The 115,343-nt window shown below is 55.7% G+C and carries 105 protein-coding genes and 1 pseudogene (2 of these 106 only partly in view); 66 read left to right on the plus strand and 40 right to left on the minus strand.

Annotated features, from left to right (window positions below):
- A protein-coding gene (locus N1689_RS01910; RefSeq protein ID WP_253421382.1) for a DUF3772 domain-containing protein crosses the window boundary here: on the plus strand, nt 1–817 show its end. Its footprint begins 1,628 nt before the window's first position; 817 of the gene's 2,445 nt are visible here — the last part of the coding sequence; the start codon falls outside the window, past its left edge; the stop codon is at nt 815–817.
- Between the two features lie 77 nt (nt 818–894).
- Here N1689_RS01910 and N1689_RS01915 read toward each other — a convergent pair whose 3' ends face one another.
- The 3 genes from N1689_RS01915 to dld form a co-directional block, all read right to left on the minus strand.
- Nucleotides 895–3,546 carry a beta-N-acetylhexosaminidase gene (locus tag N1689_RS01915; RefSeq protein ID WP_260057714.1) on the minus strand — a complete coding sequence of 884 codons (2,652 nt, stop codon included), beginning with the start codon at nt 3,544–3,546 and terminating at the stop codon, nt 895–897.
- A gap of 48 nt (nt 3,547–3,594) precedes the next feature.
- Nucleotides 3,595–4,962: a chitoporin ChiP gene (locus tag N1689_RS01920; RefSeq protein ID WP_311202142.1), complete on the minus strand. Its 1,368-nt coding sequence runs from the start codon at nt 4,960–4,962 to the stop codon at nt 3,595–3,597.
- 320 nt (nt 4,963–5,282) lie between these two features.
- Nucleotides 5,283–6,986 carry a D-lactate dehydrogenase gene (gene dld / locus N1689_RS01925; RefSeq protein WP_161736773.1) on the minus strand — a complete coding sequence of 568 codons (1,704 nt, stop codon included), beginning with the start codon at nt 6,984–6,986 and terminating at the stop codon, nt 5,283–5,285.
- A 155-nt stretch (nt 6,987–7,141) separates the two neighbouring features.
- Between dld and bglX the strand changes: the two genes are divergently transcribed.
- Nucleotides 7,142–9,439, plus strand: coding sequence for a beta-glucosidase BglX (gene bglX / locus N1689_RS01930; RefSeq protein ID WP_161736774.1), 2,298 nt, complete (start codon nt 7,142–7,144; stop codon nt 9,437–9,439).
- Nucleotides 9,440–9,535: 96 nt separating this feature from the next.
- Nucleotides 9,536–10,408 (plus strand): oxygenase MpaB family protein, encoded by an 873-nt coding sequence (locus N1689_RS01935; RefSeq protein WP_222924307.1) that lies wholly within the window; start codon nt 9,536–9,538, stop codon nt 10,406–10,408.
- Between the two features lie 113 nt (nt 10,409–10,521).
- Here the strand turns inward: N1689_RS01935 and N1689_RS01940 are convergent, their stop codons facing one another.
- Complete coding sequence (locus N1689_RS01940; protein WP_260057718.1) at nt 10,522–11,439, minus strand: AraC family transcriptional regulator; 918 nt, start codon at nt 11,437–11,439, stop codon at nt 10,522–10,524.
- 98 nt (nt 11,440–11,537) lie between these two features.
- Between N1689_RS01940 and N1689_RS01945 the strand changes: the two genes are divergently transcribed.
- Together N1689_RS01945 and N1689_RS01950 are read left to right on the plus strand one after the other, a co-directional pair.
- The gene (locus N1689_RS01945; RefSeq protein WP_033760287.1) at nt 11,538–12,605 is read left to right on the plus strand and encodes an aldo/keto reductase; all 1,068 of its coding nucleotides are present in this window, start codon (nt 11,538–11,540) and stop codon (nt 12,603–12,605) included.
- 709 nt (nt 12,606–13,314) lie between these two features.
- Nucleotides 13,315–14,334: a LacI family DNA-binding transcriptional regulator gene (locus N1689_RS01950; RefSeq protein ID WP_260057720.1), complete on the plus strand. Its 1,020-nt coding sequence runs from the start codon at nt 13,315–13,317 to the stop codon at nt 14,332–14,334.
- An 864-nt stretch (nt 14,335–15,198) separates the two neighbouring features.
- Here the strand turns inward: N1689_RS01950 and N1689_RS01955 are convergent.
- Nucleotides 15,199–17,136 carry a methyl-accepting chemotaxis protein gene (locus N1689_RS01955; protein ID WP_260057721.1) on the minus strand — a complete coding sequence of 646 codons (1,938 nt, stop codon included), beginning with the start codon at nt 17,134–17,136 and terminating at the stop codon, nt 15,199–15,201.
- Nucleotides 17,137–17,562: 426 nt separating this feature from the next.
- On the opposite strand from N1689_RS01955, the pseudogene N1689_RS01960 reads away from it, so the two are divergent.
- The 3 genes and pseudogenes from N1689_RS01960 to N1689_RS01970 all read left to right on the plus strand — a co-directional run.
- Nucleotides 17,563–17,943 (plus strand): annotated as a pseudogene (locus N1689_RS01960) (SDR family oxidoreductase); the annotation flags it as partial.
- Nucleotides 17,944–18,067: 124 nt separating this feature from the next.
- A complete protein-coding gene (locus tag N1689_RS01965) occupies nt 18,068–19,240 on the plus strand; it encodes an alginate lyase family protein (protein ID WP_260057723.1) in 1,173 nt (390 codons plus the stop codon).
- 341 nt (nt 19,241–19,581) lie between these two features.
- Complete coding sequence (locus N1689_RS01970; protein ID WP_260057725.1) at nt 19,582–19,716, plus strand: hypothetical protein; 135 nt, start codon at nt 19,582–19,584, stop codon at nt 19,714–19,716.
- A 433-nt stretch (nt 19,717–20,149) separates the two neighbouring features.
- Here the strand turns inward: N1689_RS01970 and N1689_RS01975 are convergent, their stop codons facing one another.
- Entirely contained in the window at nt 20,150–20,560 is a 411-nt protein-coding gene (locus tag N1689_RS01975; RefSeq protein ID WP_260057726.1) for an ASCH domain-containing protein, read from the minus strand.
- Between the two features lie 583 nt (nt 20,561–21,143).
- On the opposite strand from N1689_RS01975, the gene N1689_RS01980 reads away from it, so the two are divergent.
- From N1689_RS01980 to idi, 6 genes are all read left to right on the plus strand, one after another.
- Complete coding sequence (locus N1689_RS01980) at nt 21,144–21,557, plus strand: DUF4440 domain-containing protein (RefSeq protein ID WP_311202140.1); 414 nt, start codon at nt 21,144–21,146, stop codon at nt 21,555–21,557.
- A 31-nt stretch (nt 21,558–21,588) separates the two neighbouring features.
- The gene (locus N1689_RS01985) at nt 21,589–22,092 is read left to right on the plus strand and encodes a GrpB family protein (RefSeq protein WP_253421391.1); all 504 of its coding nucleotides are present in this window, start codon (nt 21,589–21,591) and stop codon (nt 22,090–22,092) included.
- Nucleotides 22,093–22,332: 240 nt separating this feature from the next.
- Nucleotides 22,333–23,016 (plus strand): O-methyltransferase, encoded by a 684-nt coding sequence (locus N1689_RS01990; RefSeq protein WP_253421394.1) that lies wholly within the window; start codon nt 22,333–22,335, stop codon nt 23,014–23,016.
- 282 nt (nt 23,017–23,298) lie between these two features.
- Nucleotides 23,299–24,408 (plus strand): suppressor of fused domain protein, encoded by a 1,110-nt coding sequence (locus N1689_RS01995; protein WP_161736952.1) that lies wholly within the window; start codon nt 23,299–23,301, stop codon nt 24,406–24,408.
- Between the two features lie 190 nt (nt 24,409–24,598).
- Entirely contained in the window at nt 24,599–26,494 is a 1,896-nt protein-coding gene (locus tag N1689_RS02000) for a methyl-accepting chemotaxis protein (protein WP_253421397.1), read from the plus strand.
- Nucleotides 26,495–26,640: 146 nt separating this feature from the next.
- Nucleotides 26,641–27,183: an isopentenyl-diphosphate Delta-isomerase gene (idi, locus tag N1689_RS02005; protein WP_161736950.1), complete on the plus strand. Its 543-nt coding sequence runs from the start codon at nt 26,641–26,643 to the stop codon at nt 27,181–27,183.
- A 35-nt stretch (nt 27,184–27,218) separates the two neighbouring features.
- Here idi and N1689_RS02010 read toward each other — a convergent pair whose 3' ends face one another.
- Complete coding sequence (locus N1689_RS02010) at nt 27,219–28,694, minus strand: MFS transporter (RefSeq protein WP_161736954.1); 1,476 nt, start codon at nt 28,692–28,694, stop codon at nt 27,219–27,221.
- 314 nt (nt 28,695–29,008) lie between these two features.
- Here N1689_RS02010 and N1689_RS02015 point away from each other — a divergent pair, with 314 nt between their 5' ends.
- Genes N1689_RS02015 through N1689_RS02030 form a run of 4 tightly spaced genes read left to right on the plus strand, consistent with a single transcriptional unit; the run spans nt 29,009 to nt 32,758 of the window.
- Entirely contained in the window at nt 29,009–29,920 is a 912-nt protein-coding gene (locus N1689_RS02015) for an ABC transporter substrate-binding protein (RefSeq protein WP_222924303.1), read from the plus strand.
- Nucleotides 29,921–29,923: 3 nt separating this feature from the next.
- A complete protein-coding gene (locus N1689_RS02020; protein WP_260057731.1) occupies nt 29,924–31,099 on the plus strand; it encodes an ABC transporter permease in 1,176 nt (391 codons plus the stop codon).
- Complete coding sequence (locus tag N1689_RS02025) at nt 31,092–32,039, plus strand: ABC transporter ATP-binding protein (protein ID WP_161736598.1); 948 nt, start codon at nt 31,092–31,094, stop codon at nt 32,037–32,039. The genes N1689_RS02020 and N1689_RS02025 overlap by 8 nt, the downstream gene beginning before the upstream one ends.
- Nucleotides 32,027–32,758: an ABC transporter permease gene (locus N1689_RS02030; RefSeq protein WP_161736597.1), complete on the plus strand. Its 732-nt coding sequence runs from the start codon at nt 32,027–32,029 to the stop codon at nt 32,756–32,758. The genes N1689_RS02025 and N1689_RS02030 overlap by 13 nt, the downstream gene beginning before the upstream one ends.
- A 175-nt stretch (nt 32,759–32,933) precedes the next feature.
- Here N1689_RS02030 and N1689_RS02040 read toward each other — a convergent pair whose 3' ends face one another.
- Nucleotides 32,934–33,668 carry a MerR family transcriptional regulator gene (locus N1689_RS02040; RefSeq protein ID WP_161736596.1) on the minus strand — a complete coding sequence of 245 codons (735 nt, stop codon included), beginning with the start codon at nt 33,666–33,668 and terminating at the stop codon, nt 32,934–32,936.
- A 149-nt stretch (nt 33,669–33,817) separates the two neighbouring features.
- On the opposite strand from N1689_RS02040, the gene N1689_RS02045 reads away from it, so the two are divergent.
- From N1689_RS02045 to ybiB, 4 genes are all read left to right on the plus strand, one after another.
- Nucleotides 33,818–34,381 carry an XRE family transcriptional regulator gene (locus tag N1689_RS02045; RefSeq protein WP_161736595.1) on the plus strand — a complete coding sequence of 188 codons (564 nt, stop codon included), beginning with the start codon at nt 33,818–33,820 and terminating at the stop codon, nt 34,379–34,381.
- Nucleotides 34,378–34,896 (plus strand): GNAT family N-acetyltransferase, encoded by a 519-nt coding sequence (locus N1689_RS02050; protein WP_260057732.1) that lies wholly within the window; start codon nt 34,378–34,380, stop codon nt 34,894–34,896. Before N1689_RS02045 ends, N1689_RS02050 begins: the two co-directional genes overlap by 4 nt.
- Nucleotides 34,897–35,018: 122 nt before the next feature.
- On the plus strand, nt 35,019–37,187 hold the full coding sequence (gene dinG, locus N1689_RS02055) for an ATP-dependent DNA helicase DinG (RefSeq protein WP_161736593.1): 2,169 nt from the start codon (nt 35,019–35,021) through the stop codon (nt 37,185–37,187).
- A 26-nt stretch (nt 37,188–37,213) separates the two neighbouring features.
- Nucleotides 37,214–38,179, plus strand: coding sequence for a DNA-binding protein YbiB (gene ybiB, locus N1689_RS02060; RefSeq protein WP_161736592.1), 966 nt, complete (start codon nt 37,214–37,216; stop codon nt 38,177–38,179).
- Between the two features lies 1 nt (nt 38,180).
- Here ybiB and N1689_RS02065 read toward each other — a convergent pair whose 3' ends face one another.
- The 3 genes from N1689_RS02065 to hutH (N1689_RS02075) all read right to left on the minus strand — a co-directional run bounded on the left by N1689_RS02065 (nt 38,181) and on the right by hutH (N1689_RS02075) (nt 42,791).
- Nucleotides 38,181–39,338, minus strand: coding sequence for a M20 aminoacylase family protein (locus N1689_RS02065; protein ID WP_260057733.1), 1,158 nt, complete (start codon nt 39,336–39,338; stop codon nt 38,181–38,183).
- A gap of 201 nt (nt 39,339–39,539) precedes the next feature.
- Nucleotides 39,540–41,225 (minus strand): urocanate hydratase, encoded by a 1,686-nt coding sequence (gene hutU, locus N1689_RS02070; RefSeq protein WP_013357234.1) that lies wholly within the window; start codon nt 41,223–41,225, stop codon nt 39,540–39,542.
- Nucleotides 41,226–41,240: 15 nt separating this feature from the next.
- Nucleotides 41,241–42,791, minus strand: a complete 1,551-nt coding sequence (hutH, locus tag N1689_RS02075) for a histidine ammonia-lyase (RefSeq protein WP_260057734.1) — start codon at nt 42,789–42,791, stop codon at nt 41,241–41,243.
- Between the two features lie 326 nt (nt 42,792–43,117).
- Here hutH (N1689_RS02075) and hutC point away from each other — a divergent pair, with 326 nt between their 5' ends.
- Nucleotides 43,118–43,873 carry a histidine utilization repressor gene (gene hutC, locus N1689_RS02080; RefSeq protein WP_013357236.1) on the plus strand — a complete coding sequence of 252 codons (756 nt, stop codon included), beginning with the start codon at nt 43,118–43,120 and terminating at the stop codon, nt 43,871–43,873.
- Nucleotides 43,874–44,044: 171 nt separating this feature from the next.
- Here the strand turns inward: hutC and N1689_RS02085 are convergent, their stop codons facing one another.
- On the minus strand, nt 44,045–44,608 hold the full coding sequence (locus N1689_RS02085; protein ID WP_260057826.1) for a HutD family protein: 564 nt from the start codon (nt 44,606–44,608) through the stop codon (nt 44,045–44,047).
- A complete protein-coding gene (locus N1689_RS02090) occupies nt 44,605–45,960 on the minus strand; it encodes a formimidoylglutamate deiminase (protein ID WP_260057735.1) in 1,356 nt (451 codons plus the stop codon). Before N1689_RS02090 ends, N1689_RS02085 begins: the two co-directional genes overlap by 4 nt.
- Nucleotides 45,961–46,041: 81 nt before the next feature.
- Here N1689_RS02090 and hutI point away from each other — a divergent pair, with 81 nt between their 5' ends.
- The 7 genes from hutI to hutH (N1689_RS02125) all read left to right on the plus strand — a co-directional run bounded on the left by hutI (nt 46,042) and on the right by hutH (N1689_RS02125) (nt 52,986).
- Nucleotides 46,042–47,259 (plus strand): imidazolonepropionase, encoded by a 1,218-nt coding sequence (gene hutI, locus N1689_RS02095; RefSeq protein ID WP_222924295.1) that lies wholly within the window; start codon nt 46,042–46,044, stop codon nt 47,257–47,259.
- Nucleotides 47,256–48,047 carry an N-formylglutamate deformylase gene (gene hutG, locus N1689_RS02100; RefSeq protein WP_161736923.1) on the plus strand — a complete coding sequence of 264 codons (792 nt, stop codon included), beginning with the start codon at nt 47,256–47,258 and terminating at the stop codon, nt 48,045–48,047. Before hutI ends, hutG begins: the two co-directional genes overlap by 4 nt.
- Nucleotides 48,048–48,355: 308 nt before the next feature.
- Nucleotides 48,356–49,204 (plus strand): transporter substrate-binding domain-containing protein, encoded by an 849-nt coding sequence (locus tag N1689_RS02105; RefSeq protein ID WP_260057736.1) that lies wholly within the window; start codon nt 48,356–48,358, stop codon nt 49,202–49,204.
- Nucleotides 49,205–49,216: 12 nt separating this feature from the next.
- A complete protein-coding gene (locus N1689_RS02110; protein WP_253421413.1) occupies nt 49,217–49,936 on the plus strand; it encodes an ABC transporter permease in 720 nt (239 codons plus the stop codon).
- 8 nt (nt 49,937–49,944) lie between these two features.
- Entirely contained in the window at nt 49,945–50,685 is a 741-nt protein-coding gene (locus N1689_RS02115; protein ID WP_033731964.1) for an ABC transporter permease, read from the plus strand.
- Nucleotides 50,678–51,472, plus strand: a complete 795-nt coding sequence (locus N1689_RS02120) for an ABC transporter ATP-binding protein (protein WP_253421418.1) — start codon at nt 50,678–50,680, stop codon at nt 51,470–51,472. Before N1689_RS02115 ends, N1689_RS02120 begins: the two co-directional genes overlap by 8 nt.
- Nucleotides 51,469–52,986: a histidine ammonia-lyase gene (hutH, locus tag N1689_RS02125; protein ID WP_260057737.1), complete on the plus strand. Its 1,518-nt coding sequence runs from the start codon at nt 51,469–51,471 to the stop codon at nt 52,984–52,986. Before N1689_RS02120 ends, hutH (N1689_RS02125) begins: the two co-directional genes overlap by 4 nt.
- A 2-nt stretch (nt 52,987–52,988) precedes the next feature.
- Here the strand turns inward: hutH (N1689_RS02125) and N1689_RS02130 are convergent, their stop codons facing one another.
- Nucleotides 52,989–53,621, minus strand: a complete 633-nt coding sequence (locus tag N1689_RS02130; protein ID WP_161736924.1) for a flavin reductase family protein — start codon at nt 53,619–53,621, stop codon at nt 52,989–52,991.
- 141 nt (nt 53,622–53,762) lie between these two features.
- Here N1689_RS02130 and rlmF point away from each other — a divergent pair, with 141 nt between their 5' ends.
- Entirely contained in the window at nt 53,763–54,695 is a 933-nt protein-coding gene (rlmF, locus tag N1689_RS02135) for a 23S rRNA (adenine(1618)-N(6))-methyltransferase RlmF (protein ID WP_222924294.1), read from the plus strand.
- A gap of 384 nt (nt 54,696–55,079) precedes the next feature.
- On the opposite strand, the gene glnQ is transcribed toward rlmF, so the two are convergent.
- From glnQ to rhtA, 5 genes are all read right to left on the minus strand, one after another.
- Nucleotides 55,080–55,802, minus strand: coding sequence for a glutamine ABC transporter ATP-binding protein GlnQ (gene glnQ / locus N1689_RS02140; RefSeq protein ID WP_010254327.1), 723 nt, complete (start codon nt 55,800–55,802; stop codon nt 55,080–55,082).
- Nucleotides 55,799–56,458: a glutamine ABC transporter permease GlnP gene (gene glnP / locus N1689_RS02145; RefSeq protein WP_013357248.1), complete on the minus strand. Its 660-nt coding sequence runs from the start codon at nt 56,456–56,458 to the stop codon at nt 55,799–55,801. Before glnP ends, glnQ begins: the two co-directional genes overlap by 4 nt.
- Before the next feature lie 78 nt (nt 56,459–56,536).
- Nucleotides 56,537–57,283 (minus strand): glutamine ABC transporter substrate-binding protein GlnH, encoded by a 747-nt coding sequence (gene glnH / locus N1689_RS02150; protein ID WP_090962721.1) that lies wholly within the window; start codon nt 57,281–57,283, stop codon nt 56,537–56,539.
- Nucleotides 57,284–57,602: 319 nt separating this feature from the next.
- Nucleotides 57,603–58,106, minus strand: coding sequence for a DNA starvation/stationary phase protection protein Dps (gene dps, locus N1689_RS02155; RefSeq protein WP_033731968.1), 504 nt, complete (start codon nt 58,104–58,106; stop codon nt 57,603–57,605).
- A 324-nt stretch (nt 58,107–58,430) separates the two neighbouring features.
- Nucleotides 58,431–59,345, minus strand: a complete 915-nt coding sequence (gene rhtA / locus N1689_RS02160) for a threonine/homoserine exporter RhtA (RefSeq protein ID WP_033731969.1) — start codon at nt 59,343–59,345, stop codon at nt 58,431–58,433.
- 368 nt (nt 59,346–59,713) lie between these two features.
- On the opposite strand from rhtA, the gene ompX reads away from it, so the two are divergent.
- Nucleotides 59,714–60,226 (plus strand): outer membrane protein OmpX, encoded by a 513-nt coding sequence (gene ompX, locus N1689_RS02165; protein WP_013357252.1) that lies wholly within the window; start codon nt 59,714–59,716, stop codon nt 60,224–60,226.
- A 241-nt stretch (nt 60,227–60,467) separates the two neighbouring features.
- On the opposite strand, the gene N1689_RS02170 is transcribed toward ompX, so the two are convergent.
- Entirely contained in the window at nt 60,468–60,659 is a 192-nt protein-coding gene (locus N1689_RS02170) for a hypothetical protein (RefSeq protein ID WP_161736764.1), read from the minus strand.
- Between the two features lie 254 nt (nt 60,660–60,913).
- Here N1689_RS02170 and mntR point away from each other — a divergent pair, with 254 nt between their 5' ends.
- The 8 genes from mntR to N1689_RS02210 all read left to right on the plus strand — a co-directional run bounded on the left by mntR (nt 60,914) and on the right by N1689_RS02210 (nt 70,166).
- Nucleotides 60,914–61,372, plus strand: a complete 459-nt coding sequence (mntR, locus tag N1689_RS02175) for a manganese-binding transcriptional regulator MntR (protein WP_010254350.1) — start codon at nt 60,914–60,916, stop codon at nt 61,370–61,372.
- 20 nt (nt 61,373–61,392) lie between these two features.
- Nucleotides 61,393–62,502: an SLC13 family permease gene (locus N1689_RS02180; protein ID WP_161736765.1), complete on the plus strand. Its 1,110-nt coding sequence runs from the start codon at nt 61,393–61,395 to the stop codon at nt 62,500–62,502.
- A 149-nt stretch (nt 62,503–62,651) separates the two neighbouring features.
- Complete coding sequence (locus N1689_RS02185; RefSeq protein ID WP_260057738.1) at nt 62,652–63,797, plus strand: HlyD family secretion protein; 1,146 nt, start codon at nt 62,652–62,654, stop codon at nt 63,795–63,797.
- Nucleotides 63,794–65,362: a DHA2 family efflux MFS transporter permease subunit gene (locus N1689_RS02190; protein WP_161736767.1), complete on the plus strand. Its 1,569-nt coding sequence runs from the start codon at nt 63,794–63,796 to the stop codon at nt 65,360–65,362. Before N1689_RS02185 ends, N1689_RS02190 begins: the two co-directional genes overlap by 4 nt.
- A 1-nt stretch (nt 65,363) precedes the next feature.
- A complete protein-coding gene (locus tag N1689_RS02195; protein WP_222924292.1) occupies nt 65,364–66,893 on the plus strand; it encodes an efflux transporter outer membrane subunit in 1,530 nt (509 codons plus the stop codon).
- 868 nt (nt 66,894–67,761) lie between these two features.
- Nucleotides 67,762–68,163, plus strand: a complete 402-nt coding sequence (locus N1689_RS02200; RefSeq protein WP_003850507.1) for an H-NS family nucleoid-associated regulatory protein — start codon at nt 67,762–67,764, stop codon at nt 68,161–68,163.
- Nucleotides 68,164–68,341: 178 nt separating this feature from the next.
- The gene (locus tag N1689_RS02205; protein WP_033782451.1) at nt 68,342–69,934 is read left to right on the plus strand and encodes an ABC-F family ATPase; all 1,593 of its coding nucleotides are present in this window, start codon (nt 68,342–68,344) and stop codon (nt 69,932–69,934) included.
- Nucleotides 69,935–69,944: 10 nt separating this feature from the next.
- A complete protein-coding gene (locus N1689_RS02210; RefSeq protein ID WP_260057739.1) occupies nt 69,945–70,166 on the plus strand; it encodes a hypothetical protein in 222 nt (73 codons plus the stop codon).
- 97 nt (nt 70,167–70,263) lie between these two features.
- On the opposite strand, the gene moeB is transcribed toward N1689_RS02210, so the two are convergent.
- Nucleotides 70,264–71,022, minus strand: coding sequence for a molybdopterin-synthase adenylyltransferase MoeB (gene moeB, locus N1689_RS02215; RefSeq protein ID WP_222924290.1), 759 nt, complete (start codon nt 71,020–71,022; stop codon nt 70,264–70,266).
- Nucleotides 71,023–72,258: a molybdopterin molybdotransferase MoeA gene (gene moeA / locus N1689_RS02220; protein ID WP_260057740.1), complete on the minus strand. Its 1,236-nt coding sequence runs from the start codon at nt 72,256–72,258 to the stop codon at nt 71,023–71,025.
- 256 nt (nt 72,259–72,514) lie between these two features.
- Between moeA and N1689_RS02225 the strand changes: the two genes are divergently transcribed.
- Genes N1689_RS02225 through N1689_RS02250 form a run of 6 tightly spaced genes read left to right on the plus strand, consistent with a single transcriptional unit; the run spans nt 72,515 to nt 79,255 of the window.
- Nucleotides 72,515–73,474 carry an isoaspartyl peptidase/L-asparaginase family protein gene (locus tag N1689_RS02225; RefSeq protein ID WP_222924289.1) on the plus strand — a complete coding sequence of 320 codons (960 nt, stop codon included), beginning with the start codon at nt 72,515–72,517 and terminating at the stop codon, nt 73,472–73,474.
- A 10-nt stretch (nt 73,475–73,484) separates the two neighbouring features.
- Nucleotides 73,485–75,341 (plus strand): dipeptide ABC transporter ATP-binding protein, encoded by a 1,857-nt coding sequence (locus tag N1689_RS02230; protein ID WP_260057741.1) that lies wholly within the window; start codon nt 73,485–73,487, stop codon nt 75,339–75,341.
- A gap of 54 nt (nt 75,342–75,395) precedes the next feature.
- Nucleotides 75,396–76,931: a glutathione ABC transporter substrate-binding protein GsiB gene (gene gsiB, locus N1689_RS02235; protein WP_260057742.1), complete on the plus strand. Its 1,536-nt coding sequence runs from the start codon at nt 75,396–75,398 to the stop codon at nt 76,929–76,931.
- Nucleotides 76,932–76,977: 46 nt separating this feature from the next.
- Nucleotides 76,978–77,907 carry a glutathione ABC transporter permease GsiC gene (gene gsiC, locus N1689_RS02240; protein WP_253421432.1) on the plus strand — a complete coding sequence of 310 codons (930 nt, stop codon included), beginning with the start codon at nt 76,978–76,980 and terminating at the stop codon, nt 77,905–77,907.
- Entirely contained in the window at nt 77,904–78,809 is a 906-nt protein-coding gene (gene gsiD, locus N1689_RS02245) for a glutathione ABC transporter permease GsiD (protein ID WP_061062018.1), read from the plus strand. Before gsiC ends, gsiD begins: the two co-directional genes overlap by 4 nt.
- Nucleotides 78,806–79,255, plus strand: coding sequence for a DUF4385 domain-containing protein (locus N1689_RS02250; RefSeq protein ID WP_095707465.1), 450 nt, complete (start codon nt 78,806–78,808; stop codon nt 79,253–79,255). The genes gsiD and N1689_RS02250 overlap by 4 nt, the downstream gene beginning before the upstream one ends.
- Nucleotides 79,256–79,319: 64 nt before the next feature.
- On the opposite strand, the gene N1689_RS02255 is transcribed toward N1689_RS02250, so the two are convergent.
- The gene (locus tag N1689_RS02255; RefSeq protein WP_161734294.1) at nt 79,320–79,604 is read right to left on the minus strand and encodes a hypothetical protein; all 285 of its coding nucleotides are present in this window, start codon (nt 79,602–79,604) and stop codon (nt 79,320–79,322) included.
- Nucleotides 79,605–79,690: 86 nt separating this feature from the next.
- On the opposite strand from N1689_RS02255, the gene N1689_RS02260 reads away from it, so the two are divergent.
- The 3 genes from N1689_RS02260 (at nt 79,691) to N1689_RS02270 (ending at nt 82,376) form a co-directional block, all read left to right on the plus strand.
- Nucleotides 79,691–80,326 carry a carbonic anhydrase gene (locus tag N1689_RS02260; RefSeq protein ID WP_128085280.1) on the plus strand — a complete coding sequence of 212 codons (636 nt, stop codon included), beginning with the start codon at nt 79,691–79,693 and terminating at the stop codon, nt 80,324–80,326.
- A 141-nt stretch (nt 80,327–80,467) separates the two neighbouring features.
- Nucleotides 80,468–81,127 (plus strand): DUF3313 domain-containing protein, encoded by a 660-nt coding sequence (locus N1689_RS02265; protein ID WP_260057743.1) that lies wholly within the window; start codon nt 80,468–80,470, stop codon nt 81,125–81,127.
- 112 nt (nt 81,128–81,239) lie between these two features.
- Entirely contained in the window at nt 81,240–82,376 is a 1,137-nt protein-coding gene (locus tag N1689_RS02270; protein WP_222924284.1) for a PQQ-dependent sugar dehydrogenase, read from the plus strand.
- A gap of 146 nt (nt 82,377–82,522) precedes the next feature.
- Here the strand turns inward: N1689_RS02270 and N1689_RS02275 are convergent, their stop codons facing one another.
- Nucleotides 82,523–83,179, minus strand: a complete 657-nt coding sequence (locus N1689_RS02275) for an HAD family phosphatase (protein WP_161734288.1) — start codon at nt 83,177–83,179, stop codon at nt 82,523–82,525.
- A 272-nt stretch (nt 83,180–83,451) separates the two neighbouring features.
- On the opposite strand from N1689_RS02275, the gene N1689_RS02280 reads away from it, so the two are divergent.
- Nucleotides 83,452–84,654, plus strand: coding sequence for a serine hydrolase (locus tag N1689_RS02280; RefSeq protein ID WP_253421443.1), 1,203 nt, complete (start codon nt 83,452–83,454; stop codon nt 84,652–84,654).
- A 313-nt stretch (nt 84,655–84,967) separates the two neighbouring features.
- Here the strand turns inward: N1689_RS02280 and ybjG are convergent, their stop codons facing one another.
- Nucleotides 84,968–85,573: an undecaprenyl-diphosphate phosphatase gene (ybjG, locus tag N1689_RS02285; RefSeq protein WP_161734284.1), complete on the minus strand. Its 606-nt coding sequence runs from the start codon at nt 85,571–85,573 to the stop codon at nt 84,968–84,970.
- 402 nt (nt 85,574–85,975) lie between these two features.
- Nucleotides 85,976–87,664, minus strand: coding sequence for an aspartate:alanine antiporter (locus N1689_RS02290; RefSeq protein ID WP_013357276.1), 1,689 nt, complete (start codon nt 87,662–87,664; stop codon nt 85,976–85,978).
- Between the two features lie 258 nt (nt 87,665–87,922).
- Between N1689_RS02290 and ybjM the strand changes: the two genes are divergently transcribed.
- Complete coding sequence (gene ybjM / locus N1689_RS02295; protein ID WP_161734282.1) at nt 87,923–88,288, plus strand: inner membrane protein YbjM; 366 nt, start codon at nt 87,923–87,925, stop codon at nt 88,286–88,288.
- A gap of 88 nt (nt 88,289–88,376) precedes the next feature.
- Here the strand turns inward: ybjM and N1689_RS02300 are convergent, their stop codons facing one another.
- Nucleotides 88,377–88,640, minus strand: coding sequence for a GrxA family glutaredoxin (locus tag N1689_RS02300; RefSeq protein ID WP_003849263.1), 264 nt, complete (start codon nt 88,638–88,640; stop codon nt 88,377–88,379).
- 254 nt (nt 88,641–88,894) lie between these two features.
- Here N1689_RS02300 and N1689_RS02305 point away from each other — a divergent pair, with 254 nt between their 5' ends.
- From N1689_RS02305 to rlmC, 10 genes are all read left to right on the plus strand, one after another.
- Nucleotides 88,895–89,146, plus strand: a complete 252-nt coding sequence (locus tag N1689_RS02305) for a DUF1418 family protein (protein WP_161734280.1) — start codon at nt 88,895–88,897, stop codon at nt 89,144–89,146.
- A gap of 16 nt (nt 89,147–89,162) precedes the next feature.
- Nucleotides 89,163–89,885 carry an oxygen-insensitive NADPH nitroreductase gene (gene nfsA / locus N1689_RS02310; protein WP_013357279.1) on the plus strand — a complete coding sequence of 241 codons (723 nt, stop codon included), beginning with the start codon at nt 89,163–89,165 and terminating at the stop codon, nt 89,883–89,885.
- Nucleotides 89,886–89,905: 20 nt separating this feature from the next.
- On the plus strand, nt 89,906–90,808 hold the full coding sequence (rimK, locus tag N1689_RS02315; RefSeq protein WP_260057744.1) for a 30S ribosomal protein S6--L-glutamate ligase: 903 nt from the start codon (nt 89,906–89,908) through the stop codon (nt 90,806–90,808).
- An 87-nt stretch (nt 90,809–90,895) separates the two neighbouring features.
- Nucleotides 90,896–91,375, plus strand: coding sequence for a YbjN domain-containing protein (locus N1689_RS02320; protein WP_161734274.1), 480 nt, complete (start codon nt 90,896–90,898; stop codon nt 91,373–91,375).
- Nucleotides 91,376–91,759: 384 nt separating this feature from the next.
- Complete coding sequence (gene potF, locus N1689_RS02325; RefSeq protein ID WP_161734272.1) at nt 91,760–92,869, plus strand: spermidine/putrescine ABC transporter substrate-binding protein PotF; 1,110 nt, start codon at nt 91,760–91,762, stop codon at nt 92,867–92,869.
- Nucleotides 92,870–92,992: 123 nt separating this feature from the next.
- On the plus strand, nt 92,993–94,126 hold the full coding sequence (potG, locus tag N1689_RS02330; protein WP_161734270.1) for a putrescine ABC transporter ATP-binding subunit PotG: 1,134 nt from the start codon (nt 92,993–92,995) through the stop codon (nt 94,124–94,126).
- Between the two features lie 9 nt (nt 94,127–94,135).
- Nucleotides 94,136–95,098 (plus strand): putrescine ABC transporter permease PotH, encoded by a 963-nt coding sequence (gene potH / locus N1689_RS02335; RefSeq protein ID WP_161734268.1) that lies wholly within the window; start codon nt 94,136–94,138, stop codon nt 95,096–95,098.
- Nucleotides 95,095–95,940 carry a putrescine ABC transporter permease PotI gene (gene potI, locus N1689_RS02340; protein WP_013357282.1) on the plus strand — a complete coding sequence of 282 codons (846 nt, stop codon included), beginning with the start codon at nt 95,095–95,097 and terminating at the stop codon, nt 95,938–95,940. Before potH ends, potI begins: the two co-directional genes overlap by 4 nt.
- A 75-nt stretch (nt 95,941–96,015) precedes the next feature.
- On the plus strand, nt 96,016–96,483 hold the full coding sequence (locus N1689_RS02345) for a YbjO family protein (protein WP_260057745.1): 468 nt from the start codon (nt 96,016–96,018) through the stop codon (nt 96,481–96,483).
- 41 nt (nt 96,484–96,524) lie between these two features.
- Nucleotides 96,525–97,655, plus strand: coding sequence for a 23S rRNA (uracil(747)-C(5))-methyltransferase RlmC (gene rlmC / locus N1689_RS02350; RefSeq protein WP_260057746.1), 1,131 nt, complete (start codon nt 96,525–96,527; stop codon nt 97,653–97,655).
- A gap of 18 nt (nt 97,656–97,673) precedes the next feature.
- On the opposite strand, the gene N1689_RS02355 is transcribed toward rlmC, so the two are convergent.
- The 6 genes from N1689_RS02355 to N1689_RS02380 form a co-directional block, all read right to left on the minus strand.
- Nucleotides 97,674–98,405, minus strand: coding sequence for an arginine ABC transporter substrate-binding protein (locus tag N1689_RS02355; RefSeq protein ID WP_222924279.1), 732 nt, complete (start codon nt 98,403–98,405; stop codon nt 97,674–97,676).
- A gap of 115 nt (nt 98,406–98,520) precedes the next feature.
- The gene (gene artM, locus N1689_RS02360) at nt 98,521–99,189 is read right to left on the minus strand and encodes an arginine ABC transporter permease ArtM (protein WP_161734260.1); all 669 of its coding nucleotides are present in this window, start codon (nt 99,187–99,189) and stop codon (nt 98,521–98,523) included.
- Nucleotides 99,189–99,905, minus strand: coding sequence for an arginine ABC transporter permease ArtQ (gene artQ, locus N1689_RS02365; RefSeq protein WP_161734258.1), 717 nt, complete (start codon nt 99,903–99,905; stop codon nt 99,189–99,191). The genes artM and artQ overlap by 1 nt, the downstream gene beginning before the upstream one ends.
- A 6-nt stretch (nt 99,906–99,911) precedes the next feature.
- Nucleotides 99,912–100,643 carry an arginine ABC transporter substrate-binding protein gene (artJ, locus tag N1689_RS02370; RefSeq protein WP_033732083.1) on the minus strand — a complete coding sequence of 244 codons (732 nt, stop codon included), beginning with the start codon at nt 100,641–100,643 and terminating at the stop codon, nt 99,912–99,914.
- A gap of 15 nt (nt 100,644–100,658) precedes the next feature.
- Nucleotides 100,659–101,387, minus strand: coding sequence for an arginine ABC transporter ATP-binding protein ArtP (gene artP, locus N1689_RS02375; RefSeq protein WP_013357289.1), 729 nt, complete (start codon nt 101,385–101,387; stop codon nt 100,659–100,661).
- Nucleotides 101,388–101,609: 222 nt separating this feature from the next.
- Nucleotides 101,610–102,149: a lipoprotein gene (locus N1689_RS02380; RefSeq protein WP_260057749.1), complete on the minus strand. Its 540-nt coding sequence runs from the start codon at nt 102,147–102,149 to the stop codon at nt 101,610–101,612.
- 106 nt (nt 102,150–102,255) lie between these two features.
- Here N1689_RS02380 and N1689_RS02385 point away from each other — a divergent pair, with 106 nt between their 5' ends.
- Entirely contained in the window at nt 102,256–102,576 is a 321-nt protein-coding gene (locus N1689_RS02385) for a heavy metal-binding domain-containing protein (protein WP_161734254.1), read from the plus strand.
- Complete coding sequence (locus tag N1689_RS02390; protein WP_260057750.1) at nt 102,573–103,397, plus strand: N-acetylmuramoyl-L-alanine amidase; 825 nt, start codon at nt 102,573–102,575, stop codon at nt 103,395–103,397. The genes N1689_RS02385 and N1689_RS02390 overlap by 4 nt, the downstream gene beginning before the upstream one ends.
- A gap of 4 nt (nt 103,398–103,401) precedes the next feature.
- Here the strand turns inward: N1689_RS02390 and ltaE are convergent, their stop codons facing one another.
- The 3 genes from ltaE to N1689_RS02405 form a co-directional block, all read right to left on the minus strand.
- Nucleotides 103,402–104,403 (minus strand): low-specificity L-threonine aldolase, encoded by a 1,002-nt coding sequence (gene ltaE, locus N1689_RS02395; protein WP_161734250.1) that lies wholly within the window; start codon nt 104,401–104,403, stop codon nt 103,402–103,404.
- Nucleotides 104,404–104,474: 71 nt separating this feature from the next.
- Nucleotides 104,475–106,196 (minus strand): ubiquinone-dependent pyruvate dehydrogenase, encoded by a 1,722-nt coding sequence (gene poxB / locus N1689_RS02400; RefSeq protein ID WP_161734248.1) that lies wholly within the window; start codon nt 106,194–106,196, stop codon nt 104,475–104,477.
- 130 nt (nt 106,197–106,326) lie between these two features.
- The gene (locus N1689_RS02405) at nt 106,327–107,226 is read right to left on the minus strand and encodes a lysine exporter LysO family protein (protein WP_161734246.1); all 900 of its coding nucleotides are present in this window, start codon (nt 107,224–107,226) and stop codon (nt 106,327–106,329) included.
- A 125-nt stretch (nt 107,227–107,351) separates the two neighbouring features.
- Here N1689_RS02405 and N1689_RS02410 point away from each other — a divergent pair, with 125 nt between their 5' ends.
- Nucleotides 107,352–108,989, plus strand: coding sequence for an ATP-dependent endonuclease (locus N1689_RS02410; protein WP_222924274.1), 1,638 nt, complete (start codon nt 107,352–107,354; stop codon nt 108,987–108,989).
- A gap of 74 nt (nt 108,990–109,063) precedes the next feature.
- On the opposite strand, the gene cspD is transcribed toward N1689_RS02410, so the two are convergent.
- Entirely contained in the window at nt 109,064–109,285 is a 222-nt protein-coding gene (gene cspD / locus N1689_RS02415; RefSeq protein ID WP_098051073.1) for a cold shock-like protein CspD, read from the minus strand.
- A gap of 315 nt (nt 109,286–109,600) precedes the next feature.
- On the opposite strand from cspD, the gene clpS reads away from it, so the two are divergent.
- Nucleotides 109,601–109,921 carry an ATP-dependent Clp protease adapter ClpS gene (clpS, locus tag N1689_RS02420; protein WP_003849318.1) on the plus strand — a complete coding sequence of 107 codons (321 nt, stop codon included), beginning with the start codon at nt 109,601–109,603 and terminating at the stop codon, nt 109,919–109,921.
- A gap of 52 nt (nt 109,922–109,973) precedes the next feature.
- Nucleotides 109,974–112,250, plus strand: coding sequence for an ATP-dependent Clp protease ATP-binding subunit ClpA (gene clpA, locus N1689_RS02425; protein ID WP_161734242.1), 2,277 nt, complete (start codon nt 109,974–109,976; stop codon nt 112,248–112,250).
- Between the two features lie 86 nt (nt 112,251–112,336).
- On the opposite strand, the gene infA is transcribed toward clpA, so the two are convergent.
- From infA to N1689_RS02440, 3 genes are all read right to left on the minus strand, one after another.
- On the minus strand, nt 112,337–112,555 hold the full coding sequence (gene infA / locus N1689_RS02430) for a translation initiation factor IF-1 (protein ID WP_002211347.1): 219 nt from the start codon (nt 112,553–112,555) through the stop codon (nt 112,337–112,339).
- 345 nt (nt 112,556–112,900) lie between these two features.
- On the minus strand, nt 112,901–113,593 hold the full coding sequence (gene aat / locus N1689_RS02435) for a leucyl/phenylalanyl-tRNA--protein transferase (RefSeq protein WP_260057761.1): 693 nt from the start codon (nt 113,591–113,593) through the stop codon (nt 112,901–112,903).
- 33 nt (nt 113,594–113,626) lie between these two features.
- On the minus strand, nt 113,627–115,343 hold the 3' portion of the coding sequence (locus tag N1689_RS02440) for a heme ABC transporter ATP-binding protein/permease CydC (RefSeq protein ID WP_260057763.1). It continues 14 nt past the right edge of the window; the window shows 1,717 of its 1,731 coding nt (coding positions 15–1,731); the start codon falls outside the window, past its right edge; the stop codon is at nt 113,627–113,629.

Genomic DNA, 115,343 nt, shown 5'->3' on the forward strand with positions numbered 1-115,343 from the left:
CGTACCGGCGCACATGGTGAATGCGATAATCTGCCTGATTGTCGGAATCTATGTGCTGCGCTCGGTGCGTCGCTGGCTCGACACCGATTTCCTGCCAAAAACCACCATGGATGTGGGAATGCGGGTGTCGCTGGTGACGCTGTTCAGCAACATCGGTTACGTGCTGATTATCCTGCTTACCCTGTCGATCATGGGTCTGCAGTGGAACAAGCTGGCGTGGATCGTCAGTGCGCTGTCGGTTGGTATCGGTTTTGGCTTACAGGAGATCGTGAAGAACTTTATCTCGGGGCTGATTCTGTTAACCGAGCGTCCGGTTAAAGTCGGCGATCTGGTGAGCATCAGCGGCATCGAAGGGGACATCCGCCGCATTAACGTGCGTGCCACCGAGATCCAACTGGGCGACAAGTCCACGGTGATTGTGCCTAACTCACAGTTTATTTCGCAGAACGTGCGCAATGCGACCATGGGCAATGCGCAGGGGGTGGTGACGATTACGCTGACTTTCCCCCTCGATATCGATCCGGTGAAGGTGCGCGATATTCTGCTGGAGGTTTACAACGAGAATGAACGCATTCTGGAGACGCCGGAGCCGTCTGTTTCGTTTAAAGATCTGACCCAGCAGGGGATTGTGCTGAGCGTCACGGGTAACGTGGCGGGTCAGCGCCAGATCTCAGGCGCGAAGAGCGACCTGCTGTTTGATATTCTGACGCGTCTGCGTAAAGAGGGCATCCTGCTCTCGACACCGCAAACCATGATTATTGAGCGCCGTCAGCAGATGGCGGGTGTGGCGCCGGTACCGGAAGAGAAGCTGGTTTAGGTGTGAAAGGGCCGACATCTGTCGGCCTTTTTTATATTCACAACGCTGGCTTCTCAGCTCATGCTTAATCCCGCTTACTACAACGTTTCCACGCGACTGGTGCGCTGGCCGTCACGGCTGACGGAGCGGATTGTCACGGCACCGCTGATCTGCGGCGGTCTGTTAGCATCGTAGCGCTGCCAGTTAGCCCCTTTGTCCAGGCTGTACTCCAGCATCACGCCGGGCAAGGCGACATTCATCGACAGGATGCCATCTACGATTTTTGCTCCCGGCACCGGCAGGCGATAATCGATACCCGCTTTATCCAGCTTCGCCAGTTCCCGTTGTCCCAGCAGGTTGGCAAATCGCTGCCAGTCATGCAGGCGTGCCTGCTGATCGACGAGATGGGTTTTGCCTCCCGTGTATTCCTGACCTGGCTGGTAATCCCGCTCCCAGCTGGCGCGGTGCCAGCTTCGTTCCGCGACCGCAAACAGGCGCGGATAGATCATGTGCTCCATCTGGGCGTCAGTACGCACGGTTTCACTCCACAGCTGGGCCGACATGCCATAAGCACCACTCCACGGCTTCTCTGATTTGGCGCTGAAAAAATTGCCGTCGCGATCCACCGAGGTCTCCGCATTCTGCGGCAGGTTGTCCGGTGCAAAGCCAAAGATTTTACGCTCGTCGTTGAAACGTGTGCCCCAGTAGTAGCCGCGCTCCAGCGGGTTCACCTCATACGGGAAGTCCAGATAGAGGTAGTCAGGACTGGAGATCACGACATCGTATCCTTTCTGTGACCAGTCGGGGGCACTGTCAAAACCGCCCCAGTAGAGGGTATCCCAGAAGTTGACCGCAACGCGCGGGGTAGCGAAGGCTGCGGCATTTCTGGCATCTTTTAAACCATCCTGCCACGCCTGCATTTTGCCAATGCCGTGGCGGTTAACAATTTCACTGACGGACAGGGCGAAATAGCTCGGCAGGTGCGCCAGATCTTCCACTTTGCCGCTCTTCACCAGCGCCTGGCACGCCTGCGATTTCGCCCACGGCAGATCTTCGTTACGCCAGTCGCGCAGGCCGGTACCTGGTTTAGGGTTATTTTTGTCAGAGTAGCCTGCACCCAGGCGGATATTCTTCGCTTCATCCCCGCCGAAATGCCAGGTGCTTAATGGCTGTCCCGCTTCCTGATGCATCGCCTGAACCTCACCGATCACCTTGTCGACAAAGCGCTGAGAACCCGCAATGCAGGGATTGAGATAGCTGGTGCGGTCGTAAAGCTGCACCGAGGTGGTATTGGAGTCGTCGGTGGGATCGATCAGGCGGTACGCGCTGGCCTGTTCAGCGTCTCCCGCTTTCATCAGCCGCTGATAGCGCGCTTCCATTGAGATGACCGCCGCACGGGCGTGGGCGGGCATATCAATTTCCGGGATCACCTGAATGTGGCGCGCCTGCGCATATTTCACAATGTCGATGTAGTCAGCACGACTGAAGTAGCCGCTACCGTTGTTATCGCTGAACGGACCGGAACCGAGCTGCGGCAGCAGACAACGCTGTTCGGTCAGGTCATGACAGCGTTTAGCGCCCACGTCAGTCAGTTCCGGTAAGCCAGGAATTTCAATCCGCCAGCCCTCATCGTCACTCAGGTGAAAGTGAAAGCGGTTCATCTTCCACGCCGCCATCTGATCAAGCAGCCGCATCACCGCCTGCTTACTATGAAAGTTACGGGCAACATCAAGAAACGCGCCGCGATAAGCAAAGCGCGGCGCATCATGGGCTTCCAGCGCGGCGATACGCGCCGCACCTTCGCCAGGTACCAGTGAGAGAATCGACATCAGACCGTAGAAAGCCCCGGCAGCATCGTAGGCCACCACAATGGCGCGGCGGGGCGTGATATCCAGATTGTATGCGCCCGATTTCGCCGTTATGCCGCTGAAGTGGTCCGGCTTGATCTGTGTCGTGATGGCGAATCCATCTGGCGCTTCTTTCAGGCCGAGCAGGGTCAGGCGCTGTTTTACCGCTTCACCGGTTTCAGGTGTCAGCCCGGTAAGCATCAGCCTGACGCCGCGGCTGAGATCGGCATCCTGCGGGCGGAGCTTCATCTCAAGCGGCGTGGGTGTGATTTGACCGCGCAGCGCAGAGACGGGCAGGGCAGCAACATCGCTGTTTTTATCAAACCGGCTGACGGGCTGCATCAGGACATTGTGGTCATCGGCACTGCGTCGCCAGTGCTCACCCAGCGGCAACATAAACTGGCTGGGGTCTTCATGGTCGGTGCTGGCAATAATTTTGGGCGTTGCCTGCCCGGACGTGACATACCAGCGCGGCATCACATCAGTGACAAACAGCTGCCAGTATTCATTAACGATGGGAATCTGCACCGACTCACCTGCACCAATGCCGGTAAACTTGTCCGTCGGCTCCAGTCGGGTTAAGTCGCCAACCAGGTGGGTCATTTTAAACTGATCGTTTTCGACCCGCAGCGTCTGGTGAACGTTGCTCATGTAGATGGCCCAGTGTTTGTCGGTCAGTGCCGGGCCGTTATTGGTCAGGGTAATGGTCGCGCGATTGCAGGCGGCATAGTCGGCACCCAGCGCGGCGCAGTCGGTGCCATTCAGAGCGGCCTGGTTGTCATTCACCTGATAAGTGATGCCAGACTGGCTGATTTGGTTCACCACCTGCTGCGCTGACGAGCTGGCGTGGCCTGAGGCTGCAGCGCCCAGCAGAGTGAGCGCGATAAGGCTTAACTTAAACATATTGATTCATCCTTGCTGCTGAAGAGATATCCGGGAGTCTGCAGGGCGTCAGAACAGGGTAAACGGCACGATAACCATAAATTTGATGTCCTTTTCGTCCTGAAAAATGTTGCCGTAACCGCCGCTGTAACTGGGCAGATTGCTGTGGTTGTCGTAGCGGGTGTAATGCAGTTTAAACAGGGTATCTTTGGCGCGGCCCTGCTGGATTTGATAGATCAGATCAAGGTTCCAGGCGGACTCTTTCAGCCGCTGGCTCTGGTCAACGGTGGGCAGGGTGGCGGGTCTGGCATCCCAGCCCCAGACGTATGATGCGCCCACTTTCCAGCCCGCCAGTTGCCACGGCGTTAAGTCGAGCATCGCACCGGCAAAGACCGCTTTTTCGCCATTGGCGTTCCAGTCGGAACGGGCATCCCACCAGATATCCAGTCGGCCATTGGAGCTGGCATAGCCCGGCGTCATGCGCTGCAGGAAGAAGCCCTGATTGCCCTCTGCTTTGACCCAGCTGCCTTCGAGGCGCAGATCCACCGGGCCGACGTTATAACCGATCGTGATTGCCTGTAGCCAGGCGAGGCCATCATAGACATCGCGGGGGTTAGCGGCACCGCCCTGCACGTTGTCGTGTGCGCCGTAAAACTGATAGCTGGTGGAGAGTGCATTGCCATACGGTGTGGCCGACCAGGAGGCTTTGGCAAAATATTGATCCATATAATCCGCCGCCTGACCGAATGCCCCTTCAAGGACCAGATTATTCTTGAAGTCATATTTCATGCCGAATGAGTGCAGATAGCTGATATGCGTTTTGCCATCAGCCTGTCGGAAATCATATAAATCACGATACCAGGGCGCCTTATATTTATCACTCCACATCCACGAGAATGATAATGCTCCGGCTTCCTGGAAATCATATAGCGCACCCACTTCGACGCCGCGATAGGTGCCGGGTAAGAAACTCCAGTGCGGCGCAAGGATCGTCTGGCCGGTGGGCTGAATATATCCGGCGCGTAACCAGTATTCGTTATATTTTAATTTAAGCGCGGCTTTATAAACTGAAGCGCCGCCGCTGTCGCCATTCCACTTTTCATCCCAGCGGGTACGTGCCTTACTGAAGCCAATTTCATTAGGAGCGGCGGGGCCGCTGTTGGCGAGTTCAGCAGCGCCAAAAACGGCCAAGTCCAGACCTATCCACTCCCCGGCGTAACCTGACTGGAAGTCGAGATTACTGTTGAGCGAGGCGTGATGTAAATTAGCCCGATACTGTCCCTGAGAGTCACTGGCGGGATCGGTGTCTCTGCGATCCCGCTGCCGCTGCCAGTAAAAAACATTACCTTTTAGCGATGCGTCATCAATAAATCCGGCCGCATAAGCGGGAGATGAAATTATTGCTGACAGGGCTATTATCACAGTGGCTATTTCCATTAACGCTAAAGCATAATTATTTTTCCGCATGACTCTTCCTCCCTGAAGAAAATAAAGGTCATTAAACAGCTTTTAGTTTTAGTGGCGACAATCTATTTTTCGCGACGCGAATTATCAATTGGTGGCGGGGTATTTTGTGAGGTGTTGCGCAGAAACCGATGACAGTAAATAAAGCAGGTGCAATCTGGGAAGGAGAATTAATTTTTTGATGAAGATGTTAGTCATCAGCAGAGATAATACGGCAGGCAATTCCAGGAAGTGAGTGGATGGCTGCGTCGTATGACGGTCAGCCTGCTCAGACAGGCTGACCCATAACGCGCTTAAACCTGCTTCACCGCCCAGCCTTTTTGCTTGCTGGTTTTGCCAATGCCAGGATTAAAGCTATTGGTCGGATCGAGCTGGCGATAGAACGCCGCCAGTTGCGGTTTGGCCTGATAGAGATGACCGACGTTATGTTCAGCGGGATATTCTGCGCCGCGCGCCTGCAGGATCTCCAGCATCTGCGTTTTCAGCGCGTGCACATCCACCCCTTTTCTGACGATGTAATCCTGATGGAAGACGTGACAGAAGAAGTGACCATAGTAGAGGCGGTGGCTTAATGATGCGCGAATCGCATCGGGCAGGGTTTCAAACCAGTCCGCATCGTTGCGACGCAGCGCGATGTCCAGCGCCAGAATATCCTCGACCTCATCTGCATGGACTGCGTGGTAGCGCACGGCCGCACCCGCTGCCGCAAAGCGATGCAGAAACGCGTGCGCACCTTCTTTACCTTCACACTCAAAGAACTCACCACCGCCTTCACGAAAGTAGTCGCGCAGATAGTTACGCGCCTCTGCCACGCCATCGCCCGACATCTTCAGCATCAGATGATGTTCATACTTGTCACGATACTGCTTCATGCGTTTGGGCAGATGCGCCGGGAACAGTTTGCTCAGGCGCTGCAACAGCCGGTCGCTGAAGTGCGGTTTAACGAAGGAGAGCTTGCTCAGCCAGGCATCAATCCGACCCTTCAGCGTGAAAAACAGCGGCATCTTATCGGTGCCCAGCTTGTCGATCATCAGGAAGGTATCTTTGCCGTAGACTTCCGCAATGTCATAAATGTCGCGGTGCATATATTCGCCCGCCACCGGCAGATGGGTGAAATGCGCCAGGATGTGACGGCGGATATCGTTAAGCACACCGGGTTCATTGGTGCCGATGTAAAATACCTGCTGCTGCGGTTCGCTGGCGAAAGTATCCAGTCGCACGGCGAAGACCGCCAGTTTCCCGGCACAGCCGGACGCTTCAAACAGGCGACGCGCATCGGCGTTATAACGGGCGGGCGTATCCGCATCGACTTCACGGACGCGATCGGCATATTCATGATCGGAGGCGTGACGGCCATCGTGCTGCACATCTTTGGGTTGCCAGCGGTCGTCATCCAGCCGTCCCAGAATCTCTTCCGGTGAGGTCCCCAGATCGATACCCAGATGGTTCACCAGCTTCAGTCTTCCCTGTGCATCAATCTGCGCATACAGGGCCATCTCACTGTAGGCCGGACCGCGCTTAATCAGCGATCCGCCGGAGTTATTACAGATGCCACCCAGCACCGAAGCCCCAATGCATGAGGAGCCGATCACCGAGTGGGGTTCACGCCCCAGCGGCTTCAGTGCTTTTTCCAGCTGATAGAGTGTGCTGCCGGGGAATGCCAGCACCTGCTGGCCGTTGTCGATCAGCTGAAGCTTATCCAGCCGCAGGGTACTGACAATCACCAGCGGACGGTCGTAATCGTCGCCATGCGGCGTTGAACCTTCGGTCAGGCCGGTATTCGCCGCCTGCATCAGGATGATGACATCCGCTTTCACCAACGTTTGCAATACCCGCCAGAGTTCCAGCAGCGTACCGGGAAACGCCACGGCCAGCGCCTCACCTTCGCCGGAGCGAAAGCCTTTGCGATAGCGGGCAGTCTGTTCAGGTTCTGTCAGCAGATGGGCAGGGCCGACCAGGCGGCGCAGGTCAGAAAGCAGGGCAGAGGTTTGTATCATGAGCAATTCCCTTGTCTTATCAGTGCGTCCTAACTGTAGCACGTCAACTGACCTCAACGCAGTGTGACTCTGGCCGCTACCTGCTATTCTCATCTTGTGGCACACTGCCGCCTGTTTATTCGATATTGCGCAGTTACTTAAGAGAACCCAACCTGATGAAATGGATTTACTCTGTTAGTCTCGCTGTCTCCCTTGCGATGCAACCCGCACTGGCTGAGACAGTGCCTGGTAACCACCCGATGACCGAACAGGCGCGAGATGCCTTCGTTAACCAGCTGCTTAAAAAAATGACGCTGGACGAGAAGATTGGCCAGCTGCGTTTAATCAGCGTCGGACCTGATAATCCGAAAGAAGCCATTCGCGACATGATTCAGAAGAGTCAGGTTGGCGCGATTTTTAACACTGTCACGCGTCAGGATATCCGCGCGATGCAGGATCAGGCGATGCAGCTTAGCCGCCTCAAGATCCCCCTGTTTTTCGCCTTCGACGTGATTCACGGTCAGCGCACTATTTTCCCGATTCCTCTGGCCCTGGCATCAAGCTGGGATCTGGATGCCGTTAAAGAAGTAGGGCGCGTATCCGCCTATGAAGCGGCCGACGACGGTCTGAATATGACATGGGCACCGATGGTCGATGTCAGCCGTGAACCGCGCTGGGGTCGTGGTTCCGAAGGCTTCGGTGAGGATACGTATCTCACCAGCGAAATGGGTCGCAGCATGGTTCAGGCGATGCAGGGCAAAAGTGCCGCCGATCGCTATAGCGTGATGACCAGCGTGAAACACTTTGCGCTCTATGGCGCCGTTGAGGGTGGACGCGATTACAACACCGTAGACATGAGCCCGCAGCGCATGTTCCAGGACTATCTGCCACCGTATAAGGCCTCACTGGATGCAGGCAGCGGCGGCGTGATGGTGGCGCTGAACTCGATTAATGGCGTCCCCGCTACGGCGGACAGCTGGCTGCTGAAAGATCTGCTGCGCGATAAGTGGAAATTCAAAGGCATCACCATCAGCGACCACGGCGCAATCAAAGAGCTGATCAAGCATGGCGTCGCCAGCGATCCGCAGGAAGCGGTACGCATCGCCCTGAAGTCGGGCGTGGATATGAGCATGAGCGACGAATATTACAGTAAGTATCTGCCGGATCTGGTGAAGAGCGGTGAGGTCACGATGGCTGAAATTGATGACGCGGCGCGCCATGTGCTTAACGTCAAATATGACATGGGCCTGTTTAACGATCCCTACAGCCATTTAGGTCCGAAAGAGAGCGACCCGCAGGACACCAATGCGGAAAGCCGTCTGCATCGCGCTGAAGCGCGCGATGTGGCGCGTAAAAGCATCGTACTGCTGAAAAACCGTTTGGAAACGCTGCCGCTGAAAAAATCGGGCACCATTGCGCTGATTGGTCCGCTGGCAGACAGTCAGCGCGACATCATGGGCAGCTGGTCCGCCGCAGGCGTGGCGAAGCAATCCGTTTCGCTGCTGCAGGGCATGCGCACTGCCACCGAAGGCAAAGCGACGCTGCTTTATGAGAAGGGCGCTAACGTCAGCGACAACAAAGGGATTCAGGACTTCCTGAACCTCTATGAGCAGGCGGTTTCCGTGGATACGCGTTCACCGCAGCAGATGATCGATGACGCGGTTGCCAAAGCGAAGCAGGCCGATGTGGTGGTTGCCGCCGTGGGCGAAGCGCAGGGGATGGCGCACGAAGCCTCCAGCCGCAGCGACCTGGTGATCCCACCGAGCCAGCAGAAGCTGCTCGCGGCACTGAAAGCCACCGGTAAGCCGCTGGTGATTGTCCTGATGAACGGGCGCCCGCTGTCGATAGTAAATGAAGATCGCATGGCTGATGCGGTGCTGGAAACCTGGTTCAGCGGCACCGAAGGTGGTAACGCCATCGCCGATGTGCTGTTCGGTGACTACAACCCGTCGGGCAAACTGCCGGTTTCCTTCCCGCGTTCAGTGGGTCAGATTCCGATCTACTACAACCATCTGCCAACCGGTCGTCCTTACAACTTTGCGAAGCCGAACAAGTACACCTCGCACTACTATGATGCGGTTAACGGCCCGCTCTATCCGTTTGGTTACGGCCTGAGCTACACCAGCTTCACCGTGTCGCCGGTAAAAATGTCTTCCCCGACCATGCCGCGTAACGGCAGCATCGAAGCCAGCGTGACCGTGACCAACAGTGGTAAACGCGATGGCGCGACGGTGGTGCAGATGTACCTCAACGACCCGGTCGCTTCCATCAGTCGTCCGGTGCAGGAGCTGCGTGGCTTTAAGCGCATCATGCTGAAAGCAGGCGAGTCACAAACTGTGACCTTCAAAATTGATGTGGATGCGCTGAAGTTCTGGAACCAGCAGATGCAGCACGTTGCAGAGCCCGGCAAATTCAACGTGATGATTGGACTCGATTCCGTTCGTACCGAGGATGGGCAGTTCAACTATTTATAACCGTCAGCCTTTTCCCTGACGTCAGGGGAAGGTGATGCGGCGCGTCGTTAGCGTCCTGCTACCGCGCGCCGCGTCATATCCACTATCAGAGCCGCTATGATTAATCTGCGTGACCGCATTCAGCAGCAGGTATTCCGCCTTAACGGCCTGTCGATGAATGAATTTGACCTCTCTCAACCACCTGGCGATCCCGGCCTGTTTGGCCCGGACAGCGTGATCTGGCGCGTCCACGGTGACTTCACCTCCATGATGTGCGGCGGGATCAGCGCGCTGCTGTTGCAGATGCTGCATCCGGCGGCACTGGCGGGCGTCTGGGATCACTCCAATTTCCGCGAAGATATGATGGGCCGTCTGCGCCGCACCAGCCAGTTTATCGCTGTCACTACCTACGGTAATTCGCAGGATGCGCAGACGCTGATCGACAGGGTGAAACGCATTCATCTGAAAGTCAGCGGCGTCGACAGCGCGGGCAAACCCTATGCCGCCAGCGATCCGCATCTGCTGACCTGGGTGCATGTGGCGGAGACCAGCCGTTTTCTGGCCGCCCATCTGCGCTACAAAAATCCTCAGCTTACCCGCGCCGGGCAGGATCAGTACTATCAGGAAGCGGCGCTCATTGCCGAAGCGCTGGGCGCAGAGAAGGTGCCGAAAAGCGTTGTCGATGTGGCGGATTACCTGCAACAGATGCGTTCAGAGCTGCGCTTTGACGAGCGTACCGCTGAAGTGACGCGATTGCTGATGAATGCCCCTGCACCCAGCTGGCAGGCGAAACCGGTGATGAAAATCATGCTGAAGTCAGGATTCGGGCTGATGCCCGCGTGGGCGCAGGCAATGTCCGGTACGGAGATTGGCCGCTTTCAGCAGGCGATGATTGACCAGAAGATTAATGCGATTGCGTTAGGGTTGAGATGGTCAATTCAGCGCGGGGCATGGTATCGGGCGATGGTGAGAATGGGGAGACTGGGATAAGGGGCTATGAATGTCCGCTTTGTGCCAGAAGCGGACATTGTATATTTGAATACTGCGATAAATTTTTGATAATTATGCATATGCATTAAAAAGACAATTATCGGAGTGGCCTGTTAACAGTTCTTATGCAGATTACGATAGCCTCCTGGCGTTCTTCCGGTATGACGTTTGAAGGCCAGAGAAAAAGAGGGAACAGATTTATATCCGGTTAATCTGGCTATCTCAGTAATACTTAAGTGATGCTTTCTGAGTTCAGCGCATGCCAGCTCCATTCGCCATGCCGTCAGATAATTCCCGGGCGTTGAACCGGTAAGCTGATGAAACCTACTGGCGAACGCACTGCGGGACATAGCAGATTTTGCAGACAGACTTGCCAGCGTCCAGTCTGCAGATGGAGAAGAATGTATCAGTGTCAGTGCGGGTCCTATTTTCCTGTCACCGAGGGCATTCAGCCAGGATGTCCCTTTCTGATTAATCTCTAAGTATTCCCTCAGCATCTGCACCAGAACAAGTATTGCCATGCTACTGGCCACAATGTCGTGTCCGGGACGAAGCGCTGATGTTTCATGCGAAAGCAAAGTGATAAGGGCGGTGAGTGCAGGAGAAGAACTTTCCTCTCGTCGTGAAACCAGCACCTGAGGCAGATGTTTTAAAAGCAGCGGGCTGGAAGCCTCCTCAAATACGAATCTCCCCCCAATCCCCTCACTGATAAGTTCTCCCTGTCCGTAGCGGACCACACCATCCGCTTCACGGTGAGAAGAGAATATCTGCCGTCCGTCACTTACCATCAATGCCGGACTTGAGCCACAGCAGTAAGCGTCACCCGAAGTCAGAAGATAGAAGTCCCCTTTTTCAAGCAGCAGAGGCTGCATTCCGTCCATCCAAAGCCAGAATTTCCCCTCAAGCACAGTGCCGAACTTAATGTGTTTATAAGAGGGAAACCGCATTGCCCAGGGGCCACGTGCTTCCATACGGGCCGTAAGGATGGCCTCTGCCTTCAGAAGTGAAAGAATATCAGACAACGGATCCATAACTTCCTGGACGAATGAATAATAAAAAAGGGATTTCTATAATAAAAGAAAGCGTTTGTCTGCGTCATTATCATTTGAAGCTTAACGGAGAAAACAAAATGAAATATGCAGAACTGGGTAAAACTGGGATTTATGTTTCACGCATTTGTCTCGGGACGATGACATTTGGCGGGGCGGATAATGCCGCCGGTAATGCCATCGGCCGCCTGACGGGCAAAGAGGCGGACATTATCGTTGGTGAGGCGCTGGACGCCGGCATCAATTTTATTGATACCGCGGATATCTACGGTATGGGGGGCTCTGAAAGCGTGCTGGGCGAAGTGCTGGCACAGCGACGCAGTCAGGTTTTTCTTGCAACAAAAGCGCACAGCAGAATGAATGCGGGCGCAAACGATGCAGGGCAGTCGCGCTATCACCTTATGCAGGCGCTGGAAGCCAGCCTTAAAAGGCTTAAGACCGATCACATTGACCTTTATCAGGTCCACAATTTTGATACCGTAACACCGATTGAAGAGGTTCTGCGGACACTGGACGACATGGTGCGTCAGGGCAAGGTTCGCTATATAGGCTGTTCGAATTATGCCGGCTGGCAGATTGCCAAAGCTTTGGGTATTTCAGGTGAACATAAGCTGGAGAAATTTGCCAGCGTACAGTCTTTTTATTCACTGGCCTGCCGCGACATTGAACATGAACTCCTTCCGGCAATTAAGGATAGCCAAACCGGACTGTTATGCTGGAGCCCTCTTGCAGGAGGCCTGCTTTCAGGCAAATTTGACCGCAGTGGTAGTCATGAGGCCTCTGCAAGACGCGCAAAAATTGAATTTCCACCCGTTGATAAAAGCCTGGCATGGGACATCGTGGATGTTCTCAAAACAATTTCTGAAAAACACCGCACTACTCCTGCCAGCATCGCAATAGCCTGGCTGCTGTCTTCTAAGCAGGTGACGAGCGTCATAGCGGGTGTGCGCAATGTGCATCAGCTCAGAGATAACCTTAGCGCGCTGTCTGTTAATCTCAGCGAGGAGGAAAAAGAAATGCTGGACAAGGTCAGTCATCCGGGTACACGTTATCCCGGATGGATTCAGTCATATAATGCCGCGAGCCGCTATCCGGCAGGCTTTCCTGATACCGGGCCTAACTGGATATTAGGTGAATCCCCTGTTTAACACGGGCTCAGAGCTATAAAAATAACTAAGCTTTTAATAACTTTGCTGAGTCCGGGTTCCTGACGGGCTCTGCTGACTCAGGCAGTGAACATTATGGTTAGCATCTATTGCTGTTAACATCTTCAATTTAACTCACTCATGCTGTTAGTTCCTTACGCCGGCTGAAAACTTTCGTAGAGAGTAAAATTTTATCCTATCAAACTATAATTAAGTATAATCTAATATAAAAGCTGATTGACATGGTAAGGCTGAATATTAATGTTTTTCATATGCATCTATTTGTTGCATGAAAAAAGGGTCTATATTTAAATCGCATCAAAAATCCAGAGTAAATAATACTTTAAATATTGCCATTATTTATTGTGGCAAATAATTCTACTCATTGTTTAATGATATGATTCTGTTAAAAATTAAATGCCATTTTGGTCAAACTTAGAGTCGGCTGATTTGTTCGTAAGGAATGCGATGTCTCGCAGCGTTGCTTTTGAAAAAGTTCTATAAGTTCAAGTTAATTTTTATGCGAGTAAGTTTTATGTATTTCTTAAAGTAGAGTTTTGTTGGAGTGTTACTCTTAATTTTAAGTGAAATTTATTTGTCTTTTATGTGAAAAGAATATAAATTGAAGTTAAGATTGTAACGCTGGCAGTGTTATAGATTACTTACTATAGTTTGATAGTGACGAAACCTGTTAAAGTAAATACGATAAAATATGAAAAAATTAACTATTACTGAGTTTGCAAAGAAAATAGGTGTAGGTGTTGCAACAGTTGATCGGGTGCTTAATGATCGGGGTGGAGTATCGCCGGCCATGGAGAATCTAATACTCAAGGCCGCCCGTGATGCGGGACTTAAGCGTATTCTGCCGGAAAAGCATAGACCCTCCTGGCAGCTTGAGGTCCTGTTGAGCAGTAATAAATCTTTTTTTTTCGAACAGCTTGCTAAAGATTTTTCCATGCTGGCTGATAACTTAGGCTATCGCAGAATAACACTTCATAAAACTTTATTCTCTGAAGCTTCTCCGGAAAAAATGGCAAAACACATTGAAGCCAGCAGTAAAAAAAAGGACGCTTTGATTATATTTGCACATGAGAGCCCACTTATTTATGAAATGCTGACCCTGTGTAAATCTCGCGGTGTCCCGGTAATAACCCTTGTGGCAGATTTACCAGGATCTGATAGATTGTGCCACGTAGGAATTGATCAATATAGCGCAGGCCGTACATCAGGCTTTGTACTTGGTGGTATGCTACCATCACATGGGGACGTGGTGATAATTAGCGGCCGTACGCAATACGCAGTCCATCGTCAGCGTGTCGATGGCTTTATTTCAGTAATGCAGAAATTTTATCCTAAAATCAATGTGCGCGAACCTATTTACAGTCAGGATGAACGGGAGCTTATCAGTCTTTTATTAAACCGAACCCTTGCATCTGATAAAGATATTGTCGGAATTTATAATACAGGCATGGGTAACACTCAGGTTAGTGAGATTTTGAATGATTATAATCTTAGAGGTAAAGTAGTTTACGTCACTCATGAACTTTACAATACAACACGGCAATTACTCGAACAACGAGTGCTGACATTGACCATAGATCAAAATACGTTGAGGCATGCTCAGCTGGCAATAACACTGGCGCTACATTATCTTGAAATGGGTGAGCAGCCTGATGAATATAAGTCAGGAAAGGTTGATTTTATGCTGTACACTCCTGAAAATTATAGGTGATATAAAATTGGTTACGATTGATTCAGAATAATGGCCCCCTCATTAGTACTCTTAATCTTCCGCTGGTTGGTAAAACCCCTATAACTCTGAATGTCGGACCGCAACGAGCTGTCGCAGATACAATATGTTGTAGTTTTCTAAGCTACTATCGATACTACACATAGTAGATTCAAGATAAGCGGCAAGCCAACACCAGGCCAGGGATTCAGGAGTTTTCAGCCACTGCACGTCTTCGGCCCCCTGCGGTTTTTTTTTGCCTAAAGCGGGTTATTTATCCTGCAGATACCGTGGGATCCGTCCGGAACGCGGCCCGAGATACGCTTGCTATCTTGCCGATGCCTTTTATCATTAAGCTCAAACGGCGGCTGCTCCGACCGGCCACGATAAGAGCAAAAGCCACTGAATACCTCTTTGAACCGCCTGCACGGCGGTTTTTTTATTCTTCTCTCGGCGTTACGTGATCGGCAGCACATGGTTTGTGCCGTTCGCTTTTTTTTAGCAAGGCTTACAGGTGACAGCGTTCGCTGAACGCCGGATTTTCCGGGATGCATAACCTTTTCTCCCCGGCTGCTTCCGCAGCTGACCCACTCAGATGGCGGTTTTTTGCCTGTCGCCTGCATGTGCGATAGGTATGTTATGTCTATTTTGGCAAAACTACACTGTCATCGTACATTTGACGTCCGCTTTTCGCTCAAAGCGGACCTTGCAGCACGTATGTCCGCTTTGTGCCAAAGTTACGTAAGGAAGGAATTAAGCCATCCCGTAGGATGGCTTATGAGATACTGTTACTGAGATGACAGACCTCAGAAATGCGCCGACAGCACGCCGTTTACAGACATATAAAAGAAGCACTTAACGGAAATTTTAACCAGCGTTTGTGCGGAACACGCTAACAGCGTCCCTCAGATTAGCGGCTCGACTTGCAAGTTCATCAGCAGACGATGCTGACTCTTCAACGAGCACGGCATTCTGCTGTGTGACCTGATCCATCTGAGTAACGGCAATATTTATCTGCGATACGCCTGCACTTTGCTCTTCTGAAGAAGATGAAATTTCTCTCACCAGCTGTGCTGTCTGTTCAATCGCATCCATACTCTCCTTCACTTTTTCACCTGCATCCCGGGCCATCGAAATGCCCTGCTCAGCATTCTCCACAGACTTTTCGATCAGTCCTTTAATTTCTTTCGCCGCGCCAGCCGAGCGCTGTGCCAGCGACCTGACTTCCGCCGCAACAACGGCAAAGCCTTTACCGTGCTCGCCGGCCCGGGCAGCTTCAACAGCCGCGTTTAACGCGAGAATATTCGTCTGAAACGCAATCCCATCAATGACAGAAATGATTTCCTTAATCTGCCCTGCACTGCTGCTGATTTTCTCCATGGAACCCAGCACTGATTCCATTGCCTGACCGCCACGCAATGCCGCGCTGGTAGCCGAGCTGGCCATTTCTGCAGCATGGCGGGTGTTTTCAGCATTGTTGCCGATGATCGAAGAGAGCTGTTCCATACTGGCGGCTGTTTCAGCCAGTGATGCAGCCTGTTCTTCCGTCCTCGCAGAAAGATCGCCGTTACCGCGGGCAATCTCCTCAGATGAGGTGGCAATGGTGACGGCATTAGATTTAATGTTTTCTACCGTCACCGTCAGGCGCTGACTCATCTGCAGTAATGCCTTAAGCAGACCGGCTGTTTCATTGCGTCCTGTCACGGAAAAAGATGCTGTCAGATCGCCTTCTGCTACTTCAAGCGCAAGCTTTGACGCGGCACCGATAGGTCGTGTAACAGAACGGATAATGATCAATGCGAAAAAGACAGAAAGCAGGACCATAAAGAGAAGAACGCTCAGCAAACCATACTGTGCATTCCGGTGGTCCGTAATCTGCTGGTTCAGCATGTCATTCAGTTCATTACCGCCCGCAATCGCGTAGGTGCTGAATCTGTTAATCGCGCTGGTAAAAATTGCGGCATAGTCCTGAGGATTCTGATTCGTCATACTGCGGCTAATAAATAACGCCCCTGCAGTTTTCAGGGCATTTTTGGCTTCCTGTACGGCCGCGTCTGCATCGGCACTGAATTTCTGCTTCAGCCCTGTATCAGACGAAAAAAGCTTCTCTGAGTCCTGAGCAAACGTATCCAGATTATAGGCACCCGTGCTGATTAATGATTCCATACGGACAGAGTCAGCCTCATTAACAGCTTCTTTCCTGGCAAGCAGTGAAGTCCCGAACGCACGAATTTTACCCAGACTTTCGGTAAGCTCAGGCAATGATGAGAAATTGCTGGTAATCAGGCGGTACGTACTGATATCTGAATCAAGCGACAAACCGTAAAAATCCAGCACGTCGCGGTTTGTGTTAAGAAGTTTGCGGATGAGTTGCGCATGTGCGTCAAGGCTGGTCGTTTGATCCAGTTTCAAAGCATCAATGTCCTGCTGCAGCGCGTCCCACTGTGCACGCACCCCATTGATTTTTTCGATTAAACCCGCACTGCCTTCTGTCTGCGCCATCTCTTTCTTGATGGCATCGGTGATAGTAACAATGTCATCTCTAACACTTAGACGCGATGAGGTGGCAGGATTTTTTTGCGCAATAGCGAGGGCTGTTTCAGCGCGATGGCGCTGTATCAGATTCAACAGGGCAAGGATTTTGTTTTCAGCAGGCACTCCTGTTACTTCTTTCTGCTTGTCCTGAATATATTTATTACCTTCTGACACAAAAAGCACGGTAGGAACTGAAAAAAGAACAAGGCAAAACAAGCCCAGAATTGCAAACTTAGCGGTAAGATTAATATTGTTAAGAATATTACTCATTTTTACATCCTGCTGAATTAATTTTTATAAGAACACAAATAATGCAGATTAAAAGCATCTTAATCATCATTATCGGTTAACTATTCATTAACTTTATAGCAGGCGTAAGAAAGAGAATGTTTAGGTTGAATCGCAACAAGGTCTAACCTGTTACCGAGTAATTAGAAAATACTGATGTTAGCAATTACCTCATAAGAGGTAGGAAAGATGGTTGGTATCAACTTCTCTCTTAACGAATTTTATACATGATTCATGTCCACTTTATGCCATAAGCAGACATTGCTAATCCCCTGGCACACGCTAAACAGTTTGCAGTGCAGCTTATTTCTGTTCCCCATGTAAAAAGGCATTAACTGAAAGATGTCACTTAACTTCCTCATGTATATCTACATCCACATATAGTCATCAGGAAAAGGATGAATGAAGATGCTGAGAGGTAAAAGAGCTGTTATTACCGGTGGCGGCGGGGGATTTGGCCAGGCGCTGTGCGTGTGGCTGGCACGAGAGGGCGTCGAGGTGGATTTTTGCGCACGGCGGGCTGAAGATATTCAAAAAACCTGCAGCATCATCACTGCTGAAAGCGGCATTGCAAAAGGGTATATCTGTGATTTATCACGCCCTGAATCCCTTTCTCAGTTTTCCTCACAGCTGTTAATTTCTGACAAGCCTATAGACATTTTAATCCTGAATGCTGCTCAGTGGTTATCAGGGAGATTAGACGATCAGCCTGACACAGAAATTATCAATACCGTCAGTTCAGGTCTGACAGGTTCGATTCTGCTGACTCAGGCTCTGCTGTCCGCTATGTGCCAGAAGCGAACTTTGCTAACATCGGCATGAACTAATATGCGGGCGAGCAGGTCAATAGTGTTCTGGGTTGCAGCTGTGTCCCGTTACTCTAATAAAACACCACGATAAATGAGCTAACATCATGAAAAATAAAAAATTGGCTATAGCAGTCATGTTATTTTTTGGATTTTCACCATCTTGTTTTTCTGAAAATGGTTCATTTATCCATCCTGGTGCACTAAACACGGCTGATGACTTCAGAAAAATAGCTCTGGAAGTAAAAGAAGGGCAACAGCCTTGGTCTTCAGATTTTGCTTTATTACGCACTAATGCTCATGACTCACCTGACTACACACCTCATCCTGTTGCTACTCTTTACCGGGGAGCTGCGACAGGTCACCCAAAAGAAAATTACTCATTCCTGTTTAATGATGCAGCAGCCGCATATGCTTTAGCTCTGGACTGGCGACTGAGCGGCGACAACTCACGTGCAGAGCGTGCTGTATACATACTCACTCAGTGGGCGAATAAACTACGCGCCGTTGACGGAACATCTGATAAATTTCTCGCGGCCGGACTCTACGGCTACCAGCTTGCTGTCGCAGCCGAAACGCTTCGGGGGTCATCCGCTTTCTCAGCCTCTCAGCAGAAGGCGGTCAGAGATATGCTGATTACGGTATTTGCACCCATGAACATCGATTTTCTTGAACATCATAATGGCGCAAAAACGGATCACTATTGGGCCAACTGGGACCTGTCAAATACCGCTTCACTCATGGCTATTGGTATTTATGCAGACCGGAGAGATTTTTATAAAAAAGCTCGTGACTACTATATCGGCGGAAACGGTAACGGCGCGCTCAAAAACGCAGCATGGAAAGTTTATCCTGACGGGCTTGTACAGTGGCAGGAAAGCGGGCGAGATCAGGCGCATACGCTGCTTGGCATTGGTCTGGCAGGGACCATTTGTCAGTTGGCCTGGAACCAGGGCGATGACCTGTTCGGTGCCTATAACAACCGCCTACTCGGGGCGGCGCGCTATGTAGCCAGATATAATTCAGGAAACAGCGTCCCTTATTCGATTTACCAAAACAGTGATGTCACTCAGTCAGTCATTTCCAGCGTAGCCCGCGGAGAAAAAAGGCCCGTATGGGCGCTATTCTACGGCCATTATGTACAGATGATGCATATTAGCGCGCCGGAGATAAAAGCGGCGATAATGAGTGAAGGCAATGAAGGTGGTGGTGGTAATTACGGCCCGAACAGCGGTGGTTATGACCAGCTGGGTTATGGCACCCTGACTTTCCTTAATTAATTCTAATTAAGCTTTTCGGTATAAAAGCTGGGCTGACCTGCTCCTCGTTAGTTCACATATAACGCTATTAGCTATGTCCGTAGATCGCTCATAACGGACCTAAGCCTGCAGTAAGTCCGCTGTGTGCCAGAAGCGGACACTAGCAATTGTAATTTGCTTCAATACCACCACGAGGCAATTTTTTTTTGCTACTCACATGGGCGCGGTAAAACCCTGATTCTGCCGAACGATAAAACTCTCACGCCGCGCACAGATAACTTGACGTAGTAGTTTCCCCTGCGTGGCTCTGGTATAAAGTAGCCGCTGCCGTCACCGGGCGGGATTGCAAGCGGGGAATTAGCATGCCGAAGTTTATCATCACCTTTTTTACGTCTGAAGAACACGAACCCTGGGTGATCGGCGGCGCTGCCGTGGGCGCGGCGATCACCATTACGGCGATGGTGATCATCCTCGTCAGATCGTTCCGTAACAAATAGGCCGGGTGCCGGGCCTTTTTTTGCCGCATTCGGTAAAACGCCAATTCTCCCGAATGGCACCCTGCCCCGCGCCGCTGCGGCGCTGATAACTACATATTGTGGTTTTCTCAGCTGCTGCCGATACTACATATAGTGGGTGCGGGGGAACCGGCAGGCCAACACCAGGGCAGAACGCGCCGGTTTTCCCGCTGCGCCATTCGGTAAAACTCCGGCAGGGCCGGATTTCCCCGAATTAGAATTTACGCCAGCAGAGTTTTTGTTCTTGCTTTTTTACAGAGTTCACAATCGCGAGTTAGAAAATGTCATTCTGACATTAAGCCTATGTCCGCTTTTCGCTCATAGCGGACATTAGCCTGACGTCAGTCCGCTTTGTGCCAGAAGCGGACGTTGTTATAAATGGCAGGGTTTCAAACGCCAGAACGTTTATTTTATCTTACAGCACCTCGATTACCTCAAATTCTTCTGCGATCAGCTCCATATCGTCAGAAAAATGTCCCGTACAGGTGAAAAATCTCTGATGCTCTTTCTGCCAGTACTCAAGGCTTAAATCGCCTTCACCTTCTTTGCGGGCAAACTCCTCGGTAACATCACAAAAACGCACCAGTCGCATTGAAACCAGTCTGGTTACGCAGGCTGGGACGTTCTGGCCATCAAGGATGATGTTATGGCTCCCAATCTTAGGGGCAGGCTCTTCCTGCTGGTAAGACGTAAGCGATCCGCAGGAGGCCGTTTTGATCCCTTTTTTAATCAGGTCAGCAAGCTTGCTAGCCAGTTCCGGACTGTCACCCATTTGCCAGGCATCTGCGCCTGGATACTTTAATTTTAATACCTCAACTGTAGCCATTAACAGCCCTTTTTAATCGTCGATGACAAATGCCATACAGAGTTTTAACATGAACTTTCCGGACATTAACATTGATGCTTTCCCTCTGCTACTTTGTCCGCTTTTCGCTCAAAGCAGACCTTCCTTACGCGTGCAATTGTTACATCACGACCTAATAGGGGGAAACGGAAACGAGGGTTGCAGAAAGACCGCAAATATTCTTCATGGGCTTAGGGAGTTAAGCAAGACGTATTCGGTAATATGGGCGTTTTACCGAACGGTCGCAGAAGGGCGTAAAAAAACCGCCTCGCGGCGGCTCGTCTGGCACCTGCCCAGACTCTCTGTATAAGAATCCCAGAAAACCTGGCATCAATAGTGCAGCGGGCAAACCGGCGTGTTGTGCCCTGGTGTTGGTCATCCGGCTTCCCCGTCATCATTATATGTGGTATCGGCAACATCTGGAGAAACCGCAATATATAGTGTGTCCGGCTGTAACAGCGCGGCCGGGGGTACAATTCGGCAGAATGCGTGTTTTACCGAATCCGGGCGAACGGGAAACATCAGTCCGCTTTGTGCCAGGAGCGGAAGTAGCGCATGAACTGTTATGGTAAATTTGAATGTCAGGCTTAATCACTTGAGGATAAGCAGAATGCTTCTGGAGAAGCTCAGATTGCTTGAGTGCAGCCTTCACGGCGACAGGCGCAATGATCCGGAGTGGCTGGAACTGATTCTTCATCCTGAATTCCGTGAAATCACCCGGTCAGGTGTGACGGTCGACCGGTCAGAGACCATTGCGTCGCTGTTAAGTGAAAAGGCTGCACCGTATATTCTCAGCAGTGATTTCCGTCTTACGGATATGGGCTGCGGTTACGCTCTGCTTCACTATCGGACGTTTTACGCTGATGGCAGCCATCATGCATTACGTTCCTCTTACTGGATTTGTTCGGATGAGGGCCAGTGGACTCTGTTTTTTCACCAGGGAACGCCGGCTGCAGGCAATGCCGGGGTTCAGGGTTGAGTTGCACAAGTAGGGCAGAGAGAATGTGTTTATGCGGAAGATTATTGTTGTGCCATACGATGATAGATGGCCTGAGATGTTTGAAGCTGAAAGTTTACTGATAAAAACATTGCTCGGTGGAATGGCTAAAGATGTCCATCATATTGGAAGCACGTCAGTTCCTGGTCTCTCAGCAAAGCCCGTAATTGATATGCTACTTGAAGTTTCCGACCTCAATGAACTGGATAAGTACCATTCAGCAATGGCCCACGCCGGTTATATTGCTCGCGGTGAGAACGGGATTGCGGGGCGCAGATATTTCATTAAAGGTGGTGATCAGCGTAGTCATCAAGTCCATGCGTTTGCAGTCGGAGATATGCAGGTATTGAGACATCTCGCTTTCCGTGATTATCTTCGAAGAAACAAAGACATTGCAGAAGAGTATGCTGAGATAAAACACGCAGCTGTATTACTCAGCAGGAACGACGCTCATCGCTATAGCGCCCTCAAAGCGAAATTTATAGAGCGTCATCAACAACTAGCGCTAGCTGTCTGAGAACGATTGAGATTGAATTCGTTGCCGGGAGGGTATGTTCAATAATGATGAATTTACTAAGTAGTCATCAGTCAACGTCTGCTATTCGCTCATAGCGGACCTTCGATTCGATAAGAATGTCCGCTTCGTGCCAGAAGCGGACGTTGCTGATTTTAATCTTCAAACAGGATCGGTATAGGCGACAGATGTAACAAATGACAATTAAACTTTCATAGAGTTTTTAAGGAGAATAAATTTCATATGCGAATTCCAGATTATTCTTCACAAGATTCTGATAAGTGGGCCCAGGTAGATGCCTGGTTTTCTGAAAAGCTCGCTCCTGAAGATGCAGATTTAAAATACGCTCTCGCCAATAACACAGAACAGGGATTGCCCACACATGATGTCTCTGCTTTACAGGGAAAAATGCTGGCGATTTTCATTCAAATGTCGTGTGCCGTCCGTGTTCTTGAAATAGGGACGCTTGGGGGGTATAGCACCTTATGGATGGCCCGGGCTCTCCCACCACATGGAAGCGTAACGACAATTGAATTCAACGAGCACCATGCAGAGGTTGCTCGCCAGAATATAAACAAAGCGGGGCTGGCTGAGCGTGTCACATTGCATAGAGGAGCGGCACTTGATGTCTTACCCACACTTAATGCTCCCTTTGACCTGATTTTTATCGATGCCGATAAAGTGAATAACCCCCACTATCTTGAATGGGCTATCAAACTGTCGAAACAAGGCACTGTTATCGTAGGAGATAACACTGTGCGCGGTGGAAGTGTAATCGACTCCAGTAGTGAAGATCCGAACATTAAAGGTCTGCGAGAATTTGTCGAAATGATTTCTGAGGATGAGCGCCTTGAAGCGACAGCAGTACAGACTGTTGGTGAAAAAGGATGGGATGGTTTCGTTATGGCTATCGTTAAAGCCCGATGATGATATTTATCATTAGGAAAAACTCACTAACCGCCAGCTTTTAGTCACAATTTCTAAATGATTATCAAAGCTGTGCTGCTCATAATGTCTATGAGTTATATCCAAAATGTCCGCTCCTCGCTCATACCGGCCTTTAAGGCCAACAATGGTCACACTTACAAAGCTCAGTACGCCCCCCAACGCCCACACTTTGAGACTATTACCCTTGTCTCAGATAGCCGCAGCCAGGATCCTGCTCTATTCTCGGGGAAAATGGATTCCTCCAGGCTTTGTCGAGGCACTATGACGTACAAATCCCTGATTGCTGAAGTCCACAATCAGCAGCGCACCCTGACCGCCATTGTCGAGCAGGATGAGCGCACCGCTTATTTTTACATCTGGCCCACCGACCTGTTCCGCAGTCAGTATGCGGTGCGCGGCTGCTGGCTTCGTAACCTGCTGCCTGCACCGGCACAGGAAGATCGCGGGGCGATGGAGCAGGGCATCGCCCCGCTGCTCAGCGCCGAGTATTGCCGTAATCTGGAAGCGGAGCCCGCGCTGGACCCGGCAGGTCTGCAGGTGCTGTGGGAGCCTTCTGATGATGGCGCTGCGCTGTGGTATTACGGCCAGCTGCTGGCGGTGATCCCCGGCTGGAGTCTTTATCAGGAGAAGCAGGTGAGCTTCTCTGCGGGCTGCATCAAAAAGAACCGGCTGACGGCCCCGCTGGGTTCAGCATCGACCAATGACTACTATGCCCGTGCGGAGCATCAGCGTCAGTTCTGGCGCGAATGGCACGACGGCAGCGAGTGGGACAGGGTCCAGCAGGATCTCATGGCCTGCTATCAGGCGCGTTTTGGCGAATCAGTGAAATATTACGCGATCGATCAGGGCAGCTGGCCGCCGATGGCGATCTCGCAGCACTGGCATCAGGGCGTGTGGTACTTCCTGACGCTCGGCATGAGTATCAGGCCGATGCCGCAGGTTGATTATCTGTTCGATGAGCTGGCACCGCAGTATCGCCGTATCGAGCTGGGCATGGCGGTCGATGGTGAAGTGATGACCGAAGGCAACGCGGTGCAGATGGCGAGCGCGCTGGCGGAGTTCGTGCATCTGCCATGGGCGCGACTCACCTGGCTGGGGGAGGGCCACACGCTGGCCTCAGAAGTGGCACCGGTCGGTTTTGAAAGCTTCCTGCTGGCGAATGAACTGGCACCTGCGCCAGCACAGTTCACGCTGCCGAAACGCGATGGCGATCGCCCGACGCTGCTCTGGTCCACGCCGATTACGGAAGCCGAGCGGCAGTTCGCGCAGGCTGACGAGCATGGCGGCCAAAAGTTACGAGAATTGTTAACAGCAGAAGGCAATGATCATGTTTTCCGCCCGCGCCTGCAGGTGGTCCATTCAGAAGAGTAAGCCAGTCTTATCAAGCCTCTTCGTCTGTTCCCCGGCAACCGTCGGGGACGTTATAGTAACTCTATGAAATTAAATTTTCACAAAAATCAAACATTTCTCAAATATGTGATCCCGCTCATCTCAAGTTCCCGTTAAGCGAGCCGTTAACCCGATCAGGCAATCGCGCCGCACCAGGTTCAGGGGAACAAAGATGTTTAAAACAACACAATCCCGCTTCACCGCAACAATGATCGCGTTCTTTGTTGCGCTTTTACTCGTTACAGTTTGGGTCATCAATCAGTTCGTCGCGCCACAGCTGGTCGACAGCGAAAGTCGTCTGGTTCGTTATCAGGTCGATTCACTCGCCTCTGGCATCGTTGAACAGATGAACCGCGTGCAGGCACAGCAGCGTGCGATTACCGAAGCCGCCTCTGTCATGGACAGCGCCACTATCGACACCCTGTTACCGACGCTGGTAAACCAGTATCAGGACAGCAACGTGTTTGGTGGCGGTATCTGGCCCCTGCCAAACCGTCGCGATCCGGCCAAAGAGAAAGACAGCAGCTTCTTTGCCCGTAATGCCAGTAATGAACTGCAGGTCAACACCTACTGGAACTCCGACGCCGCCGATAAATACTGGGAGCAACCCTGGTATAAAGATGGCCTGGCTGCCGCGAAAGGGCAGTGTGCCTGGGCAAAAGCTTATCAGGATGCTGCCAGCCCGCAGCCGCGTACCAACTGTGCCATGGCGATCTACCGCAATGGCTCGGCCTGGGGTGTCGCGACTATCGACGTGACGCTGGGGTTCTTCAACCAGCTGGCGAAGCAGATGGGTGAAACCATTCACGGCAATGTGCTGATCGTCGAAGCCGACGGCAAAGTCGTGGGCAATGGCGCGCTGGTCAATGCCGCGCCGAAGCTGGAGAACCTGGCTGACGTGCAGATGCCGATGGCCGCACCGCTGAAAACGTTGCTGAACGGCGTTGGCAATCAGCCGCTGGAAACCACCTATGACAGCAGCGAGGGCGAGCAGACCCTGTTCGTGCAGGCCATTCCTGGCAGCCCGTGGTATCTCGCCAGCAGTCTGCCAACCAGCCTGCTGAAAGCGCAGTCGCATAATATGCTGACCCGCCTGGGCCTGGTGCAGATCCCACTGGCGGTCATCCTGCTGCTGGTCTCGCTGGGCTTTGTCCGCGCCATGATGAAACGGCTTAACGTGCTGAACAGCAACATCGAAGCGCTGTCGACGGGGGGTGCCGATCTGACGCAGCGCCTGCCCGCCAGCAACAGCCCGGAGTTTAACGCCGTGGCGCAGAGCTTTAACCAGTTCATCAGCTATCTGCAGGGGCTGCTCCAGCAGGTGGGCGACAGCGCACTGGCGATTACTGCTGCGTCGCGGGAGATTGCCAGCGGTAACGCCAATCTCTCCTCCCGTACTGAAGATCAGGCCAGCTCGATTGTCGAGACGGCCGCGTCGATGGAGCAGCTGACCGGCACCGTGCGTCAGAACGCCGACAATGCGACGCATGCCAACCAGCTGGCAGCTGATGCCTCGCAGGTGGCCGCACGGGGGACTGAAGTGGTCCGTCAGGTGGTCACCACCATGGGTGAGATTCATCACTCATCCCGTAAAGTGGTCGATATCATCAGCGTCATCGACAGCATCGCATTCCAGACCAATATCCTGGCACTTAACGCCGCGGTAGAAGCCGCACGTGCCGGTGAACAGGGTCGCGGTTTTGCGGTGGTGGCTTCGGAAGTGCGCAATCTGGCACAGCGTTCAGCCAACTCGGCGCGTGAGATTAAAAAGTTAATCGAAGAGTCCGTGGCAAACATCGATACCGGCAGCGCGCTGGTTGAGCAGGCGGGTCAGACCATGGACGAGCTGATGAAAGGGGTAAGCAGTGTGACCACCCTGATGAGCGAAATTATGTCAGCCAGCCGTGAGCAGAGCCTGGGTATCGAACAGGTTAACGTGGCGATTACCCAGCTTGATGGTACTACCCAGCAGAATGCCGTGCTGGTGGAGCAGGTTTCCGCTGCCGCGCAGGCGATGGAATCGCAGAGCACCCAGCTTGAGCAGGTGGTTCAGAGCTTCCGCCTGTAATCCTTCGTCAGGCCAGCCTTGCTGGCCTGATTTCCTCTCTGCTTCATCCGCTTATCTCCGCCTGAGACGCGTAAAAATTCCGCGATGTTCCACCCAGACTGCTCATTCTGTGCCAGAATAGTTGGGAATAATCTCAAGGAAACGCCATGTCTGCTATTGAAGTTATCCTCGTTGACCACCTCGATCGTCCCACCGGCAAAATGGAAAAGCTGGAAGTGCATGAAAAAGGATTACTGCACCGCGCGGTGACGGTCTACGTCTTCAATTCCCGGCAGGAGCTGTTACTGCAGCGGCGTGCCAGCGATAAATATCACTGTGGTGGCTTGTGGAGTAATACCTGCTGTGGCCATCCTTATCCTCATGAATCGACCCGCGACGCCGCCGAGCGCCGTCTGCGTGAAGAGATGGGGATGATCGTGACGCTGACGCCGGTATTTGAGCTGAGCTATAACCTTAAGCTGAGCAATGGCCTGACCGAACATGAATATGGTCACGTCTTCTTTGCCGTCTGCGACACTTTGCCGCAGCTGAATCCGCAGGAAGCCGATGCCTTTGATTATCGTCCGATGGCGCTGATTGAGCAGCAGATGCAGCAGCAGCCACAGCTGTTCACGCCGTGGTTTTTGCATACCTTCCCGCGCATCCCGGACTATCTGGAGCATTTTCCTTTCCCGGTCATTACGGCATAAAAAAACCGCACTGAGGTGCGGTTTGCCTGCGCTCTTTACCCCGGCAGCTCAAAATCTTCTGCATCCACATCATAACCTGACGGTTCCCAGCGGATCGCCAGCAACGCCAGCAGGCCCGCCAGCGGGGCCAGGAAGATCACCCAGAAGACGCCGGTGCCCAGCGCGGCAACCAGCACCGGGAAGAGAAACAGCGAAACGGTCGAACTGCCGCGCATCAGCGTCTGGTTGAAGCCGACGCCCACGCCGCGCAGCGACGTCGGGTAGCTCAGCGACGCAAAGGTCATAGTATGAGACCCCGGCCCGAATCCCTGACCAAACAGGAACAGCGCCAGCATGCCAATCGCCAGCGCGGCTTCCTGACCGCCTTCGGGACGACCAATCAGCGCCAGCCCCAGCAGCGCCACGCACTGACAGCCATAACCCGCCACCGACATCTTCCACGCTCCCAGACGCGGCACCAGCCGCACCGCCAGAATTCCGCCGACAAAGGCGAACAGCAGATTCAGCGCCAGCGACACCAGAATGGTGGTGAGCATCGACTGAGCAAAGAAGCTTGAGATGATTACCGGCAGCCCAAACGCCACTGCGTTATAGGCAAACGACGAGGCGATAGAGGTGATGGTCGCCAGCAGCGTGCGGCGGCGATAAACGCCCTGCAGCAGCGCGCCATAGTTGCGCCAGCTCGCCTTGCGCACGGGTGTGGCAGCGGTCAGCCCGGCGTCGGGTGCCACCTGCGCGTTGATGTTCCAGGCACTGCGTAAAATCGCGGCGGCCCCTTTCAGATCCCCCTGATTCGCCGCCCACACCGGGGATTCGCTCATATAACGGCTGCGGATGGCGATGATGACAATCGCCGGAACGGCCCCAAAACCGAGGATCAGCCGCCAGAGCCAGTCGGTGTGGCTTTCAGGCAGCACCGCATAAAGCAGCAGCACCAGCAGATAAGAGATACTGATTGCCGCATACCAGGTCGGACACCACATCGCCACGCTGGCCGCTTTATTCCCCTTGCCGCGCAGCTTTGAAAACTCCGCCAGAAACGCCATCGCAACCGGCAGATCAATCCCGACGCCCAGCCCCATCACGAAGCGCGCGCCAGCCAGCACATACTCATTCGGGGCAAACGCACAGGCGATAGCCGCCACCACGAAAAAGAACATATCAGCCATAAAGACCCGATAACGGCCAATTTTGTCGGTGAGATAGCCGCCAATCAGCGCGCCGATGATTGCGCCGAAGGTGATGGCCGAGGCGACCATGCCGGTGCCGGTCGGAGTGAGACTAAACTCGCGCGTGATGTCTTTAATGCCAAACGCCAGCGCGCCCAGGTCGTAGGCGTCAAGGAACACGCCTCCCAGCGCAATCGCTACCACAATACGGGCATTGTTACGGGCGCTGTCGCCGCTGTTCACTAAGCGGGAGACGTCAGCTGCGCTGCGGATCCACTGTGTTTCGCCACCGGGCGAACTCCCTGCTGTTGCCACATGGGCGGAAGAGGTCAGGTCGGACATGATGTTGTACGTCTTTTATAATAAAAACAGATTTTCGAGAATAGCCGTTTAGACGCCCAGACGTAAATTCATTTCGGTTATTGATAATAATTTTTTAATCCCAAATCGTTATAAATTTGCGATAAAGTCAGCTGCAGCGCCGCTGCGCCAGGCTACGCTTTTAAGGCAGATAATTTCCGCTGCACGCCTTGCCAGTCTCCCTTTCAGCGGCAGGCGAGCAGGCGAGCAGGCTCAACGCTAAGGCGTCCCGCGCCTTGCGCGTCATCACACGAAAACATCATGTAAAAACAACAGACTGCGATAAGGAAAAGGCCATGGTCAGAGTTCGGGGTTGGGTGGGAGTCAGCGCGTTGCTGCTCAGTATGGGGATGGTACAGGCGGCGGAGCCGGTGCGGGTCGGCTCCAAAATTGATACCGAAGGATCACTGCTGGGCAACGTAATCCTTCAGGTGCTTGAAAAGCACGGCGTAAAAACCGTCAATAAAATCCAGCTTGGCACAACGCAGGTGGTACGCGGTGCCATCACGGCGGGCGAGCTCGATATCTACCCCGAATATACCGGCAACGGCGCGTTCTTCTTCAACGATGAAAAAGACAGTGCCTGGAAGAATGCCGCTGAAGGCTATGAAAAGGTGAAGAAGCTGGATGCGGAGAAAAACCATCTGGTGTGGCTGACACCGGCTCCGGCCAACAACACCTGGACCATTGCCGTGCGTAAAGATCTGGCTGAGAAGAACCAGCTCACTTCGCTGACCGATCTCAGCGCCTTTCTGAAAAAGGGCGGAACCTTCAAGCTGGCCGCCTCAGCCGAATTTATCGAACGCAGCGATGCTTTACCGGCCTTTGAAAAAGCCTATGGCTTTGACCTCAAGCAGGATCAGCTGCTGTCGCTGGCGGGCGGCGATACTGCTGTGACCATCAGCGCAGCAGCGCAACAGACCTCCGGCGTTAACGCGGCGATGGCCTACGGCACCGACGGCCCGGTAGCAGCACTGGGTCTGCAGACGCTCAGCGATCCCAAAGGCGTTCAGCCGATTTACGCGCCGACGCCGGTAATCCGCGAATCGGTCCTCAAAGCCTATCCGCAGATTGCCGACTGGCTGAAGCCGGTGTTCAGCGCGCTTGATGAGAAGACGCTGCAGCAACTCAACGCCAAAATCGCGGTCGACGGTCAGGATGCCAGCAGTGTAGCGACCGAGTGGCTGCAGCAGAAAAAGCTGCTGTAACCGATGCAGATATCGCGGGACGCGATACGCCGTCCGGCTCAGCAGCCGGTGGCATTGCTGCTGCTGACGCTGCTGAGCCTGGCGCTGGTGGCCTTGCCGTTTCTTAACTTCGCCCCGAACCGTCTGGTGGCGGGTGAACCATTGATGGGCTGGCAGATAAACCGCTTCGGGCTATTACTGCTGCCATTAGTGACGCTTTGGCTGCTGCTGTGGCGTCCGCCCGGGCGCGTCACGCTGATTGTAGCGCTGCTGACGGCTCAGCTGATGCTGGCGGCGATCATCTGGCTCAGCGGTCATCAGGCGACGTTGCTGAGTCAGCAGGGCAGCCGTCTGGCACGCACCAGCTTTGCCAGTGGCCTGTGGTGCAGCGGTGCGCTGATCCTGCTGCTGATAACCGATCAGGTGCGGCAGCTGACCCCGCATCGGCTGGCACAGCTGCTGCTTAATCTGCAGGTCTGGCTGCTGCCGCTGTTGCTGCTGTTCAGTGGCCAGCTCGCCGATCTCTCCCTGCTGAAAGAGTATGCCAACCGTCATGCGGTGTTTGATGCGGCGCTGAGCCGTCATCTCACGCTGCTGGCCGGTACAGTCTTGCCTGCGTTGATGATTGCGCTGCCGCTGGGCGTTATGCTGTTCCGGCGGCCCGGCTGGCAGGGTAGCGTGTTTGGTGTACTGAATGTGATTCAGACGGTGCCGTCGGTGGCGCTGTTTGGTCTGCTGATTGCGCCGCTGGCCGGTCTGGCTCAGCATTTTCCGTGGCTCGGTGACTGGGGTATCAGCGGCATTGGTATGGCCCCGGCGCTGATCGCCCTGGTGCTTTATGCGCTGTTGCCGCTGGTGCGCAGCGTGGTGGTGGGGCTGCAACAGGTGCCGCATGAGGTGCGCGAAAGTGCGCGCGGCACGGGCATGAGCGGCTGGCAGCAGTTTATCGCGGTGGATGTGCCGCTGGCGCTGCCGGTCTGGCTCGCGGGCCTGCGTGTCGTCGTGGTGCAGACGCTGGGTATGGCAGTGGTGGCGGCGCTGATTGGCGCGGGCGGTTTTGGCGCGATTATTTTCCAGGGGCTGTTAAGCAGTGCGCTGGATTTGGTGTTGCTGGGCGTCATCCCGGTGATTGCGCTGGCGGTCGTCATTGATGCGCTGTTCCGCCTGCTGATCTCACTGCTGGAGAGAAAAGATGATTGAGTTTGATGGCGTTTCCCGCGCCTTTAACGGCAAAGCGGCGGTAAAAGATCTGTCGCTACAGGTGGCAAAAGGGGAGTTCTGCGTACTGCTCGGCACCTCCGGCTCCGGCAAATCAACCACGCTGAAAATGATCAACCGGCTGGTGGAGTTTGATAGCGGTGAGATCCGCTTTGCCGGTGAGTCGATTCGCCAGCTGGATGCCCGCATATTACGCCGACGCATGGGCTATGCCATTCAGTCGATTGGCCTGTTTCCGCACTGGACGGTGCGGAAGAATATCGCCACAGTGCCGGTCCTGCTGGGCTGGTCCAGAGCGCAGATCGATGAGCGCATCGCGGCGCTGCTGGCGCTGCTGAACCTTGACGCGCAGCTGCTCAATCGCTATCCGCATCAGCTCTCCGGTGGGCAGCAGCAGCGGGTGGGCGTGGCGCGGGCGCTGGCGGCGGACCCGGAAGTTCTGCTGATGGATGAGCCGTTCGGCGCGCTCGATCCGGTGACGCGCGGCGTGTTGCAACAGGAGATGCTGCGTATTCATCGGCTGTCTGGCCGCACTATCGTGCTGGTGACGCATGACATCGACGAAGCGCTGACGCTGGCGGATCGCATTGTGCTGATGGATAACGGTAAGATTGTTCAGCAGGGCAGGCCGGCAGAGCTGCTGACCCAGCCGAAAAATGATTTTGTGCGCGACTTCTTTGGCCGCAGTGAAATGGGCGTCCGGCTGCTGTCGCTGGAACAGGTCGGTAACGCCGTCCGGCGCGGCGAGTGGCTGGCGGGCGAACCGATTGCTGCGGCGCTGACGCTGCGGGACGCGCTGTCGCAGTTTATCGCCCGGCGCACCGATAAACTGCCGGTCGTTGACGATCAGCAGCAGCCAATGGGCGTGCTCCACTTTGGCGACCTGCTGCAACTGCGCGAGGGCTTCACATGCGCAGGCTAAGGGATCCGTTGCTGTGGCTGGTGCTGTTCTACGGCGCGCTGCTGACTCTGATGCCTTACAGCGGGCCGCTGTTTCACCGCTGGTTTCCGGAACTGGCGCGACCACTCTATCAGCAGGAGAGCTTCTGGCAGCTGACGCTGGCGCATCTGTTCCTGGTGATCACCGCCAGCCTGCTGGCCATCGTGATCGGCATTGGCAGTGGCGTGCTGGTGACCCGGCGAGCGGGACGCGCTTTCCGGCCGCTGATGGAAACTATCGTAGCGGCGGGGCAGACGATACCGCCGGTGGCGGTGCTGGCGATTGCGGTGCCGGTAATGGGCTTTGGCGCGTGGCCGGCGGTGGTGGCGCTGCTGCTGTACGGATTGCTGCCGATTTTACAGGGTACGCTGGCGGGCATTGATAGCATACCCGCCAGCAGCCGGGAAATTGCCATCGGGGTCGGCATGAGTAGCTGGCAGCGGTTGTGGCAGATTGAACTGGCGCTGGCTGCACCGGTGATTATCGCCGGGATACGCACGTCGGTAATCATCAACATCGGCACCGCGGCTATTGCCTCAACGGTGGGCGCAAAAAGTCTGGGATCGCCGGTGATTATCGGCCTGAGCGGATTTAATACAGCCTATGTGATTCAGGGAGCATTACTGGTGGCGCTGCTGGCAATAGTGAGCGATCGCCTGTTTGAACGCCTGCAGCGCTGGCTTAGCGTGAGTGGACAATAAGAGAATATCCCACCAGCATCAGACCGCTGGTGCCGCCGAGAGCCATAATGAAAAACAGCGTGGCGAAAAAGGCTTTTTTGACATTCATGGGTGAAACCTGAGCTTGTTAACAGTGAGGCGGGGATAATAGCGCGCGCAAGGCAGGAGGCAAAGTGCCCGGCGTGCGTTTTTGTTATCAGGTAGGTTCATGTAACCGCACGGCATAGCCCTGTTCCTGCCAGTGTGACAGCTGCTCCTGCTGACGACGGGTCAGTTTTTTACCGGTAAAGACAAACATATTCATGCCGGGAAAGAGTTCAGGACGGGGAACATCCAGGGGTTCTGCCAGTACATCAATCCGCCAGCCATGCTGCGAAAGACGCCAGCCTTCCAGCCAGATACGGGTCCGATCGTCGATGCCCCAGCCAATAATCAGCGCATCTTTACCCGATTTTTTGCGACTGGCGGTCAGACAAAATGCAACATAGTCGATCAGCAGACCATCAAGCAGACTGCACATGGTGCGGGCCGTGTTCTGATCCAGACTCAGCTTCTGGCGCACTGGCATAAAAACGTGATCAATCAGCGCATCAATCGGATGTTCGCGACCAATCGCGGCAATTTTATTACGAAGTTTAGCAGGCCTGACGTGGCGCAGTACGCTAATCAGTTCATCCTGCAGTGTGGTCCAGCCATCGTGTGCATCAACATCGCCACCTTCGAGCAGTGCCTTCACTTTACCGACCGGCACGCCACTTTCAATCCAGCGCATAATCTCTTCGATGCGCTGCACATCTTCTTCGTCAAACTGACGATGTCCGCCTTCGGTACGTTGCGGCTTCAGTAAGCCATAACGACGCTGCCAGGCGCGCAGGGTGACTGGGTTTATGCCACAGCGCTCGGCGACGTCACCGATACTGTATAAGGTCATAAATTCCTCTTTCGATTGGTCTGAGTACGATTACCATAACGAAGCAAATTAAGTTGTACAATACATTTCTCAATGTACAACTTGACTGATACGGCTTTTCCAGGCTATATCTCAAATAAGAGAATTATTCCCAAAAATGAGAGAGCACCATGCCGGAGCTGAATACGGAGCAACGACTGGCGGTGCGGCTGGCAGAATTACGCCTGCAACGCGGCTGGTCACTTGATGAACTTTCTGTCGCTACCGGCATCAGCCGCGCGACATTATCGCGCATTGAGCGAAGCGAGACCAGTCCCACGGCGGCACTGCTTAATCGTTTGTGTGTTGCATACGGCTTAACGATGTCGCGCCTGCTCAGTGAAGTGGAAGAAGAGTCCAGTCTGCTGGTCAAAGAGGATCAGCAGCCGGTGTGGCAGGATGACGCCAGCGGTTTTATCCGTCGGAATATTTCACCACCTGCACTTCATTTTAGATGTGAACTCGTGGAGGGCAGGTTACGGCCTGGTGCGCGAATCGATTATGATGTGCCACCCATTCAGGGGCTGGAGCAGCATATCTGGCTGCGCGAGGGCGGTCTTACCGTCACGATGGGGTCTCAGGCGTGGACGCTACAGCCCGGCGACTGCCTGCGGTTTCATCTGGTCGGAAAATCGGCTTTTGAGGCGCACCTGACTGACGGCGCGCGTTACTTACTGGTGGTGGCGAAACCATGACGGATTACGCAACTCTCAGCGCGGCCCAGGCGCAACAGCTGCTGGGTGAACTGACCGACGTTTTGCAGAGCTGCGTGGCAGACGGTGCCAGCGTCGGTTTTATTGATGCTGAAGATGATGAGGTGATGGTGCGATTCTGGCAGCAGCGGAGTGCCAGCATCACCAGCGGCGACAGCGAATTACTGGTCGCGCGTCAGCGCGGGCGCATCGTGGCAACGGTCATCATCAGCCGCAGCGGCATGCCTAATGGCCGCCACCGCGCAGAGATCAGCAAACTGCTGGTGCACCCGCAGGCGCGCCGTCAGGGCATCGCCCGTGAACTGATGCAGCGCGCTGAGCAGCGGGCACGCGCACAGGGCAAAACCCTGCTGGTGCTGGATATGCGCAGCGGCGATGTCGCCAGCGATCTCTATCGCTCGCTGGGCTGGCAGGTGGCGGGGTCGATTCCCTGTTATGCCGAATCCATCGCAGGCGTGCTGGATGCCACCACCTATATGTACAAAGTGCTGGCGTAAAACACCGCTGTCGGACAACCGCTGATTTTACGGCGGGTCACGAAAAATTCGGCGCGAAAGCTGACGCCGCCAGGATACTGTGTAAAAATACAGGCCATTTTTTCGGTGTGGTAACGCAAATCATGGCCCTGACAGCCGCAGTAAAAAGCCAGATAGCGCAGTGGTATAAAGCGCTTCAGCAGCAGGTGCCTGATTTCATTCCACGTGCGCCGCAGCGCCAGATGATCGCTGAAGTAGCGAAATGCCTGGCGGGTGACGACGCGCGCCATCTGGCGGTCGAAGCACCGACTGGCGTGGGCAAAACCCTCTCTTATCTGATTCCGGGCATCGCAGCCAGCCGCGCTCAGGAAAAGCAGCTGGTGATCAGCACCGCCAACGTGGCGCTGCAGGATCAAATCTTCACGAAAGATCTGCCGCTGCTGAAGAAAATCATCCCCGATCTCACTTTTACCGCCGCGTTTGGCCGCGGGCGCTATGTCTGTCCGCGCAATTTGGCGGCGATGGCGGCCGATGACGATCAGCAGGGCGATCTGCTGCTTTATCTGGATGATGACGCCGTCAGTAGTACCAAAGAAGAACAGACGCAGTGTGGTCGCTTACAGAAGTCACTGGATCGCTACCAGTGGGATGGCCTGCGCGATCACAGCGAGGAGAACGTCAGCGACAGCCTCTGGCAGCGCCTCTCCACCGACAAAGCGAGCTGTCTGGGTTCGCATTGCCACTGGTATCGTGAATGTCCGTTCTTTGTGGCGCGGCGTGAAATCGAGCAGGTGGATGTGGTGGTGGCGAACCATGCGCTGGTGATGGCGGCGATGGAGAATGAGTCAGTGTTGCCGCCCGCTAAAAACCTGATGCTGGTACTGGATGAAGGACATCACCTGCCGGAAGTGGCCCGCGATGCGCTGGAGATGAGCGCCGACATCACGCCGGGCTGGAGCAGCCTGCAGCTTGACCTGTTTATCAAGCTGGTTGAGAGCATCATGACGCAGATGCGGCCGAAGTCGCCGCCGCCGCTGGCTAACCCTGAGCGACTGAAAGCACACTGTGATGAGCTGCGCGAACTGCTGACCATCACCGCGCAGGCGCTGAATCCGCTGCTGCCGCCGAATAACCAGCCGGGCGAATACCGCTTTGTGCTGGGTGCGCTGCCGCAGGAGCTGCTGGATCTCTGCGCCCGGCTGTTCAAACTCAGCGATGCCCTGCGGGGACTGAGTGAAGGCCTGATTAATGCGCTGAGTGAGCAGACCGGCAAGGTCGATATGGTGCGGCTGCATCGCAACCTGCTCCAGCTCAATCGTCAGTTTGGCTGGTTCGAATCAATCAGCAAACTCTGGCGGCTGGCGGCAATGGAAAAAGCCTCTGGCGCGCCGGTATCGAAGTGGATTACCCGCGAGCTGCGCGAAGGTCAGGCGCATCTGCTGTTCCACTGCGCCGGCATCCGCGTCAGCGACCAGCTGGAGAAAATGCTGTGGCGCAAAATTCCGCATGTGGTGGTCACCTCCGCCACGCTGCGATCGCTCAACAGTTTTAACCGCCTGCAGGAGATGTCAGGGCTTAGCGAAAAAGCGGGCGACCGCTTTGTGGCGCTCGACTCACCGTTTAACCATGTGGAGCAGGGCAAGCTGGTGATCCCGCAGATGCGACTTGAGCCGCTGATGGCGCACGAAGCGGAGCACATCGCCGAGATGGCCGGTTTCTTCCGTCAGCAGATGGCGGAGAAAAAGCATAAAGGCGTGCTGGTGCTGTTTGCCAGCAACCGGGCGATGCAGCAGTTTGTCGCCTGTCTGCCAGACCTGCGGCTCTCGATGCTGGTGCAGGGCGATCAGCCGCGCAGCCGCCTGGTGGATTTGCACCGTCAGCGCGTTACCAAAGGTGACACCAGCATTCTGATTGGCCTGCAGTCGTTTGCTGAGGGGCTGGATCTCAAAGGCGATCTGCTGAGTCAGGTGCATATCCACAAAATCGCTTTTCCCCCGGTGGACAGTCCGGTAATTTTGACCGAAGGCGAATGGCTGAAAAGCCTGAAGCGCTATCCGTTTGAGGTGCAGAGTTTACCCAGCGCCTCATTTACCCTGATTCAACAGGTCGGACGCCTGATTCGCAGCCATCAATGCTATGGCGAAATCGTGATTTACGACCGCCGTCTGCTGAGCAAAGCCTACGGCAGCCGCTTGTTAGCCGCACTGCCGATCTTCCCGATTGAGCAGCCGGAAACGCCAGAGCCGGCAGCGATACCGGCCATCGTGGTGCCAAAGCATACCGTGCGTAAACGCCGTCCCACGCGGCGCTGAGCCGCGCACTTAACCGGAAGCGAGTGATGGAACTGAATAAAATCATTAAAGAGGTGGGTCGCGGTAAAAATCATGCCCGCGATATCGACTTTGATACTGCCGTGGCGCTCTATGGCGCGATGCTGGCGGGTGAAGTACCGGATCTGGAGCTGGGCGCTATTCTGATAGCGCTGCGCATTAAAGGCGAAGGTGAAGCCGAAATGCGCGGCTTTTATCAGGCGATGCAGGCGCAGATGATGCAGTTGCGTGCGCCGGAAAATCGTCCGATGCCTGTGGTGATCCCCAGCTACAACGGCGCACGCCGCCAGGGGAATCTGACGCCGTTGCTGGCGCTGCTGCTGGTGAAAGTCGGCTTCCCGGTGCTGGTACACGGCGTCAGCGACGACGCGACACGCATCACCAGTGAAGCGGTGTTTGCCGCGCTGGGCATTGCGCCCGTCACCACCGCAGAGGCGGCGCAGGCGAAACTCGATCAGGGCCTGGCGTTTATCACCATCGATCATCTCTGCCCGCCAATGGCGAAACAGCTCTCGCTGCGCTGGCGGATGGGGGTGCGTAACAGCGCGCACACGCTGGCAAAACTGGCCACGCCGTTTGCGGAGCGGGCGGCGCTGCGGTTGTCCAGCGTCTCGCATCCTGAGTATGTACCGCGTGTGGCGAAATTCTTCAGCGACATCGATGCGCCTGCGATACTGCTCAATGGCACTGAAGGGGAAGTCTATGCGAATCCCCAGCGCTGCCCGGCGATCAGTATGATTAAGGGGGCGGGCGCGGAAGCGGAAGTGTGGGTTGAGCGTCAGCCAGAAGTGGCCGTTGAACTGCCGACAGACAAGACGGCAGAAGTCACTGCGCGCTGGATCGAAGAGGTGCTGAATCAGCAGCGTCCGGTGCCTGCGTCACTGCGACTGCAGCTCGCCTGCTGCCTGCGCGCCAGCGGCCGGTGTGACTCGCTGGCGGCGGCGGAGCAGCAGATCCTCGCCGCCGGGTATTAACTCAGGCTACCGGCAGCGCCTGTTCAACCAGGTCCTGCCAGAAACGGATGCCAATTGGCAGCAGCGCGTCGTTGAAGTCATAGCGGGCGTTGTGCAGCGGCGCGGAGGGCGTTTCGCCGTCCGCGCCCAGCCAGAAATACGCGCCGGGACAGGCTTCCATCATGCAGGCAAAATCTTCTGACGCCATTGACGGATTAACCTGCCAGTGAACCTGTTCAGCACCCAGTGTTGAGAGCGCTACCTCGCGCACCTGCTCAGCCGGTGCCACATGGTTGGCGGTGACCGGATAGCCCGGCAGCCAGTCAATCTCACCACTCACGCCAAACGGACGCGGCAGGGTCGCGACAAACTCATCAATCAGCCCGCGCACTTTTTCGCGCACGCTGGTCTGCAGGCAGCGCACCGTGCCGCGTAAAACAATCTGCTCCGGGATGACGTTAATCGCTTCACCACCGTGAATCTGCGTCACGCTGACCACGGCTGACGCCAGCGGCGAGAGCCGGCGAGACGGAATGGTCTGCAGCGCCAGAATCAGCTCGGCTGCTACCACCATCGGGTCGGCACCGCTTTCCGGCATCGCCGCGTGGCAGCTTTTGCCGTGCAGCGTAATTTCAAACGAATCCAGCGACGCCATCATCGCGCCAGGGTTCACCGCCAGTGAGCCGAGCGGCAGTCCCGGCCAGTTATGCATGGCGTAGATCGCATCCATCGGAAAGCGCTGGAACAGTCCCTCTTCCACCATTCTGCGTGCCCCGCCCAGATTCTCTTCGGCAGGCTGAAAGATGAAATGCACCGTGCCGCTGAACTGACGTGTGGCGGCCAGCTGGCGGGCGGCAGCCAGCAGAATGGCGCTATGACCGTCGTGGCCACAGGCGTGCATCACGCCTGGCGTCGCAGAACGCCACTCAGCATCACCTTTTTCCGTAATCGGCAGCGCATCCATATCTGCACGCAGCCCGATAACCGGGCCGGGACCGTTTTCCAGTGTGCCGATGACGCCGGTGCCCGCCAGGCCACGGAACACCTGTAAACCCGCCCGCGCTAACTCTTCCGCAATAAACTGGCTGGTTTGCTGTTCCTGGTAACCTAATTCGGGGTGGCGATGAAACTCACGGCGCCAGCGCAGGACATCTTCAAGCAGGGCAGGGGAAAGGGTCATGCAGAGTCGCGCTCCATACAGAATGAGAAGATTTCACTTTAGTGGTCGGGTGATGCGGCGTCTATCGCCGTCAGGACTAAATCTGGCTATAGGCTAAATCAAAATGGAATAAGTAATAAGGAAGTGATGTTTATGCCAGGGTGTAAGAAGGAAATAGCGGGCGAGAAAGGGGGCAAGCTGCTGCTCGCCCCAGTCAACGGATTACTTCTGCATGGGCAGGTTCAGGCCATGTTCAGCCGCGCACTGCTGCGCCAGTTCATACCCTGCGTCGGCGTGACGCATCACACCGGTGGCCGGGTCGTTCCATAATACGCGACCCAGACGGGCATCGGCCTCTTTGCTGCCGTCACAGACAATCACCACGCCGGAGTGCTGTGAGAAGCCCATGCCGACACCGCCGCCATGATGCAGGCTGACCCAGGTTGCGCCGCCTGCGGTATTCAGCAGGGCGTTGAGCAGCGGCCAGTCTGATACCGCATCTGAGCCATCTTTCATCGCTTCGGTCTCACGGTTAGGAGAGGCGACCGAGCCGCAGTCGAGATGGTCGCGGCCAATGACCACCGGCGCTTTCAGCTCGCCGTTGCGGACCATTTCGTTGAACGCCAGACCGGCAAGATGCCGTTCACCCAGTCCCAGCCAGCAGATGCGGGCAGGCAGGCCCTGGAAGGCGATGCGCTCCTGCGCCATATCCAGCCAGCGATGCAGCGTTTTATGGTGCGGGAACAGCTCTTTGAGTTTCGCGTCGGTCTTGTAGATATCTTCCGGATCGCCCGAGAGCGCGACCCAGCGGAACGGGCCTTTGCCTTCGCAGAACAGCGGACGGATATAGGCTGGCACAAAGCCAGGGAAATCAAACGCGTTGCTGACACCCTCATCCAGCGCGACCTGACGAATGTTGTTGCCGTAATCCACAGTCGGGATGCCCATATGACAGAAGTCGAGCATCGCCTGGACATGAACCGCCATTGAGGCGCGCGCCGCTTTTTCTACCGCCTTCGGCTGTGAGACGCGCTCCTGCTGCCAGCGCGCCAGATCCCAGCCAATCGGCAGATAGCCATTAATCGGGTCGTGCGCCGACGTCTGGTCGGTCACGATGTCCGGCTTTGGTCCGCCCGCCTGAGCGCGTTTCACCAGCTCCGGCAGGATTTCGGCGGCATTACCCAGCAGGCCGACCGAAATCGCTTTTTTGGCGGCGGTGGCTTCGCTGATTAACGCCAGCGCTTCATCCAGCGTGGTGGCTTTGTAGTCCACGTAACGGGTACGCAGACGGAAATCGATGCGTGACTCCTGGCACTCAATTGCCAGCACACAGGCTCCGGCCAGTACACCCGCCAGCGGTTGTGCGCCGCCCATGCCGCCCAGTCCGGCGGTGAGGATCCAGCGTCCGCTCAGGTCGTTGTTGTAGTGCTGACGGCCCGCTTCCACAAAGGTTTCATAGGTGCCCTGCACGATGCCCTGCGCACCGATGTAGATCCAGGAACCGGCGGTCATCTGGCCGTACATCATCAGACCCGCTTTATCCAGCTCATGGAAGTGATCCCAGGTCGCCCAGTGCGGCACCAGGTTGGAGTTCGCCAGCAGCACGCGCGGCGCATCCGCGTGTGTGCGGAAGATGCCGACCGGCTTGCCGCTCTGGATCAGCAGCGTCTCATCCGGCTGCAGCGCCCGGAGCGAACGCAGGATCTGCTCGAAGCACTCCCAGTTGCGTGCCGCTTTACCGATGCCGCCGTACACCACCAGATCTTCCGGACGTTCGGCGACATCGGGGTCGAGGTTGTTCTGAATCATGCGGTAAGCCGCTTCAATCAGCCAGTTGGCGCAGTGCAGCGTAGTGCCGTGTGGTGCACGAATCTCACGTGCCACAGCCTGAGAAAGAGTTTCGCTCATGAAGGATTCCTTAATTCAAGAAGTTGGGCGCATGCTCGGCAGCAGCGCGGTCAATGCCTGAGGCCAGTCAGCGCGACTTGCCCACTGACGCATTGCCTCGATATCGGGCGCCAGCAGACGATCGTCTTCAAGGAAGGCGACCTGCTCGCGGATGGTGTCGATGGCCTGCTCAATCAGCGAGGAGCTTTTGAGCGGCCGGTTAAATTCAATACCCTGCGCGGCAGCCATCGCCTCGATACCCACCACGGCGGCGCTGTTAAAGCACATGCTGCCGAGACGGCGCGCGGCGTAGGTCGCCATTGAGACGTGATCTTCCTGATTCGCAGAGGTGGGCAGACTGTCGACGCTACCCGGATGGGCCAGCGATTTGTTCTCAGAAGCCAGCGCGGCGGCGGTGACCTGAGCGATCATAAAGCCGGAGTTTACGCCGCCGTCACGCACCAGGAAGGGGGGCAGGCCGGATAAGCCGCTGTCCAGCAGCAGCGCCAGTCGCCGTTCAGAGATGGCGCCGACTTCGGCAATCGCCAGCGCCAGAATGTCAGCAGCAAAGGCCACCGGCTCAGCATGGAAGTTGCCGCCGGAGATCACATCGCCGCTGTCGCTGAATACCAGCGGGTTGTCCGAGGCGGCGTTCGCTTCGATTTCCAGAATCCGCGCCGCGTGGCTGACGTTGTCCAGGCAGGCACCCATTACCTGGGGCACGCAGCGGATGGAGTAGGGATCCTGAACGCGGCCGCAATGGGTATGCGACTGCAGAATTTCACTGCCTTCAATCAGGGTGCTGACGGCCGCTGCGACCGCAATCTGGCCCTGCTGGCCGCGCGCCTTGTGGATGCGGGCATCGAACGGTTTCAGCGAGCCTTTGATCGCTTCCAGCGACAGCGCACCCGCCATCAGACCGGCGGCAAACAGGTTTTCACACTCGAACAGGCCGCGCAGCGCCAGTGCAGTCGAAACCTGGGTGCCGTTGAGCAGCGCCAGACCCTCTTTCGGACCGAGCACAAATGGCGACAGGCCCACGCTTGCCAGTCCCTCTGTTGCCGAGATCAGCGTGCCATTGACCCGCACCTGACCTTCGCCCAGCAGCATCAGCGACATGTGCGCCAGCGGTGCCAGATCGCCGGAGGCGCCGACCGAGCCTTTTTCCGGAATACAGGGCATCACGCCGGCGTTGAACAGCGCCAGCAGTGCCTCAACCAGTTCGATACGCACACCAGAGTGACCGCGCGCCAGGCTGATGATTTTGGTGGCGACGACCAGACGGGTGACATTGTCGGGCAGCAGATCGCCCAGACCAACGCTGTGTGACAGCACCAGATTGCGCTGCAGATCCGCCAGCCGGCTGGCCGGTATTTGCGTCTGCGCCAGCTTGCCAAAGCCAGTATTAATGCCATACACCACGTTGCCGGAGGCGACAATCGTCTCCACGGTCTGCTGCGCCGCCGCAATCGCCTGACGCGCACTGTCGTCAAGACTCAGCGTGACGTTACCCTGATAGATAGCGCGTAATGTGGCGAGGTCCACCTCGCCGGGCACCAGGCGCAATGCCTGAAACGAACCTGACATAGTCTACTCCTGTCTATACAAGTGTGCTGGCGTGGCTAAGCTGCTTTCCTTGCCCTGAACCAGCGGAATAATGCGAGTGAAACATAAGCGTTAATTCTTGTCTATGCTTGTCTATACAATCAAGCATACTAAGCAAGTGCCGTGCCAGACCGATCACAAAAATTGAATGTCCGCCCGGCGCGGGTCGCGGGTTAAACGCGACTGAGAGAGTGCACCATCAGGATGCACAGACTGCACCAGTGGGGCACGGCGCGCGCTACTGGATGTATATACATTCACGCAGTGAGACAGTAAACTTAAGGGACTTTCAGCATAAGGAACAGCAAATGGTCGAGCATACGGCACTGGCACAACTGGCGGCGGCAATGAGCGATGAGCCCGCCCCGATTTATCAGCGGGTGAAGCAGGCCATCGTCAGCCAGATCCGTGAAGGGCTGTGGAAAGCGAATCAGCGTGTGCCTTCAGAAAGTGAACTGGTGAATGAACTGGGCGTCAGCCGCATGACCATTAATCGGGCGCTGCGCGAACTGACCAGCGAAGGTTTTCTGGTGCGGATGCAGGGCGTCGGCACCTTCGTGGCGGAGATGAAAGGTTACACCGCTATGCTGGAGGTGCATAACATCGCTGATGAGATCGCTCAGCGCGGCCATCAGCATAGCTGTAAAATTCTCGCCATCGGCCAGGACAAAGCCGATCCTGAGCAGGCAGCCGTGCTGGGGCTCACCACAGGACAGACGCTTTACCATTCGCTGATTGTGCATTACGAAAATGATCTGCCGGTGCAGCTTGAGGACCGTCTGGTCAATCCGCTGGTCGCGCCCGACTACCTGACGCAGGATTATCAGCAGATGACGCCCTATACCTATCTGATGCGGGTCGCGCCGCTGACGGCAGGTGAGCACATTGTTGAAGCGGTGCTCCCCGATGCGCGTCAGCGTAAACATTTGTCGCTGGATGAACATGAACCCTGCCTGCTGATTCGCCGTCAGACCTGGAGCGACACGAAAATCGTCACCTATGCGCGACTGCTCTATCCCGGCTCACGTTACAAACTACTGGGCCGCTTCAGAGGACACGGTTAAGAGCCGAGCCCATCAGGCTATTTTATTTGTCAGTCTGCACCTGGGCAGTGCTCACACAGGCTGCTTTAGCAACCTGAACGCCCTGAAGTGCGGCCCTGAAGAGGCGAGCGCAGCGAGTCATCCTCACGTACTACGTGTACGCCTGCTTGTTCCGCGCTGTCCGTGTCCAGACTACCTGCAACCATTACGCGTGCCGGGATAGGCGCTAAGTCGGGTAAACAGCAGCCGCGCATCCGGCTCGCACGGGCTGAGTACTGTTTCTACATCGACCCACCACGCGCCCTGTTGCGCACTCAGCCTTTCTCCGTCCGCGGTCTGCCATGCACCTGCCAATACCCAGGCGACGCCATGCAGACTACTGACCGGCGCGGCAACCACTTCAACCGTGGCCTGCCATTCACCGCGCCGCGTCATGATATTAAAATCTTCGCTGACGCTGCCCTGCAGTTGCGCCGTTAAGGCGAGTTCTCCGGCAAATGCCCAGGGCTTTTGCGGCGTCAGCAGATGCTGCACGTCAGGCGCGGTTAATAACACCGGATCGCCATGCAGCAGGGTAATCACCCGATCGATCTCCGGAAAAGCAGAGAAGGGACCATCCTGTGCCAGGGTCGCAATACTGGCGCGCCAGCCGAAGCGATCTGCGCCGGGCGGGAAGCTGATGATCTCGCGGGTTTCGCCGCCACCATTGCGCCAGCGGCTGACCGCCAGCTCCTCGTAAGCGAACAGGGTGATCATCGCAGCGCCGCCATCGCCTGAGCAAAGCGTGCGGCACATGCAGCCTGCTGCGGATGTACCCCATCTTCAATCACGGCTTTACCGGCCACGTAAACGTCACGAATCTGATCGCGCTGTCCGGCAAACAGCCAGCGGTTCAGCACCGCATGTGAATCCACGCTGCCAAGCCACGCCTCATCCCGCAGCACCAGCCAGTCGGCGCGTTGTCCCACCGCCAGCGTGCCCTGCTGAATGCCGCACGCCTGAGCGCCACCCGCTGCCGCCTGTTGCCATAGCAGGTCGCCCACCGACGGCTGGCCGGGCAGGGTAATCCGGTTACGACGCTGGTCGCGCAGCCGCTGCGCATACTCCAGCCAGCGCAGCTCTTCCTGAGCGCTCAGCGAGACATGGCTGTCGGAGCCGATGCCCCAGCGTCCGCCCTGCGCGATATACTCCACCGCCGGGAAAATGCCGTCGCCGAGGTTGGCTTCGGTGGTCGGACAGAGACCCGCTACCGCGCCGCTTTGTGCGAGGCGCGACAGTTCGCTCTCATCCAGATGGGTGGCGTGGATCAGGCACCAGCGCGTATCTACCGCAAAGCGGTTCAGCAGCCAGGCTACCGGGCGCTCGCCGCTCCACGCCAGCGAATCATTGACCTCTTTCTGCTGTTCAGCCACATGAATATGCACCGGCAGCGCCAGATCGCTGGCCGCCAGCACCTCGTGCATCTGGCTTTCGCTTACTGCCCGCAGCGAATGGAAACAGAGACCACGGTTCAGCAGGGGCCGCTGCTGCTGCCACGCATCCAGCCGCGCCTGCTGTTGCAGGTAGTGTTCGGTCTGCTGAATAAAACGCTTCTGACCCGCCGCCGCGGGCTGACTGCCAAAGCCGCTGTAGCTGTAGAGCACCGGCAGCAGGGTCTGGCCGATACCGGCGATCTCTGCTGCTTCAATCAGCTGTTGCAGCATCGTGTCATCGCTATAGGGCGCGCCGCTGGGGTCGTGATGGAGATAATGAAACTCTGCAACCTGGGTGTAGCCGCCTTTCAGCATCTCGATATAGAGCAGAGCGGCAATATCACCCACCTGCTTTGGCGTCAGACGCTGCACCATGCGGTACATCAGATCCCGCCAGGTCCAGAAGCTGTCCTGTGGATCGCCTGCCACTTCCGCCAGACCCGCCATCGCCCGCTGGAAGGCGTGCGAGTGCAGGTTGGCGATCGCCGGGATCACCTCGCCGTTGAGGCGGATAGCCTGATCCGCGTGGCTTTCCGGGGTAAGGGAGTCGATAAAACCGGCCTGATTGACCGTGATACGGACCTGCTGCTGCCAGCCCTCCGCCAGCAGTGCGCGTGGGGCAAAAAAAGTCGCCATGGTTGATCCTCATCGGATGTGGTTGTATATACATATACATACTTTGAAGCACAGTGTAAACGGCGGAGGCATGAGGCAGCGATGACAGAAGAGATGCGCGTAGAGGCGGTGTGGACGGGGGCCGACCTGGTCACCATGCGTGACGGAAAGTACCATCTGATACCTCAGGGCGCACTGGTGGTGCGGGCGGGCAGGCTGGTGTGGGTCGGGCCTGAAGCGGAGATGCCCGCGTTCGTCGCCGATCAGCATCATCGTCTGCCTGGCGGTATCGTGACGCCGGGGCTGGTGGATTGTCACACCCATCTGGTGTTTGGCGGCGACCGCAGTCAGGAGTTTGAACAGCGTCTGAATGGCGTCAGCTACGCAGAGATTGCCGCGCAGGGCGGGGGCATTCTCTCTACCGTGCGCGCCACCCGCGCGGCGACGGAAGAGGAACTGGTGGCTTCGGCCCGCTGGCGACTTAATCGCCTGCTGGCAGAGGGTGTCACCACCGTAGAGATTAAGTCCGGCTATGGTCTGGATGAAGAGAGCGAACTGCGGATGCTACGGGCGATTCGCCGGCTGGGAGAGAGCGTGGCCGCCGATGTCCACGCCACCTGTCTGGCAGCGCATGCCTTTCCGCCGGAGTTTAAGCATGACCCGGATGGCTGGATCGATATCATCTGCGACCGTCTTCTGCCGCAGGCGCAGGCGCAGGGGCTGGCGGATGCTGTAGATGCTTTCTGCGAGCATCTCGCCTTTTCCCCGGAGCAGGTGGCGCGGGTATTTGACCGGGCGGTGGCGCTGGATATGCCGGTGAAACTGCATGCGGAACAGCTTTCAGCGCTGGGCGGTGCCGCACTGGCCGCCCGCTATGGTGCGCTTTCAGCTGACCATCTTGAATATGCCACCGAAGAGGATGCCAGGGCGATGGCGCAGCATGGCACCGTGGCGGTGCTGCTGCCCGGTGCGTTTTATCTGCTACGCGAAACTCAGCGTCCGCCGGTGGATCTCTTCCGTCGCCACGGTGTGCCGATGGCGCTGGCCAGCGATGCCAATCCTGGCACCTCACCTGCGCTGTCGCTGCGTCTGATGCTCAACATGGGCTGCACGCTGTTTGGCATGACGCCGGAGGAGGCGCTGGCGGGCGTCACGCTGTGGGGAGCTAAAGCGCTGGGGCTGGCGGAGAGTCACGGCTCGCTGGAGGCGGGTAAAGTGGCAAACTTCGTCCACTGGCCGCTGTCTCGTCCGGCAGAACTGGTTTACTGGCTGGGTGGTGAACTGCCCTGTACCGTTATCTATCGTGGAGAACCGCAATGAACCCTTTCTATTTTTCCCAGGGCAGCCTGCCGCTGCTGGTCAGCATTCCCCATGCCGGTACTGAACTGACGCCTGAGGTGGACGCCGGATTGAGCGCGGCCGCGCGCGGCCTGCCCGACACCGACTGGCATATCCCGCTGCTGTATGATTTTGTGCGTGACCTCGGGGCCAGTGTGTTAATTGGCCGCTATTCCCGTTTTGTAGTCGATCTTAATCGTCCGCCCGACAACCAGCCGCTTTACACCACCGCCACCACCGGTCTGTTCCCGGAAACCCTGTTCGACGGCACGCCGACCTTTGCACCAGGCAAAACGCCCGATGTCACGGCGCGTCAGGGCTACATCGATCAAATCTGGCAGCCTTACCATCAGCAGATTCAGCAGGAGCTGGCGCGGCTCAAAGCGCAGCACGGCTATGCGCTGCTGTTTGACGCCCACTCCATTGCCAGTGAAATTCCCCGCCTGTTTGAGGGGCGTCTGCCCGATATCAACATCGGCACCAACGACGGCGCGAGCTGCACGCCTGAAATGAGCGCGGCCATAGAGGCGGTGTGCGCCGCCCAGCACGACTACAGCTGGGTGCTCAACGGACGCTTTAAAGGCGGTTACATCACCCGCGCTTATGGCCAGCCACAGCAGCAGATCGAGGCGGTTCAGCTGGAGCTGGCGCAGCTGAACTACATGGATGAAACCCCGCCTTATGCCTGGCAGCAGGCGCGTGCCGCAGAGCTACAAAAAGTGTTGAAGGCGATGATCCATACCATGCTGGCGCAGGCCAGGCCGCAATAAATCAGCGATGCGCCGCCCTGGTGCATCGCTGCGCTAATCGGGTGCAGGGGAGCGCAGCCTGTCTGGCTGCTCCCTTGCTCCCGCCTCCATTGCTCGTTTCTGCAGAGCTGGCATAACCTTTGCTTGGTTGTATGTACAAGTGCTGCAGCGCGTGCTTCATCTGAATAAATCCCGTCTGGCTCACAAAATGATAAAGCCGGCAATGAACTGCGCTACGTTAGCTTGTATATACATGACATATCATCCTGTGAAATTTATGTTAAATATCGTCAGGGCGATCACCAGGCCGCTACTTTCAGGAGAACCGTATGACGCACCCTCTGACTCTTCGCCGTTTATGTCTCACTACGCTGGTTTCCAGTCTGCTGCTCTGTGGCGTCAGCGCCCAGGCTAAAGAGTGGAAGTCGATCACTATTGCCACTGAAGGCAGTTATGAACCCTGGAACCTCACCCTGCCGGGCGGCAAGCTGGGCGGTTTCGAGCCGGTGCTAATGGCGGATCTCTGCCAGCGCATGGCAATCCAGTGCAAGCTGGTGGTGCAGAACTGGGATGGCATGATCGCCGGACTGAATGCCGGGAAATATGATGTGATCATGGATGCGATTGTGATTACACCCGATCGCAAAAAAGTGGTGAATTTCACCGTACCTTACGCCTCCACGCCCGCCACTTTTATCACGGTAAAAGGGTCACTGCTGCCCGCTGACAGCAAGATCATCAAACTTACCGACGATGCCAAAACCATAGAGCCGGCCATTGCGGCCCTGAAAGCCGCGCTGAAAGGCAAAACGATTGGTATCGCCTCCGGCACGGTCTACACACCGTTCATCGACAAATACTTCAAAGATGTGGCGGATGTACGTGAATACACCAGCTCAGCCGATGCGATCCTTGATTTGCAGGCCGGACGCATTGATGCGGTGTTTGATGATGTGACCTTTGCGCAGTCGATGCTGGCGCGACCGGATAACCGTAACCTCAGCTTCAGCGGTCCACAGCTGGGTGGTCCAATCTGGGGTGAGGGCGAGGCGTTGGGCGTGCGCATGGCAGACAACGATCTGAAAGCCCGACTGGATCAGGCGATCAAAGCCGCGCTGGCCGATGGCACAGTCAAAAAGCTGAGCGAGAAGTGGTTCAAAACTGACGTCACACCCTGAGAGAGGTAACGGATGATAAGCCTGCTGAGTTTTGGCCCGGACGGCTGGGGACGGTTGATTCTGAGTGCCACGCTGACCACGCTGCTGCTGTCGTTTGCCGCGCTGCTGGTTGGCGCGGTGGTGGGATCGGGCGTTGCTGCCGCGAAGTTATCCCCGCACCGGGCGGTGCGCTGGCTGGGGGAAGGTTACTCCCTGATCTTTCGTGGCATTCCTGAGCTGCTGGTGATCTACCTGTTCTACTTCGGCGGATCGGGGTTGATCACGCAGATCGGACAGCTGTTTGGCGCGGACGGCTTTATCGAAGCGCCACCATTTCTGATCGGGGCGCTGGCTATCGGGCTTATCTCCGGCTCTTATCAGGCGGAAGTCTATCGCGCCGCGCGGCTGGCCCTGGCGAAAGGGGAGATTGAAGCCGCTGTCGCGATTGGCATGCCGCGCTGGCGCATCCGGCAACGCATTCTGCTGCCGCAGGTGGCGCGCTATGCGCTGCCCGGCCTGTCAAACGTCTGGCAGATGAGCCTGAAAGATTCGGCGCTGGTGTCGGTGACCGGCATTGTCGAGCTGATGCGGGCCAGCCAGATTGCGGCCGGTTCGACCCGTGACTACTTCTCCTTTTACCTGGTGGGCGGAGCCTGTTACCTGCTGCTGACGTTGCTGTCGAACCGCGCCTTTCTGCGCGCCGAATCCCGTCTTGGCCGCGCCTGGCAAAGCCGCACCGCTGCGCAGCACTAAGGAGACTTATGATCGATTTTGCGTTCCTCACTGACACCTTTCTTAAACTCAGCGCCGCACTGCCGGTTACGCTGGGCCTGTTTATCAGTGCGTTTCTATGCGGAGGCGTGCTGGCGGTGGGTATTCTGGCGCTGCGCATGAGCCGCTGGCGAGTGCTGAGTGCGTTTGCCCGTGGCTACATCCTGGTATTTCGCGGCTCGCCGCTGATGATTCAGCTGTTCCTGATCTACTACGGTCTGGGGCAGTTTGGCGTGATCCGCCATAGTCTCTTCTGGCCATTCCTGCGAGAGCCCTTTACCTGCGCAGTGCTGGCACTGTCGCTCTGCACTGCCGCCTACACCGCGGAGATTCTGCGCGGTGCGCTGCTGGCGGTGCCGCCCGGTCAGGTGGAAGCAGGAATGGCCTGCGGTATGTCGCGCGGGCTGCTGCTGCGACGGATTATCGCGCCGGTGATGCTGCGTTACGCGCTGCCTGCGTACTCCACCGAAGCGATCCTGCTGGTGAAATCGACCGCGCTGGCCAGTCTGGTCACGGTCTGGGATGTCACCGGGGTAGCGCAGCAGATCATTCAGCGCACCTACCGCACCATGGAGGTGTTTCTCTGTGCGGCGGCGATCTACCTGATCCTTAACTTCATTATTGTTCAACTCTATGCCCTGCTGGAGCGGCGTCTGACACCGGTACATAAACCGGAAAAAAAGCCGTTACTGACCGCTAAGCCGATTACCGGAGGAGAGAAAAATGTCTGAACTGCCACCCGTCACGCTGTCGGCCAGCGATATCCATAAATCTTTTGGTGCCATGGAGGTGCTGAAAGGCATCTCACTGCAGGCGCACAAGGGCGATGTCATTTCCATTCTCGGTGCCAGTGGCTCGGGCAAAAGTACGCTGCTGCGCTGCATTAACCTGCTGGAGACGCCCGATTCCGGCGTGGTCAGCGTCGGCGGTGAAACCATCGGGATGAAGCGCCATGCACGCGGGCATCAGCTGGCGGCCAATCCGCGTCAGATTGAACGGCTGCGCTCCCGACTGGGGATGGTGTTTCAGAGCTTTAACCTCTGGTCACATCTCACCGTGCTGCAAAATGTCATTGAAGGGCCGCACTACGTCCTCAAGCGCGATAAAAAAGCCTGTATTGCCCAGGCGGAGCAGCTGCTGGATCGGGTCGGTCTGCTGAATCGCAAAGATTTCTATCCCGCCCAGCTTTCGGGCGGTCAGCAGCAGCGGGTAGCGATTGCCCGCGCGCTGGCAATGGATCCGGAGGTGATGCTGTTTGATGAGCCAACTTCGGCACTCGATCCGGAACTGGTGGGCGAGGTGCTGAAGGTCATGCGCAGCCTGGCGGAAGAGGGGCGCACCATGCTGGTAGTCACTCACGAGATGGGCTTTGCCCGCAACGTCTCAAACCGGGTGGTGTTTATGCATCAGGGCACGATTGACTGTCAGGGCACGCCAGAGGCAATGTTCGGCGAGGCGGGATCGACGCGCTTTAAGCAGTTTATCTCCAGTCATCATCAGGTGGAGCCGGTAGTATGAGTGACGTGACGAATCAGACGCGGGTCTGGGGCGATGGTCCGCTCAGGTGGCAGGAACTGGTGCAGGTTGCCCGGCACAATGCCACCCTGACGCTGAGCGACAGCGCCTGGCAGCGCATCGCGCAGAGCCGTGAAATCGTCGGCAACATCGTGGCGGCGGGGCAGGTCGCGTACGGCATCAATACCGGTCTGGGAGCGCTCTGCAACATCACGCTGTCTGAAGATGAGCTGGGCCAGCTGTCGCGCAATACATTGATGAGCCACGCCTGTGGCGTTGGGCCGGTGCTGAAAAAATCGGAGGTGCGCGCCATTCTGTGCGCTGCGATTGCTAACTTCAGCCATGGCAAATCGGGTGTGTCAGTGGCGCTGGTGCAGCAGCTGCTGGCGCTGTTAAATCTGCAGATTACGCCACAGGTGCCGTCGCAGGGATCGGTGGGGTATCTGACACACATGGCGCATATCGGCCTGGCGCTGATTGGCATCGGCGAGGTGGAGTGGCGGGGTGAAATCATCCCCGCGCAGCAGGCGCTGGAACAGGCGGGGTTAGTCCCTTACCGGCCTGGCGCAAAAGAGGGGCTGAGTCTGGTTAACGGCACGCCCTGTATGACCGGCTTAGCCTGTCTGGCACTGGACGATGCCGAACGGTTGCTGGACTGGGCAGACGTCACCGGTGCGATGAGCTTTGAGGCGCTGCGCGGTCAACTGGTGGCGTTTGACCCTGAGGTGCTGGCGCTCAAGGCCAGTCCGGGGATTCAGCGCAGCGGCGATCGCCTGCGTCAGTTGTTACGTGACAGCCCGCTGCTGAACGCGAGCGTCGGCATTCGGACTCAGGATGCGCTGAGTCTGCGGTCGATGCCGCAGGTGCACGGTGCCTGCCGCGATCAGTTTGATCACGCTGTCCGTCAGGTGGAGACTGAACTCAACGCCTGTACCGACAATCCGCTGATTCTGGGGACGCCGCAGGCCTGGCGCGTGGTGTCCCAGTCACATCCGCACGGTGAGTCGGTGGCGATGGCCTGTGACCTGCTAGCGATTGCGCTGGCCGAGCTGGGGAGTATTGCCGAGCGACGGCTGGATCGGCTGGTCAATCCGCTGGTCAGCGGCCTGCCGCCGTTTCTGGTGGCTGAGCCGGGCGTCAATTCCGGCATGATGATTGCCCAGTACGTAGCGGCATCGCTATGCGCAGAAAACCGTCAGCTGGCGCAGCCTGCGGTGCTCGATAACTATGTGACATCGGGATTACAGGAGGATCATCTGAGCCTCGGCACCGGATCAGCGCTGAAACTGCTGAAGCTGGTCAGCAACGTCGATCACATTATTGCAATTGAGTATCTGCTGGCGGCACAGGCGCTGGAGTTTCACGGTGAATCACAACTTGCCGCCGGTACGCGGCGCGCCTGGCTACTGTTAAGGCAGGTGGTTGATCGCTGGCAGCAGGATCGCTGGCTGGCCCCCGACATCGCCCGCGCGGTGGCGCAGATCAAAGCGCACCGGGCCGATGCGCTTGTGGAGTGAGATTACCTGCGGCGGGCGTCCGGACGGACTAAATCAAAGCGCTGAGCTTCGCTGATGCCGTAATAGGCGCTGGGGCCGCCTGCACGCAGGATTGGCTCAGCTTTGGCGGTCTGATAAATGCCCTCCTCAAGCAGCGATTCATCGATGTGAATCGCCACCGCTTCGCCCATCACCAGCCAGCTGTCGAGCAGGGTGCCGCTGGCATCCTGCAACTGGATCAGCTGCGTCAGGCGGCACTCGAAGTTGACCGGGCTTTCCGCCACCAGGCTGGCGCTGACCTGGGAAGCCGCCAGCGAGGTTAATCCGGCAAAGGCAAACTCGTCCTGATCGGCAGGGAGCGATGCGGAACTTTCATTCATCGCTTCGGCCAGCGGACGGGTCGCCAGATTCCAGACAAACTCTTTAGTCTCTGCAATATTCCGGACGCTGTCTTTCCAGCCGCTGCTGGCGAAACCGATAATCGGCGGATGATAGTTGAAGCAGTTAAAAAAGCTGTAAGGCGCAAGATTGCGCTGGCCGCTGGTGCTGACAGAGCTAATCCAGCCGATCGGGCGCGGCCCGATAATGGCGTTCAGCGGATCGTGTGGCAGACCGTGGCCCGCACGGGGCTGATAAGAATAGCGTTTATGGCTCATAACGTCTCCGGCAGATGATTTTATCTATCTTAGCCCGACAGCATCGCCCGACGGAACCGGAATGAGGTAAGCGGATGGTGCGGGTTTATTTTCCGCCCTCTACAGCGTATTGTACGCGCGCCTGAATAATTGAGAGAACGTATGAAAAAGTCAGCCAGCACGTCGCCCTTCCACGCCCGCAATCGCCATCAGGGCGAATACGATTTTGCCGCGCTAACCGCTGCCCATCCGCCGCTGGCGGCGAAAGTCCGGCCTAACGGTTATGGCGTGCAGTCCGTGGATTTCGCGGACCCGGAGGCGGTGATGCTGCTGAACCAGGCGCTCATCAAACTCTTTTATGACATCGACTGGCAACTGACGCCCGGCTCACTCTGCCCGCCTGTGCCAGGACGTGCCGATTATTTGCACTACCTGGCCGATCTGCTGGCACTGGATAACAACGGCGCGATCCCGGCCGCGGACGTGCTGGATATTGGCTGCGGCGCAAACTGTATCTATCCGCTGATTGGTGCGGCGGAATATGGCTGGCGCTTTACCGGTACCGAAATTGATGAAGCCGCCATCAAAGCCGCTAATCGCATTGTCGCAGCCAATCCGCGCCTGACGCGTCAGATCCGTCTGCGTCGTCAGAAAAACAGCGATGCGGTGCTGGCGGGTGTGGTCAGCAAAAATGAATTTTTCAGTGCGGTGATGTGTAACCCGCCATTCCACGCGTCGGCGGAAGAGGCGGTTTCGGGTTCACAGCGTAAGGTGCGTAATCTTGGGCTGGATAAGAGTGCGCCGCTTAACTTTGGCGGGCAACACAATGAGCTGTGGTATCCCGGTGGAGAAAAGGCGTTCATCGGCAAGATGATCGCCGAGAGCGTGGCGTTTGGTCGCCAGATTGGCTGGTTTACCTCACTGGTGTCGCGCAAAGAGAATTTACCGGCGCTGGAAAAACAGCTGCAGGCGCTCGACGTCGCAGAGCTGCGGGTGGTGAATATGGCGCAGGGGCAGAAGCAGAGCCGCTTCCTGGCGTGGAGTTTTATGCCTGCCGCCCAGCGCAGCAAGCTGCTGAGTCGCCTGGGAAGCTAAGGCATCTCTTTTCGCGCATAACTGGAATCTATCTGCGGAGAAAAAAGGACGGGCTGCGATACGGCCGTTTCAGACTGCTGACAAACCCAATCAGGGTTGCTCTGGCAGCAACATATTAGCTAATAACGCAGGGAACACGGGCAGAGGAGGAAAGCGTCCCGCGCCTGGGACAAAAACGGCAGGCGTTTTTTGAACAACGCAACGCGTTGGCCCGTTTACGGGCGCACCTCAGGGATGAGGTGCGTAATCGCGCGGGCCGAGGGACCAGGGATGGTTTAAGCGACTTTCCGATCTGCCCATGTTTCCTTCGCAGCCTCGGTCTCACAGCTGGGCAGGGCAGACTTTGCCAACAATCAAAACGGGCCGCGATGCGGCCCGTTTTGATCAGGAGACGTGCTGCAGGAATTCGCGCAGACGTTCACTGGGGGGATTGCTGATCAGGCTGTCGGGATCGCCATCTTCCGCAATCCGGCCTTTGTCGATAAAGATCAGACGCGATGCGACCTTTTGTGCGAAGCCTACTTCGTGCGTCACAATCACCATCGTCATACCTTCTTCCGCCAGATCCTGCATCACTTTCAGGACTTCGTGACGCAGCTCCGGGTCCAGCGCAGAGGTTGGCTCATCAAACAGCATCATCTTCGGCTTCACCGCCAACGCGCGGGCGATCGCCACACGCTGTTGCTGGCCGCCAGACAGCTCAGACGGGAAGTGGTGTGCACGCTCTGCCAGGCCTACTTTGCCCAGCAGCTCTCTCGCCAGCTGGCGTGCGGCCTCTTTGCTGGCACCGCGCACCCGGATGGGACCAAAGGCGACGTTGTCCAGCGCACTCATCTGTGGGAACAGATGAAACTGCTGAAACACCATACCGGCTTCCTGACGGATCAGTCGGTCATCGACTTTCGGATCGTTAACGCGCAGGCCATCAACAATCAGCTCGCCGCTGGTGATCTCTTCCAGCTTGTTAATGCAGCGCAGCAGCGTCGATTTACCGGAACCGGATGGGCCGATAATCACCACCACTTCACCCTGGTTAATCTTCAGATCGATATTGTGCAGCACCTGGGTCTGGCCAAAATGCTTGGAGACATCTTTAAACTCAATCACAGGATTTTCACCCTTTTCTCAATGCGGCGTAGCACAAAGCTCAACACCAGCGTAATCACCAGATAGATGATCGCGACGGCGCTCCAGATTTCCAGAGCGCGGAAGTTACCGGCAATAATCTCCTGACCCTGACGTGTCAGTTCAGCCACGCCGATAACGATAAATAGTGAGGTATCTTTGATGCTGACAATCCACTGGTTGCCCAGCGGCGGCAGCATACGACGCAGTGCCAGCGGCATAATCACGTAGCGCAGCGTCTCGCGGCTCGACAGGCCAAGTGCCAGTCCGGCTTCACGAAATCCCTTGTTGATCGACAGCACGGCACCACGGGTGATCTCGGCAATATAAGCACCAGAGTTAATCATGATGGTCACCACTGCGGCGGTGAAAGGATCAATACGCAGGTCAGGAAATGCCATCGGCAGCGCAAAGTAAATAAACATCACCTGCACCACGATAGGGGTGCCGCGGATGATTTCGATAAACACCAGTGCGATGTTATTGGTGATCCAGCCACCGTAAGCGCGGGCAAAACCGGCCACCAGCCCGATAAACAGGCCGCCAACCAGGCCAATGATTGAGATAATTAAGGTCAGTTTGGCGCCTTCGAGCAGCGCTGGCATGGCGGGCCAGATGACGCTCCAGTCAAACTCCATGGTGTCACTCCAGATATGTTGCGATGGAAAAAAGCAGGGAAAAAGTTTCCCTGCTGAAATCAGATAACGGGCAAATTATTATTTAGGTTCGGTGCCGAACCATTTTTTATAAAGCGTGTTGTAGGTGCCGTTCTCTTTCAGGGTTTTCAGTGCGCCGTTTACCTTCTCACGTAAATCGTCGCTGCCTTTCGGGAAGGCGATACCATACTGCTGCGCTTCAATTGAATCGCCTACCGCTTTAAAGCGGCCTTTACCGGCGGTGTGGATGAAGTAAAGGATGTTTGGCGTGTCATGCAGCACGGCATCCGCACGGTTGGTGCCCAGCTCCATGTAGGCGCTGTCGATGTTCGGGAACTGACGCAGATCTTTCGATTTGATGTTGGCTTTGGCATATTCCACAGAGCCGGTGCCGCTTTTTACTGCGACGACTTTACCGTTCAGATCGCTGATGCCTTTGATGTCGTTTTCATTGTTACGCACCATCACCTGCAGACCGCTTTTGTAATAGCCATCAGAGAACTCGATCGCTTTTTTACGTTCTTCGGTAATGGTGATGCCCGCCAGTGCCAGATCGACATTGCGCGTTTGCAGTGCAGGGATAATGCCGCTGAAGTCCATTGGCTTCAGGGTGTAATCGAGCTTCAGCTCTTTCGCAATGGCATCCCACAGATCCACATCAAAGCCGACATACTTGTCACCCTGTTTGAATTCAAACGGAACAAAGGCGGTATCAGTAGCGACGACCAGCTTCTTTTCTGCTGCGGTGGAGGAGAGGGAGAAGGCCAGCGCCAGCGCGGCCACAGAAACTTTTAACAGTGACTTCATCATTTTTCCTTTTTTTACTACCAGGCGGCAGGGCCTGCGTTTGCGGCTTGTCATATGAAAGAATTATGCCAACTTTGCAAAATCCGCGAAATCAGAGAGTTAAATAACACAGCTGACACGATTTTGCAGTTAATTCTGCCATTGCACCCTATTGGTGCTCAACTTTGGTGCAGGTGGCTATTTTGGTGCAAGCGGTAGTGTGCCTCAGATGTTAAGGCTGTGAAGCGGAGGAGGGAAGAACTGTTAACAGGGTCATAAAATTGCACTAACACAGACGTAAAAAAGGCGGGTTTCCCCGCCTGATTGCGTGCATTGCGTGTTATTCAATGTTGGCTTCGATGAACCACAGGAACTTGTCCAGATCGCGCGATGCCGCAGTAAAGATGTCAGCGGTATCTTCGTCTTTAACTTCTGAAATGGCTTTACGGGTATCATTCGCCACAACGCTGTAACGATCGGCCAGTGCTTTAAGATGATCCTGCACGCTGTGAATATTCAGCGGATAGCTTTTCAGCGGAGTCGTGTCATTTACAACCTGCGTGGTGCCCAGCGCCACGCCGCCCAACTGAACCACACGCTCGGCAATGGTATCCTGATGGTCAGTAATCGTGGTGCGGAAGCCATCCAGCATCTCATGCACACCAATGAAGTTAGCACCGCGCATGTTCCAGTGCGCCTGCTTAGTGATCAATGACAGGTCAATAAACTCGACTACCAGACGGTTCAACACCGCGATGGTGGCTTTCTTCTCATCTTCGGCCACGTCGTTGCGGGTATAAATCAGGTCAGAAGATTTCGTTTTAACCAATTTAGCGGTACTCATCGTTTCAGTCCTCTCTTTGATGGTTGTCCTAATCAAGTACGGGATAAGTATAGCAGCGCTTTTCAGCTTTGCTGAAACGACTTTGACGATGGATGAAATAGTGTCAGTCTTTTTTAAAAGCAGGGCTGTGCGGGTAAGGTTAAAGCTATGTTAAAATATAAATATTATTAAATAGCCATCTAAATCATAAAGTTATACTAAATTGTAAATAGCAGGTAAGTGACTGTTTCAAAATAGGATGAACCGTAAATCGCAGCGTTTAAGAATAATTCTCATGCTGAGCATGATTGTTATTTCGCCCGCCAGCGTGCGGGCTGAAATCGCTTATTTATGCCTATCGTCTGATAATTCAACGCTGCTTAACTGACTCTTTTTCGGGCGCATAGTCAGTGTTGAGCCTGCTGAGGCGATGATGATGGCCAGCAACGCCAGCCACTGAAGCCCGGTCAGGGTTTCCCCCAGAAACAGCATGCCGGAAAAGGCAGCCATGGCGGGTTCAAGACTCATCAGTGTACCGAAAATGCGCGCCGGTAAGCGGGTAAGGGCGATCATCTCAAGGGAATAGGGAATGGCGCTGGAAAGCAGTGCGACCAGCAACGCGATTGGCATAACCGCCCATGTCCAGATGCCGCTTTCGGCGAACGTCAGCCCGAGTGGCACAAAAATGACTGAGGCAATCAGCGAACCGATGGCGACGGTTGCGGGGCCATGCTCTGCACCTGCCCGTTGTCCCGCCAGGATATAGATCGCCCAGCAGGCACCTGCACCCACTGCCAGCGCTGCGCCCAGCGGATCAATCGCGGTCATGTCTGTACCAAACGGCAGCAGGAACCACAGGCCAATTACCGCCAGCAACACCCAGACAAAATCCAGCGGCCGACGCGATCCAAACAGCGCCAGCGCCAGCGGGCCGGTAAATTCCAGTCCCACCGCCACGCCCAGTGGCACGGTACGAATCGCCAGATAGAACGTAAAATTCATGGTGCCCAGAGCCAGTCCATACATCAGGAGAGGCAGACGCTGCTCCCGGCTGAAGCGTAAACGCCAGGGCTTGAAAATGACACAGAGTATCAGGGTACCAAAGCCCAGGCGCAGTGCGGTAATCCCGGTGGCACCCACAGAAGGAAACAGGCTTTTTGCCAGTGAAGCGCCGCCCTGCAGCGACAACATCGCAATCAGTAGCACGGCAATCGGCATGACTATCGGGGCGAGATTTTTGGAAGCGGGAGAGGCAGACATCCTGTGTACTTTTCCTGGTCATTAACGTAATGAGTCAGCCAGTGTAAAGGAAATAGCGGGCAAAGAATCACGGAATCGCGTTTTAAATTTGACTTAACTGAGCAAATTTTGGCCAGAATCAGGGCCATTTAGGTAAAGAAATGTCAGGATTTTTTAGGATTTAACTTAAAGAACGAAATGAGCACAAAATGATTATTGCAGAAAGATGACGGATTTTATAAGAAAAATGAATGACATAGGATGTCGCATTAACTTCCTGTTACACCAAACTTTCTGTTAGACAACAAAATCCGGGCAGAGTTTCTCGCTATTTTTTGTTATATTTTCAGCGTTGTCAGGAGAGAAGTATTTTCACATTTGAGGTGGTTATGAAAAAAATTGCATGTCTTTCAGCATTAGCCTGTGTACTGGCAGTATCTGCAGGTTCAGCAATGGCACAGAGCACCGTAACTGGTGGCTATGCTCAGAGCGACTATCAGGGCGTGGCTAACAAAGCTAACGGCTTCAACCTGAAATACCGCTACGAAGACGGTTCTAACCCACTGGGTTGGATCGGTTCATTCACCTACACTGAAAAAGATCGTACCGAAGCTGGCATCTATAATAAAGGCCAGTACTACGGTGTGACCGGTGGTCCAGCTTTCCGTCTGAACGACTGGGCTAGCATCTACGGTGTTGTGGGTATCGGCTATGGTAAATTCCAGCAGAACGATACTGCATCACGCGCTAAAACTGATTCAAGCGACGTAGGCTTCTCTTACGGTGCAGGTCTGCAGTTTAACCCAATTCAGGACGTCGCGCTGGACGTTGGTTACGAGCAGAGCCGTATCCGTAACGTTGACGTTGGCACCTGGATTGCTGGCGTAGGTTACAGCTTCTAAGTTTAGCTTAGCTGACCTGCAAAAAAACGGCCCCTTGTGGGCCGTTTTTTATTGCGCTGATTTTACCATCCCGCCTTACACCGCGAATCGCTCTCTGATGACTCCTGCTATCCACTGCCGATAACCAGCCATCGTCGTTAATGCCGTAAGGCATAAAGATTTCGTGGACAAATAAGAAAAAGGGATGCGGAAAGAGGGAAGTAAGCCTCTCAGCCGCTGGCTGAAAGGCGCTGAATCAGAATTAGCCGCGCCAGATCAGATGCTGGCAGCGACGATCGGCAGGCTTATGGCCCAGGAGCTTCTCAATCAACATCAGACGCAGTGTGAACGGGGAACGCGTCAGCAGGCACAGCCAGGATTTCATCTCCGTGGTTGTTTTCTTTTCAGCCTGGAAGCATTTGCTGCAATCTAAGCAACATTTCAGGGTGCTCATAGAATCACCTCCCAATCATTGTCGACGCGGTAGTCAGCAGCCTGCGGTGAGAAATGTCATCACACCGGCGCAACAGAGGATCAACCAGGATCCCACTTTTTTGCTGCTTACATTATCAACAAATATAGCACTGGCTATATTGTTTAGCCAAGCCTAATGACGAAAAATTTGAGCTTCTTTGCGGCTGGTTTACAATGAGCGCAGCTAAATCCGTATAGCAGTGTCAGTACGGGAAATAATAATGAGGAAGCTGAATGAGTCGTCGTGCTAAAAGCGTGGTTTCTGCGCCAAAAGGACCACTGAAAGATATTGAAGAGCATGTCGAAGGTTTTCGGCAGGTGCGTGAAGCGCATCGTCGGGAATTAATTGATGACTACGTTGAGTTAATCTCTGATTTGATTGGTGAATTTGGCGAAGCGCGTCAGGTCGATATGGCGGCCCGTCTGGGCGTTTCGCAACCTACCGTGGCGAAAATGCTGAAGCGGCTTGGCAGTGCCGGGCTGGTTGAGCAGGTGCCTTATCGCGGTGTTTTCCTTACCGGTGAAGGTGAGAAGCTGGCAGAGGAGAGCCGCGCCCGTCATCATATCGTTGAAAGTTTTCTGCTGGCGTTAGGCATCAGTCCCGAAACGGCCCGACGCGATTCAGAAGGTATTGAGCATCACGTCAGTGATGAAACGCTGGCTGTATTTAAGAAGTTCTCCGAAACCCGTTAACGCTAAGGCGTACCCTCACTATGCCTCAACTGCTTCGATCTTTTTTGCATGACTCTATTTTGCATTTATTAATCGTGATTGGCGTAGTTCTGGCATTTCTGGCGGATTTCCGCTGGGCCGATCTGCCCGGTGCCGTAGACTGGCATACCATTATCACGCTCACCGGGTTGTTAATCCTGACCAAAGGGCTGGAAACCAGCGGCTACTTTGACGTGCTGGGAGGACGGCTGATTGCGCGTTTCCGGCATGAACGCGCGCTTGCACTCTTTATGGTGCTGGCAGCGGCGCTGCTCTCTACGTTTCTGACCAACGATGTGGCGCTGTTCATTCTGGTTCCGCTGACGCTGACGCTGCGTAAGTTCTCCCGTTTACCTATCTCGCGACTGATTATTTTTGAGGCGCTGGCGGTTAATGCCGGATCGCTGCTGACACCGGTTGGCAATCCGCAAAACATTCTGTTGTGGAGTCACGGCAAGCTGAGCGTGGTGGCGTTTATCGTGCAGATGCTGCCGCTGGCCGCCTGGCTGCTGCTGAGTCTGGTGGCGTTAACCTGGTTCAGTTTTTCAAAGCGGTCGATTGATAAGCATGACAACCCGGAACAGCCGCAGTGGCAGAAGCCGCTGTTTATCGTCAGCGTCGTGTTGTACCTGCTGTTTATCGCCGGTCTTGAGCTGGAGATCACCGGCTGGATACTGCTGCTGATCCTCGCTATTTTCCTGGTGATGGCACGCCCGGTGCTGCTGCGCATTGACTGGAGCCTGCTGGCGGTGTTCATCGCCATGTTTATTGACGTCTTCCTGCTGACACGTCTGCCGGTGATGCAGGCGCACTTCGATGCGGTGACGCATTTCGGCCAGGGACCGCTCTATCTGCTGGCAATTGGTCTGTCTCAGGTGATCAGCAACGTCCCGGCGACAATTCTGCTGCTGCAAAAAGTTCCGCCCACGGATGTGCTGGCCTGGGCCGTCAACATTGGCGGGTTCGGTCTGCTGCCGGGATCGCTTGCTAACCTGATTGCACTGCGCATGGCGAAAGACAAAGCTGTCTGGTGGCAATTCCATCTCTTTTCCCTTCCTCTGCTGGCCTGGTCAATGGCCAGCGGCTGGCTGCTGTTGCAGTTACTCCATTAGCCCGGACGCATCCTGCTACGCCCATCAAGTGGCAGGATGTGCGCCATTCCTCAAGTTTCGTAAAGTTGCACTGGATTTTGTCAATTTCCGAGATAAGGTTAACAGGACCTTTATGCCCGGAATCAGGGCCTTAGCCAGTGATGGGAACTATGAGCGAGAATAATCAACGCGATCAACACCAGCAGGACGCAGAAAACGCGACGGATAAAAGCCGTCAGCCAGAGGAAAATCAGGACAACGACCAGCAGCCTGAGCGCAAACGCCCCGGTAAAAAGCCGCTGATTATTCTGGCGGTGGTGGTGGTGATTATGCTGATTGTCGGCTTCTGGTTCTGGTTCTCTACCCGCAACATTGAAACCACCGATGACGCCTTTACCGAAGGCGATGCCGTTACCATTGCGCCTAAAGCGTCCGGCTATGTCGTGAAGCTGCTGGTAAAAGATAACCAGCGGGTGAAGAAGGGCGATCTGCTGGTGGAAATCGATCCCAGCGACAATCGTGCTCAGCGCGAACAGGCTAATGCGCAGCTCGGTTTAGCGGTCGCACAGCTGCATCAGGCGCAGGCACAGCTGGCGCTGTCAAAAGTACAGTATCCGGCACAGCGCGATCAGGCGCTGGCGGACCAGGCTAAGGCTGAAGCGAACCTGCTGAATGCGCAGGCGGATTATCGTCGCCAGCGTGGCGTTGATCCGCGTGCAACCAGTCAGCGTAATATCGACAGCGCGTCCGCGCAGTTACGTTCGGCGCAGGCGCAGTTACAAAGTGCGAAAGCACAGGTTGAAGTGGCGTCACAGGTTGCCCTGCAGATTCGTCAGCAGGAGACCAATGTTGAAGCGCGTCAGCAACAGGTTGAGCAGGCGAAAGCACAGTTAAGCACGGCCGATCTGAATCTCTCCTATACCCAGGTTCGTGCGCCTTATGACGGGTTTATCACCAAGCGTAACGTTCAGCTGGGCACCCTGGTGCAGGCCGGTTCCTCATTGTTCTCGCTGGTCTCACCTGAGATCTGGGTCACGGCGAATTTCAAAGAGTCTCAGCTGCAACGTATGAATCCGGGCGACAAAGTGGAAATCAGCGTCGATGCCTGGCCGGATATGAAGCTGGAAGGGCATGTCGACAGTATTCAGATGGGCTCTGGTTCGCGCTTCTCAACCTTCCCGTCAGAGAACGCCACCGGCAACTATGTGAAAATCGTTCAGCGCGTGCCGGTGAAAATCGTGATCGATAAGGGACTTGATCCAAACCATCCGCTGCCGCTGGGTCTCTCGGTTGAACCGAAGGTAACGGTGGAATGAGTACGGCGCAGAGCTGGAAACCCGCCAGTAATCCATGGTTAGTGGCGATCACGGTCACGCTGGCAGTGTTTATGGAGATCCTCGACACCACCATTGTTAACGTGGCGCTGCCGCATATCGCCGGTTCGCTCTCCTCCAGTTACGATGAGTCAACCTGGGTGCTGACCTCCTATCTGGTGGCGAACGGCATTGTGCTGCCTATCTCTGCGTTCTTCAGCCGGCTGTTTGGCCGTAAACAGTTTTTCCTGATCTGCATCGTGATGTTTACCATCTGCTCTTTCCTGTGCGGCATCGCTACCGAACTGTGGCAAATCATTCTGTTCCGCGTGCTGCAGGGCTTTTTTGGTGGGGGATTGCAGCCGGTTCAGCAGTCTGTGCTGCTGGACTACTTCAAGGCAGAAGATCGCGGCAAGGCATTTGGACTCTCTTCTATTGCCATTATTGTCGCGCCGGTGATTGGCCCGACATTAGGTGGCTGGATTACCGACAACTACAGCTGGCGCTGGGTCTTCTTTATCAACATTCCGGTCGGCGTGCTTACCGTGCTGGCGATCTATCAGCTGCTGGAAGATCCACCATGGGAGCGTAAGTGGGCCAAAGGTAAGCTAAAGATCGACTATATCGGCATCAGCCTGATTACCTTAGGACTGGGTTGTCTGCAGGTGATGCTGGATCGCGGAGAGGATGAGGACTGGTTTGCCTCGCACTTTATCGTGCTGTTCGCCATTCTGGCGCTGATTGGCATCGTCGGGGCCATCTACTGGCTGATGTATGCCCGTAAGCCAGTGGTCGATATTCTGGTGATGAAAGACCGCAACTTCTGGGTCGCCGGGCTGTTGATGGCGGGGATGGCGATGATTCTCTATGGCAGTTCCGTAGTGTTACCACAGCTGGCGCAGCAGGATCTGGGGTACACCGCCACCTGGTCAGGTCTGGTGTTGTCGCCTGGCGCGGTACTAATCGTGCTGACGATTCCGCTGGTGCTGAAACTGATGCCGATCGTTCAGACGCGCTACATCATCGCCTTTGGCTTCAGCTGTCTGGCCGTGGCGTTTCTCTACTCCTCGACTTTAACACCCAATGTCGATTTTAAAACGCTGGTGTTGATGCGCAGCGCGCAGTCGATCGGGCTGGGTTTCCTGTTTGTCCCGCTGACGACTATCGCCTTTGTCACCATTCCGCAGCGGCTTAATGCTGACGCCTCGGCGCTCTTTACCATGTTCCGTAACGTGGCCGGATCGATTGGGATTTCACTCTCGACCGCGGCCATTACCGAGCGCGAACAGGTACGGTCAGCGCACATGGTGCATAACATGACGCCGCTGAATGAGCCGTTCAACATTACGCTTCAGCACTGGGCACAGGCGATACGTGACTTTACCTCGGCGGTGGGCGATCCCGTCACGCTGGCAACCGGTCAGCTCTATCAGGAGATGATTGCGCAGTCGCGTATCCTCGCTTACATCGATGTCTTCTCAGGCCTGAGTATTGTCGCCCTGATTTTGATTCCATTTTGTTGGCTGCTGTCGCCGATTAAGAGCGAAGGCAGTGCAGGAGCACACTAACATGAAGGTTTATTTCTCTCATCGCCTGAAACCCCTGAGTTTACTGCTGGCCTTCGGACTGGCGGGCTGTGCCGTCGGACCTGACTATCAGGCGCCGAAACCTGCCGTGCCGGGTGGTTACAACACCCTGGATTCGCAGGAGGCGTCAAAGCCACAAAATGCCGCGATTAATTCACGCTGGTGGCGCAGCTTCAATGATCCGCAGCTCGACAGTCTGATTGAGCGGGCAATTGCGGGCAACCTGAGCCTGCAGCAGACGGTGCTGCGCATTGCCGGTGCACGTGAACAGCTGACGCAGGCGCAGGGCAGTCTGTTCCCCACCCTGGGCGGTTCAGCCAAAGTGACGCGTCAGCAGCTCGGGCTGGAAGGCTTGCTGAAATCCAATGGCGCAACCGATCAGCTCGACAGCAACGTGGCAAGCCAGCTCAATGGATTGACCCAGCCGGTTAACCTCTATCAGGGCAGCTTCGATGCCAGCTGGGAGCTGGATCTGTGGGGCAAAGTGCGCCGTCAGGTTGAGGCCGCCAATGCCCAGCAGCAGGCCGCGATAGAGCAGCGCAACGATGCGCTGGTTTCACTGGAAGCCGAAGTGGCGCGAGCCTGGCTGCAGCTGCGTGGCGCGCAGAGCACCATTCAGACGCTGCAGCAGCAGATTGAGGTGGCGCAGCAGACTACAGAGCTGACGCAGAGCCAGCAGCGGAATGGTCTGGCTCCGCTGACCGATGTGGAAAATGCCCGAGCCCAGCTCAGTACGCTGCAGGCCCAACTGCCGCAGTATCAGTCTCAGGCGCGACAGGCGATGAATGGGCTGGCGGTGCTGCTTGGTAAAACGCCGGGTGCGCTGGATGCTGAACTCAGTACGCCAAAAGCGTTACCGACGCTACCGCAGTTTGTCCCGGTGGGTATTCCCTCCACGCTGGCACGTCGTCGTCCTGATATTCGTCAGGCTGAAGCGACGCTTCATGCTCAAACCGCAGAGATTGGCGTGTCAGTGGCGCAGCTTTTCCCGAGCCTGTCACTGACGGGTCAGCTGGGCGTGCGCAATACCGACGTCAGCTATCTGGATAACTGGAGCAGCCATTTCTACAGTTATGGTCCGTCGCTGTCGATTCCGATCTTCCAGGGTGGACAGCTGGTGTCGAGCGTCAAACTCGCCCGGGCGCAGCAGGCCAGCGCCGCGCTGGATTATCGTCAGACGGTGCTGACGGCGTTGCAGGATGTGGAGAATGCGCTGGTCAGCTATCGCGCCGATCAGCAGCGTGTTACCGCGCTGGATGAGACGACCGGTGCCCTTCAGCGCGCCTTTGATCTCGCCAGCGACAGTTACCGGCAGGGGCTTTCAACCTTCCTCGAGGTGCTGGATGCACAGCGTCAGCTGGCACAGGCGCAGGAGCAGGCGACACAGGCGCGGATGCAGAGTGCGCTCGATTTAGTCGCCCTCTATAAAGCGCTGGGCGGCGGCTGGGAAACCTATCAGAACGTTGAGATGCCGCAATATCCGGTATTTGGCCCCGCAACCCAGGCAAATTAGCCCTCTGGCGGTCGCTGCCTCTGTGCAGTAACCGCCCTTAATCGTTCTTCCTGTCAGCATTGCATCAGATGCTGACAGCCTCTCACGGCTATTGATAATTATCTAACCTGTTGAATAACCAGGTATCTCACCGCCTCTGTTCCCGACACTGGCAGCAGAAAATAAACGCGTGATAAGCACAGGGTTATTATCAGCAGCCGCGAAGCGACGTTATTTTTATGTTGCTGGTCTATTCTGAGTCAGCTTTTTGAACTCCATCACCTTTCTGAATTTATTCTCCGGACGGGTTTTTTAAGTTGCCTCATGACCAGGCTCGTAAGCCGGGTGCAACTATTCCTCCGCCTGCTTCAGCCAGAACTGTTATTGCGTAGCTGAGGGAACTGCGAATAATCTGACTCTGCTGCAAATCGCAGCGGCAAAAAAAAGTTAACAGATGGCAACGGGCAATATTAAAAATTCATCAGGGCGGTAATTATTTTGGGCTCTTTAACGGCCCGGAGGGGGATTTTTAAACATAATCTGTAAGCTGGTGTGACTGAGATCGCGTTCAGAGCACGTTTTTAATCTGCTATTGCCAGGTGCGCAACCGTAAATAATGATGCTATGAAAACCCACTTTAGTGGATAAGATAAACTGCCAGCTTTCGCTATAAAGCCTCTGAAATCGTTTTCAACAATGCAACCTGAGCACGATTTGTTGTTAATTCAGCGTTAATAAAACGTCAGGCACTGCCGATTTTAATAGTGCTGTTTTGTCTGAATTAATACTTAAGAATTATCTGGGGCGTAAAAATAATTTATTTTTTTATTTGAATTAGGTAATCTTGGCGCTACAGTTTTATTAACCCCCCTTAAACAAGGACATTGTGATGAGTGACGCATTTAAAGTACTGAACAATATTCGCACATTACGTGCCCAGGCTCGTGAACTGCCACTGACCGATCTTGAAGAGATCCTGGAAAAATTAACCGTTGTTGTTACTGAGCGCCGCGAAGAAGCAGAAGCGGAAGAGACGCAGAATCGCGAAAAAGAAGAAAAGCTGTCTAAATATCGCGAAATGCTGCTGGCTGACGGCATCGATCCTAATGAATTATTAGGTGCGCTGGAAAGCGGAAAAAAACGTACCAAGCGTGCGCCGCGTCCGGCTAAATATTCTTACACCGACGAAAACGGTGAGCAGAAATCATGGACAGGTCAGGGCCGCACCCCGGCAGCGATTAAAAAAGCGCTGGATTCCGGTAAAAGCCTGGACAGTTTCCTGATCGATTGATCAACACAATCCTTGTAAGTGGGAGCCGGGGGGCCATTATGGTCCTCCGGCTTTTTTATTTCTGTCGGGATATCAATCACCCCGCCAGGAATCCACGCCTGACGCTGGCGTGCGCTGCGTCACATCTGGCATAATAGCCGCCGTTTTTTCATCCATTCTCTTCACAAAGGTCAATGCCGTGTTAGTTAGCAGCAATATCACCATGCAGTTTGGCAGCAAGCCACTGTTCGAAAATATCTCCGTTAAATTTGGCGGCGGTAATCGTTACGGTTTAATCGGTGCGAACGGCAGCGGAAAATCCACCTTCATGAAGATTTTGGGTGGCGATCTGGTGCCTTCAGGCGGCAACGTCTCTTACGATCCCAACGAGCGCATTGGTAAGTTGCGTCAGGATCAGTTCGCCTTTGAACAATTCAGCGTGCTGGACACCGTTATCATGGGTCACCATGAATTATGGGAAGTAAAGCAGGAGCGCGACCGCATTTATTCTTTGCCAGAAATGAGCGAAGAAGAGGGGTATAAAGTCGGCGATCTTGAAGCGCTTTACGGTGAGATGGATGGCTATAGCGCCGAGTCGCGTGCCGGTGAATTATTACTCGGTGTCGGCATTCCGGTTGAGCAGCATTATGGCCCGATGAGTGAAATCGCCCCTGGCTTTAAATTACGTGTACTACTGGCGCAGGCGCTGTTTTCTAATCCGGATATTTTGTTACTCGACGAACCGACGAACAACCTGGACATTGATACGATTCGCTGGCTGGAACAGGTTCTGAACGAGCGTGACAGCACCATGATTATCATTTCGCATGACCGTCACTTCCTGAATATGGTTTGCACCCACATGGCCGATTTGGATTATGGCGAGCTGCGGGTTTATTCCGGTAATTATGACGAATATATGACCGCGGCAACGCAGGCACGTGAACGTCTGTTATCTGATAATGCCAAGAAGAAAGCGCAGATTGCTGACTTACAATCATTTGTCAGTCGTTTTAGTGCCAACGCCTCTAAATCACGTCAGGCGACTTCACGTGCTAAGCAGATGGATAAAATTAAACTGGATGAAGTGAAAGCTTCCAGTCGTCAGAACCCGTTTATCCGCTTTGAGCAGGACAAGAAACTGTTCCGTAATGCGCTGGAAGTGGAAGGTTTAACGAAAGGATTTGATAACGGTCCGCTGTTTAAGAATTTAAATCTGCTGCTGGAAGTGGGTGAGAAGCTGGCGGTAATTGGTGCCAATGGTATTGGTAAATCGACGCTGTTGAAATCGCTGGTGGGTCAGCTTACGCCTGATAATGGCACGGTTAAATGGTCAGAGAATGCGCGTATTGGTTATTACGCTCAGGATCACGCCGATGATTTTGCCAATGACCTGACGGTATTTGACTGGATGAGTCAGTGGAAACAGCCGGGCGATGATGAGCAGACCATTCGCGGTATTCTCGGTCGTCTGCTGTTTTCGCAGGATGATATTAAGAAGCCAGCCAAAGTCCTTTCCGGTGGTGAGAAGGGACGTATGCTGTTCGGTAAGCTGATGATGGAAAAACCGAACATCCTGATTATGGATGAGCCGACCAACCACCTTGATATGGAGTCGATTGAATCGCTCAATATGGCGCTGGAGATGTATGAAGGCACACTGGTGTTTGTTTCGCACGACCGCGAATTTGTCAGCTCGCTGGCAACCCGTGTGATTGAGTTGAAAGCAGACAAGGTGGTGGACTTCACCGGTAATTACGAAGATTACCTGCGTAGTCAGGGTATCGTCTGATAAAAACGGGGTGGCGCAGGCCACCCCGTTTTTTTTGGTGCTGATGATTGGTTTTGTTATTTTTGATGCCGGTGGTTCGGCTGGTTCAGTCGTTCAGCATAGGCTCAGGGATTATCTGGCAGCAACGCATGTGCTCAAGGCGCAGGGAACATGGTCAGAGGAGGAAAGCGTCCCGCGCCATGGACGGCGCGGGACGAGCGCCTGGGAGGGTTTAAGCGACTTTCCGATCTGACCATGTTCCCTAAGCAGGTAAAACTGCAAAGCTGTGAGGGCTCAAGGAGCATACGTCTTGAGTTTTGAGCTGTCTGTAAAAGGATGTCCGCAGAGGGTTAAGCCCCTCCACCACACACTTCACAGTGCGCATCCTGCGCCACCTTCATGCTGCGAAACTCCGCGCTCATCGCATCGTACATCAGCAACCGGCTGGTGGCGGGGGTGCCAAATGCCGTCAGCACTTTAATCGCTTCCATCGCCTGCATCGCACCCATCACGCCAACCAGCGGAGCCATGACACCCGCTTCCACGCAACTCAGGGTCTGTTCGCCAAACAGGCGGCTGATGCAGCGATAACAGGGCGTGCCGGGCTGCCAGTTAAATACGCTGATCTGACCTTCCATCCGAATCGCAGCGCCGGAGACCAGTGGTATCCGCTGCTGTCGACAGAGCCTGTTAAGCTGCTCACGCACCGCGACATTATCGGTGCAGTCCAGCACCACCTGCTGTTGGGCGATCAGCGCCAGCAGCGCCGCATCGTCAAGCTGTCCGTTGACCGGATGCAACTGGCAGTGCGGATTGATGGCGGCCAGGCTGTGTGCGGCTGAGTCCACTTTGGCGCGGCCAATATCCGCGTCATGGTGCAGGATCTGCCGCTGCAGGTTAGAGTGCGACACGGTATCGAAGTCGAGCAGCGTCAGGCTGCCGACGCCGGCAGAAGCCAGGTAGGGCGCAGCCGCGCAGCCCAGCCCGCCCAGCCCGACGACCAGCGCGCGACTGGCTTTCAGCCGCTCCTGACCGTCAAAATCAAAGCCGCGCAGGACGATCTGCCGGTTGTAGCGCAGCATCTCCTCATCACTTAATTCAGGCAGCATTTACGCCTCCAGCAGGGCGTTGAACGGTTCCACCTCGACCCATTCGCCCGGTTCCACGTTGCCGCGTTCCCGTTCCAGCACAATAAAGCAGTTCGCCTGGGCAAAAGAGCTGAAGACGTGTGAGCCCTGCATCCCGGTGGTCTCTACCTCCAGTTCACCCTGGGCGTTCTGTCGCAGGATGCCGCGCTGGAAATCGAGCCGGCCTGGTGACTTTTTCAGCCGCGAGGCGCAGCGCACTTTCTGACGTGGCGGCAATGCTGATTTTTGCTGGCCGGTGAGGGTGGCAAGCAGCGGCTGCACCAGTTGATAGAAAGTGACGGCGGCGGAGACCGGATTGCCCGGCAGGCCGCAGAACCAGCTGCTGTTAAGGCGGCCAAAGGCAAATGGCTTGCCAGGCTTGATCGCCAGCTTCCAGAAGCTGATGGCACCAAGCTCTTCCAGCATCGTTTTGGTGAAGTCCGCTTCGCCCACCGAGACGCCGCCGGTAGTAATCACGACATCCGCCTGCCGATCGGCCTCGGTGAAAGCAGCACGCAGTGCGGACGGATCATCTTTGATGATGCCAAGGTCGATGACTTCGCAACCCAGCTTATGCAGCATCAGCGAGACCGCAAAGCGGTTGGTGTCATAAATCTGGCCGTCTGCCAGCGGCTCACCAACTGGCTGGAGTTCATCACCGGTTGAGAAGATAGCGACCCGCAGTTTTCGCAGTACGCTGACCTGAGCGATACCCAGCGAGGCGAGCAGCGGCAGCTCGGCGGCACCCAGACGCGTACCCGCTTCCAGCACCACATGGCCCGGCTGAATATCATCACCGGTCAGGCGGATATTCTGTCCCTGACGCACCGGCGCGGTAATCACAATCTCCTCGCCCTGCGTTTCGGTCTGCTCCTGCATCACTACCGCTTCACAGCCAGTGGGCACCGGCGCACCGGTCATGATGCGAATCACGCTGCCCTGCGGCCATTCACCGCTGAACGGCGCGCCGGCAAAGGCTTTACCCGCCACCGGCAGCGGCTGTCCGTTGCTGACATCGGCCAGCCTGACGGCGTAGCCATCCATCGCGGAGTTATCAAAGGGCGGCACGGCAATCGGTGAGGTGACTGCGGTTGCGGTGATGCGCCCGACCGCCTCGGCCAGCGGCACACTCAGCGAGTCGGTGACGGGCGTCAGCTGTGACAGCATTTTTTGTTGTGCCTCCTCAAGGGAGATCAAACCTGCAGTAAAACTTTCCATGAACAGTCCAGCCTGGTTATTTCAGATGCTGCCTATTATGGTGGGATTTGGTCGCTGAGTCACATCGGCGTCGGCCTGACCTGCCGGTCATTGCGACCAAAGTGAAATATGACGGTAAGAAAAGGTTATAACCACAGGAACAGTTTCCGCTTTACAACACTTAGCAGGCTTTCTATAGTCAAAAATCACCAAAAATGGGTGAAAACCATTTTAAATCAGTGTTTTTCGTCCTGATGCAATCACAGGGTAGAGCGTTATGGTCAATGCAGTGATCGCCATTCACGGCGGCGCAGGTGCGATTTCGCGCGCAGCAATGAGCGCTGAAAAGGAACAACGCTACCGTCAGGCGCTCCACGATATTGTCACACAGGGTCAGCAGATACTGGCGCAGGGCGGCAGTGCACTCGATGCAGTGACCGAGGCGGTGCGACTGCTGGAAGAGTGTCCGCTGTTTAACGCGGGCAAAGGCGCGGTCTTCACCCATCAGGGCACCCATGAACTCGATGCCTGCATCATGGATGGCCGTTCGCTGGAAGTGGGCGCGGTCGCAGGCGTAACGCGATTACGTAATCCGGTCCTGGCGGCACGTGCCGTGCTGGAAAAAAGCGAGCATGTGCTGTTTATCGGGGAAGGCGCAGAGCAGTTTGCCGTGGCGCAGGGGCTGGAAACGGTCGAGCCTGATTTCTTCTCTACGCCGGAACGCTGGGAACAGTTACAGCGCGCGCTCAACAGCGATACCGCGGTGCTGGACCATGATGGTGCTGCACTCAGTGACGACCCGCTCGACCCGGACCGTAAGTTCGGCACGGTCGGGGCGGTCGCGCTGGATCTGGCGGGCAACCTCGCTGCGGCCACGTCAACCGGCGGGATGACCAATAAGCAGGCCGGACGCGTCGGCGACTCGCCGCTGCCGGGCGCGGGCTGCTATGCCAGCAACGACAGCGTGGCGGTCTCCTGTACCGGCACCGGTGAAGTCTTTATGCGGACGCTGGCGGCCTACGATGTGGCCGCGCAGATGCGCTACGCCGGACGCTCGTTGCAGCAGGCAAGTGTTAACGTTATTCATGACAGCGTGCTGGAACTGGGCGGCAGTGGCGGCTTAATCGCCGTCGATCGCGCAGGCAACGTGGCGCTGCCGTTCAACAGCGAAGGTATGTACCGGGGCGTTGCGCGGGTCGGCGAGGCGGCTGACGTCGCTATCTATCGCGAAAGTTAAGGATGCAGAAATGAGCGACAGGCAAACGCTACCGCCGCTGGCCCCTGATCAGGTGCTGGCGGTGCGCGATCTCAGTGTGCGTTTTCAGCACGAAGCCACCGTCACAGACGCGGTGCGTCATTTGTCACTCGATCTGTTTCGCGGCGAAACGCTGGCGCTGGTAGGCGAGTCAGGTTCAGGAAAATCGGTCACCTCGCTGGCGCTGATGCGGCTGATTGAGCAGGCTGGCGGCAGGGTCAGCGGCGAGGTGCTGTTGCGGCGTCGCAACGGCGAGGTGCTGGATCTGATGCGCGCCTCAAAAAGTCAGATGCGTCGGGTGCGCGGCGCGGATATGGCGATGATCTTTCAGGAGCCGATGACCTCACTGAATCCGGTCTTCTCCGTGGGCGAGCAGATCGCCGAATCCATTCGTCTGCATCAGGGGATGAGCCACGCAGCGGCACTGGCAGAGGCGCGCCGGATGCTGGATATGGTGCGGATTCCCGATGCGCACAATGTCCTGTCTCGTTTTCCGCATCAGCTCTCAGGCGGAATGCGTCAGCGCGTGATGATTGCGATGGCGCTCTGCTGCAAACCGGCGCTGTTGATTGCCGATGAGCCGACCACCGCACTCGACGTCACTATTCAGGCGCAGATTCTGCAACTCATCCGCGTGCTGCAAAAAGAGATGCAGATGGGGGTGATTTTTATCACGCACGATATGGGCGTGGTCGCTGAAATGGCCGATCGCGTTCAGGTCATGTATCGCGGCGATGTGGTGGAGAATGCGCCGGTCGCCGAACTGTTCAGCGCACCGCAGCAGCCCTACACCCAGGCGCTGCTGGCCGCGGTGCCCAGACTCGGCTCGATGCAGGGCCAGCCGCTGCCGGCCAAATTTCCGCTGCTGCATAGCGACGCGGTTGATGACGTGCCGCAGGATACGGTTCGCCGCCTGCAGCCCCCCATTCTGCAGGTGCGCGATCTGGTCACCCGCTTCGATATTCGCGGCGGCCTGCTGAATCGCGTCAAAAGCCGGGTCCATGCTGTCGAAAAAGTGAGTTTTGATCTCTATGCCGGAGAGACCCTGGCGCTGGTGGGGGAGTCGGGCTGTGGTAAATCGACCACCGGACGCTCGCTGCTGAAGCTGGTTGCCAGCCAGGGCGGCACGCTGACCTTTGACGGACAGCGCATCGACCATCTCTCAGGTGCTGCGCTCGCCCATCTGCGACGCGACATTCAGTTTATCTTCCAGGATCCCTACGCCTCGCTGGATCCCCGGCTGACGGTCGGCTTCTCGATTATGGAGCCGCTGCTGGTTCACAAGGCGATGCCGCGGCGCGAGGCGGAGCAGCGCGTTGCCTGGCTGCTGGATAAAGTCGGTCTGCTGCCGGAGCATGCTCAGCGCTATCCACATGAATTTTCCGGCGGGCAGCGCCAGCGCATCTGTATTGCCCGCGCGCTGGCGCTGAATCCGAAGGTGGTCATCGCCGATGAGTCTGTCTCCGCGCTGGATGTGTCGATTCAGGCGCAGATTATTAATCTTATGCTCGACCTGCAGCGCGAGTTTGGCATCGCCTTTCTGTTTATTTCTCACGATATGGCAGTGGTGGAGCGTATCAGCCACCGCGTGGCGGTAATGTATCTCGGTCAGATTGTTGAGATAGGGCCGCGTCAGGCAGTGTTTGAACAGCCTCAACACCCCTATACCCGAAAACTCATGGCCGCGGTGCCGGTAGCCGATCCGGCACACCGGCGTCGTGAACGCGCCTTACTGGTCGATGAGATCCCCAGTCCGATTCATGCGTTAGGGGATGAACCTGAAGTGGCACCGCTGATAGAGGTGGCTCCGGGCCATTTCGTCGCCCGCCACGTTATCAGCGCGACCTGAACAGTGACGATGTCGCCCCGGCGACCAACCCAACAGGGATTACAGGAGAACAAAATGCAGAGTACGATGCGTAAAGGGTTACTGGCGGCTGGCGTGTTAAGCAGCGCAATGGCATTGCCCGCCTGGGCAGCACAGGATGCGGTGATTGCCGTCGCGTCCAACTTCACCACGCTCGATCCCTATGACGCCAACGACACGCTGTCGCAGGCAGTCGCGAAATCGTTCTATCAGGGGCTGTTTGGCTTTGATAAAGAGATGAAGCTCACCAATGTGCTGGCGGAGAGCTATCAGGCCAGCGCCGACGGCCTGACCTACACCATCAAGCTGCGTTCCGGGGTTAAATTCCAGGATGGCACGGACTTCAATGCGGACGCGGTAAAGGTCAACCTCGATCGTGCCAGCAACCCGGATAACCATCTCAAGCGCTACAACCTGTTTAAACATATCGCCAGCACCGAAGTGGTGGATCCAACTACGGTGAAAGTCACGCTGAAAGAGCCGTTCTCCGCCTTTATCAACATCCTGGCCCATCCGGCGGCGGCGATGATTTCGCCTACCGCGCTGAAAAAATATGGCAAAGAGATCGGTTTCCATCCGGTGGGAACCGGTCCGTTTGTGTTTGAAACCTGGAATCAGACCGACTTTGTGAAGGTGAAGAAGTGGGACGGCTACTGGAAACCGGGCTATCCGAAGCTGGATAGCATTACCTGGCGACCGGTAGTGGATAACAATACCCGCGCGGCCATGCTGCAGACCGGCGAAGCGAACCTTGCGTTCCCGGTGCCTTATGAGCAGGCAAAACTGCTGGAGAAGAACAGCAAGCTCAATGTGGTAACCACGCCTTCGATTATGCAGCGTTACATCAGCCTTAACGTGACGCAGAAGCCGTTCGACAATCCGAAGGTGCGTGAAGCGCTGGAATATTCCATCAACCGTCAGGCGCTGGCGAAGGTGGCCTTCGCCGGTTACGCCACGCCTGCGACCGGCATCGTGCCGCCCGCTATCGACTTTGCGCAGACCTATCCGGCTATCAGCTACGATCCCGCTAAAGCCAAAGCGCTGCTGAAAGAGGCGGGCTACCCGAACGGATTTGAAACCACGCTCTGGTCGTCGCACAACCACAGCACCGCGCAGAAGGTGCTGCAGTTCACGCAGCAGCAGCTGGCGCAGATTGGCGTGAAGGTAAAAGTTACGGCGATGGATGCGGGTCAGCGTGCTGCTGAAGTCGAAGGTAAAGGCCAGAAAGAGAGCGGCGTGCGTATGTTCTACACCGGCTGGTCCGCCTCAACCGGTGAGGCCGACTGGGCGCTGACGCCACTGTTTGCCACCGCTGCCTGGCCACCGGCAATCTTCAACACCGCGTTTTACAGCAATCCGAAGGTCGATAAAGATCTGGCCGATGCGCTGAAAACCACTGACCGTGCTGAAAAAGCGCGTCTCTACAAAGAGGCGCAGGACACCATCTGGCAGGACCATCCCTGGATCCCGCTGGTGGTTGAGCAACTGGTTTCTGCCAACAGCAAAAACCTGACTGGTTTTTATGTGATGCCCGATACCTCATTCAATTTTGATGAGGCCACGCTGAAGTAACGGAGCCGGCCAGCCCGTGTGGCTGGCCGCAACTGCAGGATGTTGCATGTTTAACTACTTTCTCAAACGACTGTTTGGGCTGATCCCCACGCTGCTAATCGTGGCGGTGCTGGTATTCCTGTTTGTTCATCTGCTGCCGGGCGACCCGGCACGCCTGATCGCCGGGCCGGAAGCGGATGCCTCGGTGGTGGCGCTGGTGCGTCAGGAGCTGGGTCTGGATTTGCCGCTGCCACAGCAGTTCTGGCACTTTATGCTGAATGCGCTGCAGGGTGATTTTGGTCAGTCGATGGTTTCCAAACGCCCGGTTGCGGATGAGATCGCCTCGCGCTTTATGCCGACTCTGTGGCTGACACTGGCCAGCATGATCTGGGCGGTGATTTTTGGCATGACCATCGGTATCGTTTCGGCTGTCTGGCGTAACCGCTGGCCCGACAGGCTCGGCATGACGCTGGCGGTGTCGGGCATTTCGTTTCCCGCCTTTGCGCTGGGGATGCTGCTGATGCAGGTCTTCTCGGTTGAGCTGGGCTGGCTGCCCACCGTCGGGGCTGAGAGCTGGAAGCATTACGTTCTGCCCTCCATCACCTTAGGTGCAGCGGTCGCGGCGGTCATGGCACGCTTTACCCGCGCCTCGTTCGTGGAGGTGATGCAGGAAGATTACATGCGTACCGCCCGGGCCAAAGGGGTACGCGAGTCGCTGGTGGTGGTGAAACATGGCCTGCGCAACGCGATGATCCCGGTGGTCACGATGATGGGGCTGCAGTTTGGTTTTCTGCTGGGTGGCTCAATTGTGGTCGAGGTGGTGTTTAACTGGCCGGGCCTGGGGCGTCTGCTGGTCGACTCCGTGGCGATGCGCGACTATCCGGTTATTCAGGCCGAAGTACTGCTGTTTTCACTGGAGTTTATTCTGATCAATCTGTTTGTCGACATGCTCTATGCGGTGATTAACCCCGCTATTCGCTTCAAGGAGTCGCGATGAAAAACTGGCGACGTGAAGCGGCCCTGAAAACGATGCCGCTGATAGCGGAGAACCGGGTGCGTACGCCGTGGCGTGAGTTCTGGCGACGCTTCCGGCGTCAGCCGGTGGCGCTGCTGGCCGGGGTGTTTGTGCTGATACTGATTGTACTGGCAGTGATCGCCCCATGGATTGCGCCGTTCGACGCAGAGAACTACTTCGATTATGACCGGCTCAACGACGGTCCGTCGCTGATGCATTATTTTGGCGTCGATTCGCTGGGTCGCGACATCTTCAGCCGGGTGCTGGTCGGCACGCGTATTTCCCTGATTGCCGGCTTTTTCTCGGTGGTCATTGGCGCAGTGATTGGCACGCTGTTTGGTCTGCTGGCCGGGTATTACGAAGGCTGGTGGGACCGTATCACCATGCGCATCTGTGATGTGCTGTTTGCTTTCCCCGGCATTCTGCTGGCGATTGCGGTGGTGGCGATTATGGGCAGCGGTATGAGCAACGTGATTGTGGCAGTCGCTATCTTCAGTATCCCGGCCTTTGCCCGTCTGGTACGCGGTAACACGCTGGTGCTGAAGCATCAGACCTATATTGAGTCGGCACGCAGCATCGGCGCGTCTGACTGGACAATCCTGATGCGGCATATTCTGCCCGGCACGGTATCGCCGATTGTGGTCTATTTCACTATGCGGGTAGGGACTTCCATTATCACTGCCGCCAGTCTGTCGTTTCTCGGGCTGGGCGCCCAGCCGCCCACGCCGGAGTGGGGCGCCATGCTGAATGAGGCGCGGGCCGACATGGTGATTGCCCCGCACGTGGCGATTTTTCCCAGCCTGGCGATTTTCTTCACGGTTCTGGCATTTAATTTGCTCGGCGACGGGCTACGTGACGCACTTGATCCTAAACTAAAGAGATGAAACCTTTCGATTATGATCAGGACTTCAGCACGATCGACTTCCGCCAGCATCCCGAGCTTTATCAGGTCGGGCGAGGTGAGCAGGGTGTGCTGATGGTCGAGCCTTATAAAGGCGAAATTCTGCCGCACTGGCGTTTTCGCACCGTCCCCATTGCTGAAGAGTCGGCTGAAAAAATCATGGCGCTGTTTGAGGATTACCGGCGTCAGGACGATTTTGTCGGCATGGATATGGCGCGCAAATTTATCCAGATGGGATACACCCGAGCGCGTCGTTACAGCAACCACAAAGGCGGGCGCAAATATGACGCGGATGGCAAGGAGCTGCCGCGTGGCGTCAACGAGGAAAAGGCTGCTGCAGCGGCCATTTTCAAGGGTTACTGGGACAAACTACGTGAAGACGAGGACTACCTGCGACGCAAGAAGGCGCATCAGCAGCAGTATGGTTAACCGCTAAATCTCCTCCCCCGGCCACCTCCACCGTGGCTGACATCATTGCCTGAACCCGCCCGGCTCATTCTCCGGGCGTTATCCTGCTCCCCTTTTCCTGCCCTGAAAGGCCAGATGCAAAACAGAAATCTTTGGTTTCGGTCAAACTGCGACGTAAAGTAGTGAAAAAACGCGTAAAAGCCGGTTCAGGACGCAGACAAAAAAAGTGGGTGGATCGCCCTCTGCCTTTTCCAGTAACTTCCCGTGCTGTAAAAAGAAATCGGCTCCAGGAACGCTGGATGGTGAATAAGCGAAACGCTGACGATGCCAGCGCTTCAGGGTTGTCTGAAAAACGCGGGTTGATATTCACTTGTTTTCATTAATAATAAACCAGCAAACCCCACTGAGGGGGCTATGCCCCTCAGGTAATGAAATGGATAATGTGAGAGCTAAATAATGAAAGAGATCATCAACGGATTTCTGAATTTCCAGCAGAATGTGTTTCCTGAAAGGAAGGATCTTTTCAAAAGCCTGGCGTCAAATCAAAATCCGAAAGCGCTGTTTATCTCCTGTTCAGACAGCCGTCTGGTGCCTGAACTGGTGACGCAGCAGGAGCCAGGAGAGCTGTTCGTTATCCGCAATGCGGGCAACATCGTTCCCTCATTTGGCCCGGAGCCGGGCGGTGTCTCCGCTACGATCGAATATGCTGTGGTCGCGCTGGGCGTCTCAGACATCATCATCTGCGGTCACTCCAACTGCGGTGCCATGAACGCCATCGCTTCCTGTGCCTGTATGGATACCATGCCTGCAGTTGAGCACTGGCTGCGCTATGCCGATGCAGCAAAGGCGGTCGTCGAGCAGCGTGAGTATGACTCACCAGAGAAGAAACTGAACGAGATGGTCAAAGAGAACGTTATCGCTCAGCTGAACAACATGAAGACTCATCCGTCGGTCTCCGTTGCCCTGCGTAACGGTAAGCTGCGTCTGCATGGCTGGGTTTACGATATCGAAAGCGGCACCATCATGGCGCTGACCCAGGGCGGTAAGCAGTTCATCACCCTGTCAGATAATCCTGATACCTGCTTCGAGTAATGGCTTTCACCCGCTGCGTTATGCAGCGGGTATATTCCTGCCTTCCGCACAGATAACCCCTTAAAACACCGCTTATTTTCAGCCTTTTCCCCGTGATTTATCTATGCTTGCTTAAACCTTCCTGACACAAGCGAGTTGATCATGCGTATACCGTCCATTGCTGCTCTGCTGGCAGTCTCCGCACTGTTGCTCAGTGGATGTACTTCTCATGGTGCAGACAAGCAGCACTATTCGGGTTTCTTAGCGGATTACAGCCAGCTGAAGCCCTCTGAGTCAGCCAGCGGGGAACCGACTCTGCGCTGGATTTCTCCCGACTATAAGAGCAGCCAGTATCAGGATGTGCTCTATACACCGGTCGTGTTCTATCCGGCTGCCCGGCCTACGGCTCGTGTCAGTCAGCAGACGCTGGAGCAGATACGCAGTTACACCGATATTCAGTTGAAAGGGGCGATTGCCACCCGTCTGCCGCTGGTTAATCAGGCTTCGCCACATACTCTTAAAGTGCGTGCCGCGATCACCGCCGTCTCGGCAGAGAACGAGGGCGTACAGTTTTACGAAGTCGTGCCGATCGCGGCAGTCGTCGCCAGCACCATGGCGGCATCCGTCCACCGATTTCCGAACAGTGAACTGTTCCTGGAGATTGAAGCCAGCGATGCCGTGACCGGCAAACCCTTAATCCGGATCGTGCGAAAAGCCGTTGGCAAAACGGTCAGTAACAGCACGACGCCAGTCACCTTTGATGATCTGAAGCCGGTTATTGATACGCTGGTTCGTGACACGGTCAGTTTCAACGCGCCATAACCTTTCGGGGCGGCACATCCTTGTCGCCCTGTTTAATCTTTTGTAAATCCTCAGGTTCACCACGCAGCGGATGACTACGCTTAAGGGCACGCTATCCCGTCAGGAGAACCTTATGTCCCGTTTTTCGACTGCTCTTGTGCTCGGCGGCGCGCTGCTTTGCGCCTCACCACTGTTTGCCGCCGACGTAAAGGTCGAGGTACTGCAGGATAAGTTACAACATCCATGGTCTGTTGCCTTCCTGCCCGACAACAAAACGCTGCTGATTACTGAGCGTAGCGGAGCGCTGCGCAGCTGGAGTCCGCAGAGTGGCCTGTCGCAGCCGATCCAGGGTGTACCAAAGGTCTGGGCAGAACGGCAGAGTGGTCTGCTGGACGTGGTGCTGGCACCCGATTTTGCGACCAGCCGTCGCGTCTGGCTCAGCTACACTGAGGCGAACAGCAGCGGCAAAGCGGGTGCCGTCGTGGGTGTCGGGACGCTGAGTCCGGATAACCGGCAACTCAGCGATTTCCGCGAGGTAGTCCGGCAGACGCCGATGCTCTCCAGCGGCAACAATATCGGCACCCGGCTGGCGTTTGATACCCAGGGATACCTCTGGATCGCGTTCGGCGATAATTTTGTCAGCAGCGCAGCCCAGGATCTCGATAAGCTGCAGGGCAAGTTGCTGCGGCTCAACGCCGATGGCAGCGTGCCGGACGATAATCCGTTTGTGAAAAAGCCCGGCGCGCGGCCAGAGATCTGGGCCTATGGTCTGCGTAATCCGCAGGGACTGGCGCTTAATCCCTGGACCGGCACGATATGGGAAAATGAACATGGTCCGCGCGGTGGCGATGAAGTGAATATCATGAGCCGTGGCAAAAACTACGGCTGGCCGCTGGCGACGTACGGCATTGACTACAACGGCGATAAAGTGCCGGAATCAAAGGGCACCCATGCTGCAGGCACCGAACAGCCGCTTTATCACTGGAAGGATTCGCCGGCCATCAGTGGCATGGCATTTTATAATAGCGCCCGTTTTCCGCAGTGGAAGAATTCGGTGTTCATCGGGGCACTGAAAGAGAAAAACCTGATCCGTCTGAGTCTCAACGGCGAAAAAGTGGTGGAAGAGCAGCGCCTGCTGGGCGATCAGATGGCGCGAATCCGTGATGTGCGGCAGGGACCGGATGGCTGGCTCTATGTGCTGACCGATGAGGCCAATGGTAAGCTACTGAAAGTGGGATTAGCGCAGGACGCTGGCGCGTCCCGCGGCTAAGAGCAAGACCTGGCAGACGATTTTATTTGTCAGTCTGGACCAGAGCAGTGCTCACAACCAGCACGTAATCCGTACGTGCTGGTTGTTGCGCGTAGTTCGTGTCCCGACTGACTGAAACAACGATGTCTGCCAGGACAGGCTCTGGATTATCGCGCCCAGTGATAAACCTGCCAGCCGCGGTTTAGTGCTTCCTGGTGCAGCTGTTCATCCGGATTGATAACGTGGGCATGATCGGCCTGCTTCAGCAGTGGCAGGTCGTTCATGGAATCGCTGTAGGCCCAGGTACGGTTAAAGTTCTCCTGCTGCTGCAGCGCTTTCCAGTCACCCAGGCGGGTCACTTTGCCCTCTTTGTAGGTCATGGTACCGTAGGTGTTGCCGCTGTAGCGCTCATCCACGATCTCAACGCCAATCGCCAGCGCGCCGCAGGCACCCAGCTTCTCAGCAATCGGCACCACCAGATGTTCGCCACTGGCGGAGATGATCATCACTCTGTCGCCGCGTGCCCGGTGCCACTCAATGCGCTCGCGTGCTGCAGGATAAACGCGTGGCATGATGTCACGGTGAATGAAGCGGCGCACCCAGCCTTCAACGGTCAGTGTCGCCATGCCTGCCAGAGGGGAGAGTGTTTTATTCATATACTCTTCAATCGACAGCGTACCGGCATAATACTGATTCATTAATGCCTGTTCCTGATCAATCAGTTCGCTGGGGGCAAATCCCTGTGATACCAGCCAGCGCAGCCACAGGCTGGTGCTGTCTTCACAAATCAGTGTTTCATCAAGATCAAAAAGGGCTAAGTCCATGGGGGGTCTCCTCGGCTGACTGGCTTTCAGGTTAGCCGATAATTGTGACGGGCTTAACGCTTCTGCGAAAAATCGGAATTTCACGCAGTTTTGAAAGTGACAGACGTGGGGAAAAGCGACACGCGCGCGGCCCTTATGCCAGGGTTACTCTACTAAACTCTAAAAAACTTTACGATTCGGCGGTTTTTTTCACTGCCGTCAACGGTTAGCGTTTGAGTGAGAATTTTCTGCCCCTGGAATTTCGATTTAACAAGGACAATCCGGCCAAGCCCATGACAAACTCTTGCTTCACATCTCGCCTGCGGCACCTCGTTGCCACTTCATTACTGATTATCGCCCCCCTTAGCGCTTTTGCTGAGCAGGCTCCCGCTGCGCCCGGCATTGATGCTAAAGCGTGGATTCTGATCGACTACGCCAGCGGTAAAGTGTTAACCGAATCCAGCGCCGATCAGCGTCTCGATCCTGCCAGTCTGACCAAGATGATGACCAGCTACGTAGTCGGTCAGGCGATTAAAGCGGGCAAAATCAAACCGGATGACCTGGTCACGGTGGGACAGGATGCCTGGGCGACCGGTAATCCTAAGCTGCGTGGCTCTTCGCTGATGTTCCTCAAGCCGGGCGATCGCATTCCGGTGCATGAGCTGAACAAAGGGATTGTGATCCAGTCCGGCAATGACGCCTGTATTGCGCTGGCAGATTATGTGGCGGGCAGTCAGGATTCCTTTATCGGCCTGATGAACAACTATGTGAAGGCGCTGGGACTGCAAAATACCCACTTTATGACGGTGCATGGTCTGGATGCAGAAGGCCAGTACAGCACGGCCCGAGATATGGCGCTGATTGCCCAGGCGCTGATCCGCGATGTGCCCGAAGAGTACGCACTGAATAAAGAGAAAGAGTTTACCTTCAACAATATTCGCCAGATTAACCGTAACCGCCTGTTGTGGAGCACCAACCTTAAGGTGGATGGCGTCAAAACCGGTCACACCTCCGGCGCGGGTAATAACCTGGTGGCTTCCGCGACCGAGGGCGATATGCGCCTGATCTCGGTGGTGCTCGGCACCGCCAGCGACGCGATTCGTTTCCGCGAAAGTGAAAAGCTGCTGACATGGGGCTTCCGTTTCTTTGAAACGGTAACGCCGATTAAAGCGGATGCGCCGTTTGCGCAGCAGCGGGTCTGGTTTGGTGATAAGAGCCAGGTGAATCTGGGCGTGGCGAAAGATGCCGCGCTGACCATCCCGAAAGGGCAGATGAAGAACCTGAAGGCGAGTTTCAGACTCACTACGCCACAACTCGAAGCCCCGCTGAAGAAGAATCAGGTGGTTGGTACCATCGACTTTCAGTTAGACGGTAAGACGATTGAGCAGCGGCCGCTGGTGGTGATGCAGGATGTGCCGGAAGGCGGCTTCTTCAGCCGGATGATTGATTTTGTGATGATGAAGTTCAACGGCTGGTTCGGGAAGTGGTTTTCATAAGTAAGCAGGGACGCTGATGTGTCCCTGAGTTGTTGATTCATGCTTCTCAAATAGCGGTCATATCGCGCCTGCTCAGGGAACACGGTCAGATCGGAAAGACGCTAAGGCCAGTCCCTGACATGCCCGGCCCGCGCAATTACGCACCTCATCCCTGAAGTGCGCCCGTAGCCGGGCCAGCGCGTTGCGTTGTTCAAAAACGCCTGGCGTTTTTATCCATGCCGCGGGACGCTTCCTCTTCTGACCGTGTTCCCTTCGCGTTAATTTTATACGTTGCTGTGAGATCCTGATTCAGGCATATGAGCAGCCACTTATTTTAATTCTGCGTCCAGCCCTTACGAATCGGCACGGCAAACAGCGCCCGATAGAGTGGGTTGATCACCGCCAGCATCCGCTCGCCGTAGAACTGCCACGCCAGATGTGACGCCAGACAACTCAGCAGACCCACCAGGAATCCACCCAGCATATCCATTGGCCAGTGAACGCCCAGGTAGACCCGCGACCAGGCGATGGCGCAACCCGCCACCATCAGCACCACGCCTGACCAGAGGCGATGCCAGAAAATAAATGCCAGAGCAAAGGTGAATATTGTTGTGCCGTGATCGCTGGGATAGGAGTCATCGGCGGCGTGAGGCAGGAACTGATAACCGTAGCCAATGGCGAAAGGGCGGGGATGCGGCAGCAGATGACCCACACACCAGGAGATTGCCAGCGCATAGATCAGCGCCATACCGGTTTTCAGTACCAGCGCCCGCTGCGAAGAAACCTGATCGCGCGGTCCCCAGAGCCACATCGCGACGATTAACAGCGGCACAATGGCGATCAGATCTCTGGCAATAAAGGTCGCCAGTTGCAGCAACCAGGTGGGTGACGCCGGTGTGGCATTGATGGCAGTAAACAGTGCGTGGTTCAGCTCTTCCATTTCGGGATAAATTCCTCAGCAGACAGGCCGGTCATCAGCGTCAGGTAACATCCGGTCACCCAGGCTCGATAACAGCAGCAAATAAACGTTCAGCGACAGCGCGCCCAACCAATCAAGCAGCACAATTTGCTAACTTATCAGAGCGCTATCCTGCTTTTTGTCGGCCAGTTCGTCTATGGAAAGGCTCTTAATCTCATGATGAGTTGCACAACTGTTTAAGTTTTATGACGGTTTGAGAGTTGATTCCGGTATGGAAGCGCGGGATGGGACGAAAAAAGGCATAAAAAAACCCGCCGGGAAAAAGACCAGCGGGCTCCACAATTTGGGGATTTCAAAGAAAAGCAGTGGCACTTATTATGACTATCGCTTAACAATAAAGTTCTGGACGTCAGCAAAAAAATTTTATAGGGGCAGTATCGGCCAGATAATCACAATCAGCGTCCCCGCCAGCGTCAGTAACACGTTAGCGATCGCATAGGTTCCGGCATAGCCCAGCGCCGGAATATTACTGCGTGCCGTATCGCTGATGATCTCCATAGCCGGTGCGCAGGTTCGCGCGCCCATGATGGCCCCAAACAGCAGGGCGCGGTTCATCCGCAACACATAGGCACCAAACAGATAGCAGATGATCACCGGAATCAGGCTCACCAGCAGACCGCACAACAGCATCAGCGCACCGTCGCTGCTCAGGCCGTGATTAATCCCGCTGCCGGCGCTTAATCCTACACCCGCCATAAATACCATCAGGCCAAACTCTTTCACCATGGTAAGCGCGCCCTGCGGAATATAGCCAAAGGTCGGATGGTTGGCGCGCAGGAAGCCGAGCATGATACCGGCGAAGAGCAGACCCGCCGCGTTACCGATACCAAAACTGAAATTGCTGAACTGGAACGTAATCAGACCAATCATCAGACCCACGATAAAGAAGGCACAGAAGGCCAGGAGATCGGTCATCTGACTGTGAATCGCGATAAAGCCGATGCGATCTGCCACGCTTTTTACCCGTCGCGCCTCGCCGCTGACCTGCAGCACATCACCTTTGTTGAGCATGATGCTGTCGTCGATCGGCATCTCAATCTGACTGCGTATTACGCGGTTCAGGAAGCAGCCGTGATCGGTAAGGTTTAACTTGCTGAGGCGTTTGTTTACTGCGTTATGGTTCTTCACGACGATCTCTTCGGTGACGATGCGCATATCCAGCAGATCGCGGTCAAACACCTCTTTGCCGTTACGGAAGCTGGGGTCGAGCCGGGCATGTGCATCGGGATAGCCGACGAGCGAGATATCATCACCAAGCTGCAGCACCGCATCCCCATCGGGACTGGCGAGAATACCATTGCGGCGGATACGCTCAATGTAACAACCTGTCTGACGATAGATACCCAGCTCGCGCAGGTTTTTGCCGCCGCTCCACGCCACCAGTTCCGGGCCCACGCGATAGGCGCGGATCACCGGCAGAAAGACTTTACGCTGGCTGTCCGCATCCAGACCGCGTTCCCGGGCAATCTGCTGCGCACAGGTCGGCAGATCCTGATGTTGCAGACGGGGCAGGTAGCGTGCGCCGAAAATAAGACTGACCAGGCCGATCAGATAGGTCACGGCATAACCGAGGCTCAGCTGATCCTGCATCAATCCAAGCTGCTTTGGATCGCTGATGCTTTGCCGCAGGGTATCACCCGCCCCGACCAGCACAGGGGTTGAGGTCATCGACCCGGCCAGCATGCCGGCGGTAAGACCAATATCCCAGCCAAAGAGTTTACCCAGCCCCAGTGCCAGCAACAGCGCGCTGACCACCATGACGATGGCGAGCATGAAATAGTTTTTGCCGTCGCGAAAGAAAATAGAAAAAAAGTTGGGACCCGCTTCAACACCAACACAAAAAATAAACAGCATAAAGCCCAGACTCAATGCATCGGTATTGATCGCGAAGTGCTGCTGCCCTAATAAGAGCGAAACCACTAATACGCCAATCGAATTTCCCAGCTGAACCGAGCCAAGACGCAACTTGCCCAGACAGAGGCCGAGCGCTAAAACGACAAATAATAACAAAATGTCATTTCCGCTTAACAATCCTGCGACGTTAATATTCACTGTTTAACTTCTTGTTTACGTGTAACCTGTTGAAGAGTGGCCTGTTTTTCGCTATCGTGAGCAAGCCGTTGAGGTGCTGTTGTATCAACACTGCAAATGGAACCGTTATCGCGGCGCTATTCTAATCACAAATATCTTTCACAGCCATTGGCTGTTTTCATTCGTTGCCACAACGAACTGTTTATTTTTATTTCCACCAGAACGCATCAGGGATATCTGCAGGTTATTGTCGGGGTTACTTTTAATCAGTGGGGTGGTATGCCGCAGCGTTCTTATCTCTGGACTACCCGCCTGTGCGGCGTGGTGATGTACAGTCTGGTGTTTGTTTTTACCTGTCACTTCTGGCAGGTCGGTCCCGGCCCGCTTCGTGGTCAGCCCGAATTACTGCTCTTTATGTTACCTGGTATTGTGATGGCGTTGATGCAGGTGGAAAGCCCGTTAAAAAGCACGCTGCTGATGGGGCTCTGGGGAACGTTGCTGGCAGCACTGCTGCTCAATAACAGCCTGTTTATTCACAGCAGCGGACTGTTTGCCATCGCATGGAGTCTCAGTGCGCTGTTCTGGGCAGGCTGCGGGGCGTTGCTGGTACGGTTAATGCAGATTGTGATGGCGTCGCTCAACTAAACGGTGCCTGATGGCTGGCATCTGCCAGAGAGCAAAAAGGCGAGACAGGAAAATCCTGCCTCGCCTTTTTCATTCCGGTTATCTGCGCTTACGCGACAAATCCCAGATTCTCTTTGGTCCAGGCCGCAAACTCGGTGTAGCCACCAATATGTTTTTCGTCCACGAAAATCTGTGGCACGGTACTGACCGGTTTACCGGCGCTGGCTTCCAGATCGGCTTTAGTAATGCCTTCTGCATTAATATCAACATACTGATAGCTAAAGTCATCGCGCTCCGCGGTCAGTTTGTCGGCCAGTTCATGGGCACGGACACAGTAGGGACAGCCCGGACGACCAAAAATAACAGCAATCATTGAGAACTCCTTGCAGCGACTATTATGTGATGCGTATCACATAATCAAACAGAGAATGGCAACCATCATGCCCGCTCGTATCGCTTAAGGAAAGCAGGATTTGCCTGTTAGTCTGATGCCCGCACGCTATTGCCGCCGTTCAGGAAGCGTCTGAAACAAGAGCTTTTTCACAACGGCAGCCCGTGTAACCCGCGCAATTTTTGGGTTGTTGGCCATAATTGACGCTCAGTAAGCCGCAAAGGCAGGAGGAAGTGATGCAGAGTGTGGCCAGATTACCCCGGTTTATCCTGGTGCTGGAGGCGGCTGGCGGCCTGTTAATTCTGGGTGCGCTGCTGCTGATCAACCACTGGCTGCCGCTGCCAGACAAGGCTGATGCCAGAACGCTGGCTACCGTGCTGTTCATCGCCGGCGTGGTGCTGATGCTGCCTGCTGCCTGGCTATTGATGTGGCGCACCGCGAAAGCTATCGCGCCACAGCTGTTTAATCAGATTGATAAAAAAAGATAATGTTGCTGGAGACTTTATGACACCGACCATTGATTTACTGTGCAGCCACCGTTCAATCCGCGCCTTTACTGACCAGCCGGTCAGCGAAGCCCAGCGTGAAGCGATTATTAATGCGGCGCAATCGGCGTCCACATCCAGCTTTTTACAGTGTTCTTCTATTATCCGTATCACCGACAAAGCGCTGCGTGACAAGCTGGTGACGCTGACGGGCGGACAGACGTGGGTCGCGGATGCGCCTGAGTTCTGGGTTTTCTGCGCTGATTTTAATCGCCACCTGCAGATTTGCCCGGATGCGCAACTGGGACGTGCCGAGCAGTTGCTGCTGGGCTGCGTCGACACCGCGCTGATGGGACAGAACGCGATGGTCGCAGCGGAATCGCTGGATCTGGGCGGCGTCTTTATCGGCGGCATTCGTAACAGCATTGCGGAAGTGACCGAGCTGCTGGGCCTGCCAAAATTTGTGCTGCCGCTGTTTGGTTTCTGCCTGGGGCATCCGGAGTCAAAGCCGGACGTCAAACCGCGTATGCCGCATGCGATGCTGGTGCATGAAAACCGCTATCAGCCACTGGATCCGGCAGTGCTGGCAGAATACGACAGCCGCACAGAACTCTATTATCAGCAGCGCGACAGCAACCAGCGTAGCGAAACCTGGAGCGAGCTGATTCAGCGGCTGATCATTAAAGAGACGCGTCCGTTTATGCTCGACTATCTGCATCAGCAGGGCTGGGCCACGCGTTAATCCATTAAGGGAGAGCTGCGATGAAGATAGCCATTTTGTCGCGCGATGAGACGCTCTACTCCAGCCGACGATTGCGTGACGAGGCCGCCGCGCGCGGCCACGAGGTGCAAATCATCGATCCGCTCTCCTGCTATATGAATATCAATCCCGCCTCACCGGCGGTTCACTATTGTGGTGAACTGCTGGGCCATTTCGACGCCGTTATTCCGCGAATCGGCAACGCCATTACTTTCTATGGCACGGCGGTGCTGCGACAGTTTGAGATGTGCGGCAGCTATCCGCTGAATGAGTCCGCCGCCATAACCCGCACCCGGGATAAATTGCGCTCGCTGCAGCTGCTGGCACGGGAAGGCATCGACATGCCGGTCACCGGCTTTGCCTCTTCACCCGATGACACTGACGATCTGATCGCCATGGTGGGCGGCGCACCGCTGGTGGTTAAGCTGGTGGAAGGCACGCAGGGCATCGGTGTGGTACTGGCGGAAACGCGTCAGGCGGCGGAGAGCGTCATCGATGCTTTTCGCGGCCTGAACGCCCACATTCTGGTGCAGGAGTTTATTAAAGAAGCACAGGGACGAGATATTCGCTGTCTGGTGATCGGCAATCAGGTGGTGGCAGCAATAGAGCGGGTGGCGAAAGAGGGCGATTTCCGCTCTAATCTGCATCGCGGCGGTAAAGCGTATCCGGTGGTCATCACGCATCAGGAGCGGCAGATCGCCGTGAAAGCAGCGGCCACGCTCGGGCTGGAAGTCGCCGGTGTCGATATTCTGCGCGCTCATCGCGGTCCGCTGGTGATGGAAGTGAACGCCTCGCCCGGTCTGGAAGGCATCGAAACCAGCAGCGGCCTTAACATTGCCGCGCTGATGATTCAGCGGATTGAGCTGCAGGCCATCCCCGGGCTCCGTCCTAAAACCGCTGGCTGACACGCGCTTTTCAGCAGTTTTCGTGGCATCGCCGCGCATTTTTCCGTAAGCTAAGTCGCCTGTTTATCACCCCACTGGGATTTTACGATGGATTCTCTTGTCGTTCCGGATATCGACCTGCTGCGTCGCTGGCTGGATCAGCAAAATATCACCTGGTTCGAATGCGATGCCTGTCAGGCACTTCATCTGCCGCACATGCAAAACTTCGATGGGGTGTTTGACGCCAAAATCGATCTGGTCGACAACGTCATTCTGTTTTCGGCGCTGGCTGAAGTGAAGCCGACGGCGCTGATTCCACTGGTTGGCGATCTGTCGCAAATTAATGCCAGTTCACTGACGGTGAAAGCCTTTATCGACATTCAGGATGATAATCTGCCGAAGCTCATTGTCTGTCAGTCAATGACCACTACCGCCGGATTAACCTTTGGTCAGTTCTCACACTTTATGAAACAGAGTGAAGAGCAAATCTCCATGGTCATCCTGGAAGCCTTTGCCAATAATCTGCTGATTGTGGGTGAAGAAGAAGAGCACGTTGCGGTGACCAGCGTTCATTCTGTGCTGCACTAAGCCCGACATGGTCGCCCACTAAGCCGTCCCTGAGACGGCTTTTTTATGCCCGCGATTTGCCGCCCCCTTTTTTTATTCTGCACTTTGCCCTTTACCGCCAGATATTTGTCGTGGTTTATGCCATCAAAGCCGAACCTCATAGCTCAAACATGCATAAAATATCGGTTTCAGGCGTTTTTTACGCTGGGGTCTGGTGAAGCCTGACCGGGGGGGCTATGCTTGCGGGGCTGTAACAGACGTGTAACTGCGTCCCAGCTATAGGATTTTGCTATTAAACTCCCGCTGAATAATGATTCATTGTGTCACTGACGTCTTGTACAGAACGCAATGCAGGGATCTCAGGTTTGCAGCGTTGAAATGACCCGCTCAGGAGGATGGAAAAATATGTTCAACTCACGTCAGAAATGGCTGTCAGCTGTAGTAGCTGCTGCGCTGATGGCCGCGTCGGCCACCAGTATGGCGGAAGATAAAACGCTGCACGTCTACAACTGGTCCGATTATATTTCGCCAGATACCGTGCCAAACTTTGAAAAGCAGTCCGGCATTAAAGTGGTCTACGATGTGTTTGACTCCAACGAAGTGCTGGAAGGCAAACTGATGGCGGGCAGCACCGGCTACGATGTCGTGGTGCCATCCTCCAGCTTCCTGGCGCGTCAGCTGCAGTCCGGGGTATTCCAGCCGCTGGACAAAAGCAAACTGCCTAACTATAAAAATCTCGATCCGGCGCTGATGGAAAAAGTGGCGCAGCACGATCCGGGTAACAAATATGCCATTCCTTATCTTTGGGGCACCACCGGTATCGGTTACAACATCGACAAGGTTAAAGCCGCACTGGGCGCTGATGCGCCGGTCAACAGCTGGGATCTGGTACTGAAGCCGGAAAATCTGGAGAAGCTGAAAAGCTGTGGCGTCTCCTTCCTGGATGCGCCAGAAGAGATCTTCGCCACCGTGCTCAACTATCTGGGCAAAGACCCGAATACCTCTGATGCCAAAGAGTATTCCGGCGCGGCGACCGACCTGCTGCTGAAACTGCGTCCGAATATCCGCTACTTCCATTCGTCGCAGTACATTAACGATTTGGCTAACGGTAACATCTGCGTCGCCATCGGCTGGTCGGGCGATATTCTGCAGGCGAAGAACCGTGCCGATGCAGCGAAAAATGGTGTGCATCTGGGCTACAGCGTGCCGAAAGAGGGGGCGCTGGCCTTCTTCGATATGATGGCAATTCCTAAGGATGCCAAAAACCTCGACGGTGCCTACGCCTGGCTGAACTACATCATGGATCCGAAAGTGATCGCTGATGTCTCCAACAAAATGAATTACGCCAACGGCAACAAAGCGTCGCTGCCGCTGATCAATGCCGACGTCCGCAACAACCCGGGTATCTTCCCGACGCCAGAAGCGATGTCGAAATTGTTCGTGCTGAAAGTCCAGGATCCGAAACTGGATCGTGTGCGTACGCGCGCATGGACTAAAGTAAAAAGTGGTAAGTAATTCGTCCTTAACGGATTGACCTGTCACGCATCAGCAACAGAGGCGCAGTGTCGGCCTCTGTTGTGCCATTTTTAGCGGCGGATTTTGCCGCCATGTTCCGCCTGGCTCCGGAGAGAACCCTTTGTGAACGATGCCATTCCCCGCCCTCAACATAAAACCGCAAAGGCCTTAACGCCGCTGCTGGAGATCCGCAATCTGACCAAATCCTTTGACGGCCAGCACGCCGTGGATGATGTCAGTCTGACCATTTATAAAGGTGAAATCTTCGCTCTGCTGGGCGCATCGGGCTGCGGCAAATCCACGCTGCTGCGTATGCTGGCCGGTTTTGAGCCGCCCACCAGCGGCCAGATTGTGCTGGATGGACAGGATCTGTCGCACGTTGCTCCCTATCAGCGTCCGATCAATATGATGTTCCAGTCCTACGCGCTGTTCCCGCACATGACGGTGGAGCAGAATATCGCCTTTGGTCTGAAGCAGGATCGGCTGCCGAAAGGGGAGATCACCAGCCGCGTCGCCGAAATGCTGGCGCTGGTGCATATGCAGGAGTTTGCGAAACGCAAACCGCATCAGCTCTCCGGTGGTCAGCGTCAGCGCGTGGCGCTGGCACGTAGCCTGGCGAAACGGCCAAAACTGCTGCTGCTGGATGAGCCGATGGGCGCACTGGATAAGAAGCTGCGCGACAGGATGCAGCTGGAAGTGGTTGATATTCTGGAGCGTGTGGGCGCGACCTGCGTGATGGTGACGCACGACCAGGAAGAGGCAATGACGATGGCGGGCCGTATCGCGATTATGAATCGCGGTAAGTTCGTGCAGATTGGCGAGCCGGAGGAGATCTACGAGCATCCGACCAGCCGCTACAGCGCCGAGTTTATCGGTTCGGTTAACGTCTTCGAAGGTTTGCTGCGTGAACGTCAGGCAGATGGCCTGGTAATCGACAGCCCCGGCCTGATGCATCCGCTGAAAGTCGATTCCGATGTCTCTGTGGTGGATAACGTACCGGTGCATGTCGCGCTGCGTCCGGAAAAAGTGATGTTGTGTGATGAGGTGCCGGCCAATGGCTGTAACTTTGCGGTGGGTGAAGTGGTCCACATCGCCTATCTCGGCGATCTCTCTATCTTCCATGTCCGTCTGCACAGCGGACAGATGATCAGCGCACAGTTGCAAAACGCGCATCGCTACCGCAAAGGGTTGCCGACATGGGGGGATGAAGTCCGTCTCTGCTGGGAAAGCGACAGTTGCGTGGTGTTGACGGTTTAAGGAGCGGCTATGAGCCAGATTTTTCAACGCGCCAAAGCGCCCGCCCGACTGGTCGGCACGCCGCTGCAACGCTGGGCCACGCGGGTAAAAATGCAGCATGGCCGCAAGCTGGTCATTGCTCTGCCTTATGTCTGGCTGGTGCTGTTGTTTCTGTTACCGTTTCTGACGGTACTGAAGATCAGCTTTGCGGACATTGCGCGGGCTATCCCGCCCTACACCGAACTGGTGAGCTGGGCAGATGATCAGTTCAGCATCGTGCTCAACTTCGGCAACTACCTGACGCTGACCGACGATCCGCTCTACGTCGATGCCTATCTGCAGTCGCTGAAAGTGGCGGCGATCTCGACCGTGATCTGTCTGCTGATTGGCTATCCGCTCGCCTGGGCCGTGGCGCACAGTAAACCCTCGATGCGCACCATCCTGCTGCTGCTGGTGATTTTGCCGTCGTGGACCTCGTTTCTGGTGCGCGTCTACGCCTGGATGGGGCTGCTGAACAACAACGGTATTCTGAACCGCTTCCTGCTGTGGCTGGGCGTGATTGATCATCCGCTGGTTATTCTTTACACCAACACCGCGGTCTATATCGGTATCGTCTACTGCTATCTGCCCTTCATGGTGCTGCCAATCTACACCGCGCTGACCCGTATCGACTACTCGCTGGTGGAAGCCTCACTGGATCTGGGTGCGCGTCCGCTGAAGACCTTTTTCAGCGTGATTGTGCCGCTGACCAAAGGCGGCATTATTGCCGGGTCGATGCTGGTGTTTATCCCGGCGGTGGGGGAATACGTGATCCCTGAACTGCTGGGTGGGCCGGACAGCATCATGATTGGTCGTATCCTGTGGCAGGAGTTCTTTAACAACCGCGACTGGCCGGTGGCTTCCGCGCTGGCGGTGATTATTCTGCTGATCCTGATTCTGCCGATCATCTGGTTCCATAAGCATCAAAACCGTGAAATGGGAGAGAAGGCATGAATAATTTGCCAACTATTCGCTCGCCCTGGCGTACCGGCATTCTGGTCTGCTGCTTCCTGTTCCTTTATGCGCCGATGCTGCTGCTGGTGGTTTACTCCTTCAACAGCTCACCGCTGGTAACGGTGTGGGACAGCTTCTCATTCCACTGGTACAAAGTGCTGTTTGAGGACAGCGCGATGATTGACGCGGTGCTGCTGAGTCTGAGCATTGCCGGGCTGTCGGCCACCATGGCGGTGGTGCTGGGCACGCTGGCGGCGGTCATCATCGTGCGCTTTGGTCGCTTCCGTGGGCACAACGGTTTTGCCTTTATGCTGACGGCGCCGCTGGTGATGCCCGATGTGATCACCGGTCTGTCGCTGCTGCTGCTGTTTGTGGCCATGGGCAACGCTTTTGGCTGGCCAAGTGAGCGCGGCATGCTGACCATCTGGCTGGCGCACGTCACCTTCTGTACCGCCTATGTGGCGGTGGTGATTAACTCGCGTCTGCGTGAACTGGACCGCTCAATCGAAGAGGCGGCGATGGATTTAGGCGCGACGCCGCTGAAGGTCTTTTTCGTCATTACCGTGCCAATGATTGCGCCGGCAATTGTCACCGGCTGGCTGCTGGCGTTTACTCTGTCACTCGACGATCTGGTAATCGCCAGCTTTGTGACCGGGCCCGGCGCCACCACGCTGCCGATGGCGATCTTCGCTACCGTACGCCGCGGCGTGAACCCGGAAATCAATGCGCTGGCTTCCCTGATCCTGTTTGTGGTCGGTTTAGTCGGTTTTATCGCCTGGCGATTCATGGCACACGAAGAAAAACAGCGTTTAAGCGATATTCAGAAAGCTAAACGTGGCTGAAATACGTAACCTTTGCCACTATATGAACGGGCCGGTTTAACCGGCCCGTTTTTCGATCAGGTGGAGTCAGGGACTATGTCAGAAATCTTCAAAAGCAGTGCAACGCTTTCAGACGTACCGGTTCCGGTGACGGTCGCGGGCATTGCCATTATTGCGACCCGCTGCCTGAGCGTACTGATGCTGGCCAATGAGCTGGGTTATAATGAAATCGCCAACTTTGTTCACCGCAGCGCCCAGTCCTGGGACTCTACGCTTATCTTTATCGCCAGCCAGCTGATCTTCCTGTTCGAACTGCGCTGCGCCTTTACCCTGATGCGCGGCAGTAACCGTGGCCGCTGGGGCTATGTGGCCACGCAGGGGGTTGTGCTGATCTATATGCTGTTCGCCTCGCTGGGCGGGATTTACCCGGAGATTTTCAGCATCGATGGCGACAATAACGCCCAGATTATCCACCATACCCTGTCGCAGAAAATCCCCGATCTGGTGGTGCTGATGCTGCTGTTTCTGCCTGCCAGCAGTCGCGCTTTTTTCAGGAAGCGATGATACAATCGCGCTCCGCCCGACCCCATCGTTAAGGCTCTACCATGCACTGCGCGCTTTATGACGCTAACCGTTGCCGCTCCTGTCAGTGGCTGGAAAAACCCTATCCCATTCAGCTAGGCGACAAACAGTCGATGCTGGAACAGTTACTCGCCGATCAGCCGGTTGCGTCCTGGTTGCCGCCAGTGACATCACTGCAGCAGGCATTCCGTAACAAAGCCAAAATGGTGGTCAGCGGTAGTGTGGAGCGTCCGGTGCTGGGTCTTGTTCACCGTGATGGTGAGCCTGTCGATCTCTGCGACTGCCCGCTCTATCCCGCCAGCTTCCAGCCGGTGTTTGCAGCGCTCAAACCGTTTATCGCCCGTGCCGGGCTGACGCCCTATAACGTGGCGCGCAAACGCGGCGAACTGAAATTCCTGCTGATTACCGAAAGCCAGCAGGGCGGCATCATGCTGCGCTTTGTCCTGCGCTCAACCGCCAAACTGGAACAGCTGCGCGCGGCATTGCCGTGGCTGCAACAGCAGTTACCGCAGCTGGTAGTGATTTCTGCCAACATTCAGCCGGTGCACATGGCGATTCTGGAGGGAGAGGAGGAGATTGCGCTGACGCCTGCGCAGTCGCTGGCAGAGAACTTTAATGGCGTGCCGCTGTGGATCCGCCCACAGAGCTTCTTTCAGACCAATCCGCAGGTTGCCAGCGCGCTCTATGCCACCGCGCGCGACTGGGTGCGTGCGCTGCCGGTTAACAGCATGTGGGATCTCTTCTGCGGCGTAGGCGGTTTTGGCCTGCACTGCGCGACACCGGAGATGGCGCTGACCGGCATTGAGATCAGTGCTGAGGCGATTAAATGCGCCCAGCGTTCTGCTGAGATGCTGGGACTGAAAAACGTGCAGTTTGCGGCGCTGGATTCGACGGCGTTTGCGACCGGACGTGACGCGGTGCCGCAGCTGGTGCTGGTGAACCCGCCGCGCCGTGGGATCGGTGAGGCGCTGTGTGATTATCTCAGCCAGATGGCCCCGGATTATCTGCTCTATTCAAGCTGTAATCCGCAGACCATGGCGCAGGATATTGCCCAACTGAATGACTATGAGGTCACGAAGGTACAGCTGTTCGACATGTTCCCGCACACCGCGCATTTTGAAGTGCTGACGCTGTTAACCCGCCGTCAGCACTGAGTCCGGTAATCCCCGAAGTTACTCCGGGAACCATTTCTGATTGAGCTGCTGCCAGCTGCCGTTGGCTTTCAGTTCAGTCAGTGCCTGATTGAACCGATCGCGCAGCGCCGTATTACCTTTACGCACAGCAATGCCCAGGCCGGTGCCGAAGTAATCTGCATCTGTAACATGTTCACCGACCGTCGCGAGATCCGGATTGGTCTTCAGCCACTGATTCACTACCGCGCTGTCGCCAAACACGCCATCCAGCCGGCCACTCTTCATATCCAGAATCGCATTCTGATAACTGTCATACGCCACCACTTTCACGTCCGGATGCTTATCCTGCAGGTATTTCTGGTGGGTAGTGCCGTTTTCAACGCCTATGCGTTTGTCTTTCAAATCACCGAAGCTGCTGAACTTACCTTTCTGCGCAATCACAATGGCGGAATTAGCGTAATAGGGCTGGGTAAAATCGACCTGCTTGCTGCGTTCCGTGGTGATATCCATACCAGAAATCACAGCGTCATAGCGGCGGAACTTCAGTGAGGGGATCAGGCTGTCGAAGGCATTGTTCGTGAAGGTACACTCTGCTTTCATCTGCTGGCACAGCGCTTTAGCCAGATCGATATCGAATCCGACGAGGTTATTTTCTTTGTCCAGAGATTCAAATGGCGGATAGGTTGCTGAAGCGGCGAAGCGAATCGTTTCCGCGGCCTGAGCGGTCACCGCCAGCGAAGCCAGCGCAGCAGCGATAATCCATTTTTTCATTTTATGATTCCTGTGATGTGGTCAGCCAGAGAAGGCGATACCCTGCCATAAAATGAATTTTTATGCAATTAGTATGATTTTTCAGGCGAAAAGGGCGAGGAGCCTCGCCCGGGAATCAGTTACGCTGTTCAAAGGCCAGGGCGCGCTTTTCGATCAGTCGCATCATCAGCGTCAGCAAACCGTTAACGCAGAGATAAATCAGACCCGCCGCGGCATAGACCGTGATGTCGTAGGTGCGGCCATAAAGCAGCTGGCCGTGGCCCATGACCTCCATCAGGGTGATGGTGTAGGCCAGCGAGGTGCCTTTGAACACCAGCACCACTTCATTAGAGTAGGAGGAGAGGGCGCGTTTAAATGCATAAGGCAGCAGAATGCGCAGGGTATCTTTGCGGCTCATGCCGAGTGCCGCGCACGATTGCCACTGTCCGGAGGGAATCGCCCGGACCGCACCGTAAAACAGCTGCGTGGTGTAAGCCGCACTGTTCAGCGAGAGCGCCAGCATCGCGCACAGCCACGGCTGCGACAGTAAATGCCACAGCCAGGGGATCTGCTGGATCGAGGGGAACTGTCCCGGACCGTAGTAAATCAGGAAGATCTGCACCAGCAGCGGCGTACCGGTAAACAGCGTGATAAATCCTTTTACCAGCGGATTCAGCACTGGCGTTTTCAGCGACAGGACCACAGTGAAGAGCAGTGCGAGCAGCAGTGCCACCACCAGCGAGGCCGCCGTCAGCGTCAGGCTGGTGTGCAGCCCTTTCAGGAGTTCAGGCAGATAGGCCAGCATTAGCTGTTCCCCCGTTCAAAGCGGGTGGTGCGCAGTTCGATGCGACGTAACACCGCCTGGCTGAATAGCGTAATTACTAAGTAGATCGCGGCCGCCACCAGGAACCAGGTAAACGGCTCCTGCGTGCGGGTGGCGATACTTTTGGTTTGCAGCATCAGGTCATTGACGCTGATTAGCGAAACCAGCGCGGTATCTTTCAGCAGCACCAGCCACTGATTACCCAGACCGGGCAGGGCGTGACGCCACATCTGCGGCATAATCAGCCGGAGAAAGATGACCGACTTTTTCATGCCCAGCGCCTGGCCCGACTCCCACTGACCTACCGGCACCGCTTTGAGTGCGCCGCGCAGTGTCTGCGAGGCGTAGGCGGCGTAGAGCATCGCCAGCGCAATCACACCGCACAGGAACGGACTGACATCGAAGTTCTCTATCTGCATCTGAACCGGCAGCGTAAACAGCCCGAAGTTCAGCGTGAAACCGTCAGAGAGGGTGAGCAGCAGCTGTGAGGCGCCAAAATAGATAAACAGCACCACCAGAATTTCCGGCAGGCCACGGATCAGCGTCACCAGGCCGGTGCCAATCCACGCCAGCGGTCTCAGGCGCAGTGACTCCCAGCCAGCGAAAATCATCGCCAGCACCAGGCCAGCGATGAGGGCACAAACAGCAAGGCCGACGGTCATACCGGCGGCACTTGCGAGGGTCATCATTTCATTCATCAGTGATTACTGCTGGAACCATTTGCTGTAGATGGTTTTGTAGGTGCCGTCTGCTTTGATCTTGTCCAGCGCGCCATTGAATTTAGTCTGCAGATCGGTATTACCGGTGCGTACCGCAATGCCCAGGCCAGTACCAAAGTAGGCTTTATCCGTCACTTTGTCGCCGACGGCAGCCAGCGCAGCATTCTGCTTCAGCCACTCGTTGACCACAGCGGTGTCACCGAAGACAGCATCAATACGGCCGTTTTTCAGATCCAGCACCGCGTTCTGATAGCTGTCGTAAGGCACGATGGTGATGTCGCTGTGTTTATCCGTCAGGTATTTCTGGTGAGTGGTGCCGTTCTGCACGCCAACCCGCTTGCCTTTCAGGGCTTCTACACTGGCGACTTTGCCTTTCTGGGCGACAAATAGCGCCGAGTTGTCATAGTAAGGCTTGGTGAACAGCACCTGTTTTTCACGATCCGGCGTGATATCCATGCCCGCCATCACCGCATCAAAGCGACGGAATTTCAGGCTTGGGATCAGGCTGTCGAACGCCTGATTGGTGAAGGTGCAGGTCGCGTCGATCTCTTTACACAGCGCGTTGGCCAGATCGACATCAAAGCCCTGAATCTTGTTGTCCGCATCCACAAACTCAAAAGGAGGATAAGAGGCTTCGGTCGCAAAACGAATCGTTTGTGCCGCGGTAGCGCTCAGGCTAAAACCGGCAAGCAGTGCAGCAAGTACCATTTTTTTCATTTTTAGCATCCTGACTTAGTGCGAAAGATAGTGAGCAAACGCTTCGGTTTGCGGCTGTGTAAAGCGGCTGGCATCGCCCTGTTCCACGATGTGACCGTTCTCCATATAAACAACGCGGCTGGCCGTTTTACGTGCCACTTCCACTTCATGGGTCACAATCACCTGGGTAATGCGTGTCTGCGCCAGTTCGCGAATGATACTGACAATCTGTGCGGTAATTTCAGGGTCCAGCGCGGCCGTCGGCTCATCGAACAGCAGCACCTGCGGCTCCATCATCAGCGCGCGGGCAATCGCCACACGCTGCTGCTGCCCCCCGGAGAGGTGCAGCGGAAAACGATCGCTGTAGGGCGTAAGGCGCAGTCGGTCAAGCAGCTTATCGGCACGGGCGCGGGCGTCGCTTTTACTGAGGCCCAGAACCCGGCAGGGCGCTTCGATCAGATTCTGCAGCACGGTCAGATGTGGCCAGAGATTATATTGCTGGAACACCATGCCGACGTTCTGACGCAGTTCGCGAATCGCGGCATCAGACGGTTTCTGCGTGAAGTCGAACTGATTGCCGGCAATCTGCAACTGACCTGAACGTGGCTGCTCCAGCAGATTAAGCACCCGCAGCAGCGAACTCTTGCCCGCACCGCTGGGGCCCAGCAGCACCAGGGTCTCGCCTTGCGGACACTCAAGGTTGATGTCGAACAGCGCCTGATGAGCACCGTAGAAGCAGTTTATTGCGTTTAGTTGAATACTCATGCGCCAGATTTGAATAGCTATTAGTGTCGCGGATTTTAACGTCACCAGAATAGTTATGCAATTAAGGTGGGTTAAAATTTGTAAAACAGCAGGTAAACAGCAAAAGCTTAGCACAATATCATGTGCTGTCTGGCTGCTGCCAAAGGCCGCAGGGCGGGCTTTGGCAATAAAAAAGCGCAGTCACCTGCGGTGGCTGCGCTTCTCATAACCGTTGAATCTGAATTATTTTTTTGATTTTTCAAGCATCTGGCTCAGGCTGCCGCCTTCGGCATGTGCAGGGTTCGCCATGTAGCGCACGTCGTCAACGACCCAGCAGGTGCCCTGGTGGATCATCAGCACTTCATCCTGCCACTGTTTGCCGTCGCGGCTCAGATCGACCCGCAGCGGGATGTTGCGTGCATCGCGGTTCGGAATGGTGGAAGCATCGGCGACGCTGGCAGCCTTCGGACCCTGTGACAGGCTGGAGAAGAGATCGCCGTTACGCCACTGTGAACCGGCATTGCTGCCGCTGGCCGCCTGCAGGGAGTGATAAAGCGCATCACTCAGGTAAGGGCGATATTTTGCCAGGGTATTGCTGTCAGGCAGACCCTGCGTAGGCTGTTCGACACGCAGGTCGTAAAACTTCTGGGCTACCTGGTCAGGACCGCCTTCAATACAGGGGGCGGTACGCGGGCCATTATCCTTAATGACTGGCTCAACGGTAGTACAGGCGCTGAGCAGCAGGGCCGCCGGGATCATTAGCGCAAACACGTTGTTTCTCATCTCGATTTCCTTAGGGTTCTCTGGCAAGGTGCCCTTTTTAGCATAGAGTATAGCCGTGCTTTTTAGTCGAAAGAGCCTTAGCCCGGTTTTCAACAAGGAGAATGCGATGAAATTTTCAACAACCCCAACGCTGGAAGGTCACAGCATCAGTGAATATTGCGGTGTGGTTACCGGAGAAGCGATTCTGGGTGCCAACATCTTCCGTGATTTTTTCGCGGGCATCCGTGATGTGGTCGGTGGTCGTTCCGGCGCGTATGAGAAAGAGCTGCGTAAAGCGCGGGAAATCGCGTTTGAAGAGCTGGAAGCGCAGGCAAAAGCGCTGGGTGCCAACGCAGTGGTCGGTATCGACATTGATTACGAAACGGTCGGAAAAGATGGCAGCATGCTGATGGTCAGCGTCAGCGGTACGGCGGTGATCATTCGTTGAAACGCGGGCTGTTAATGCTGCTGGCACTGCTGCTGGCGGGGTGTCACTCTGGCATGGAATCCCGTGACGGCTACTGGGCCGATCTGCGGCATCCGGCGCAGGGTGCGCGGCCGCGGGTGAAGGTGATTGTGGTCCACTACACCGCCGAAGATTTTTCTTCGTCGCTGGCGACCCTCACCGATCGGGAAGTCAGCGCCCACTATCTGATTCCCCGCCAGCCGCCCCAACGTGCCGGTAAAGGCGTTATCTGGCAGCTGGTGCCGGAGCAGCAACTCGCCTGGCATGCAGGGCCCAGCTTCTGGCGTGGAGCCATCCGCATCAATGACACCTCGATTGGTATTGAGCTGGTAAATAAGGGTTATCGCCGGACGCTGACCGGCCTCGAATGGCAGCCCTTTACCGCCGCGCAGATCACCACGCTGGAGGCGCTGTTGCGGGATATTGCACAGCGTTACGGCATCCCACCAGAAAACATTGTTGGTCACAGTGATATCGCGCCGCAGCGCAAGCAGGATCCCGGTCCACTGTTCCCCTGGCAACAGCTGGCACAGCGGGGACTCGGTGCCTGGCCCGATGCCGGACGGGTGCAATTTTATTTAGCGGGGCAGGATCCGCACGCCCTTGTGCCCGTGCAGCCACTCATGGAAAGCCTGCAACGCTACGGTTATGCGGTGACAGCGGGGATGAGTGTGCGTGAGCAGCAGAAGGTGATTGCCGCGTTTCAGATGCATTTCCGGCCTGCGGATTATCGCGGTCAGCCCGATGCCGAAACCGCCGCGATAGCAGCCGCACTACTGGAGAAGTATGGTGCGGCGGAATAGCGGATTACTGCTGCAGAAACGCTTTCCAGTGGGCGACAACCTGCTCCAGCGCCGCACGATCAGCATCCAGATGGGTGACCAGTCGGGTGCGTGTTCCCACGCTGATTAACACGCCGCGCGCCTTCATCCACTCACCTAATGGTTTGACCTGGGCTTCCGGCACGGACACGAACAGCATGTTGGTCTGCTGATCGATGACGCTGACGCCCAGTTCATGCAGCTGCTGTCCCAGCCAGGCGGCATTGTCATGATCTTCCTGCAGTCGCGCCACGTTGTGTTCTAACGCGTACAGACCCGCCGCCGCCAGAATACCGGTCTGGCGCATACCGCCGCCGGTCATTTTACGCCAGCGACGGGCGCGCTCAATCAGCGCCGTATCGCCACACAGCAGCGAACCGACGGGCGTGCCCAGACCTTTAGAGAGACAGAGGGTGAGGGAGTCGCAGTAGCGGGCAATCGCCGCCAGCGTGATCTTCTGTGCGACCACGGCATTGAAAATACGCGCGCCATCAATATGCAGCGCCAGCTTATGCTCGCGGGTAAAGGTCCACGCCTGTTCCAGATACGCCAGCGGCAAAACTTTACCGTGATGGGTGTTCTCCAGACTCAGCAGGCGGGTGCGGGCAAAGTGAATATCATCCGGCTTAATGGCCGCTGCCACCACATCGAGCGGCAGGGTGCCATCATCGGCGGCCAGCACCGGCTGCGGCTGAATGCTGCCCAGCACCGCCGCACCGCCCGCTTCATATTTGTAGTTGTGTGCCTGCTGACCGACGATATATTCATCGCCGCGCTCGCAGTGGCTGAGCAACGCCACCAGGTTGGCCTGGGTGCCGGTCGGGAAAAACAGCGCCGCGGCTTTGCCGCTCAGCCGTGCAGCTTCCGCCTCCAGCGCATTTACGGTGGGATCGTCACGGTAGACGTCATCACCGGTTTCGGCTGACATCATTGCGCTTAACATGGCGGCGCTGGGCCGGGTCACGGTATCACTGCGTAAATCGATCACCTTATGCTCCTGAATGTGGCGGAAGATAAAAAAAAGGCGGGCATCGCGCCCGCCTGGATGGAATCACTGTTTTACCGCAGCCAGTTGGTTTTCGCCAGTTCTACCACCTCATCACCGCGACCGTTCATGATGGCGCGCAGCATGTAGAGGCTGAAGCCTTTGGCCTGCTCCATTTTGATCTGTGGCGGCATAGCCAGCTCCTCTTTGGCCGTAATAACATCCACCAGTACCGGACCATCATGGGCAAATGCCTGCTCCAGCGCGCCATTCAGTTCTGACGCCTTTTCCACCCGGATACCACGGATGCCGCAGGCCTGGGCGATAGCAGCAAAGTCGGGATTTTCCAGCTCCGTGCCGTCGGTGAGATAGCCCCCGGCCTTCATCTCCATCGCCACAAAGCCCAGCACGCTGTTGTTAAAGATCACCAGTTTTACCGGCATTTTCAGCTGCGCCAGCGAGATAAAATCGCCCATCAGCATGCTGAAGCCGCCGTCGCCGCACAGCGCAACGACCTGACGGTTGCGATCGATCGACTGCGCACCCAGCGCCTGTGGCATTGCGTTCGCCATTGAGCCATGGTTAAACGAACCCAGCAGGCGACGTTTGCCGTTCATCTTCAGGTAGCGCGCCGCCCAGACGGTCGGGGTTCCGACATCGCAGGTAAAAATAGCGTCGTCGCTGGCGTAATGGCTGATCTGCTGTGCCAGATATTGCGGATGAATCGGTTGCTTGTCGTTGGGCTGCGCCAGCTCATCCAGACTTTTGCGTGCCTCGACGTAGTGCTTGACTGCACTGTCGAGGTGGCTGCGATCGCTTTTGTGCGTCAGTTGCGGCAGCAATGCCTGCAGCGTGCTTTTCACATCACCGACATAGGCCTGATCAACGTGACAGTGTGATCCGAGACTACCCGGATTGATATCGATCTGGATGATCTTAGCGTTTTCCGGATAGAAGGCGCGATAGGGGAACTGGGTGCCAAGCAACACCAGCGTCCCGGCATTCATCATGGCGTGGAAACCAGATGAGAACCCGATCAGGCCGGTCATGCCGACATCATAAGGGTTGTCATACTCGATGTGTTCTTTGCCTCGCAACGCATGGACAATTGGCGCTTTCAGCGCTTCGGCCAGCGCCACCACTTCCTGATGTGCACCGGCGCAGCCACTGCCGCACAGCAGCGTAATGTCAGTGGCCTCGTTCAGCGTCTGTGCCAGCCGGGCCAGTTCGGCGGGCTGTGGCAGGACCTGCGGCAACTGCGGCGGATACCACTCAGTGCTGGCGCTTTCCGGTGCCAGTTTCAGTGCCACGTCTCCTGGCAGTACCACAACCGAGACGCCACGATTCAGAATCGCTTTACGCATCGCGATGCCCAGCACCTGCGGTAACTGCTCAGGATTCGAGACCAGCTCACAGTAGTGGCTGCATTCGCGGAACAGCTCCTGCGGATGGGTTTCCTGGAAATAGCCGCTGCCGATTTCGCTCGAGGGGATATGCGCCGCAATCGCCAGAACCGGGACGCGATTGCGATGGCAGTCGAACAAACCGTTGATGAGATGTAAATTGCCGGGTCCACAGGAACCGGCGCAGACCGCCAGTTCGCCGCTGATATGGGCTTCTGCGCCCGCCGCAAAGGCGGCGACTTCTTCGTGTCGTGTCGGCATCCACTCGATGGTGCCCATGCGATTAAGGCTATCGCTCAGGCCGTTAAGGGAGTCCCCGGTGACACCCCAGATGCGTTTGACGCCCGCGCTTTCCAGCGTTTTGGCGACCAGCGCCGCCACGGTTTGTTTCATGCTCTTCTCCTTTGTCGGCCCGCCCTGAGGAGTGACGTGACCAGAACCGAAAAAAGAAGCGTAGACGACACGGCAGAAAAGCAGGCGTGAAAAAATGCGCTGGCAGAGCTCAGCGCATATCAGACCGGGTTCAGGCAGAGAAGAGGGCGATCAGAATCGGGGCCAGCAGGCTCATGACAAAACCGTGCACAATGGCGGCAGGGACAATCTCATTGCCGCCCGCCCGCTGCAGCACCGGCAGGGTAAAGTCCATTGAGGTGGCTCCGCACAGACCCAGTGCACTCGAACGATGGCGACCAATCAGTGCCGGGATCAGCATGATGGCGACCAGCTCACGTACCAGGTCGTTGAAGAAAGCGGCACTGCCGATGACCGGGCCAAAGGCTTCGGTCATCAGAATGCCGGAGAGGGAGTACCAGCCAAAGCCGCTGGCCAGCGCCAGACCGGTCTTTAACGGCATGCCCAGCACCAGCGCGGCAATCATGCCCCCGAGCAGCGCGCTGATCAGCACGACAACGGCCACCAGCATGCCACGACGGTTCAGGATGATCTGACGCAGCGTCATGCCACTGCCGCGCAACTGAATACCCACCAGAAACAGCAGGAAAATCAGCGCATATTCGCTGGCGGTTGAGGCGTGATGCAACAGCGGCCACTGGTTCAGGCCAAGCAGAAAACCAAGGACAACGACGCCGCACAGCTTCAGGGAGTCCAGTGCCATATGCAGCCGCGAGGGCAGTTTCTCCTGCCGGTGTGCATGCTGCCAGGGCGCATACTTTTCCAGTCCGCGCAGCGCCAGCAGGTTGCACAGCAGAATGCAGAACGCCGCTACGAGTGCGGTGTGAAATATCGCCAGCAGGTTACTGCCGAGGTTGTCGAGAAAGGCCAGGCTGATGCCCATAAAGAAGAGAATGACGTAAACCATCCAGCCTAACAGCTGGTTTACCCGACGCAGCAGAGTGGTTTTACGGAACGGCAACAGCCAGCCGGCGATCAGCGGCAGCAGAATAATCAAAAGTCCGGAGTACATATCAATGCCATCCATGGGGGAAGAGGCAACACGCTAGCGAAAAAGCGTATCGGAGTAAACCCCATAGCAGCTTGACCGGTTCGCTGGCGGCAACCATGCTGTTTATAACCTGAGGACGGACGCCTATGATTCTGGAACATATCGATATTCGCGGTTTCCGCGGCATCAACAAGCTCTCACTCCCTTTAACCCGGACTAATCTGCTGATTGGTGAGAATGCCTGGGGCAAATCCAGCCTGCTGGATGCCCTGAGCCTGTTACTTTCGCCCAATGAACCAGCTTATGTTTTTACCCAGGCTGATTTCCATTTCACCCCAGGTGATGTGGCCGATCCCATGCGCCGTCTGTCAATCGTATTTCATTTTCGCGATGATGGCAGCGACCCGGATGCTGTGCTCTCGACATTCTGGCAGCGCGATGCTCAGGGCCAGCGTCGGCTTTATTACAGCGTCAGCGCGGCCTGGCGTGACAGCGGCATCGAAACCCGACGGCGTTTCGTTGATGTGAACGCGCAGCTGTTGCCAGAGCAGCACTGCGCGGCGGCCATTGATCTGTTGATGAAACGCTATCCGGTGCTGCGGCTGCGCGATGCGCGCTTTAGTAAGCGGACGCGTAACAGTGCGCCTGTGGCTACTCCACATCCTGAGGTGCTGGCGGGCATGGCGTCGCTGGCGCGCGATCTGGAGCACCATCCCCAGCAGCTCAGTGATGAGGTGCTGCGACAGGGGCTGAAGACCATGCAGCAACTGATGCAGCACTACTTTCTGGTGCAGTTGCCCGATGCGGGCAATGAACTCAGGTCACGGGATCCGCAGACACGCGACGGGGAAAAGGGATGGCGGGCGTTGGATCATCTCAATCAGCTGATAGCCGGAACCGACTCCCGCAGCCGTCAGCTGATTCTGCTGCAGATATTTACCCTGCTGATTGAGGCGCGAGGCGACGTCCCGCTGGCCGCTGATGCCCGTCCGCTGCTGCTGATTGAAGATCCGGAAACCCGGCTGCATCCGATTATGCTGTCGGTGGCGTGGAACCTGCTAAGGCTGTTGCCGCTGCAAAAAATCGCCACTACCAATTCTGCTGAGCTTCTGTCTCAGGTGCCGGTAGAGAACGTCTGTCGTCTGGTACGCGGCCCCTCGCGCGTGGCCGCCTGGCGCATCGGGCCAGAAGGGCTGAGTGCCGAAGAGAGCCGGCGCATTGGCTTCCATATTCGTGTCAACCGGCCTGCGGCGCTGTTTGCCCGTTGCTGGCTGCTGGTGGAGGGGGAAACCGAAGTCTGGATTATGAATGAGCTGGCACAGCAGTGCGGTTACAACTTTGCAGCTGAAGGGGTGAAGGTAATTGAGTTTGCTCAGTCGGGCTTAAAGCCGCTGCTGAAGTTTGCCCGTCGCATGGGCATCGCCTGGCATGTGCTGACAGACGGCGATCAGGCGGGTAACAAATATGCCAGCACGGCACGCACGCAGTTACAGCCCGGCGATCCTGAGCTGCGTTTTCTGACGCAGTTACCGGCACTGGATATGGAGAATTTTCTCTATCACCAGGGTTTTCAGGATGTCTATCATCAGATGGCGCACCTGCCGTTAAACGTTCCGATGAGTTCCAGGCGTATTATTACCAAAGCGATTCACCAGAGCTCCAAGCCAGAACTGGCGATCGCTGTGGCGACATCGGCGGCGGAACGCGGGCCGGAAGCCATCCCGCCGTTAATACGGGAGATGTTTGCCCGGGTGATTGGGCTGGCGCAGGGCCAGGCAGATTAAGTCTGCTTCAGACAGGAAAATGCCAGCGGCACTGGCTGGCATTTTTGGGTCACTGTTCAGAGATGGGGTAAGTATCAGGCCACGGCCTGTATCTCAACCGGCACGATGAGGCTGGCGTGATTACCTTTCGGGCCTTCATGCACGTCGAACTGAACCTGCTGGCCTGCCTTTAGCGTGCGGTAGCCTTCCATCTGAATGGTGGAGTAGTGTGCAAAAATATCTTCGCCACCGCCAACCGGACAGATAAAGCCAAAGCCTTTGGAATTATTGAACCATTTAACTGTGCCCGTCTCCATGCTTTTACTTCCCTCGCAAGACATTTTATAAGTAGGTGAGGTCTTACAGGCTGTGAGTCTGATTTGATTAAAACTCAATCAGCCTGTGCAGGTAGAATGTAGAGAAAGCGCCGCCGGCGTCAAGCAAACCACCGGGCCAGGTGGGGAAAAAATCATCAAAATTTGAGGTGGTTAACGCTATTGGAAATTTTGTGATGCAGGTCGCGCAAGGGAATTTCTGAATAAAATTTCAGCAGCGACCAGGAGCTTGACAGGCATGTTAAACTCTCAACATGTAGTCATTAAAAGGCTAAAGCACAATCTCAACGGAACACTATGGCAAACACAAACGACTGGCTTAACTTTGAACATCTGGCCGAAGACAAAGTACGCGAAGGGTTAAAGCCGCCTTCTATGTATAAAGTCATTCTGAATAATGACGATTATACACCTATGGAATTTGTTATTGACGTCGTACAAAAGTTCTTTTCTTATGATGTTGAACGTGCAACGCAGCTGATGTTGAAAGTTCACTATCACGGCAAGGCGATCTGTGGTGTATTTACTGCAGAAGTCGCCGAAACAAAAGCGGCCCAGGTGAACAACTATGCGCGGGAAAATCATCATCCGTTGCTGTGTACGCTGGAAAAAGCCTGAACCCGTCTCCATATAGGAAACTGGTAAGGGCGATAATTGGGGGAGGTGCCTAATGCTCAATCAAGAACTGGAACTCAGTTTAAATATGGCTTTCGCCAGAGCGCGTGAGCACCGTCATGAGTTTATGACCGTCGAGCATCTGTTACTGGCGTTGCTCAGTAACCCGTCGGCCAGAGAGGCATTGGAAGCCTGTACGGTGGATATTGTGGCTCTGCGGCAGGAACTCGAAGCCTTCATCGAACAAACCACACCGGTGCTGCCCGCCAGCGAAGAGGAGCGTGACACTCAACCGACGCTCAGCTTCCAGCGCGTCCTGCAGCGTGCGGTTTTCCATGTCCAGTCATCCGGTCGCAGCGAAGTCACCGGGGCAAATGTGCTGGTCGCCATCTTCAGCGAGCAGGAGTCGCAAGCGGCCTATCTGTTACGCAAACATGAAGTCAGCCGCCTTGATGTGGTGAATTTCATCTCTCACGGTACGCGCAAAGACGAACCGGGCCAGGCGCCAGGCGCTGAAAATCCGGTTAACGAAGAGCAAGCAGGCGGGGAGGATCGTATGGAAAACTTCACCACCAATCTTAATCAGCTTGCTCGCGTCGGTGGTATCGATCCACTGATTGGTCGCGATAAAGAGCTGGAACGTACCATTCAGGTGCTGTGCCGTCGTCGTAAAAACAACCCGCTGCTGGTGGGTGAATCGGGTGTGGGTAAAACCGCTATTGCAGAAGGCCTCGCCTGGCGTATCGAGCAGGGCGATGTACCGGAAGTGATGAAAGACTGCACCATCTACTCGCTGGATATCGGTTCATTGCTGGCGGGCACCAAATACCGTGGTGACTTTGAAAAACGTTTCAAAGCGCTGCTGAAGCAGCTGGAGCAGGACGAACACAGCATTCTGTTTATCGATGAAATCCATACCATCATTGGTGCGGGTGCCGCGTCCGGCGGCCAGGTCGATGCGGCGAACCTGATCAAACCTCTTCTTTCCTCTGGCAAGATTCGGGTGATGGGTTCCACCACCTATCAGGAATTCAGCAACATCTTTGAAAAAGACCGTGCCCTGGCGCGTCGCTTCCAGAAGATCGATATCACGGAGCCTTCACCTGAAGAGACCGTGCAGATCCTGAATGGCCTGAAGACCAAGTACGAAGCGCATCACGATGTGCGCTATACCGCGAAAGCGGTGCGCGCAGCGGTGGAACTGGCGGTGAAATATATCAACGACCGTCATCTGCCTGACAAGGCGATTGATGTGATTGATGAAGCGGGTGCGCGTGCGCGCCTGATGCCAGCCAGTAAGCGCAAGAAAACCATCAACGTCTCTGACATTGAAACTGTGGTGGCCCGTATTGCCCGTATTCCTGAGCAAAGCGTGTCAGCAAGCGACCGCGATACGCTGAAAAATCTGGGCGATCGCCTGAAGATGCTGGTGTTTGGTCAGGACAACGCCATTGAGGCGCTGACGGAAGCGATCAAAATGAGCCGTGCAGGTCTGGGTCAGGATCGTAAGCCGGTCGGTTCCTTCCTGTTTGCCGGGCCTACTGGGGTCGGTAAAACGGAAGTCACCGTGCAGCTGGCGAAAGCGCTGGGTATTGAGCTGCTGCGCTTTGATATGTCCGAGTATATGGAGCGTCACACCGTCAGCCGTTTGATTGGTGCGCCTCCGGGTTACGTCGGCTTTGATCAGGGCGGCCTGCTGACGGATGCCGTGATTAAGCATCCTCATGCGGTGGTGTTACTGGATGAGATTGAGAAAGCACACCCGGATGTCTTCAACCTGCTACTGCAGGTAATGGATAACGGTATGCTGACCGACAACAATGGTCGCAAAGCGGACTTCCGCAACGTGGTGCTGGTCATGACCACCAACGCCGGTGTACGTGAAACTGAACGTAAGTCGATTGGCCTGATTCATCAGGACAACAGCACCGATGCGATGGAGGAGATCAAAAAGATCTTTACGCCAGAGTTTCGTAACCGTCTCGACAACATTATCTGGTTCAGTCACCTGTCCCCAGCGGTGATCCATCAGGTGGTCGACAAGTTTATTGTCGAGTTGCAGGCGCAGCTGGATGCGAAAGGCGTATCGCTGGAAGTCAGTGATGAAGCGCGTGACTGGCTGGCTGAGAAGGGCTATGACAAAGCGATGGGCGCACGTCCGATGGCGCGCACCGTACAGGACAGCCTGAAGAAACCGTTAGCTAATGAACTGCTGTTTGGTTCGCTGGTGGATGGCGGCTCAGTATCAGTCGCGCTGGATCGTGAGAAAGGTGAACTGACCTATCACTTCCTGAGTGCTGAAAAACGCAAAACCGAAGGCACTGTGCATTAATCACCTGCTACAGATGTGAAAAAGGCCGGATTAAAATCCGGCCTTTTTTTTCGCTGCAATATGCAGAGCGATGAGATTACTGCAAATTAGCGACTACGGAAGACAATGCGGCCTTTGCTCAGGTCGTACGGGGTCAACTCAACGGTCACTTTGTCACCCGTCAGGATACGGATGTAGTTTTTGCGCATTTTACCGGAGATATGAGCAGTGACCACGTGTCCGTTTTCAAGTTCTACGCGGAACATGGTGTTAGGTAACGTATCCAGTACGGTACCTTGCATTTCAATATTGTCTTCTTTGGCCATCGAATCCTCTGGGTGTACTACCTTTCAGTTGAACCGGCAAGATAATGCCCAATTCAACGATTTATGTAAAGAACCGTCGGCGATTTTGCCAACGCTTTGCCGGGGTGCACGTAAGTTGCGCGCATCCGGTAAAATTAGGGTGTTTAAGGTGACGTCTGCAGGGGATTAGCGGGCTAAGAATCTGAATCAACCGGTTACATGCGCACGATTGAAAACAGTTCCGAGAGTGCGTTGAGATTCCCAGCCTGGCAATTCCGGCTCGATATTGCGAAGCGCGGACGACATACCAAACCCGACTAATATACCACTTATGCGCCTTTATGTGTGCAAAACATCTCTGCAGGGCTAAAAAAGCGTTTGTGTCTGCCAGCAGCCATCGCTGACTGGCTGGTAAGCAAGGCTTTGCACATATTGCAGATAATCCGCGCGCGGGATCTCCTGCGCACCCAGCGAGGCGGTATGAGGATTAAGTACCTGACAATCCACCAGTCGGCCCTGATGTCGGACGAAATGCTGACAAAAGACCCAAAGTGCTGTTTTTGATGCATTCTGCTGACGGCTGAACATCGATTCACCGCAGAAGATTTGCCCCATCGCCAGCCCGTACATGCCACCCACCAGCTGATGTTCATCCCACACCTCGATCGAGTGCGCGTGGCCCAGTTCATACAGTCGTAACCAGGCACGCTTCATCTCAAAGGTAATCCAGGTGCCTTCCTCGCGACCGCTTGCGCAGCCCTCAAGGACCTCGGCAAAGGACTCGTTCATTGTTACCCGATAAGGTGAACGACTGTGAAAACGCTTCATGCTACGACTGAGATGAAACTGCTCAGGCAGCAGGACGGCCCGGGGATCGGGCGACCACCAGAGAATGGGATCGCCGGGCGAAAACCACGGAAAGATACCGTGCCGATAAGCGTTAAGTAATCGGGCAGGGGAGAGATCACCGCCCATGGCCAGCAGGCCATTTGGCTCACGCAGCGCCATCTCCGGCGGGGGAAAGATCAGAGATTCCCGTGACAGTTGTACCAGTCTCATCGCGTTATGTTACTCATCGGCATTTCGCTAAGACTATAACGCAATACGCTGCCGGAAACGCCAGTAGCGCCCTGCTTTTGAGATTAATTCCGCATGACTGCCCTGCTCAACAATCGCGCCATTATCCATCACGCAGATGCGATCCATCTGTTCCAGGCCACTCAGCCGGTGAGTGACCATAAGCATGGTTTTTCCGGCAGTCAGCCGTTGCAGCAGGGCAAGAATATGTTGCTCGGTGGTGGCATCCAGCCCTTCGGTGGGCTCATCCAGCAGCCAGAGATCGCCGTCGTGCAGTAACGCACGCGCCAGCGCCAGCCGACGCAGTTCGCCGCCGGAAAGCGGGCGACCCCCTTCGCCCATCCAGGCGTTTAATCCTTCCTGATTCTCAAGCAGGCGTTGCAGGCCAACGTCGTTCAGAACGCGGCATAGCTGCTCATCAGTGGCATCGGGGCAGGCCAGCAGCAGATTATCGCGCAGGCTCTGGCTGAAGAGGTGAACCCGCTGCGTCACCACGCTGATACGCTGGCGCAACGCGGACTCTGACCAGGCGGTAATCGGCAGATCATTCAGGCTGATGACACCGTGCTGGCTCTCACGAGCGCGGGTCAGCAGCGCCAGTAGCGTCGATTTTCCGCAGCCGGTCGGTCCCAGTAGCGCAATATGTTCACCCGCGGCCACCTGCAGGGTACAGCTGTTGAGTACCTTATCCGGACGGTCGGGGTAGCTAAAGTCGAGCCGATCAATATTGATGCAGAGCGGTCCTGACCGGGCGTCTGACCTTGCCGGGAAGATGATAGCGGGTGACTGATCGATAATGTCATTAACCCGATGCGCGGCAGTTGTCACCTGCGACATAGGCAGAAAAGCCCCTGCAACCGGTGCCAGCGCCTCAAAGGCGGCAAGAGCGCAGAACACGACCAGCGCAATCAGCGAGCCGGGTAACTGCTGTTCTCTGATTGTCGCAGCACCAAGCCAGAGCAGCAGGGTTACGGTTATGCCGCTGAACAGCAGCAGCAGGCTCTGGGCGGCGGCCTGTAAACGCTGTTGCTGGCTCTGTGCCTGCTGCCAGCGCCGTTCATCTTCGTCAAGTTGCTGACGCCAGCCCTGCGAGGCCCCATATAACGTAAGTTCAGCCTGCGCCGCCAGCCACTGCATCAGCTGCAAGCGCCAGCGGGCGCGTCCGTGGGCAATCGCGATGCCTGCCGGTGAGCCCAGACGATAAAATAGCGACGGCATCAGAATCAGCGTACTCAGCATGATACCGCCCAGCGTCAGTGCCAGCGGAATATTAATAAAACTCATCCCGACGGTGACTACCACTATCACCAAAAATGCGCCAAGCAGCGGCGAAATGACGCGCAGATAGAGATGATCCAGCGTATCAACATCGGCCACAAAACGGTTGAGCAGGTCCGCCTGGCGGAACTGCAACAGCTGCTCTGGCGAAAGCGCCATAAGGCGGCTGAAGGTGTGGACACGCAGATGCTGAAGCACTCTGAATGTCGCATCATGGCTGACCAGACGTTCAGCATAGCGTGCGGCAGTGCGGATGATCGCTGCACCACGGACGCCTGCCGCGGGCAGCATATAATTGAAGGTATAGAGGCCTGCTACGCCTGCCACTGACGATGCGGCAAGAAACCAGCCTGACAGGGTCAGCAGGCTGATGCTGGCCAGCAGGGTAACAATCGCCAGCACAATGCCCAGCGCAAGACGGAAAGGGTGGCGCAGCCAGAGACGAAGAAAAGGA

Origin of the sequence: Pantoea sp. XY16, assembly GCF_025153065.1 — a bacterium.
GTDB lineage: Bacteria > Pseudomonadota > Gammaproteobacteria > Enterobacterales > Enterobacteriaceae > Pantoea > Pantoea alfalfae.

Coding starts and splice junctions, on each gene's coding strand:
- ybjM (WP_161734282.1), top strand. CDS start 87,923: ATGCCGCAGCGTTCTTATCTCTGGACTACCCGCCTGTGCGGCGTGGTG.
- N1689_RS02380 (WP_260057749.1), bottom strand. CDS start 102,149: ATGAGAAACAACGTGTTTGCGCTAATGATCCCGGCGGCCCTGCTGCTC.
- N1689_RS01980 (WP_311202140.1), top strand. CDS start 21,144: ATGGTAAATTTGAATGTCAGGCTTAATCACTTGAGGATAAGCAGAATG.
- rimK (WP_260057744.1), top strand. CDS start 89,906: ATGAAGATAGCCATTTTGTCGCGCGATGAGACGCTCTACTCCAGCCGA.
- idi (WP_161736950.1), top strand. CDS start 26,641: ATGTCTGCTATTGAAGTTATCCTCGTTGACCACCTCGATCGTCCCACC.
- N1689_RS01920 (WP_311202142.1), bottom strand. CDS start 4,962: ATGGAAATAGCCACTGTGATAATAGCCCTGTCAGCAATAATTTCATCT.
- N1689_RS02385 (WP_161734254.1), top strand. CDS start 102,256: ATGAAATTTTCAACAACCCCAACGCTGGAAGGTCACAGCATCAGTGAA.
- moeB (WP_222924290.1), bottom strand. CDS start 71,022: ATGCTGCCTGAATTAAGTGATGAGGAGATGCTGCGCTACAACCGGCAG.
- artJ (WP_033732083.1), bottom strand. CDS start 100,643: ATGAAAAAAATGGTACTTGCTGCACTGCTTGCCGGTTTTAGCCTGAGC.
- N1689_RS02010 (WP_161736954.1), bottom strand. CDS start 28,694: ATGTCCGACCTGACCTCTTCCGCCCATGTGGCAACAGCAGGGAGTTCG.
- N1689_RS02300 (WP_003849263.1), bottom strand. CDS start 88,640: ATGATTGCTGTTATTTTTGGTCGTCCGGGCTGTCCCTACTGTGTCCGT.
- N1689_RS02305 (WP_161734280.1), top strand. CDS start 88,895: ATGCAGAGTGTGGCCAGATTACCCCGGTTTATCCTGGTGCTGGAGGCG.
- hutH (WP_260057737.1), top strand. CDS start 51,469: ATGAGTGACGTGACGAATCAGACGCGGGTCTGGGGCGATGGTCCGCTC.
- infA (WP_002211347.1), bottom strand. CDS start 112,555: ATGGCCAAAGAAGACAATATTGAAATGCAAGGTACCGTACTGGATACG.
- N1689_RS02405 (WP_161734246.1), bottom strand. CDS start 107,226: ATGTACTCCGGACTTTTGATTATTCTGCTGCCGCTGATCGCCGGCTGG.
- N1689_RS02265 (WP_260057743.1), top strand. CDS start 80,468: ATGCGTATACCGTCCATTGCTGCTCTGCTGGCAGTCTCCGCACTGTTG.
- N1689_RS02130 (WP_161736924.1), bottom strand. CDS start 53,621: ATGAGCCATAAACGCTATTCTTATCAGCCCCGTGCGGGCCACGGTCTG.
- rhtA (WP_033731969.1), bottom strand. CDS start 59,345: ATGTCTGCCTCTCCCGCTTCCAAAAATCTCGCCCCGATAGTCATGCCG.
- N1689_RS01915 (WP_260057714.1), bottom strand. CDS start 3,546: ATGTTTAAGTTAAGCCTTATCGCGCTCACTCTGCTGGGCGCTGCAGCC.
- N1689_RS02025 (WP_161736598.1), top strand. CDS start 31,092: ATGATTGAGTTTGATGGCGTTTCCCGCGCCTTTAACGGCAAAGCGGCG.
- hutU (WP_013357234.1), bottom strand. CDS start 41,225: ATGAGCGAAACTCTTTCTCAGGCTGTGGCACGTGAGATTCGTGCACCA.
- moeA (WP_260057740.1), bottom strand. CDS start 72,258: ATGGAAAGTTTTACTGCAGGTTTGATCTCCCTTGAGGAGGCACAACAA.
- N1689_RS02045 (WP_161736595.1), top strand. CDS start 33,818: ATGCCGGAGCTGAATACGGAGCAACGACTGGCGGTGCGGCTGGCAGAA.
- mntR (WP_010254350.1), top strand. CDS start 60,914: ATGAGTCGTCGTGCTAAAAGCGTGGTTTCTGCGCCAAAAGGACCACTG.
- artP (WP_013357289.1), bottom strand. CDS start 101,387: ATGAGTATTCAACTAAACGCAATAAACTGCTTCTACGGTGCTCATCAG.
- N1689_RS02115 (WP_033731964.1), top strand. CDS start 49,945: ATGATCGATTTTGCGTTCCTCACTGACACCTTTCTTAAACTCAGCGCC.
- N1689_RS01990 (WP_253421394.1), top strand. CDS start 22,333: ATGCGAATTCCAGATTATTCTTCACAAGATTCTGATAAGTGGGCCCAG.
- N1689_RS01935 (WP_222924307.1), top strand. CDS start 9,536: ATGATTAATCTGCGTGACCGCATTCAGCAGCAGGTATTCCGCCTTAAC.
- N1689_RS02120 (WP_253421418.1), top strand. CDS start 50,678: ATGTCTGAACTGCCACCCGTCACGCTGTCGGCCAGCGATATCCATAAA.
- cspD (WP_098051073.1), bottom strand. CDS start 109,285: ATGGAGACGGGCACAGTTAAATGGTTCAATAATTCCAAAGGCTTTGGC.
- nfsA (WP_013357279.1), top strand. CDS start 89,163: ATGACACCGACCATTGATTTACTGTGCAGCCACCGTTCAATCCGCGCC.
- gsiD (WP_061062018.1), top strand. CDS start 77,904: ATGAAAAACTGGCGACGTGAAGCGGCCCTGAAAACGATGCCGCTGATA.
- N1689_RS02170 (WP_161736764.1), bottom strand. CDS start 60,659: ATGAGCACCCTGAAATGTTGCTTAGATTGCAGCAAATGCTTCCAGGCT.
- dld (WP_161736773.1), bottom strand. CDS start 6,986: ATGATACAAACCTCTGCCCTGCTTTCTGACCTGCGCCGCCTGGTCGGC.
- hutI (WP_222924295.1), top strand. CDS start 46,042: ATGACAGAAGAGATGCGCGTAGAGGCGGTGTGGACGGGGGCCGACCTG.
- N1689_RS01945 (WP_033760287.1), top strand. CDS start 11,538: ATGAAATATGCAGAACTGGGTAAAACTGGGATTTATGTTTCACGCATT.
- N1689_RS01955 (WP_260057721.1), bottom strand. CDS start 17,136: ATGAGTAATATTCTTAACAATATTAATCTTACCGCTAAGTTTGCAATT.
- poxB (WP_161734248.1), bottom strand. CDS start 106,196: ATGAAACAAACCGTGGCGGCGCTGGTCGCCAAAACGCTGGAAAGCGCG.
- N1689_RS02105 (WP_260057736.1), top strand. CDS start 48,356: ATGACGCACCCTCTGACTCTTCGCCGTTTATGTCTCACTACGCTGGTT.
- clpA (WP_161734242.1), top strand. CDS start 109,974: ATGCTCAATCAAGAACTGGAACTCAGTTTAAATATGGCTTTCGCCAGA.
- N1689_RS02000 (WP_253421397.1), top strand. CDS start 24,599: ATGTTTAAAACAACACAATCCCGCTTCACCGCAACAATGATCGCGTTC.
- N1689_RS02050 (WP_260057732.1), top strand. CDS start 34,378: ATGACGGATTACGCAACTCTCAGCGCGGCCCAGGCGCAACAGCTGCTG.
- N1689_RS02260 (WP_128085280.1), top strand. CDS start 79,691: ATGAAAGAGATCATCAACGGATTTCTGAATTTCCAGCAGAATGTGTTT.
- potI (WP_013357282.1), top strand. CDS start 95,095: ATGAATAATTTGCCAACTATTCGCTCGCCCTGGCGTACCGGCATTCTG.
- N1689_RS02190 (WP_161736767.1), top strand. CDS start 63,794: ATGAGTACGGCGCAGAGCTGGAAACCCGCCAGTAATCCATGGTTAGTG.
- N1689_RS01975 (WP_260057726.1), bottom strand. CDS start 20,560: ATGGCTACAGTTGAGGTATTAAAATTAAAGTATCCAGGCGCAGATGCC.
- glnH (WP_090962721.1), bottom strand. CDS start 57,283: ATGAAGTCACTGTTAAAAGTTTCTGTGGCCGCGCTGGCGCTGGCCTTC.
- N1689_RS02030 (WP_161736597.1), top strand. CDS start 32,027: ATGCGCAGGCTAAGGGATCCGTTGCTGTGGCTGGTGCTGTTCTACGGC.
- hutH (WP_260057734.1), bottom strand. CDS start 42,791: ATGTCAGGTTCGTTTCAGGCATTGCGCCTGGTGCCCGGCGAGGTGGAC.
- N1689_RS01940 (WP_260057718.1), bottom strand. CDS start 11,439: ATGGATCCGTTGTCTGATATTCTTTCACTTCTGAAGGCAGAGGCCATC.
- N1689_RS02185 (WP_260057738.1), top strand. CDS start 62,652: ATGAGCGAGAATAATCAACGCGATCAACACCAGCAGGACGCAGAAAAC.
- N1689_RS02065 (WP_260057733.1), bottom strand. CDS start 39,338: ATGACCCTTTCCCCTGCCCTGCTTGAAGATGTCCTGCGCTGGCGCCGT.
- N1689_RS02270 (WP_222924284.1), top strand. CDS start 81,240: ATGTCCCGTTTTTCGACTGCTCTTGTGCTCGGCGGCGCGCTGCTTTGC.
- ybjG (WP_161734284.1), bottom strand. CDS start 85,573: ATGGAAGAGCTGAACCACGCACTGTTTACTGCCATCAATGCCACACCG.
- N1689_RS02090 (WP_260057735.1), bottom strand. CDS start 45,960: ATGGCGACTTTTTTTGCCCCACGCGCACTGCTGGCGGAGGGCTGGCAG.
- N1689_RS02230 (WP_260057741.1), top strand. CDS start 73,485: ATGAGCGACAGGCAAACGCTACCGCCGCTGGCCCCTGATCAGGTGCTG.
- N1689_RS01970 (WP_260057725.1), top strand. CDS start 19,582: ATGCCGAAGTTTATCATCACCTTTTTTACGTCTGAAGAACACGAACCC.
- artQ (WP_161734258.1), bottom strand. CDS start 99,905: ATGAATGAAATGATGACCCTCGCAAGTGCCGCCGGTATGACCGTCGGC.
- N1689_RS02250 (WP_095707465.1), top strand. CDS start 78,806: ATGAAACCTTTCGATTATGATCAGGACTTCAGCACGATCGACTTCCGC.
- aat (WP_260057761.1), bottom strand. CDS start 113,593: ATGAGACTGGTACAACTGTCACGGGAATCTCTGATCTTTCCCCCGCCG.
- ybiB (WP_161736592.1), top strand. CDS start 37,214: ATGGAACTGAATAAAATCATTAAAGAGGTGGGTCGCGGTAAAAATCAT.
- N1689_RS02195 (WP_222924292.1), top strand. CDS start 65,364: ATGAAGGTTTATTTCTCTCATCGCCTGAAACCCCTGAGTTTACTGCTG.
- N1689_RS02085 (WP_260057826.1), bottom strand. CDS start 44,608: ATGATCACCCTGTTCGCTTACGAGGAGCTGGCGGTCAGCCGCTGGCGC.
- clpS (WP_003849318.1), top strand. CDS start 109,601: ATGGCAAACACAAACGACTGGCTTAACTTTGAACATCTGGCCGAAGAC.
- hutG (WP_161736923.1), top strand. CDS start 47,256: ATGAACCCTTTCTATTTTTCCCAGGGCAGCCTGCCGCTGCTGGTCAGC.
- potH (WP_161734268.1), top strand. CDS start 94,136: ATGAGCCAGATTTTTCAACGCGCCAAAGCGCCCGCCCGACTGGTCGGC.
- N1689_RS02280 (WP_253421443.1), top strand. CDS start 83,452: ATGACAAACTCTTGCTTCACATCTCGCCTGCGGCACCTCGTTGCCACT.
- N1689_RS01965 (WP_260057723.1), top strand. CDS start 18,068: ATGAAAAATAAAAAATTGGCTATAGCAGTCATGTTATTTTTTGGATTT.
- hutC (WP_013357236.1), top strand. CDS start 43,118: ATGGTCGAGCATACGGCACTGGCACAACTGGCGGCGGCAATGAGCGAT.
- gsiC (WP_253421432.1), top strand. CDS start 76,978: ATGTTTAACTACTTTCTCAAACGACTGTTTGGGCTGATCCCCACGCTG.
- ompX (WP_013357252.1), top strand. CDS start 59,714: ATGAAAAAAATTGCATGTCTTTCAGCATTAGCCTGTGTACTGGCAGTA.
- artM (WP_161734260.1), bottom strand. CDS start 99,189: ATGCTGGCCTATCTGCCTGAACTCCTGAAAGGGCTGCACACCAGCCTG.
- N1689_RS02040 (WP_161736596.1), bottom strand. CDS start 33,668: ATGACCTTATACAGTATCGGTGACGTCGCCGAGCGCTGTGGCATAAAC.
- N1689_RS02320 (WP_161734274.1), top strand. CDS start 90,896: ATGGATTCTCTTGTCGTTCCGGATATCGACCTGCTGCGTCGCTGGCTG.
- N1689_RS02200 (WP_003850507.1), top strand. CDS start 67,762: ATGAGTGACGCATTTAAAGTACTGAACAATATTCGCACATTACGTGCC.
- N1689_RS02355 (WP_222924279.1), bottom strand. CDS start 98,405: ATGAAAAAATGGATTATCGCTGCTGCGCTGGCTTCGCTGGCGGTGACC.
- N1689_RS02275 (WP_161734288.1), bottom strand. CDS start 83,179: ATGGACTTAGCCCTTTTTGATCTTGATGAAACACTGATTTGTGAAGAC.
- N1689_RS02015 (WP_222924303.1), top strand. CDS start 29,009: ATGGTCAGAGTTCGGGGTTGGGTGGGAGTCAGCGCGTTGCTGCTCAGT.
- N1689_RS02225 (WP_222924289.1), top strand. CDS start 72,515: ATGGTCAATGCAGTGATCGCCATTCACGGCGGCGCAGGTGCGATTTCG.
- bglX (WP_161736774.1), top strand. CDS start 7,142: ATGAAATGGATTTACTCTGTTAGTCTCGCTGTCTCCCTTGCGATGCAA.
- N1689_RS01950 (WP_260057720.1), top strand. CDS start 13,315: ATGAAAAAATTAACTATTACTGAGTTTGCAAAGAAAATAGGTGTAGGT.
- potF (WP_161734272.1), top strand. CDS start 91,760: ATGTTCAACTCACGTCAGAAATGGCTGTCAGCTGTAGTAGCTGCTGCG.
- N1689_RS01995 (WP_161736952.1), top strand. CDS start 23,299: ATGACGTACAAATCCCTGATTGCTGAAGTCCACAATCAGCAGCGCACC.
- gsiB (WP_260057742.1), top strand. CDS start 75,396: ATGCAGAGTACGATGCGTAAAGGGTTACTGGCGGCTGGCGTGTTAAGC.
- dps (WP_033731968.1), bottom strand. CDS start 58,106: ATGAGTACCGCTAAATTGGTTAAAACGAAATCTTCTGACCTGATTTAT.
- glnP (WP_013357248.1), bottom strand. CDS start 56,458: ATGGAGTTTGACTGGAGCGTCATCTGGCCCGCCATGCCAGCGCTGCTC.
- N1689_RS02020 (WP_260057731.1), top strand. CDS start 29,924: ATGCAGATATCGCGGGACGCGATACGCCGTCCGGCTCAGCAGCCGGTG.
- N1689_RS02180 (WP_161736765.1), top strand. CDS start 61,393: ATGCCTCAACTGCTTCGATCTTTTTTGCATGACTCTATTTTGCATTTA.
- N1689_RS02345 (WP_260057745.1), top strand. CDS start 96,016: ATGTCAGAAATCTTCAAAAGCAGTGCAACGCTTTCAGACGTACCGGTT.
- N1689_RS02110 (WP_253421413.1), top strand. CDS start 49,217: ATGATAAGCCTGCTGAGTTTTGGCCCGGACGGCTGGGGACGGTTGATT.
- dinG (WP_161736593.1), top strand. CDS start 35,019: ATGGCCCTGACAGCCGCAGTAAAAAGCCAGATAGCGCAGTGGTATAAA.
- rlmF (WP_222924294.1), top strand. CDS start 53,763: ATGAAAAAGTCAGCCAGCACGTCGCCCTTCCACGCCCGCAATCGCCAT.
- rlmC (WP_260057746.1), top strand. CDS start 96,525: ATGCACTGCGCGCTTTATGACGCTAACCGTTGCCGCTCCTGTCAGTGG.
- N1689_RS01985 (WP_253421391.1), top strand. CDS start 21,589: ATGCGGAAGATTATTGTTGTGCCATACGATGATAGATGGCCTGAGATG.
- N1689_RS02410 (WP_222924274.1), top strand. CDS start 107,352: ATGATTCTGGAACATATCGATATTCGCGGTTTCCGCGGCATCAACAAG.